Annotated in this window: 82 protein-coding genes, 1 tRNA gene and 1 pseudogene; 40 read left to right on the top strand and 44 right to left on the bottom strand. The window is 52.5% G+C overall.

Annotation, left to right across the window (positions count from 1 at the left end):
- Nucleotides 1-215: 215 nt before the first annotated feature.
- Nucleotides 216-1226: an FAD-binding oxidoreductase gene (locus tag INP77_RS14045; RefSeq protein WP_194749708.1), complete on the bottom strand. Its 1011-nt coding sequence runs from the start codon at nucleotides 1224-1226 to the stop codon at nucleotides 216-218.
- A gap of 73 nt (nucleotides 1227-1299) precedes the next feature.
- Entirely contained in the window at nucleotides 1300-3276 is a 1977-nt protein-coding gene (locus INP77_RS14050) for a cation:proton antiporter (protein ID WP_194749709.1), read from the bottom strand.
- Between the two features lie 224 nt (nucleotides 3277-3500).
- On the opposite strand from INP77_RS14050, the gene INP77_RS14055 reads away from it, so the two are divergent.
- From INP77_RS14055 to INP77_RS14075, 5 genes are read left to right on the top strand one after another with little or no spacing between them, the layout of a single operon-like run.
- Nucleotides 3501-4502, top strand: a complete 1002-nt coding sequence (locus INP77_RS14055; RefSeq protein WP_194749710.1) for an SIS domain-containing protein — start codon at nucleotides 3501-3503, stop codon at nucleotides 4500-4502.
- A 25-nt stretch (nucleotides 4503-4527) separates the two neighbouring features.
- On the top strand, nucleotides 4528-5151 hold the full coding sequence (lptC, locus tag INP77_RS14060) for an LPS export ABC transporter periplasmic protein LptC (protein ID WP_194749711.1): 624 nt from the start codon (nucleotides 4528-4530) through the stop codon (nucleotides 5149-5151).
- 22 nt (nucleotides 5152-5173) lie between these two features.
- On the top strand, nucleotides 5174-5824 hold the full coding sequence (gene lptA / locus INP77_RS14065) for a lipopolysaccharide transport periplasmic protein LptA (protein WP_194749712.1): 651 nt from the start codon (nucleotides 5174-5176) through the stop codon (nucleotides 5822-5824).
- A gap of 8 nt (nucleotides 5825-5832) precedes the next feature.
- Complete coding sequence (gene lptB, locus INP77_RS14070) at nucleotides 5833-6576, top strand: LPS export ABC transporter ATP-binding protein (RefSeq protein WP_194749713.1); 744 nt, start codon at nucleotides 5833-5835, stop codon at nucleotides 6574-6576.
- Nucleotides 6577-6582: 6 nt separating this feature from the next.
- On the top strand, nucleotides 6583-8127 hold the full coding sequence (locus INP77_RS14075; RefSeq protein ID WP_194749714.1) for an RNA polymerase factor sigma-54: 1545 nt from the start codon (nucleotides 6583-6585) through the stop codon (nucleotides 8125-8127).
- A gap of 45 nt (nucleotides 8128-8172) precedes the next feature.
- On the opposite strand, the gene tyrS is transcribed toward INP77_RS14075, so the two are convergent.
- Nucleotides 8173-9411 carry a tyrosine--tRNA ligase gene (gene tyrS / locus INP77_RS14080; protein ID WP_194749715.1) on the bottom strand — a complete coding sequence of 413 codons (1239 nt, stop codon included), beginning with the start codon at nucleotides 9409-9411 and terminating at the stop codon, nucleotides 8173-8175.
- A gap of 124 nt (nucleotides 9412-9535) precedes the next feature.
- Between tyrS and INP77_RS14085 the strand changes: the two genes are divergently transcribed.
- Both INP77_RS14085 and gltA read left to right on the top strand, forming a co-directional pair.
- Nucleotides 9536-10663 (top strand): anhydro-N-acetylmuramic acid kinase, encoded by a 1128-nt coding sequence (locus INP77_RS14085; protein WP_194749777.1) that lies wholly within the window; start codon nucleotides 9536-9538, stop codon nucleotides 10661-10663.
- A 184-nt stretch (nucleotides 10664-10847) separates the two neighbouring features.
- Nucleotides 10848-12137: a citrate synthase gene (gene gltA, locus INP77_RS14090; protein ID WP_194749716.1), complete on the top strand. Its 1290-nt coding sequence runs from the start codon at nucleotides 10848-10850 to the stop codon at nucleotides 12135-12137.
- 78 nt (nucleotides 12138-12215) lie between these two features.
- Here gltA and erpA read toward each other — a convergent pair whose 3' ends face one another.
- The 6 genes from erpA to rplM form a co-directional block, all read right to left on the bottom strand.
- Nucleotides 12216-12572, bottom strand: coding sequence for an iron-sulfur cluster insertion protein ErpA (erpA, locus tag INP77_RS14095; protein WP_194749778.1), 357 nt, complete (start codon nucleotides 12570-12572; stop codon nucleotides 12216-12218).
- A gap of 66 nt (nucleotides 12573-12638) precedes the next feature.
- On the bottom strand, nucleotides 12639-13046 hold the full coding sequence (locus INP77_RS14100) for a polymer-forming cytoskeletal protein (protein ID WP_194749717.1): 408 nt from the start codon (nucleotides 13044-13046) through the stop codon (nucleotides 12639-12641).
- 65 nt (nucleotides 13047-13111) lie between these two features.
- On the bottom strand, nucleotides 13112-13474 hold the full coding sequence (locus INP77_RS14105) for a hypothetical protein (RefSeq protein WP_194749718.1): 363 nt from the start codon (nucleotides 13472-13474) through the stop codon (nucleotides 13112-13114).
- A complete protein-coding gene (gene argC / locus INP77_RS14110) occupies nucleotides 13474-14520 on the bottom strand; it encodes an N-acetyl-gamma-glutamyl-phosphate reductase (protein ID WP_194749719.1) in 1047 nt (348 codons plus the stop codon). The genes INP77_RS14105 and argC overlap by 1 nt, the downstream gene beginning before the upstream one ends.
- 118 nt (nucleotides 14521-14638) lie before the next feature.
- Nucleotides 14639-15031: a 30S ribosomal protein S9 gene (gene rpsI / locus INP77_RS14115; RefSeq protein ID WP_049639496.1), complete on the bottom strand. Its 393-nt coding sequence runs from the start codon at nucleotides 15029-15031 to the stop codon at nucleotides 14639-14641.
- A 22-nt stretch (nucleotides 15032-15053) separates the two neighbouring features.
- Nucleotides 15054-15482, bottom strand: a complete 429-nt coding sequence (gene rplM, locus INP77_RS14120) for a 50S ribosomal protein L13 (RefSeq protein ID WP_194749720.1) — start codon at nucleotides 15480-15482, stop codon at nucleotides 15054-15056.
- Between the two features lie 362 nt (nucleotides 15483-15844).
- Here rplM and INP77_RS14125 point away from each other — a divergent pair, with 362 nt between their 5' ends.
- On the top strand, nucleotides 15845-17404 hold the full coding sequence (locus INP77_RS14125) for a FimV family protein (RefSeq protein ID WP_194749721.1): 1560 nt from the start codon (nucleotides 15845-15847) through the stop codon (nucleotides 17402-17404).
- Here the strand turns inward: INP77_RS14125 and ubiA are convergent.
- The 6 genes from ubiA to thiS form a co-directional block, all read right to left on the bottom strand.
- Nucleotides 17396-18259 carry a 4-hydroxybenzoate octaprenyltransferase gene (gene ubiA, locus INP77_RS14130; protein WP_194749722.1) on the bottom strand — a complete coding sequence of 288 codons (864 nt, stop codon included), beginning with the start codon at nucleotides 18257-18259 and terminating at the stop codon, nucleotides 17396-17398. The two genes, INP77_RS14125 and ubiA, sit on opposite strands and share 9 nt — an antisense overlap.
- A gap of 24 nt (nucleotides 18260-18283) precedes the next feature.
- Nucleotides 18284-18883 carry a chorismate lyase gene (locus INP77_RS14135; RefSeq protein ID WP_228518957.1) on the bottom strand — a complete coding sequence of 200 codons (600 nt, stop codon included), beginning with the start codon at nucleotides 18881-18883 and terminating at the stop codon, nucleotides 18284-18286.
- Nucleotides 18844-20001 (bottom strand): murein transglycosylase A, encoded by a 1158-nt coding sequence (locus INP77_RS14140; protein ID WP_368667947.1) that lies wholly within the window; start codon nucleotides 19999-20001, stop codon nucleotides 18844-18846. The genes INP77_RS14135 and INP77_RS14140 overlap by 40 nt, the downstream gene beginning before the upstream one ends.
- A 167-nt stretch (nucleotides 20002-20168) precedes the next feature.
- Entirely contained in the window at nucleotides 20169-20552 is a 384-nt protein-coding gene (apaG, locus tag INP77_RS14145; RefSeq protein ID WP_194749723.1) for a Co2+/Mg2+ efflux protein ApaG, read from the bottom strand.
- Between the two features lie 2 nt (nucleotides 20553-20554).
- Nucleotides 20555-21337 (bottom strand): thiazole synthase, encoded by a 783-nt coding sequence (locus tag INP77_RS14150; protein ID WP_194749781.1) that lies wholly within the window; start codon nucleotides 21335-21337, stop codon nucleotides 20555-20557.
- A 51-nt stretch (nucleotides 21338-21388) separates the two neighbouring features.
- Nucleotides 21389-21592: a sulfur carrier protein ThiS gene (gene thiS / locus INP77_RS14155; RefSeq protein ID WP_194749782.1), complete on the bottom strand. Its 204-nt coding sequence runs from the start codon at nucleotides 21590-21592 to the stop codon at nucleotides 21389-21391.
- Nucleotides 21593-21928: 336 nt separating this feature from the next.
- Between thiS and INP77_RS14160 the strand changes: the two genes are divergently transcribed.
- Nucleotides 21929-22108, top strand: a complete 180-nt coding sequence (locus tag INP77_RS14160) for a hypothetical protein (RefSeq protein ID WP_194749724.1) — start codon at nucleotides 21929-21931, stop codon at nucleotides 22106-22108.
- Nucleotides 22109-22395: 287 nt separating this feature from the next.
- Here INP77_RS14160 and gndA read toward each other — a convergent pair whose 3' ends face one another.
- Together gndA and INP77_RS14170 are read right to left on the bottom strand one after the other, a co-directional pair.
- Nucleotides 22396-23910, bottom strand: coding sequence for an NADP-dependent phosphogluconate dehydrogenase (gene gndA, locus INP77_RS14165; protein WP_194749725.1), 1515 nt, complete (start codon nucleotides 23908-23910; stop codon nucleotides 22396-22398).
- Nucleotides 23911-24077: 167 nt separating this feature from the next.
- Entirely contained in the window at nucleotides 24078-24818 is a 741-nt protein-coding gene (locus INP77_RS14170; RefSeq protein WP_194749726.1) for a dienelactone hydrolase family protein, read from the bottom strand.
- A 206-nt stretch (nucleotides 24819-25024) separates the two neighbouring features.
- Here INP77_RS14170 and INP77_RS14175 point away from each other — a divergent pair, with 206 nt between their 5' ends.
- From INP77_RS14175 to hemE, 5 genes are all read left to right on the top strand, one after another.
- A complete protein-coding gene (locus INP77_RS14175) occupies nucleotides 25025-25954 on the top strand; it encodes a trypsin-like peptidase domain-containing protein (protein WP_368667948.1) in 930 nt (309 codons plus the stop codon).
- A gap of 106 nt (nucleotides 25955-26060) precedes the next feature.
- The gene (hemL, locus tag INP77_RS14180) at nucleotides 26061-27341 is read left to right on the top strand and encodes a glutamate-1-semialdehyde 2,1-aminomutase (protein ID WP_194749728.1); all 1281 of its coding nucleotides are present in this window, start codon (nucleotides 26061-26063) and stop codon (nucleotides 27339-27341) included.
- A 421-nt stretch (nucleotides 27342-27762) separates the two neighbouring features.
- On the top strand, nucleotides 27763-32433 hold the full coding sequence (locus INP77_RS14185) for a glutamate synthase-related protein (RefSeq protein WP_194749783.1): 4671 nt from the start codon (nucleotides 27763-27765) through the stop codon (nucleotides 32431-32433).
- Nucleotides 32434-32521: 88 nt separating this feature from the next.
- Entirely contained in the window at nucleotides 32522-33949 is a 1428-nt protein-coding gene (locus INP77_RS14190) for a glutamate synthase subunit beta (RefSeq protein ID WP_194749729.1), read from the top strand.
- 171 nt (nucleotides 33950-34120) lie between these two features.
- Complete coding sequence (gene hemE, locus INP77_RS14195) at nucleotides 34121-35185, top strand: uroporphyrinogen decarboxylase (protein WP_194749730.1); 1065 nt, start codon at nucleotides 34121-34123, stop codon at nucleotides 35183-35185.
- Between the two features lie 5 nt (nucleotides 35186-35190).
- Here hemE and INP77_RS14200 read toward each other — a convergent pair whose 3' ends face one another.
- The gene (locus INP77_RS14200) at nucleotides 35191-36801 is read right to left on the bottom strand and encodes a glycosyltransferase family 39 protein (protein ID WP_194749731.1); all 1611 of its coding nucleotides are present in this window, start codon (nucleotides 36799-36801) and stop codon (nucleotides 35191-35193) included.
- A gap of 297 nt (nucleotides 36802-37098) precedes the next feature.
- Nucleotides 37099-37695: a cytochrome b gene (locus tag INP77_RS14205; protein WP_194749732.1), complete on the bottom strand. Its 597-nt coding sequence runs from the start codon at nucleotides 37693-37695 to the stop codon at nucleotides 37099-37101.
- Between the two features lie 103 nt (nucleotides 37696-37798).
- On the opposite strand from INP77_RS14205, the gene INP77_RS14210 reads away from it, so the two are divergent.
- From INP77_RS14210 to INP77_RS14230, 5 genes are all read left to right on the top strand, one after another.
- Entirely contained in the window at nucleotides 37799-38728 is a 930-nt protein-coding gene (locus INP77_RS14210) for a quinoprotein relay system zinc metallohydrolase 2 (protein WP_194749733.1), read from the top strand.
- A gap of 83 nt (nucleotides 38729-38811) precedes the next feature.
- A complete protein-coding gene (creB, locus tag INP77_RS14215; protein WP_194749734.1) occupies nucleotides 38812-39495 on the top strand; it encodes a two-component system response regulator CreB in 684 nt (227 codons plus the stop codon).
- Nucleotides 39496-39502: 7 nt separating this feature from the next.
- A complete protein-coding gene (creC, locus tag INP77_RS14220; RefSeq protein WP_194749735.1) occupies nucleotides 39503-40942 on the top strand; it encodes a two-component system sensor histidine kinase CreC in 1440 nt (479 codons plus the stop codon).
- A gap of 95 nt (nucleotides 40943-41037) precedes the next feature.
- A complete protein-coding gene (gene creD, locus INP77_RS14225; protein ID WP_194749736.1) occupies nucleotides 41038-42369 on the top strand; it encodes a cell envelope integrity protein CreD in 1332 nt (443 codons plus the stop codon).
- A gap of 44 nt (nucleotides 42370-42413) precedes the next feature.
- The gene (locus tag INP77_RS14230; protein ID WP_194749737.1) at nucleotides 42414-42923 is read left to right on the top strand and encodes a M23 family metallopeptidase; all 510 of its coding nucleotides are present in this window, start codon (nucleotides 42414-42416) and stop codon (nucleotides 42921-42923) included.
- Between the two features lie 15 nt (nucleotides 42924-42938).
- Here the strand turns inward: INP77_RS14230 and INP77_RS14235 are convergent, their stop codons facing one another.
- Genes INP77_RS14235 through INP77_RS14250 form a run of 4 tightly spaced genes read right to left on the bottom strand, consistent with a single transcriptional unit; the run spans nucleotide 42939 to nucleotide 46585 of the window.
- Complete coding sequence (locus tag INP77_RS14235) at nucleotides 42939-43730, bottom strand: SDR family oxidoreductase (protein WP_194749738.1); 792 nt, start codon at nucleotides 43728-43730, stop codon at nucleotides 42939-42941.
- A gap of 12 nt (nucleotides 43731-43742) precedes the next feature.
- A complete protein-coding gene (locus INP77_RS14240; protein WP_194749739.1) occupies nucleotides 43743-44441 on the bottom strand; it encodes a TenA family transcriptional regulator in 699 nt (232 codons plus the stop codon).
- Nucleotides 44438-45934, bottom strand: coding sequence for an AMP-binding protein (locus INP77_RS14245; RefSeq protein WP_194749740.1), 1497 nt, complete (start codon nucleotides 45932-45934; stop codon nucleotides 44438-44440). Before INP77_RS14245 ends, INP77_RS14240 begins: the two co-directional genes overlap by 4 nt.
- Before the next feature lie 9 nt (nucleotides 45935-45943).
- Nucleotides 45944-46585 carry a thermostable hemolysin gene (locus INP77_RS14250; RefSeq protein WP_194749741.1) on the bottom strand — a complete coding sequence of 214 codons (642 nt, stop codon included), beginning with the start codon at nucleotides 46583-46585 and terminating at the stop codon, nucleotides 45944-45946.
- Nucleotides 46586-46951: 366 nt separating this feature from the next.
- Here INP77_RS14250 and INP77_RS14255 point away from each other — a divergent pair, with 366 nt between their 5' ends.
- Together INP77_RS14255 and INP77_RS14260 are read left to right on the top strand one after the other, a co-directional pair.
- Nucleotides 46952-47665 carry a phosphatase PAP2 family protein gene (locus INP77_RS14255; RefSeq protein WP_194749742.1) on the top strand — a complete coding sequence of 238 codons (714 nt, stop codon included), beginning with the start codon at nucleotides 46952-46954 and terminating at the stop codon, nucleotides 47663-47665.
- Nucleotides 47662-49353, top strand: a complete 1692-nt coding sequence (locus INP77_RS14260) for a phosphoethanolamine transferase (protein WP_194749743.1) — start codon at nucleotides 47662-47664, stop codon at nucleotides 49351-49353. The genes INP77_RS14255 and INP77_RS14260 overlap by 4 nt, the downstream gene beginning before the upstream one ends.
- Here INP77_RS14260 and INP77_RS14265 read toward each other — a convergent pair.
- Nucleotides 49350-49859: a hypothetical protein gene (locus tag INP77_RS14265; RefSeq protein ID WP_228518958.1), complete on the bottom strand. Its 510-nt coding sequence runs from the start codon at nucleotides 49857-49859 to the stop codon at nucleotides 49350-49352. The two genes, INP77_RS14260 and INP77_RS14265, sit on opposite strands and share 4 nt — an antisense overlap.
- A complete protein-coding gene (locus INP77_RS14270; RefSeq protein ID WP_194749744.1) occupies nucleotides 49859-50899 on the bottom strand; it encodes a hypothetical protein in 1041 nt (346 codons plus the stop codon). Before INP77_RS14270 ends, INP77_RS14265 begins: the two co-directional genes overlap by 1 nt.
- Nucleotides 50900-50937: 38 nt before the next feature.
- Here INP77_RS14270 and INP77_RS14275 point away from each other — a divergent pair, with 38 nt between their 5' ends.
- Both INP77_RS14275 and INP77_RS14280 read left to right on the top strand, forming a co-directional pair.
- The gene (locus tag INP77_RS14275; RefSeq protein ID WP_228518959.1) at nucleotides 50938-52620 is read left to right on the top strand and encodes a HAMP domain-containing sensor histidine kinase; all 1683 of its coding nucleotides are present in this window, start codon (nucleotides 50938-50940) and stop codon (nucleotides 52618-52620) included.
- A gap of 2 nt (nucleotides 52621-52622) precedes the next feature.
- Complete coding sequence (locus INP77_RS14280; RefSeq protein ID WP_194749745.1) at nucleotides 52623-53996, top strand: sigma-54 dependent transcriptional regulator; 1374 nt, start codon at nucleotides 52623-52625, stop codon at nucleotides 53994-53996.
- Between the two features lie 10 nt (nucleotides 53997-54006).
- On the opposite strand, the gene INP77_RS14285 is transcribed toward INP77_RS14280, so the two are convergent.
- The gene (locus tag INP77_RS14285) at nucleotides 54007-54807 is read right to left on the bottom strand and encodes a dioxygenase (protein WP_194749746.1); all 801 of its coding nucleotides are present in this window, start codon (nucleotides 54805-54807) and stop codon (nucleotides 54007-54009) included.
- Nucleotides 54808-54825: 18 nt separating this feature from the next.
- Nucleotides 54826-55215 (bottom strand): DoxX family protein, encoded by a 390-nt coding sequence (locus tag INP77_RS14290; RefSeq protein ID WP_194749747.1) that lies wholly within the window; start codon nucleotides 55213-55215, stop codon nucleotides 54826-54828.
- Nucleotides 55216-55377: 162 nt separating this feature from the next.
- Between INP77_RS14290 and INP77_RS14295 the strand changes: the two genes are divergently transcribed.
- Nucleotides 55378-56283 (top strand): LysR family transcriptional regulator, encoded by a 906-nt coding sequence (locus INP77_RS14295; protein WP_194749748.1) that lies wholly within the window; start codon nucleotides 55378-55380, stop codon nucleotides 56281-56283.
- Here INP77_RS14295 and INP77_RS14300 read toward each other — a convergent pair.
- Entirely contained in the window at nucleotides 56267-56671 is a 405-nt protein-coding gene (locus INP77_RS14300) for a DoxX family protein (protein ID WP_194749749.1), read from the bottom strand. The genes INP77_RS14295 and INP77_RS14300 overlap by 17 nt on opposite strands.
- A 228-nt stretch (nucleotides 56672-56899) precedes the next feature.
- On the opposite strand from INP77_RS14300, the gene INP77_RS14305 reads away from it, so the two are divergent.
- The 10 genes and pseudogenes from INP77_RS14305 (at nucleotide 56900) to INP77_RS14350 (ending at nucleotide 68269) form a co-directional block, all read left to right on the top strand.
- Entirely contained in the window at nucleotides 56900-57538 is a 639-nt protein-coding gene (locus INP77_RS14305; protein ID WP_194749750.1) for a TetR/AcrR family transcriptional regulator, read from the top strand.
- Nucleotides 57531-58616, top strand: coding sequence for an efflux RND transporter periplasmic adaptor subunit (locus INP77_RS14310; protein ID WP_194749751.1), 1086 nt, complete (start codon nucleotides 57531-57533; stop codon nucleotides 58614-58616). Before INP77_RS14305 ends, INP77_RS14310 begins: the two co-directional genes overlap by 8 nt.
- Nucleotides 58616-61816, top strand: coding sequence for an efflux RND transporter permease subunit (locus tag INP77_RS14315; RefSeq protein ID WP_194749752.1), 3201 nt, complete (start codon nucleotides 58616-58618; stop codon nucleotides 61814-61816). Before INP77_RS14310 ends, INP77_RS14315 begins: the two co-directional genes overlap by 1 nt.
- 184 nt (nucleotides 61817-62000) lie before the next feature.
- Complete coding sequence (locus tag INP77_RS14320) at nucleotides 62001-62657, top strand: protein-L-isoaspartate O-methyltransferase (RefSeq protein WP_194749753.1); 657 nt, start codon at nucleotides 62001-62003, stop codon at nucleotides 62655-62657.
- Nucleotides 62658-62710: 53 nt separating this feature from the next.
- Nucleotides 62711-64027, top strand: a complete 1317-nt coding sequence (locus INP77_RS14325; RefSeq protein WP_228518960.1) for a TolC family outer membrane protein — start codon at nucleotides 62711-62713, stop codon at nucleotides 64025-64027.
- Between the two features lie 4 nt (nucleotides 64028-64031).
- Nucleotides 64032-64586, top strand: coding sequence for an isochorismatase family protein (locus INP77_RS14330; RefSeq protein WP_194749755.1), 555 nt, complete (start codon nucleotides 64032-64034; stop codon nucleotides 64584-64586).
- Between the two features lie 125 nt (nucleotides 64587-64711).
- Nucleotides 64712-65833, top strand: coding sequence for a Fic family protein (locus INP77_RS14335; RefSeq protein ID WP_194749756.1), 1122 nt, complete (start codon nucleotides 64712-64714; stop codon nucleotides 65831-65833).
- Nucleotides 65834-65855: 22 nt separating this feature from the next.
- A pseudogene (locus tag INP77_RS14340) lies at nucleotides 65856-66193 on the top strand (tRNA-binding protein).
- A 95-nt stretch (nucleotides 66194-66288) separates the two neighbouring features.
- Nucleotides 66289-67620, top strand: a complete 1332-nt coding sequence (locus INP77_RS14345) for a hypothetical protein (RefSeq protein WP_194749757.1) — start codon at nucleotides 66289-66291, stop codon at nucleotides 67618-67620.
- A gap of 4 nt (nucleotides 67621-67624) precedes the next feature.
- Entirely contained in the window at nucleotides 67625-68269 is a 645-nt protein-coding gene (locus tag INP77_RS14350) for a hypothetical protein (protein ID WP_194749758.1), read from the top strand.
- A gap of 122 nt (nucleotides 68270-68391) precedes the next feature.
- Here the strand turns inward: INP77_RS14350 and nikR are convergent, their stop codons facing one another.
- The 6 genes from nikR to chrA form a co-directional block, all read right to left on the bottom strand.
- Nucleotides 68392-68796 carry a nickel-responsive transcriptional regulator NikR gene (nikR, locus tag INP77_RS14355; protein ID WP_194749759.1) on the bottom strand — a complete coding sequence of 135 codons (405 nt, stop codon included), beginning with the start codon at nucleotides 68794-68796 and terminating at the stop codon, nucleotides 68392-68394.
- Nucleotides 68797-68812: 16 nt separating this feature from the next.
- Nucleotides 68813-70873, bottom strand: a complete 2061-nt coding sequence (locus INP77_RS14360; protein WP_194749760.1) for a TonB-dependent receptor — start codon at nucleotides 70871-70873, stop codon at nucleotides 68813-68815.
- Between the two features lie 121 nt (nucleotides 70874-70994).
- Nucleotides 70995-73115, bottom strand: coding sequence for a polyribonucleotide nucleotidyltransferase (pnp, locus tag INP77_RS14365; protein ID WP_194749761.1), 2121 nt, complete (start codon nucleotides 73113-73115; stop codon nucleotides 70995-70997).
- Between the two features lie 333 nt (nucleotides 73116-73448).
- A complete protein-coding gene (gene rpsO / locus INP77_RS14370; RefSeq protein ID WP_194749762.1) occupies nucleotides 73449-73718 on the bottom strand; it encodes a 30S ribosomal protein S15 in 270 nt (89 codons plus the stop codon).
- Nucleotides 73719-73901: 183 nt separating this feature from the next.
- Nucleotides 73902-74795 carry a PfkB family carbohydrate kinase gene (locus INP77_RS14375; RefSeq protein WP_194749763.1) on the bottom strand — a complete coding sequence of 298 codons (894 nt, stop codon included), beginning with the start codon at nucleotides 74793-74795 and terminating at the stop codon, nucleotides 73902-73904.
- A 4-nt stretch (nucleotides 74796-74799) separates the two neighbouring features.
- Nucleotides 74800-76128, bottom strand: a complete 1329-nt coding sequence (chrA, locus tag INP77_RS14380; protein ID WP_228518962.1) for a chromate efflux transporter — start codon at nucleotides 76126-76128, stop codon at nucleotides 74800-74802.
- Nucleotides 76129-76266: 138 nt separating this feature from the next.
- Here chrA and INP77_RS14385 point away from each other — a divergent pair.
- The 3 genes from INP77_RS14385 to INP77_RS14395 all read left to right on the top strand — a co-directional run bounded on the left by INP77_RS14385 (nucleotide 76267) and on the right by INP77_RS14395 (nucleotide 76957).
- A tRNA-Phe gene (locus INP77_RS14385) sits at nucleotides 76267-76342 on the top strand.
- Nucleotides 76343-76384: 42 nt separating this feature from the next.
- Nucleotides 76385-76702: a rhodanese-like domain-containing protein gene (locus tag INP77_RS14390; protein WP_194749764.1), complete on the top strand. Its 318-nt coding sequence runs from the start codon at nucleotides 76385-76387 to the stop codon at nucleotides 76700-76702.
- Nucleotides 76703-76723: 21 nt separating this feature from the next.
- On the top strand, nucleotides 76724-76957 hold the full coding sequence (locus INP77_RS14395) for a sulfurtransferase TusA family protein (protein WP_194749765.1): 234 nt from the start codon (nucleotides 76724-76726) through the stop codon (nucleotides 76955-76957).
- Nucleotides 76958-77317: 360 nt separating this feature from the next.
- Here the strand turns inward: INP77_RS14395 and INP77_RS14400 are convergent, their stop codons facing one another.
- Together INP77_RS14400 and ilvA are read right to left on the bottom strand one after the other, a co-directional pair.
- Nucleotides 77318-78463, bottom strand: coding sequence for a glutaminyl-peptide cyclotransferase (locus INP77_RS14400; RefSeq protein ID WP_194749766.1), 1146 nt, complete (start codon nucleotides 78461-78463; stop codon nucleotides 77318-77320).
- 151 nt (nucleotides 78464-78614) lie between these two features.
- A complete protein-coding gene (gene ilvA / locus INP77_RS14405; protein ID WP_194749767.1) occupies nucleotides 78615-80126 on the bottom strand; it encodes a threonine ammonia-lyase, biosynthetic in 1512 nt (503 codons plus the stop codon).
- Between the two features lie 95 nt (nucleotides 80127-80221).
- On the opposite strand from ilvA, the gene rpiA reads away from it, so the two are divergent.
- Nucleotides 80222-80884 (top strand): ribose-5-phosphate isomerase RpiA, encoded by a 663-nt coding sequence (rpiA, locus tag INP77_RS14410; RefSeq protein WP_194749787.1) that lies wholly within the window; start codon nucleotides 80222-80224, stop codon nucleotides 80882-80884.
- 88 nt (nucleotides 80885-80972) lie between these two features.
- Entirely contained in the window at nucleotides 80973-81677 is a 705-nt protein-coding gene (gene phoU, locus INP77_RS14415; protein WP_194749768.1) for a phosphate signaling complex protein PhoU, read from the top strand.
- Between the two features lie 89 nt (nucleotides 81678-81766).
- Here phoU and INP77_RS14420 read toward each other — a convergent pair whose 3' ends face one another.
- A complete protein-coding gene (locus INP77_RS14420; RefSeq protein WP_194749769.1) occupies nucleotides 81767-82039 on the bottom strand; it encodes an oxidative damage protection protein in 273 nt (90 codons plus the stop codon).
- A 79-nt stretch (nucleotides 82040-82118) separates the two neighbouring features.
- On the opposite strand from INP77_RS14420, the gene INP77_RS14425 reads away from it, so the two are divergent.
- Nucleotides 82119-82514 (top strand): diacylglycerol kinase, encoded by a 396-nt coding sequence (locus tag INP77_RS14425; protein ID WP_194749770.1) that lies wholly within the window; start codon nucleotides 82119-82121, stop codon nucleotides 82512-82514.
- Between the two features lie 97 nt (nucleotides 82515-82611).
- Here INP77_RS14425 and INP77_RS14430 read toward each other — a convergent pair whose 3' ends face one another.
- From INP77_RS14430 to rimP, 7 genes are all read right to left on the bottom strand, one after another.
- The gene (locus INP77_RS14430; RefSeq protein ID WP_194749788.1) at nucleotides 82612-84642 is read right to left on the bottom strand and encodes a TonB-dependent receptor; all 2031 of its coding nucleotides are present in this window, start codon (nucleotides 84640-84642) and stop codon (nucleotides 82612-82614) included.
- A 100-nt stretch (nucleotides 84643-84742) separates the two neighbouring features.
- Entirely contained in the window at nucleotides 84743-85051 is a 309-nt protein-coding gene (locus tag INP77_RS14435) for a hypothetical protein (protein ID WP_194749771.1), read from the bottom strand.
- Nucleotides 85052-85148: 97 nt separating this feature from the next.
- Nucleotides 85149-86048 carry a tRNA pseudouridine(55) synthase TruB gene (gene truB / locus INP77_RS14440; protein ID WP_194749772.1) on the bottom strand — a complete coding sequence of 300 codons (900 nt, stop codon included), beginning with the start codon at nucleotides 86046-86048 and terminating at the stop codon, nucleotides 85149-85151.
- Nucleotides 86049-86068: 20 nt separating this feature from the next.
- The gene (gene rbfA / locus INP77_RS14445; RefSeq protein ID WP_194749773.1) at nucleotides 86069-86425 is read right to left on the bottom strand and encodes a 30S ribosome-binding factor RbfA; all 357 of its coding nucleotides are present in this window, start codon (nucleotides 86423-86425) and stop codon (nucleotides 86069-86071) included.
- A complete protein-coding gene (infB, locus tag INP77_RS14450; protein ID WP_194749774.1) occupies nucleotides 86425-89133 on the bottom strand; it encodes a translation initiation factor IF-2 in 2709 nt (902 codons plus the stop codon). The genes rbfA and infB overlap by 1 nt, the downstream gene beginning before the upstream one ends.
- 84 nt (nucleotides 89134-89217) lie before the next feature.
- Nucleotides 89218-90684: a transcription termination factor NusA gene (nusA, locus tag INP77_RS14455; protein ID WP_194749775.1), complete on the bottom strand. Its 1467-nt coding sequence runs from the start codon at nucleotides 90682-90684 to the stop codon at nucleotides 89218-89220.
- A gap of 39 nt (nucleotides 90685-90723) precedes the next feature.
- The gene (gene rimP, locus INP77_RS14460) at nucleotides 90724-91212 is read right to left on the bottom strand and encodes a ribosome maturation factor RimP (protein ID WP_194749776.1); all 489 of its coding nucleotides are present in this window, start codon (nucleotides 91210-91212) and stop codon (nucleotides 90724-90726) included.
- Nucleotides 91213-91551 lie beyond the last annotated feature (339 nt).

The raw sequence follows: 91551 nt of genomic DNA on the forward strand, positions 1-91551 counted from the left end.
TTTATGCGCACCATCATTGCGAAACCATCTACTTTACACAAACATGAAAAACACATTAATGTGTCAACCATGTCCTAATACATGTGTCACCTATGTCTCCGGTCTATACAGTGCAAGCAAAGAAAAGTAACTCGCCTAAAGGCGAAAAGGAAAGTTGGTTAGTATGCCGAAGCAGACCCACTGTTACCAAAAAGTTAAAGAATTACCTTCTTTACTTAAGCCAACAATGCCGCAATCCGCCGCGCACATTCTGGCGCCATGGTGACGCCATAGCGAAAATGACCGGTATTCAAATACAGATTTTCAATGTTTGGATGACGGCCTATCGTCGGGATATTGTGCGGCGTGCCGGGGCGCAAGCCACTCCAGTGTTTGATCACTGATTGCCCTCGCAAGGCTGGCAGAATCGCCTCGGCTTTTTGCAGCATTTCCTGACGCATGCTTTCAGTCACCCCGGTATCAAAACCGACATCTTCCAGACTACTGCCGGCTAGCAAGTGCCCATCGCGGCGTTGCAGCATGTAAAAACCTTCACGGTAAAGAATATGCGGTAGCAGGCCAGGGGACATCTGATACAACAGCATTTGCCCGCGCATGGGTTTGATCTCCAGACTTAGAGCGGTTTGTTTGAGTAGCTCAAAACTCCAGGCGCCGGAGGTGACGACAAAATGGTCGGCCGACAAGGTGTCGCCCGTTGTGGTTTGCCAGGTGTGGATGCTGGAAGCACCTTCTTGCAAAGGCATGAGTTGTGTTTGTTCGCGCAGAGTGACGCCATGCTTGATCAACCACGCTTTGAGCGATTGTAGCAGGCGCGGGTTACGGATTTGCACCACTTCTGGAATCAGCAGGTTATCTCCTTGCAACTCGGCCTGCAGTCCATAGCGCTGGCACCAGTTCAGGGCTGCTTGCTGGTCAAACGGCGGCTGGATCAGCATGCCGCTACGCGTGCATTCAGGGTCTATACCGGTTTCGGCAAAGAGCTCTGCACTGACGGCTGGATAGGCGCGCGCACCAGCCAGCGCCAGCTCGTTGACAACTTCCTGATAAAACCAGGGCAACAGCGGAAAAGCGATGCCCGCCCCAGCCCACGAAGACTCCCCTGACGTTTGCGCAGCGACGATATTGCGCTCAACCAGCGTGACGGTGTGCCCTTGTTTCTTTAACTGCATGGCAGTGAGGCAGCCTACGATGCCACCGCCGACCACGACCACTGAAGTGTTTGCCATAAGACCCGGTATTTAAAATGAAAAAGCCTGAGGCCCCGAGCTGCAACAGTCAGGGCCTCAGGCCTCTATTGTCTTACGGTTTACGGCCAGAAATCAAATAGACTTCCATGGCGATGAGGGCGGCATTGCTACCGAGCAGGACCAGAATATCGCCTTCGTTGAGAATAATATCCGGTCTGGGTGCAATCGGTTCTGGCATATTGGTGCGCCGGAGCTGTTTGACCTCGACTGCAAAATCCTCAAACGGGATATGGTCTAGGCGCAAACCATGCGCATAAAAGTTTTTATACATCTCGACCGAATGCAGTTGTGGCAGAGCGGCGGTGGTCGTATCCGCATCACTCACGCCGCGGAAGTAACCTTTGAACATTTTGTAACGCTCTTCGCGGAACAGACGGATACGTTTGACCACGCGGTTAAGCGGAATCCCCAGCGTGACCAGTGCATGCGAGGCCAGCATGAGGCTACCCTCCAGAATTTCCGGCACCACTTCTGCCGCCCCGGCATCTCGCAGCAAATCCATTTCACTGTCATCATGGGTGCGCACAATCACGGGCAGGGTTGGATATTTCTCCTGGATCACATGCAGAACCTTCATGGTGCCACGCGTTTCGGCATAGCTGACAATCACCGCTTTGGCCCTGGCCAGCCCGGCCGCCTCAAGCACAGAGCGGCGGCCTGCATCGCCGTAAATCACATTTTCACCGGCGGCGGCGGCTTCCTGAACGCGGCTGGCATCCATATCCAGGGCCACATAGGGGATATTTTCTTCGCGCAAAAAGCGGCCCAGATACTGACCACTGCGGCCATAGCCGCAGATGATGACATGGTCGCGCAAATCGAGGCTGTGCTCCTGAATAGTCTCCACCACCTTGTAGCTATTACGCGTATAACTCTTGACCAGTTTGCGCGCAATCCTGCCGTTATATTGAATAATGAACGGCGCCACCAGCATAGAAAGCACGGCCACGGACAGCACCAGCTGTAGGGACTCGCCGTCGATCAAATGCGTTTGCAAGCCCAGGGCCAGCACCACAAAACTGAACTCCCCCGCCTGGCCAAGAATAATGCCGGTACGGACACCCACGCCCATCTCAAAGCCATACAACTTGGTTAAAAAGGCAATCAGGCCAATCTTGAACACCAGGAACAGGGCTAACAGGAAAACAATCAATACAATATGATTGATCAATACGGAAACGTCGAGCAGCATGCCGACGCTGATAAAAAACAGACCCAGCAAGATATCGCGGAAAGGCGCAATATCTGATTCAACCTGATAACGGTATTTGGTCTCGGAAATCAGCATCCCGGCGACAAAGGCCCCCAGCGCAAAGGACAAGCCGACATAGTTGGTGGCTGCCGCCATCAGCAGGGTCACCATCAGCACATTGAGCACAAACAACTCGCGTGAGCGCTGTTTGGCCACCAGCTCAAACCAGAAGTTAAGGATGTTTTTCCCGAACTTGAACAGTAAAAACAGCAGTACAGACGACTTGAACAGCGTCAGCCCCAACACATCCAGCCAATTGTCGCTATGCGAGCCTAGCGTCTGGATCAACACCAGAATCGGAATCACGGCCAGATCCTGGAATAGCAGCACGCCGATACTGAGACGACCATGTCTGGAGTTCAGGTCTACACGCTCCATCAGAATTTTGGACACAATCGCGGTCGAGGACATGGTGATGGCCGCACCAATGATAAAAGCAGAAGTCAGGCTGAGCCCGGCCACTTTGCCCAGCACCAGACTGGCCAGCAAGGTCAGCACGACCTGTCCGCCCCCTAGCCCGAACAGCGTTTTTCGCATGGCATACAGCTTAGGCAGACTAAACTCGAGACCGATGCTAAACATCAAAAACACGATACCAAACTCGGCCACCTGGCGACCGGACTCTTCGTCCTCCAGCAAGCCCAGGGCGTGCGGGCCCAGCACGATGCCGATGACAAAATAGGCCAGCATGGCAGGCAAGCCGAGGATGCGGAACAAGCCCACGGCGAAGACCGAGCTGGTCAGCAGTAATAAAAGATGTATCAGGGAATCAAACATGCAAAGCTCTAACGCATTTATACCAAGCCGGTCAAACAGGGGTTTGATCGCCATCAGCCAGCGCTGAAGGGTCAAGGTCTATTATGAAACGCAATTGTTTCAGGATGATGCATCGTGCCACAAAACTTTGTTTTATGCAAAAAATGTGCCTGAGAATAAAAAAACCGTAAAAAAAGGGTGTTTTACTTTATTGTCAGGCAACTCGCTTGTTATACTAACCCGCCATGATGACAGCAAATTCCGGCATCCATCTTGTTAAAACACCCGATATCGTGTCGCGCGCACGAGGGGTGTTGTTGCACGAAGCCGATGAGATCAGGCATCTGGCAGACCGCATTGGCTCGGCTTTTGAGGCCGCCGTGCATATGCTTCTGGCCTGCAAGGGCCGGGTGGTGGTCACGGGCATGGGCAAATCTGGCCATATCGGCGGCAAAATTGCGGCCACCTTGGCCAGTACCGGCACACCGGCGTTTTTCATGCACCCGGCCGAGGCCAGCCACGGCGACTTGGGCATGATTACGGCAGAAGATGTGGTGATCGCGCTGTCCAATTCTGGCGAGAGTGATGAAATTATTAATATTTTACCGGCGATCCGCCGCATCGGTGCTCGGGTGTTGAGCATCACGGGCAGCGAAGACTCCACCTTGTCACGTGAGTCGGAAGTGCATTTGAGTGCTGCCGTGAGCCATGAGGCTTGCCCACTCGGCTTGGCTCCCACAGCCAGCACGACAGCGGCCTTGGCCCTTGGCGATGCTTTAGCACTCTGCGTGCTGGATTTGCGTGAGTTCACTGCCGAAGACTTCGCCCGTTCGCATCCCGGTGGCAGCTTGGGCAGACGGCTACTGGTGCGCATCAGGGATGTCATGCGCACCGGCGAGGCCGTGCCCCAAATTGATCAACACGCCTCCATTCAGGAAGCCATCACGCAAATTTCACTCAAGGGCATGGGCTTCACGGCTATTGTGGACCACGCGCAACGCCCAATAGGCATTTTTACCGATGGCGATTTGCGCCGCTTGTTTATGCAGGGCAAGAACAATCCACAGGCATCCATTGATACCGTGATGAACAAACAGCCGTATTTGCTGGAGACGAATCAGATGGCGGTTGAAGCAGTTAACATGATGGAGCAGCACAAAATAAATGGCTTTTTGGCAGTAGATGCCCAAGGGCAGTTGGTAGGGGCATTCAATATGCATGACTTATTGAAAGCCAAAGTCGTTTAGCTTAAACAGGCATTAGAATTCAGGCATGCTTAAACACCCCATTTTGTTGCCGATTGCGTTAATGCTGTTGCTGGCGCTGCTGACATTCTGGATTAACCAGAATGTACAAGAGCAAGCACTCAAAATGAACATACTTAATCGCCAAGCGCCGGACTACATGTTGTACAACTTTGTGAGTACCCGCACGGATGCGTCCGGTAATACCAAATATGTGCTGGCGGCCGCAAAAATGCGCCACTTTCCTGCCAATGACTATACAGAATTGCAGCGGCCACGCTTTACCCAGTTTGGCCTGAACAAGCCTTACACGCAAATTTATGGTCAGCAAGGACGTGTTTCCGCCAATGGTAAACTGGTGGAGTTTAGCAAACAGGTCAAGGTGATCCGCCAAGCCTCTGCCACCAAGCCAGAAACACAAATGCAAACCGAGCGGCTTTGGCTGGAGCCGGACACCGAGGTGGCACACACAGACCAGCCGGTGGTCATCCGCCAAAAACCGGCGACAGTGATTACAGGCACGGGCATGCGTTTTGATAACCGGGCTGATACCATGCAATTGTTTAACCGGGTGCATGTGCATTATGAGCGTCCACCCGTCGCCAGCAATTTGGCAAGCCCGGCCCAGGCGTCAAACACAGAACGCCAATGACCGTTGATTATGGAGAAATGAGTTGAACACGCACAAGCCCTTATTTTTAGCGATCTGCATGAGCGTATGGGCGCTATTGTCCATGCCGCTGAGTGTGCTGGCCGAAGAATCTGACCGAGATCAACCGATAGAGCTTGAAGCGGATACCGTGACCGTGAACGATGCTAAAAAAATCAGTATCTACACGGGCAACGTGATTCTTAATCAGGGCACTTTGCAAATCAAGGCGGACAAAATGATCGTACGCGAGGATCAGGACGGCTTTCAACATAGCACCTGTACCGGCAACCCCACCACATTCAAGCAAAAACGTACCGGTAAAGACGAGTGGATGCAAGGCAGTGGTCAACGTATCGAATACAACGCCCGCATGGATAAAGTGCAACTGTATACCAATGCCTGGGTTAAACGTGGTGAAGACATCGTGACCGGGGACTACATCAGCTACGACGCCAACGCTGAGTATGCCGAGGTGATTGGCGGCACCAAAGCCAACCCGAACGGGACGGCTGGCAGCCGCGTCAAGGCCACCATACAGCCTAAAAATAAAACCACACCACCTGTCATTGACAACAAGCCAACCTCTCAACAGGGGTTACGGATGAATCGCTCCTTGCAACTCAAGGTCGAACCTGCCCCTGCCGAAAACACTGGTGAGCAAGGCAAAGAGTAAGCATAAAGATGGAAACCATGGCAGCAGATCAGAACCATTTGCAGGTTAACCGCCTGAAAAAAACCTATCAGGGCCGTACCGTGGTCAAAAACACGACGCTTGAGTTACGCAGTGGCGAAGTGATCGGCTTGCTGGGTCCCAACGGGGCAGGCAAAACCACCAGCTTTTACATGATTGTCGGGTTGGTTGCGCTGGATGAAGGCAACATTACGCTGAATGGCGCCGACGTGAGCCGCGCGCCCATGCATGAGCGCGCGCGCATGGGCCTGGCTTATCTGCCCCAAGAAGCATCCATTTTCCGCAAGCTCAGCGTAACCGACAACATCCTCGCCATTCTTGAAACCCGTCCCTATACGGAAGAGCAGCGTGAGGCGAGGCTTGAGTCCTTGCTGGATCAATTGCATATCCAGCACATCCGCAACAGTCAGGCCGTCAGCTTGTCTGGCGGCGAACGTCGACGCGTTGAAATTGCGCGCTGCCTGGCCACAGACCCTAAATTTATTTTGCTGGATGAACCGTTCGCCGGGATTGATCCGATTGCGGTGATCGAAATACAGAAAATCATCCGCTACCTGAGCAGTCAGAATATTGGTATTTTAATCACCGACCACAATGTGCGCGAAACGCTGGACATCTGTGACCGCGCTTATATTGTCAATGAAGGCGCTGTGTTTGCAGCAGGCACGCCCGATGAAATCATTCAGAACGAAGGTGTGCGTGAAGTGTATCTGGGCAAGAATTTTAGGCTGTAATCCGTCATGAAACAGAACCTGCAATTACGTATTTCGCAAAATCTGGCGCTGACGCCGCAGCTGCAGCAATCGATCCGTTTGCTGCAACTTTCCACGCTGGAACTGAACCAGGAACTGGAAACCATCCTGCAGGAAAACCCGTTACTGGAAATGTCAGACGGTGAAGAAGGCGAGTTTGAAGATAACACACCGCCTCCCCCCACTGTAGAAGCTGAGCCGACAGATGCCAGCTCGTTTGACATGGCAACGCAGCAAGAGATCACCGCACCGGCAGAAAGTCTGCGTGAAGACTTGCACGATGAGCTGGGCGGGAGCGAGAGCGACCTGCCCAATTTAAACGAGGAATTCACGCCGCCAGAGTTTGAAGATGATTATGAAGAGTTTGGCAGCACCAGCAACTGGGACGAAGCCGGACGCAATCATCAGGAAGACGAAGACAGTGACTTTTCCAGACAGGAAACCACCAGCATCAGTTTGCGCGATCATCTGATTGATCAGATACAACTGGCACATTTATCGCAACGTGACATGAGCCTGGTCAAACTGCTACTGGATAGCATCACTGATGATGGCTATCTGGAGCAAGATCTGCAGGAGATTGTGGAGCACTTGCCACTCGAACTTGAGGTCGAGCTGCTGGAACTGGAAACCGCCCTCAAGCTGATCCAGAATCTGGACCCTGTAGGCGTAGGTGCGCGCGATTTACGCGAGTGCCTGCTCTTGCAACTGACGCGTTTGCCGCAAGAAACGCCACACTTGCAAACCGCCATTGCCATTGCCAAAGACCACCTGGCGCTGCTTGCCAACAAAGACTTTGTCAAACTGCGCAAGGTGCTTGGTTGCGATGAAGCGGTACTCAAGGCGGCGCAGCACCTGATCCGCCAGCAAAACCCCAGACCCGGCAGCGAGTTTTCCAGCTTTAGTCACGATCACTTTATCCAGCACGATGTGGTGGTTAAAAAAATCAAGGGCATTTGGGTCGCCTCTTTAAATGATGGCGTGATCCCCAAACTGCGCATCAACCAGATGTATGCGGACATCCTCAAGCGCAACCGCGAGAGTTCAGGCCAATACCTGCAAAGCCAGATGCAGGAAGCCAAGTGGATGATTAAAAATATCCAGCAGCGCTTCTCGACCATTTTGCGCGTGTCACAAGCCATTGTAGATCGCCAGCGCAACTTCTTTGAACATGGTGAAATTGCCATGCGGCCACTGGTGCTGCGTGAAATCGCCGAAGAACTCGACTTGCATGAAAGCACAGTTTCCCGCGTCACCACGCATAAGTATATGCTCACACCGCGTGGCGTCTATGAACTCAAATACTTCTTTGGCAGCTCGGTGGCCACAGATGCAGGCGGCTCCTGCTCTGCCACCGCTATCCGCGCCTTGATCAAGCAAATGGTGGCCGAAGAAAACCCGAAAAAGCCTTTGTCGGACAACCAGATCACCGACACACTGGCACAACAAGGTATCGTCGTTGCCCGCCGTACCATAGCCAAATATCGCGAGTCCCTGAATATTCCGCCCGCGAACTTGCGCAAAACGCTCTAAACAAAAAAGGCCGCAGATGCGGCCTTTTTTGTTTCTCAGCTCAAATCACCTGATTGTGATCTTGGCAAATTTACGTTTACCCACCTGTGCGATCACTGTCACACCTTTAGTCAAAGGCAGATTCTTATCATCCACCTTGACGCTGTCGAGCTTGACGCCTCCTTGCTGCACTGCGCGCATGGCTTCACTGGTGCTTTCAACCAAGCCCGCCTGTTTTAACAATTGGCTAATGCCGATGCTCTCGCCTTCAATGGTCACTTCAACTTCGGGCACGTCATCCGGGATGCCGCCTTTGGCACGGGTCTGGAAGTCCTGCAAGGCTTTTTCAGCCGCGGCTTGACCATGGAAACGCGCCACAATTTCTTGGGCAAAGCCGACCTTGATATTGCGGGGGTTTGCGCCACTGGCGACTTGCGCCTTCCATTCGGCAATGGTTTCCAGCGTCGCAAAAGAGAGCAAATCAATATAGCGCCACATCAGTTCATCTGAAATCGACATGATCTTGGCAAAAATAGTCTCTGGCGCCTCGCTAATGCCAATGTAGTTACCGAGTGATTTAGACATTTTATTGACGCCATCCAACCCTTCCAGCAACGGCATCATCAGCACACATTGCTGCGACTGGCCGGCCTGCTTTTGCAACTCACGCCCCATGAGCAGGTTAAACTTCTGGTCGGTACCACCGAGCTCAAGATCCGCTTGCAGGGCGACCGAATCATATCCTTGCAGTAACGGGTACAGAAACTCGTGAATCGCAATCGGTTGATTACCCTTGAAGCGTTTGGAGAAGTCATCGCGCTCCAGCATGCGGGCCACGGTATGGCTGGCAGCCAGCTTGATCATCCCCGCCGCACCGAGTTCACTTAACCAGTTGGAGTTAAAAACAATCTCGGTTTTGGTGGGATCCAGTATTTTGAAGACTTGTGCGGCATAGGTATCGGCGTTGGCCTTGACCTGCTCCACGGTTAAGGGTGGACGGGTGGCGCTTTTGCCCGTTGGGTCACCAATCATGCCGGTAAAGTCACCGATCAGGAATAAAATCTGATGGCCCAGATCCTGCAACTGGCGCAATTTATTAATGAGGACGGTATGACCCAGGTGCAAGTCGGGCGCGGTAGGGTCAAAGCCAGCTTTCACACGTAACGGCTTGCCTGTTTTCAGTTTCTCGACCAGCTCCTGCTCGATCAGTAACTCATCTGCGCCACGCTTGATAATGGCCAACGCCTTGGCAATTTCTGGGCTCAATGCTGGCACTTCAGATGAGGGTTGTTTGGTATCGGTCATGCGGGTATCCGTCAAATACAACGATGCGCACTGATGGCACCGTCTCAAATAAGTAAAACAGCTATTTTAACGTAATCCCATGCATTTCTGTAAGCGCGGCTGGAGCAGTGTTAAAATGACACCCATGCAAGTTTCTGCCGATCGCTCCCAGCCACGTTTGTTTATTGGACTGATGTCTGGCACCAGCCTGGACGGGGTGGATGCCGTGCTCACCTCGCAATGGGGCGAGCAACTGAGACAAACGGCCACCTATTTTCTGCCCTACCCTGACGCGCTTAAACAGCGTCTACTGGCCTTGCACACGCCCGCCAATAACGAGTTACACGAGGCCGCAGTGGTTGCTAACCAGCTCGCAGAACTCTACGCGCAAGCCGTCAAGCAACTGCTTAAGCTCGCCGACATCCGTGCCGAGGCCGTGACAGCCATCGGTTGCCATGGCCAGACCATCCGGCACTGTCCGACACTGGCAGAGGGCATGGCATACACCATACAATTGGGCAACCATGCCCGCTTGGCAGAATTAACAGGGATCACGGTCATTGGCGACTTCAGAAGTCGCGATATTGCCGCCGGCGGCCAAGGCGCACCGTTAGTGCCGGCCTTCCACCAAGCGGTGTTTACGAGTGCAGACAGGCATCGCGTCGTCATTAATATCGGCGGCATTGCCAACTTGAGTGATCTGCCAGCACACGGACAAGTCACAGGCTTTGACTCGGGACCCGGCAACCTGCTCATGGATGCCTGGACGCAGCAACACACAGGCCAACCCTATGATGCGGGCGGGCACTGGGCAGCTGGCGGGAAAATTAATCCAGACTTGCTCAATGCGATGCTGGCCGATCCTTATTTTGCACTGACCGCACCTAAAAGTACGGGACGCGACCTGTTTAACGACACCTGGTTAATGCAACTGCTGCATCAGTACCCCGACGGTGCACAAAATGTGGCGCGTACCTTGCTTGAGTTAACAGCAGTGAGCATCACCGATGCACTGACGCGATTCTGCCCAGGGGCTCAGGAAGTCTACGTCTGTGGGGGTGGTGCGCATAATCTGGCCTTGCTGAATAGACTGCAGGCGCTGTCTGGTCAGTCCATACAGCTGACGGATCAATTGGGCGTTGGCGTGGACTGGGTGGAAGCGGTCGCCTTTGCCTGGCTGGCGCAACGCTGTGTAGATCATTTGCCGGGCAATTTGGCCGCAGTCACCGGCGCGGCGGGGCCTCGCATTCTGGGTGCCGTTTACCCCAACTAAGCCCCCGGCAACGACGCGTAGCAATGATTCCCAAAAGCAGTGCAAACGCACCAGTGACTTGATTACATCTGGTGCAGGCTTTTGATTGTTTTTTTAACTTTTCCGCGACTGTCACCGCACAAGCGGTGATAAAACAAAACGATTGCGTATAATTTAACCAACTTGATTAAAGACTGAGTACGTTATGGCTACCAAGGCGACCATTACATTTGACAACGATAGTAGCGCAATTGAGCTACCAGTATTAAAAGGCTCACTGGGCACGGATGTGATTGATATCCGCAGCCTGGGCAAACATGGTTATTTCACGTTTGATCCTGGCTTCATGTCTACCGCATCGTGTACGTCTGGCATTACCTTTATTGATGGTGAAAAAGGGCTGCTTTACTACCGTGGCTATCCGATTGAGCAACTGGCCGAGAATTGCGATTTTCTCGAGGTCTCTCACCTGTTGCTGCACGGCGAACTGCCGGATAACAATCAACGTGAGGAATTCGTGAGCACCATCAGCGAACACACCATGCTGCACGACCAGATGAGCAATGTATTCCGTGGGTTCCGCCGCGATGCGCACCCGATGGCGGTCATGATCGCGGTCGTAGGCGCCATGGCGGCCTTCTATCCAGACAACAACAATGTGGCCGACCCAGAATCACGCAAAGTGGCCGCCATGCGCCTGCTGGCCAAAGTCCCCACCATTGCCGCCTGGAGCTACAAGTACAACATTGGCCAGCCATTCATGTATCCCAAAAACAAATTGGGCTACGCCGAAAACTTTATGCACATGATGTTCGCCACGCCCTGTGAAGACTATGTGCCCAACCCGATTCTGGCCCGTGCGTTTGAGCGGATTCTGATTCTGCACGCAGATCACGAGCAAAATGCTTCTACCTCTACCGTGCGTCTGGTCGGCTCCAGCGGCGCCAACCCGTTTGCCTGCATCGCAGCCGGCATCGCCTCGCTATGGGGCCCCTCACACGGTGGCGCCAACGAAGCCACACTTAACATGCTGGAAGAAATCGGCGACGTCAGCCGCATCGGCGAATTTATCAAACGCGCCAAAGACAAAACCGACAGCTTCCGCCTGATGGGCTTTGGCCACCGCGTTTACCGCAACATGGACCCCCGCGCTTCTATCATGCGCAAAACCTGCCATGAAGTGCTCAACGAACTGGGCCTGCACGATGACCCGATGTTCAAACTGGCGATGGAACTGGAAAAAATTGCGCTTGAGGACGAATACTTCGTTTCCCGCAAACTCTATCCAAACGTGGACTTCTACAGCGGCATCGTCATGCGCGCCATGGGCATCCCCAATTCGATGTTTACGGCGATTTTTGCCCTGGCCCGCACTGCAGGCTGGATTTCACAATGGTGTGAAATGAACGCCGACCCCGAACAGAAAATTGGCCGCCCTCGCCAGTTGTATGTGGGGTCTGAACGTCGGGAATTCGTTCCTTTGCATCAGCGTTAGTTTCGCGATGCAAATAGTGAAGAAATAAAAAAACGCCAGATATCATCTGGCGTTTTTTTATTTTGAGTTACGCTAGTTTTAAACCGAGAACGAGCTACCGCACCCACAAGTGGTGGTCGCATTCGGATTACGAATGACAAATTGCGAGCCTTGCAGGCTATCGGTATAGTCGATTTCTGCGCCCATGAGATATTGCAGGCTCATCGGGTCAATCAACAAGGTCACGCCGTCCTTGTCCACCTGGGTATCGTCGTCGTTAACTTCTTCTTCAAAGGTGAAGCCATACTGAAAGCCGGAACAACCACCACCGCTCACAAACACACGCAGTTTCAGCTCTGGCGTACCTTCCTCATCAATCAGCTCTTTGACCTTTTTGGCAGCATTATCGGTAAATACCAAAGGACTAGGCATTTCAAGGGTGGCTTCTGTGGTCATCATAGACTCCTGTAAAATTCGTATTCAGTATATGGCGGTAATCCGCCGGATTTCAAGTGGCTGCGTTTAACTGTCTTCTGTCGTTGATGTTTCTGTTGGGCTCGCTTCGGCCTGCTCACCCAGATAAATCAGTTTTCCTTCAATCACGGCACCGGTGTGCATTTCGAGCGATTTGTAATACAGGTCGCCGATAATACGCGCCTTGCTTTGCAACTCGATAAAGACGGAAGACCGCACCGGCCCGCGTATCATGCCGTTCAGTACAATTTTGGAAGCCTCTACACTGCCGGTCACCGCCCCGTTTTCACTGATAATCAGTGTACTGGGATGGGTTTGCTTTTCAATCACATTACCAACGATCAAGCCATCTACTCTTAAGCCACCTGCAAACTGCATATTGCCATTTAACTGCGTTTCATGCCCGATCAGGGTATCAATGTGACTGTCAATTTGAACACTTTTCTTGAAAAACATGCGACTTCCTGTTCCGAATTTACTTAAATGGCAATCCTGATTGCGTCAGCGCTGCTCACACAGACTCAATGCTTGGTCATGTTCTTGTAAAAAACCAGCTCCTCTTTGAGCTTGATATTTTCGTCCTGCTGCGCAGTCAGTGTTTTGGCCAGGTTGTTGCTCGTTGCCAATTCCACCTGTAACTCACGCTGGGAAGCGATCAGTTTCTTCTGCAACTCAATATTTTCCGTCGTGACCTGGCGCAGGCGATGCCGAATATTTTCACTATCATCATCATGCAACACCCAGTAGGCCAATGCAAACCCAATCACCACATAGGAGACCGCCAATATCCCCTGAAAGTACCAGGGACGATGTGAGCGCACAGCCACCTGTTTGGCAGTCAGGCCAAAGTGATTCCTGAGTCTTCTGCGGATAGGCCTGATCATTATGGCAACAATGGCAACACTTGCAAACCAGCCTCAGGGGCCAGATTGAACATCAGGTTCATGTTCTGCACCGCTTGACCAGAGGCGCCTTTAACCAGGTTGTCCTGCACGACAATGATTGTGACATAATCATCTGCCTGTGGGTACACCGCCATCCTTAAAACATTCGATCCACGGACCGAGCGTGTCTCGGGAAGCGCACCGGCCGGCATCACATCGACAAAAGTCGACCCCTGGTAGCGTTGCTCATACACCTGCTGAATGGATGCCCGCTGCGCTTGCCTATTGAGTTTGACATGGAGCGTACTGAGCATGCCGCGTATCATCGGGATCAAATGCGGCACAAAGATAAGCTGGACAGCTTCATTGCCAGACAGTTTTTTGAGTTGTGCCAGAATCTCGGGATGATGCCTGTGCCCGGCCACACCATAGGCTCTGAGGTTATCACTCGCTTCAGAGAACAGCGTAGACACTTCTGCTTTTCTGCCGGCGCCGGAGACACCCGACTTCGCATCCGCGATAATTGGCACCGAGAAATCAATCCAGCCTTGCTCAAGTAAGGGCGCCAACCCCAGCAACACGGTGGTGGGGTAACACCCTGGATTACCAATCACTTGCGCCTGCTGCACCTCTTCGCCATATAGCTCTGGCAAGCCGTAGACGGCATCTTGCAAAATATCGGTACAGCTATGGGGGAGTTTGTACCATTTTTCAAAGACAGCGGCATCCTGCAACCGGAAATCTGCTGCCAGATCAATCACCTTCACGCCAGCAGCCACCAGCGCAGGCGCTTGTGCCATGGCCACCCCATGGGGCGTTGCAAAGAACACCACATCACATTGGGTCAGATCAACGGTCGCTGGGTCACTAAAGGCAAGTTCAACGACGCCACGCAAACTGGGAAACATCTCTGCCACAGGCAGGCCCGCTTCACCCCGTGAAGTAATGACCTGCAATTGCACATTTGGATGACGCGCCAGCAAGCGCAATAACTCTACACCGGTATACCCTGTGCCGCCAACGATGCCTACCTTAATCTTTTCCATCTGCCTTACCCAGTTGAGGAGTTAAAACGCACACTGCGTAAAAAGTTAATTAATATAAATGAAAAAGGCCGCCAATGCGACCTTTTTGCACAACAGGTTTGTAACAAACGTTGAAAAATTAACGTTTGGAGAACTGTTTCCGACGACGTGCTTTACGCAGACCGACTTTCTTACGTTCAACTTCACGTGCATCACGTGTTACGAAACCAGCGTGGGACAATGCGCTCTTCAGCGCAGCATCGTAGTCAATCAATGCACGGGTAATGCCATGACGAACTGCACCAGCTTGACCGGATTCACCACCACCATGCACATTGACCAGAATGTCAAAGCTCGCAGTGTTGTTGGTCAATTCCAGAGGTTGACGCAAAATCATGCGAGAAGTCTCGCGTGAGAAGTACACGTCAGCTGGCTTGTCGTTTACAACGATATTGCCGCTACCGGACTTGATGAACACACGTGCCACTGAACTTTTGCGGCGGCCTGTGCCGTAGTTGTATTTACCGATCATGTTTTATCCTAATCGTCTTGAATTAGATGGTTAATGGTTGCGGTTGTTGCGCAGTATGCTCGTGCTTGTCACCCGCATACACTTTCATTTTTTTGATCATGGCATAGCCCAAAGGACCTTTTGGCAACATGCCTTTCACTGCTTTTTCCAATGCACGGCCTGGGAAACGGTCTTGCATTTTGGAGAATGAAGTGGTTGTAATACCGCCTGGATAACCAGAGTGACGGTGGTACAGCTTGTCACCAGCCTTGTTACCGGTTACTTTAATTTTGTCCGCATTGACTACGATGATGTAGTCGCCTGTATCCACGTGCGGTGTGTAAATAGCTTTATGCTTACCACGCAGACGATGAGCGATTGCGCTGGCCAGACGACCCAATACCAAGTCAGTGGCGTCAATCACGAACCAGTCACGTTGTACTTCATGCGATTTTGCTGAAAAAGTTTTCATTTTATAACTACCGAGTTATAGCGTATAAATTAAGAGGGCGGATTATATGCTAGCTTGAGAAAGCTTGTCAACGGATTATTCTAAAATAATCCCTGACCAATGCCGCGAGCCTTGATGATCTTATCAGGCTGCAGATTTGGGGCTGTTTGCCATCAATTTTGCAAATAAGTTGAAGTAAAGTATGCTTTTTAAGCAAAAGATCTTTGTTTTATCAGGAATAATTGCAAACAGATGCTATATTAGCTCAAGTTTCGACTTGATGCACTGAATCATTTCAACCGCAGAGATTAAAAAATAATATTTTCATGCGCTCAGGCCATTCACAGACGCGAGAGTCCACGATTACAACAGCATTGCGCTGCATGGCGTTGCCATTGTTGCTTTTGTTAGCGCCAACCTCACTCGTGCAAGCCGCGGATTTATCCGCATTCCGCTTTGAGTCTGAACCTGGCCAACCCCTGCTAGCACAAGTGCCGATCACGCATGCCACATCCAGTACGGACATCAGCTGTTTTCAACTGCAGCAATCTGTGGCTGATTTTGTGCATCTGGAATACACCACACTGAGCACAGATCAAGGCATGCTCATGCTATGGTCCGACCGCGCAATGAGCAGCCCGGTCAAAGTCACCCTAACAGATACATGCCAACGCACCGCGCAGACCTTTACCCTGCACCCGGACATGAAAGTGTCGTTTGAAGTAGAGGCGCCTCAGCAAACAGCGACCCAGCCAATTACTGCAGAGGCACCCACCTCGAACCCGCAGGCACCCTCTCAACCGATACAGGAGGGCATCCCGCTGGAGGCCTACGACAAGCTACAGGGACAAATCAATGAATTGCAGCAGGCATTTAACACCTTGCAAAGCAAATCCGATGCCCTTTATGCCAGTTCACTGGCGCAAACGAATTTACTTGCCTCTCTGAAATCGCAATTGGTCCATGTGCAGAATGAAAACCACCTGCTACGCACACTGGTGATGACGCTAGGCCTGGCCTTGATCGCCAGCGGCTTTTTCTTTGCCGACTGGCTCAGGCGGCATGCGGCAGTACCCAAGCGCGCCAAAGGCCGTCAACCAGCCTCAGCCACAGAAGAATCCACCGGTCCGGCGACCCAGCCGCAAACCAGCCAGCGATTCGCAACCACTTTGCCGCCACTCACCAGCTCACCAAGTCCTGCACAACCAGTCTCTGGTGCGACGCAACCGCCCTATACCCAACGAACCGGAAGTCGCTTGAAGTCGGTTCCTATCCACGCCAATGATGATGTGCTCGGGCTCGAAGCGGTTCCACAAAAACTCAGCTCACAAAAAAGCACGCAGTCCGTGATGCAAGATGCTTCCAGACTCTTCACACATGGTCGAGTGAATCAGGCCATTGAGCACTTGCAACAACACCTGGCCAAACACCCGAAATGCTCCCCCTGGATGTGGCTGTATTTACTGGATTTATTATCCAAAGAAGGCAAGCACCAGGAGTTTGACATGATGGCCAGCGAATGCCGCAAGCACTTCAACTTGAATGTAGAGCACGCGCCAGACCTCAAACAACAAGGCATCGAATCTTTCCCGCGCGTGATGAAAGCCTTGCAGCAGGCCTGGGGCACGCCGCAGGTGATTGCGCTGATTGACGACCTGGTTTACAACACCCGCCTTGTGCCGCGTATGGGTTTTGAGCGTAGCGTCTTTGAAGACCTCATGCTATTGAAAGAAATTGCCTGCCAGACACAAAACCTGCCTGCAATGCCCCCTGCGCCCAAAGCCCCGGACGAAGAAACCTCCATCAATGGTAACTTGCGCGAGTTGCAGCAACTCTCTGAAGACATCTATATCCTCGCTCCGGCAGAACAAGCGCCCTTCCAGTATTGGACCGACTTCACCTTTGAGCTGGGTGAGCCCGCTGGTGCACGCAAATCAGCCTAACCAATAGGCACCCGCGATGCCTGCGGTTAATGCCGCACCTATCCAGATATTCTCCAAAAATGCCTTGAAACACTGCGTACGCTGACGCGTACGGATCAGCCCATATTGCCTGAATAACTGCAAGGCAGCGGCCAGCCAACCCAGCCAGAATGGCCAGCCCAGCCTGAGCTGAATGGCGACCCAGGCCATCATGACCAGCGTGGCAATCAGGCACAGCATAATCGCGAATACCTCACGGTGACTAAAGGTAATCGCGGATGAACGGATGCCGATCTTAAGGTCATCTTCACGGTCCACCATGGCATAAGCCGTATCATAGGCCACTGACCAGGAGACATTCGCCAGCAACAACCACCAGGCAGTTGCCGGCACAGCCCCCTGTAAGGCAACAAATGCCATCGGGATACCAAACCCGAACGCAATGCCCAAATAGGCCTGTGGAATGGCAAAAAAGCGTTTGGTGTACGGGTAGCTAACCGCCAGAAACAAAGCTGGGACGGACCACAGCACCACTTGCATGCCCAGCGTACACACCAGCACAAACGCTATCAAAGATAGCGCTACCGCCACGGCATAAGCCTCTTTGACAGAAATCTCCCCGGTCGCCAACGGCCGGCGTTGAGTGCGCGCCACCGCGCCATCCCAGTGCCGGTCGGCAATGTCATTCAATGCGCAGCCGGCTGAGCGCATCAGTATCGTACCCAACACAAACACGGTTGCCACCCATAGATCAGGGAACCCTGCGCCTGCAATCAACAGCCCCCACAATGTGGGCCAGAGTAGCAACCAAATCCCGACCGGCTTATCCAGACGGGTTAAGCGATAATACGCATGCCAGTTGATGGTTGACTGCATTACAAAAGCTTTCCGATTAAAAAATTAATCATGGGGATGATCCACACAAGCAGGCAAAAACACTTCTGTCACCAGCAAAAGGTGATGATGCAGACGGAACAAGGAGCGCCTTGCCCAAAGGGGATATTGCTGCAACTGCGGATGATAGCGGCATACCGCCTGATGCAAGGGATGCTGTGCGTACAATTTGCGGAACTGCAACGGCCCACGTGTGACTTTAGGATTGGCAAACAGCGCTGCCCCGAGCGGCACCCGCCCGATTGCACGCAATCGGCACCATGGTCCGCGCAAATCCTGACGCGCGATGACACTATGCGCAAACACGCGCGGCTGGCCGTTTCCGCGCAACATGACTTCTCGCACCCATGCACGGGACATCGCATGCAGGCGCAACATGGCCTGTTCGTCTACATGCGGCTTGCGCCAGGCTTGCGCCAACAGCTCCACCGAAAACGCCGGATAGTGTTTTTTCAGGCGGGCAGTTAATGAACCCCTTTCCTGCAACCAGGACCTAAAGGGGGTTTGACCAACAACCGCGCGTTGCCAGGCCCGCTCAGAAGATTGCTTCAGTTGCCGCATCTCGGTCAATGTGGCAAGGGAAACGTTTTGGGCAACCACACCCATATTTTTCCTTGTTGGCGCATGGCCCCCGCCAGTTTGCCAGCAGCCTCGCCTTCTCCCCAATACACATCGGCACGCACCCCACCCTTGATCGCCCCGCCTGTATCCTGGGCTTGCATCAATTGCTGCAAAGGTGCCACATCATTGGGGTAAGTGGTCGCCAGATAGACCGGGGCGCCCAGGGGAATGTAAAACGGATCGACGGCAACACTACGCGCAGCTGTGAGCGGCACCCCTAATGCACCCAGTGGACCGGACAACCCCGGTGGCAGCAACTTGAAAAACACATAACTGGGATTCGCATCCAGCAAACCGCGTAACTGCTCGGGATGCTGCTGTGCCCAAGACTTGATCCCCTGCATGGAGGCCTCGCTGGCAGTCATTTCTCCGCGCTCCACCAGGATCTTGCCAATAGACTGGTAAGGGTGCCCATTCTGGTCGGCGTAACCTACGGGAACACGCTCGCCGTTTTCAAGCGCAATGATGCCCGACCCCTGTACCTGCAGAAAAAATGCTTCTACCGGATCGCTGACCCAGATTAACTCACTGCCATTCAACGGCGATTGCGGCTGCTCAATTTCTGCCCGCGTGTAATAGGGAATCAGCGTTTGACCCTGCAAGCGGCCACGCACGCGTTTATACTTGAGCTCGGGAAACAATGCCGACAAATTCACGGTAATCAAATCCGACGGCACTTGATAAAGCGGGACGCGGTAACGCGGACTTGCTTGCCTAGCCCCTTGCAACACAGGCTGATAATAGCCGGTGATCAAGCCCTGCGAGGTGCCATCTGCCTGCCGCGTGGCATACACATTAAAATATTGCTGCCAGTAGGCCTGAATGGCAGACACATCCTCAGACTGCACCAAGAGCGCGGCAGCACAAACCGCTTTCCAGTCCGCTTTGTTTTTGAGCCCCTGACATCCTTGTAGCCATGCCTTCCAGCTGGCGACCCAGTCTTCTTTTTCTAACCCTGGCAGGTCGGCCCACTGCGCGGGCTGGAGCAAGGCAAAGGCTTGTGATGGCGTAACAGGCGGGACACTGCCACTCGTACCGGGCGTTTCAACCGCAGGCTTGCTCGGAGCTGGCGATGTTCTGCCCGAGGTGTCCGGCGTTGGCACCGTTTGACATCCTGCCAGCCATAGCAGACTGGAAAGGACAAGACATAGACGGATGACAGAACTGTTTTTGATGGTTAACACGTTTGTGACTTCAACTTAAAGACCATTGATGGGTCTACGGCCTCATGCAGCAGACAGCAGACGAGGCAAATGTTTGCGCGTGCGGTTTAATGCAGCCCGGCTGCCTGATGCAACCAGAACGTCGGGATATCGACTTCAAACCAGTGCCCATCGACGGCCACCATCTGATAAGTGCCATACATTTCCCCACTGGGTGTACTGAACATGACGCTACTGGTATAGCGGTATTCTGCATCGGGCGCCAGCAAGGGCTGCTCGCCGACCACCCCCAGCCCTTTGACTTCCCGCACCTGTTGCATGGCATCGGTAATCACCCAGTGTCGACTGATCAGCTGCGCAGGCGTTTGCCCGATATTGCGGATCGTAATCGTATAGGCATAGATGTACTGCCCCGTTTCCGGCGAAGACTGATCAGGCAAGTACTCTGTCTCGACAGACACCTGACAGGCATAGAGGGCGCGTTCGGTCACATTTATCCTATCATGCCAGTGGTTGGTGAGCTAGGGCTGGCAGAATACAGTTTTTTCGCCATACGTCCGGCTAAAAAGGATTCCCGGCCAGCCTCAATGGCTTTTTTCATGGCGCCTGCCATCAACACCGGGTCACGCGCAGCCGCAATCGCAGTATTCATCAATACGCCGGCACAACCTAGCTCCATCGCAATCGCCGCATCAGACGCACAGCCTACGCCAGCATCCACCAAGACCGGAATCTTGGCATTTTCGATGATAATTTGCAGATTCCATGGATTTAAAATCCCCATGCCGGAACCAATCAGCGAGGCCAAGGGCATCACTGCCACACAGCCAATTTCCTCCAGCTGCTTGGCGATGATCGGGTCATCCGAGGTATACACCATGACCTCAAAGCCTTCTTTGACCAGCGTTTTGGCTGCAGCAATGGTTTCGGTCACATTCGGATACAAGGTATTCGGATCGCCCAACACCTCCAGCTTGACCAGGCGGTGATCATCCAGCAGTTCACGTGCCAGACGCAAGGTGCGCACAGCTTCTTCAGCACTGTAACAACCCGCGGTATTCGGCAGATAAGTAAATTCGTTCGGCGGCAAATACTCCAGCAGAGAAGGTTCGCTTGCATGTTGACCGATATTGGTCCGGCGGATGGCCACGGTAATAATTTCAGCGCCACTGGCGTCTATCGCAGCGCGTGTCTGCGTAAAGTCCTGGTATTTGCCGGTGCCAACCAACAGTCTGGATTGATAAGATTGACCGGCAATCACTAAAGCATCATTCATCATTAAACTTTCTATTCCATTCTTAGCTGCATAACGCTGATGAGATCGGGCTTAACCGCCACCGACCGCACCGACGATTTCCAGCTTGTCATCCGCGTGTAACTGCACGTGGGCAAACTGACTACGTGGCACAATATCGCCATTACGCTCAATCGCAATGCGCTTGCCTGTCAGTTGCATCTGCTCGACCAACGCTTGCACACTCATGGCCTCTGCGGCAAGTTGCATGGCTTTACCATTGACGAAAATTTGCATGCTGCTTTTAAAGGTTTTATTAAACAAGCCGTTATTCTACGAAAAATCAGCGGATTTGGCTTTCAGTTTTTACGTCACATGGTTTCAAGCCATCTTCAACACGTGTCATCCAACCTGGAGGAGTATGCGTTATTTTAAGCGTGAACATGGCACCATGTTTGCTTTAATGTTGTAGCGATACAAATATGCCTGAAGAATTTGACAAGTTTGGTCACTACGGCAAATTCCGCATTGCTGCAGAATGAACTTTTTGTTAATTTTGGCGCCACAAGCACGGCGAACACAATTCGTTGTTTTGTGTAATGAATATTGAGAATCCCAAAAGGAAGAGTAAAAATGCAAATCGTAGAATCCTACCAAGCCGTTTCATCACAACATTTCTTGATTGATGAAATTTACGCCCCTAGCCTCAACAATGCTGCTCCCAACGCTAAAGCGTTTGCCGAAGAACAGCAACACCTGAAAGCAATCAACGAGCTTCATCGCTTTTTGGAATCGAGTTGCGACTGCGTTTAATACACAGGGCGTTTCAAACCGACCCCGCAACGGGTCACTGATTTTCAGGTTGGATGCTTGAATCCAATCTTGGGTTAGCCGGAAATATGTGAAAACTCACTTCGGGCGCCCTTTACCCAAAAATTGCGCAACGACTGCGATATCGAAGTCTCTGCGTTAAAGTAGAGGTAATGATGAGACAAATAAAAAAGATGGCTTTTATCGCCATCTTTTTTATTTTCAGCGGTTGACTCAAAAGCAGCGACTACCTGTAAGAGCGGTCACTGCTATCATGCGATAACTGCAGATTACTCAACCGATAGCTGTGGACGACCAGCTTCTGGCCAATCTAAGTGGAAGAACTGACCACGTGGCTGATCTTTGCGCTCATAGGTATGTGCGCCAAAGTAGTCACGCTGGCCTTGCAACAGGTTGGCTGGCAAGTCAGCACTTCTGTAGCCATCATAGTAAGCTAATGCCGCCGCGAAGCCTTGTGCAGGAATGCCATTGGTCACAGCCAACGCAATCACTTTACGCCAGCCTGCCTGACCTTCGTTCATCGCATTGGTGAAGTATGGATCCAGCATCAGGTTTTTCAGGCGTGAGTTCAATGCATAAGCATCGGTGATTTTTTGGAGGAAGCGCGCACGGATGATACAACCGCCACGCCAGATCTGGGCAATTTCACCGAAGTTGAGTTTCCAGTTGTAAGCCACTTGTGCCTTATCAATCAGCTGGAAGCCTTGTGCGTAGGCGCAGATTTTAGAGCAATACAAGGCATTCTTGATCGCCTCAATGGTGGCAACTTTGTCCTTCTCTTGCACAATCACTGGACCTTTGAGGATCTTGCTGGCTTCAACACGCTCCTCTTTCAGGCTGGATAATGCACGCGCATAGACGGCAGCTGCAATCGCATTGGCGGGCGCCCCCAACTCGAGCGCATTGGCCGCCGTCCACTGGCCGGTGCCTTTTTGGCCTGCCGTATCGAGAATCTGGTCAACCAGGAAGCCTTTGCCAGCCGGATCTTTTTGCTGCAGGATATCGGCCGTAATTTCAATCAGGAAGCTGGACAGCTCACCTTTGTTCCACTCGGCAAACACTTTGCCGATTTCATCGGCCGGCATGCCCAGCAGATTTTTCATCAGCCAGTAGGCTTCGCAAATCAACTGCATATCGATGTACTCGATACCGTTGTGCACCATTTTTACATAGTGACCTGCACCGTCCGGGCCGATATATTCCGCGCAAGAGAACCCACCCTGAACTGGTTTGCCAGGTGCGCCACCTTCTAACGGGGCACCGGTCACAGGATCCACTTTGGCTGCAATATCGCGCCAGATGGGCTCCAGACTAGCCCAGGCCTTGCGTGTACCGGAAGGCATCAGCGATGGACCAAAGCGGGCACCGGTTTCACCACCAGACACGCCGGAACCAATAAACTCAATGCCTTTGGCAGCAAGCTCTTTTTCGCGACGGATGGTGTCCGTCCACAGCGCATTACCGCCATCAATAATAATGTCCCCTTGCTCCAGGAAAGGTAACAGGGCATTAATGGTCACATCGGTCGCGCTCCCGGCTTTCACCAGCAACACAATCTTGCGTGGACGCTTGATGCTCAGTACAAAAGAGGCCAAATCAGCATGCCCCACCACACGTTCGTGTGAGGGCTCATTCTTTTTACACTCCTCGATGAAGTTCAGCATTTTTTTCGGGTCACGGTTATAGACCGCAATGGTATAGCCGTGATCAGCAATGTTAAGCGCCAGGTTTTGGCCCATCACTGCCAATCCTACCAATCCAATATCCGCATTTTTTATAGTCATAATTCTCTCTAAACAATGGTTAATTTAGTTGAAAAAAAAGCACAGGCTTTTGGCCTGTGCTTGGACTAGGGTATGTATTGAATATCCCATGCAAGTTGTTTTGAGAATCGCAACTGGCATAACATTTTCAGCACCTTAGTTTTCTTTCGCTCAAGTGTTCCAGTCGGTTACTTGAGTACGTTACCGAACATCTGCAAGGTCAATTGATATCCAATGTTGACCAGCTGCGCATCGTAACGTTCCCCTTCATCGCGCATGAAGGCATGTTGTCCATTAAATTCATGCCAGGTGTAATGCAGTCCGGGCACCGCGGCAAAGCGGTTATACAGCTCTGCACGCTTATCTCCCGGGATATGAGGGTCTTGCTTGCCCCAGATCATAAGCAACTCGCCCTTGATTTCGCCGACACGGTCCATGCTGTGCTGACCAGGCTGGTTCGGGATAATGTTGGTGTGCAAATCGGTGGCATAGAAACAGGCCGTCGCTTTGACTTCGGGTTGCAAAGCTGCACGGAAAGCCAGGTGACCACCGATACAAAAACCGGCCGCACCCAAATTGCCGTCATACCAGGCTTGCTTGTTCAGATAGTCAATCATGGCGCGGTTATCCGTGTCGTAGGCCTGCACATCTTTGGCCATTTTGTCCGCATTGCCTTTGTCACGGCCAGCATCGTCATAGCCCAATACCGTGCCAATCGGATTCAACTCATGGAACACTTCAGGCACCAGCACGGCATAACCATGCCCTGCTAAAAAGCGCGCTGCGCGCTCAATCGGACCGGTCTGCTGAAAAATTTCAGAGTAAAACAAAACCGCAGGCACTTTGCCATCGTGTTTTGGACGATGAACATAAGTACGCATCACCCCGGTCGGGGTGTCCAAATCAACGATTTCGCTCGTAATCAGCATGATAAATCCTTAAACAATCAAAAAATACCGGCTATTCTAGCGCTGTTTGCATGGCTTTTCACAGATATTGTGTCAGGGCAAGCAGAATTTTTTGCAATTCCGGCTGACAAAGTCGAGGTAGCTTGCCTTCATCACCAACCATGGGAGTTTGTATGCGCCCCTCATTCAATCTTGTTTGCTTCATACTCTTCAGCACGAGCGCTTTGGTGGCCCATGCCGAGCTCGACCATGAGCTGGTTTACCGACTGAAAGCCTCGGTGGTAAAAGTGCACAGCATGACGCAAACGGGCGGTCACGGCGTCGGCAGCGGCGTGGTTGTGGCGCCAGATACAATGGCTACCAATTGCCATGTGCTGGCGAACAGCAGCGGCGTTAGCGTTTCCAAATTCGGTGATAGCGTCAGCCCGGTTGGCATGGTCGCGGACTGGAAACACGATATCTGCCTGTTGAAATTTCAATATCTGGAACTGCCGCCAGTCAAGCTGGGCACAACCGCCGCCTTACATTATGGTGATGCCGTCTTTTCCATCGGCTTTCCAGGTGGTCCGCCCAAGCCACAAACCATCGCAGGCCATGTGAAAGCCTTGTACCCCTATGATGACAGCCTGATTGTGCGCACCGATGCCGCGTTTATCATGGGCGCCAGTGGCAGCCCGACCTTTAACCAGACAGGCGAACTGGTTGCTTTAAGCACGTTTAAAAGTCCCGGCAAACAGGCCTACTTTTATAGTGTGCCGGTCGAGTGGATACAAACGCTGCTTGGCAAACAAGCCAGCAACAGCATTCAGGCCGACGCCACTCCCTTTTGGGACTTGCCGCTGAATGAGCGCCCGTTCTGGATGCAAGTGGTGATTCCTTACCAAAACAGCGACTGGCCAGCCGTAGAGCAGATCGCGCGCACTTGGTTAAGCCAGCAAGCAGAGGCTGCAGAAGCACACTTTTATTTAGCCAGTGCGCTACATGGGCAAGGGCACCTCGCCGCAGCCCAACAAGCCTATTTACAGGCCACCACGCTGGAGCCGAATTATCTGGAAGCTTGGTCAGGACTGGCCTTGCTCGCTCAACAATCCGCGCAGCCAAGCTTGCAGGCGGAGGCTGAGCGCCACCTTCAACAGCTCGCCAGCCAGACTCAATAGCTTGGGCACACTCGCTAACCACAAGCCATCCGGCCAAGCGTACGCATGCTCAACCCCAGAGGCTCTGCTAGAATAGCGTTTTTAATGTTTATCCGATTGCTCCGTCATGACCTCTCGCAACCAGCAACTGTTTGAAAAATCCCAGCAACTGATTCCAGGCGGCGTCAACTCGCCGGTACGCGCGTTTCGTAGCGTCGGTGGCACGCCCATCTTTTTCAAAAAGGGCCTCGGCTCCAAGCTCTGGGATGCGGATGGTAAAGAATACATTGACTACATCAACTCCTGGGGCCCCATGATTTTGGGACATGCCCACCCGGAAGTTGTTGCGGCCGTGCAGCAAGCGGCTGCCAACAGCCTGAGTTTTGGCGCGCCAACCGGCCTCGAGCTCGAAATGGCTGAATTAATTAATCAACTTGTGCCCAGCATGGAACAAGTACGCCTGGTCAGCAGCGGGACCGAAGCGACCATGAGTGCCATTCGCGTGGCCCGTGGCTTTACCAAACGCAATAAAATCATCAAATTTGAAGGCTGTTACCACGGCCATGCCGATGCCTTGCTCGTGAAGGCTGGGTCCGGCTTGCTCACCTTTGGCGAACCCAGCTCCGCCGGTGTCCCGCCAGAAGTCGCTGCGCACACCCTGACGCTCGATTACAACAACTCGCAAATGCTCAAAGACACCTTTGCCAGCATGGGGGACGAGATTGCCTGCGTGATTCTGGAGCCAGTAGTCGGCAATATGAACCTGATTGTGCCTCACCGCGAGTTCTTAACCACTTTGCGTGAACTGTGCACTCAGCATGGCACGGTGCTGATTTTTGATGAAGTCATGACCGGCTTCCGCGTGGCACTGGGCGGTGCACAGGCACTGTATGGCATTAGACCGGACATGACGACCCTGGGCAAAGTCATTGGAGGCGGCCTGCCCGTAGGCGCCTTTGGTGGCCGCAAAGACATCATGAGCGTACTGGCCCCACTAGGGCCGGTTTACCAGGCGGGCACCCTATCAGGCAATCCCGTGGCAGTGACCGCCGGGCTGACCACCCTCAAACTGATCCAGGCACCCGGCTTTTATGAGGCACTGACGGCAAAAACAGCGCAGTTAATGGACGGCATGAAGCAGGCAGCACACAAAGCGGGCGTCACATTTAGCGCACAAAGCGTAGGCGGCATGTTTGGCCTCTATTTTAGCGCCAGCAACCCCACCAGCTACGCCGACATGATGCAGGCAGATAAAAATGCCTTTAATCACTTCTTCCACAGCATGCTGAACAGCGGCATTTATCTGGGGCCATCTGCATTTGAGGCGGGCTTTGTCTCGGCGGCACATACCGATGCCGATATCGCCCAAACCGTACAGGCGGCCGAACAAGCCTTTGCCAGCCTGTAAGCCAAGCGGTTGCGTGGCGATTGCCTCTCAGGCTCGCCACGCAAACGAATTCCCACATCACCGACCATCCCGGATGACGCCCCTGAGCGGCCTGACACCTTCTGGCAGGCCGTCCATGATGAGGCAATCCAATCGCAATCTCTGATCCATGGCCGCGCCTGGGGCGCTCTGCTCAGGGATAAACAGCCTTACAAGCGCAACAGACTCAACAGAGCCACGCCATTTTAAAACCCTGTTAGCTCTCTGGTATTTGTGTAAATTAAAGCGCAATTAATTGGTAAATAAAAACCATTCTCAACTAAAAAATAAAATGCCTTTATCCGTTATTTAACGCAGGCTAAACAATTGAAATTGCTAAACTTTAACGGTATCATTGAAGGTTCCTCCAAATGTTTTGTAAGTGAAGAATCTGGCAATGGACATGCAGTCTGACAACAACCTGATGAGTGCTTCTCAAGATACCGCAACCGCCCGGGACGACCAATTCGGTTTAGCTCCGCAATCCCAGGGTTTATATGACAGACGCCACGAGAAAGATAGCTGTGGCGTGGGCTTTGTCGCCCATATTAAAGGCCAGAAAAGCCACGACATTGTCGCTAAAGGCCTGCAACTGCTGGACAACCTGACCCATCGCGGCGCGACCGGTTACGACCCTAAACTGGGTGACGGCGCGGGCTTGCTGATGCAGATGCCAGATACCTTTATGCGCGAAGAGGCTGCCAAGCTGAGCATGACCTTGCCAGCAGCCGGACAATACGCCGTCGGTCAGGCATTTCTGCCACAAAACGCAGACAACCGCGCGCAATGCGAAGCCATCTTTGCCAAAATCATTGCAGAAGAAAATCAAACCCTGCTGGGCTGGCGTGATGTGCCGGTCGACAACAGCAATATTGCCGACGCCGCCCGCGCGGTTGAGCCTGTGATGCGCCAGGTGTTTATTGCCAGCACCGTGACCGACAGCAACACCTTTGAACGCAAATGCTTTGTGATCCGCAAACGCATTGAACACGCGATTCGCGCACTGAACCTACAAGACAAGGCACAGTTTTACATGCCTTCCTTCTCTTCGCGCACCATCGTCTACAAAGGCATGCTGCTGGCTAATGAAGTGGGCGTGTACTACAAAGATTTGAGAGATGAGCGCGTGATTTCAGCGCTTGCGCTGGTACACCAGCGTTTCTCTACCAACACCTTTCCAGCCTGGGATCTGGCCCACCCCTTCCGCATGATTGCACACAACGGTGAAATCAATACCGTTCAAGGCAACGTGAACTGGATGGCCGCCCGTCATGAGACCATGAAATCTGCGGTGCTGGGTGAAGACCTGGAAAAACTGTGGCCACTGATTGCAGAAGGCCAGTCCGACTCCGCCTGCTTTGATAACTGTCTTGAGCTGCTGGTGGCTGGTGGCTATAGCCTGCCACACGCCATGATGATGCTGATCCCGGAAGCCTGGGCAGGCAACCCATTAATGGACGAAGACCGCCGTGCGTTCTATGAATACCACGCGGCACTGATGGAGCCATGGGACGGCCCGGCTGCAGTCGCGTTTACTGACGGTAAAATGATTGGTGCCACGCTGGACCGGAATGGCTTGCGCCCAGCCCGCTATCTGGTGACCGAAGACGACATCGTCATGATGGCGTCTGAAATGGGTGTGATCACTTTCCCACAAGAAAAAATCGTTAAAAAATGGCGTTTGCAGCCAGGCAAAATGTTGCTGATCGACATGGAGCAAGGCCGCATTATCGACGACGAAGAAGTCAAAACTGAACTGGCACAAGCCAAACCTTACCGCCAGTGGATTGAACAAACCCGCTTCCATTTGACCGACTTGCCTGGCGTAGGCACTGGCGAAGCCAGCCTGAACGCGGATTTGCTGGATACCCAACAAGCCTTTGGTTACTCTCAGGAAGACTTGAAGTTTGTCTTGCAACCCATGATAGACAACGGCGAAGAGGGCTCAGGCTCCATGGGGAACGACGCGGCCTTGCCCGTGCTGTCCAATAAAGCCAAGACACTGTACAACTACTTTAAACAGTTGTTTGCACAAGTGACCAACCCGCCGATTGACCCAATCCGTGAAGAGCTGGTGATGTCACTGGTGACATTTATCGGCCCTAAACCCAATCTGTTGGCGATTGATGAGACCAATCCGCCATTGCGTTTGGAAAGCGGCCAGCCAGTGTTGAGCCTGGAAGGCCTGGAAAAACTCAAACAGATTGAGTCTTTGACCAAAGGCCAGTTCAAGTCCATCGTCCTTGACCTGACTTATGATGCCGCCTTAGGTAAAACCGGCATGAAACAGGCCCTGGACGTCTTGCACGACCAAGCCGAAAAAGCCGTGCATGACGGCTATAACGTACTGATCCTCTCGGACCGTGCCGTCGCAGCGAACCGCATTGCCATTCCAGCCCTGCTGGCCTGCTCGGCCACGCATGAGTTTCTGGTCAAAGCCGGCTTGCGTACCAGCACCGGCCTGGTAATTGATACAGGCTCAGCCCGTGAAGTACACCATTTTGCCCTGCTGGCAGGCTATGGTGCGGAAGCTGTTTGCCCATGGCTGGTGTACGAAACCATCAAGACCATGACCGGCGATGTTGAAAAAGCCGGCAAAAACTTCGTCAAGGCGATCGGCAAAGGCTTGTACAAAGTCATGTCCAAAATGGGCATCTCGACCTACCAGTCTTACTGCGGCGCACAGATTTTTGAAGCGATCGGCCTCAATAGCCAGTTTGTGAATGACTATTTCACTGGCACGGTCAGCCAGATTGAAGGCATCGGTCTGGAGCAAGTTGCCGAAGAAACTGTACGCATGCACATGCAAGCATTTGGGAATGACCCCGTGCTCTCCAATGCATTGGAAGCGGGCGGTGAATACGCCTTCCGTGTGCGCGGTGAAGAGCACTTGTGGACGCCGATGTCGATCAGCAAATTGCAGAACGCGACCCGGACTGGCAAATACGAAACTTACAAAGAGTACGCCGCACTGATCAACGATCAGACACGTCGCCACATGACCTTGCGCGGACTGTTTGAAATCAAACCGGCGGGTAAAGCGATCCCATTGGATCAGGTGGAATCGGCCAAAGAGATTGTTAAACGCTTTGCCACAGGCGCCATGTCTTTGGGCTCCATTTCAACCGAAGCGCACGCCACCTTGGCGATTGCCATGAACCGGATTGGCGGCAAGTCCAATACTGGCGAAGGCGGTGAAGACGTCAAACGCTTTATTCCGGTCCAAACAGAATCCAGCCTGGCCACCGTATTGGGCACAGATTTGATTGAAGCCGATGTGCCAATGCAAGCGGGTGACTCTTTGCGCTCACGCATCAAGCAGGTGGCCTCTGGCCGCTTTGGCGTGACCGCCGAATACCTGAGCAGCGCTGACCAGATCCAGATCAAAATGGCACAAGGTGCCAAGCCTGGGGAAGGCGGTCAGTTGCCTGGCCATAAAGTGTCGCCCTACATTGCGAAATTGCGCTTCTCGGTGCCTGGCGTCGGCTTGATCTCTCCACCACCACATCACGACATTTACTCGATTGAAGATTTGGCACAGCTGATTCATGACCTGAAAAACGCCAATCCAAAAGCCTCGATTTCGGTCAAACTGGTGTCAGAAACCGGCATCGGTACCGTGGCAGCGGGTGTGGCCAAGGCCAAGTCTGATCACATCGTGGTCGCTGGCCATGACGGCGGGACAGGTGCCTCACCAATTTCTTCGATCAAACACGCAGGCACGCCATGGGAGCTTGGTCTGGCTGAAACGCAGCAGACGCTGGTACTCAACCAGTTACGTGGTCGCGTCGTGCTGCAAGTCGATGGCCAGATGAAAACCGGCCGTGACGTGCTGATTGGCGCACTGCTGGGTGCGGACGAATTTGGCTTTGCCACCGCACCGCTGGTGGTTGAAGGCTGTATCATGATGCGTAAGTGTCACTTGAACACGTGCCCGGTCGGTGTTGCCACCCAAGATCCAGAGCTGCGTAAGAAGTTTACCGGCCAGCCTGAGCATGTCGTGAATTACTTCTTCTTTGTCGCTGAAGAAGTGCGTGAACTGATGGCCAGCATGGGCATTGCCAAGTTTGATGACTTGATCGGCCGTGCCGATTTGCTGGACATGAAAGCCGGCATCGAGCACTGGAAGATCAATGGCCTGGACTTCAGCAAAGTATTCCACTTGCCAGACATGCCAGCCAGTGTGGCACGCAAAAACAATGACGTGCAAGATCACGGCATCGCCAAAGCATTGGATAACAAATTGATCGCATTGGCTAAACCGGCGTTGGAAAAAGGCGAAAAAGTTACGCTTGAGTTGCCAATTGTGAACACTAACCGTACAGCAGGTACCATGCTGTCACACGAAGTGGCGAGCCGTTATGGCAACGCCGGTCTGCCCGACGGTACCATCCACGTCAAATTCACTGGCACCTCCGGTCAGAGTTTTGCGGCATTCCTGGCCAAGGGCATTACCTTTGAGCTGACAGGTGAAGGCAACGACTACGTGGGTAAAGGCCTGTGTGGTGGTCAGATCATTATCAAACCACCTGCAACATTCCGTGGCTTATCCTATGAAAACATCATCGTTGGTAACACCGTGATGTACGGTGCGACCACAGGCAGCAGCTTCTTGAGCGGTGTGGCGGGTGAGCGCTTCTGCGTACGTAACTCAGGCGCAACTGCCGTGGTTGAAGGCGTAGGCAACCATGGTTGCGAATACATGACTGGCGGGACCGTGGTGGTACTGGGTCAGACCGGCCAGAACTTTGCAGCCGGGATGAGTGGCGGCATTGCCTATGTCTACGACATTGACGGCCAGTTTGCCAAACGCTGCAATATGAGCATGGTGTCACTGGAAAAAGTCGAAGCGGCGGAAGCAGATGTTGGCAAAGTACAACACCTAGGCCAGCCAGACGAAGTGATTCTTAAAGGCTTGATCGAGCAGCACCTGGCGTTGACAGGCAGCCCTCGAGCAAAAGAACTGTTGGCCGACTGGTCAGCCGCGCGTGCAAAATTTGTTAAAGTATTCCCGAACGAATACAAACGCGCACTGACCGAAATGGCTGCAGCCTCCGCCAAGCAAGCCGCATAATCGTTTTTGTTAATTGAATGCCCCGCGTGATTGGCGGGGCTGTTTAAAGTTGTGTCTGTCACGAGCAACTGGGAAGAGATGATTTCACATGGGTAAAGTCACAGGTTTTATGGAATTTGACCGACTGGCAGAAGAAAATCTGCCCGTTCAGGATCGCGTCAAGAACTACAAAGAGTTCGTCCTGCATTTGACAGACGACCAGGCCAAACAGCAAGGGGCACGCTGCATGGATTGCGGCATTCCATTTTGCACCACCGGCTGTCCAATCAATAACATCATTCCTGACTGGAATGACCTGGTCTATCATCAGGACTGGCGCAGCGCGATTGATGTGTTGCATTCCACCAACAACTTCCCGGACTTTACTGGCCGTATCTGCCCCGCCCCTTGCGAGGCAGCCTGCACCTTGAACATTAATAACGACGCCGTCGGGATTAAGTCCATCGAGCACGCCATCATCGACAAAGCTTGGGAAAACGGTTGGGTCACACCACAAATCAACCCGAACAAAACTGGCAAAACAGTGGCGATTGTGGGGTCTGGCCCCGCAGGCCTCGCCGCAGCACAACAACTTGCTCGCGCGGGCCATGCCGTGACCGTGTTTGAAAAAAATGACCGTATCGGCGGCTTGCTGCGGTATGGCATTCCTGACTTCAAACTGGATAAAGCAAACATTGACCGCCGGATGGCGCAGATGGAAGCCGAAGGCGTGACCTTCAAGGTGAATCAGCATGTCGGTGAAAACGTCAGCGCGGCCGATCTGGAGCGTGACTTTGATGCCGTCATCCTGGCAGGTGGCGCAGAACAGCCACGTGACCTGCCCGTGACAGGTCGTGAACTCGATGGTGTTCATTTCGCCATGGACTTCCTGACCCCTAACAACAAAATGGTGGCCGGCGACAACGTCCCTAACCAGATTAAAGCCACCGGCAAACATGTGGTGGTTATCGGCGGTGGCGATACCGGTTCTGACTGCGTAGGCACCTCCAACCGCCATGGGGCAGCCAGCATCACCCAGTTCGAGTTGATGCCTCAGCCGCCTGAAAAAGAAGACAAATTTATGGTGTGGCCAAACTGGCCACTCAAAATGCGCACCTCCAGCTCGCATGAAGAAGGCGCAAACCGGGACTGGTCGATCACAACCAAAGAGCTGATCGGCGAGAACGGCAAGGTTAAAGCCCTTAAAGGTGCACGTGTGGAATGGAAAGACGGCAAAATGTCTGAAATTCCAGGTTCAGAGTTCACCATTCCTGCTGATCTGGTGTTTTTGGCCATGGGCTTTGTCTCTCCGGTACAAAAAGTGCTGGAAGCGTTTGGCGTGGAAAAAGACAATCGCGGCAATGCCAAAGCCACGACCGATGGCGAAGGCTGTTACAAAACCAGCAAGGACAAAGTCTTTGCTGCCGGTGACATACGTCGCGGCCAGTCCCTGGTGGTCTGGGCGATTCGTGAAGGCCGTCAGTGCGCACGCGAAGTCGATGCGTTCCTGATGGGCAGCTCTACTCTGCCACGCTAGTCCAGGTTGCCGTGAGACGCAAAACGCCGATGGTTTTCATCGGCGTTTTTATTTGTCATATCGCAAAAAAACCGCATTCTTTCAGGTGAAACGATGGCTTGGCCTTTATAATCATGCTTTTAGCTGATGTGCGTACGACCACACCAGCGCAGGCAACCGAAACCAGAGCAAATGACCACTCTTCAAAATGACACCTTTCTGCGCGCCCTGTTGCGCCAGCCTACTGAATATACCCCGGTGTGGATGATGCGCCAGGCAGGCCGCTACCTGCCTGAATACCGTGAAAGCCGCAAAACCGCGGGCAGCTTTATGCAACTGTGCCAGAGCCCGGCCTTTGCCACCGAAGTGACCCTGCAACCGCTGGACCGCTATCCCCAACTGGATGCGGCCATTCTGTTCAGCGACATATTGACCGTCCCTGATGCCATGGGACTGGGTTTGTATTTTGAAGAAGGGGAAGGCCCCAAGTTTGAGCGGACTTTACAAGAAGAGGCAGACATCCTCAAACTGGACGTGCCTGACATGGCCAAACTGCAATATGTATTTGATGCTGTCAGCAGCATCCGTCAAGCACTGAATGGCCGTGTTCCTTTGATCGGTTTTTCAGGCAGTCCATGGACACTGGCCACCTACATGGTGGAAGGCAAAGGCGGCACCGACTTTTTGAATACCAAAAAAATGGGCTATGCCAGACCCGAATTACTGCACCGCATTCTGGAGATTACGGCGCAAACGGTGACGCAATACCTCAATGCACAGATTGCGGCCGGTGCACAGGCGGTGATGATTTTTGACTCTTGGGGGGGTGCCTTATCGCATCAAGGCTATCAGGAGTTTTCACTGCAATACATGCAGAAAATTGTCGCTGGCCTCACTAAAACCGCAGAAGGCAAACCGGTGCCCAGCATCGTGTTTACCAAAGGCGGCGGGTTGTGGCTGGAGTCACAGGCAGCCATCGGTGCCGATGCCCTCGGATTAGACTGGAGCGTGGATCTCGGCCAGGCACGGGCACGCGTGGGGGACAAAGTGGCGTTGCAAGGCAATATGGACCCGGCGATCCTGTTGAGCTCTCCTGCCGCTATCGAAAAAGAAGTCGCACAGATTCTGGCCAGCTACGGCCATGGTCACGGCCATGTGTTTAACCTGGGCCATGGCATCACGCAATGGACACCCCCGGAGCATGCGGCCTGCATGCTGGAAACCCTGCGCAAGCTGAGTCCACAGTATCACTCATAAGGTCGTCACCGCGCGAGCTTATTGCGGTCAGACTGGGCGGTGATGCTCTCACGAGGCCTTGTTTGGGCGAGGCAAAAACGTGAGACTTGCGCGGGACTGAATCGCCACAAATAGTGATCTCGCACAGTGGCGATCGGCGCGATGCCGGCGAGTATGGGTAAATGGTTGGCGTTACCAGGGTCGCCCGCCACCCAAACGGCCTGCTGCGGCCCTAGCTGGCAAACGTGTTGTGTCAACATACTTTCGGTTAACAACTGGTTTGCCGCTGTTTGCGGGTCAAAATGCTTGGCCTCTATCAGCTCCTTTTCCCAACTGTCGTCCAACACCTCATACTCAGCAGTGCGCCAATCAGCCACCATCCAGGCGGGATGCGATAACCGCAGATAAAACATCAAGTCAAACTGGTATTTATTGAGCAGAATCAATTGATCCTGTTTGCTAACCAAGGGCTGGACCTTGGTTGCCAGCAGGAAAGAAGCTGTTTTTTGCGCGTGCTGAATCACCATCCCCATGGCTATCACACAGGTCACTGCCGCCGCCAAAAATGTGACCCACAACCGCTTGGGGAAGCGGTGCTGCCAGGCTTGCCGCATACCCATGGCTGTCAAGACCGCCATTGCCGGCAAAACTGGCATGATGTAGCCCAGTGGTTTGGAAACCGGGATCGAAAAAAATAGCAGGATCAATGCCAGCCAACATACCATCAGCCAGGCCACATCCTGCTGCCGTGAACTCCAGCGCTGGACTTCGCGCTTGCGCAAGCGGGTCAACCACAGAGAAGCGGGCAAGGTCAGCGCCAATAGCACGGGCAGATAAAACCAGAACGGCTGCTGATTGTTAAAGTGCGTGCCAGTGAAGCGCTGCACATGGTGATGAATAAAAAAGTACTCCAGAAAGCCCTTAAACTGCGATTCCATGCATAAAAACCAGGGACTGGCCATCAGAAAAAACAATACCAGCGCTGGCCAACAGAAAAAACACTTTAGATACGCAAGACGGCGACTCACCAGCAGCCAGCCACCAACGACCAGCACAGGCAAGACCATGCCAATCAGGCCCTTGGCCAGAACGCCTCCGGCAGCAAACACCATCGCCATATACAGATATTTCCGCTCCGGCTGGCCTTGTTCAATACTCCAGGTAAACTCTGCCGCCAGCATGATCGTCATGGCAATCATGCTGGCAACCAACATATCCAGATTGGCAAACTGGGCACTGGCAAAAAAGAATGGCTGCGTCACGAGCGCGACAAAAGCCAGTACCGCAGTTTTTTTGTCCAGATGCCTGGCTATAAACCAATACAGCGCGATCGCCATCAATAAGGCAGCCAGCAAGGAGGCCAGCCTGCTCGCAAGCAGCGAGGGGCCAAAAAGTTTGAAACTGGCCGCCGTGATCCAGTAAAACAAAGGCGGTTTATGAAAATATGGCAAGCCATCCAAATGAGGGATCGTCCAGTTTCCAGAGGTCAACATCTCCCAGGCAATGCCGACATAGCGGCCTTCATCCGGCAGGGTAAGTGGCCGACAAACGGCGGCTATGCTCAACCAAAGCAGGGTGACCGCTAACCACAGAAAGTGACTCAAATGACTGTTTTGTTTTATTTGTACTGGCGACATGCCTATCCGCTTGTGATTGATGAACGACTGAATGGCGGGTCAGGAGTCATCACACGCTGATAGGCGCCATGTTGATTCCTGACATCCAGCACTCACCAGCAAGGCATATGCCAAATAAAATCACATTTACAATCAACCACCTATAATCAAAACCAATTTACTCTGTGCATTTTTTGCAGGGCTATAAATGCGTTTAATCAGCCGGGTGCACTTTTTGCAGTGCGCTTGGGCACCATCAGCCGAAAAAGGAAAATAAAAAAGCCTGCAATCGCAGGCTTTTTTCAGGCAATCCTCTTTCTACTTCAGAGACATGCGCGACATGGTCTCGTCTTTATCTTTCCATTGATGTTTGAGTGCCCCAAGCACATGCACGATAAATGCAGCCAGCATCAGGTTGGCGAACAATTCGTGAGACTCTTTGAACACATCGCGCAAATCGGCATTATCCAGCCCGCCGAACACCTCCAACCCAAACCACTTCAAGCCGAACTTGCTATAAAGCGTCATGAGTACGCCGCTCAGTGGGATCAAGACCATCAGCAAATACAGCATGTGATGCACGGCTGTCGCCAGCTTACGCTCCAGCGCTGAATAGCTGGCCAGCATGGCAGGCGGGGTATGTGTCACACGCCAGTACACGCGGAAAATCACCAGCCAGAGCAAGGTAAAGCCGATGGACTTGTGCAGATTAAAATACAGGGTCCGGGCTGTAGCCGGCTCATCCATCTGCCAGGTGACGATCCCCAGATCGAACAGATCAAAGGCCGTTTGTTTTGGCCCGTCTTTTGGCAACTCGCCCATGTACCAGCCCAGGGCAAACATGCCAATAATGACCAGTGCGATGAGCCAGTGCAGAATAATCGCCACCTTGGTATAACGCTGGGTTGAACTCATTGAATCTCCTTTGTTGATGGATGTAACCAGCCTGTGACAGCGGTCACTATGACTACATGCGTGAATTGTTTATGATGCATGAATCATTCATGGGTAAGCCGTCATGTTATCAAAAATCAACCGCTTTGGTGTGCGTCTTGTATACGTATTTGTAACGCTGTGTAGCCAGGCCTTGGCCGACGACTTTGAATTTAAACAGGTGGCGGACGGCATCTATGTGCACCATGGCAAGCATCTGGATATTGATGATGGCTATCAGGGCGACATCTGCAACCTCGGCGTCATTATTGGCCAAGAGGCCATTGCCGTGATTGACAGTGGCGGCAGCAAACATACCGGTGACCAATTACTCGCCGCCATTCGCCGCATCAGCCCTTTGCCTATCCGATATGTCATCAATACCCATGTCCATCCAGACCACACCTATGGCAACGCCGCTTTTCAAAATGGCACTACCCACTTTGTCGGTCACGAAAAACTGGCCACTAACATGCTGCTGCGCAAGGAGCAATATGAAAAACTGAATGCGCGCCTACTGGGGGCTGACGGTGCGGCAAGCCCCACCATCCCCCCGGATACCCTTGTGCATGCTGAGCAGTCGCTGGACCTGGGGCACCGCATCCTGCAACTACAAGCGCGCAAGGTGGCCCACACCCATACTGACCTCACTATTCTAGACACGCAAACCAACACCCTGTTTGCGGGCGACTTGCTGTTTGCGCAACGGACGCCAGTGGTAGAAGGCGACCTCAAAGGCTTGATCGCCGTGCTGGAGCAAATCAACCAGCAACCATACTCGCTCATCGTCCCCGGCCATGGGTTAGAAAGCAGCGACCAGAAAACCATCATTGGCAACGAGTTACGCTATCTCAACTTGTTATTGAGCGATATCAGAAACAGCATCAAAAAAGGCATCAGCATGGAACAAACCATGGACACTGCAGCCGCCTCTGAGCATGACAACTGGGTATTGTTCGACATCGCCAACCGGCGCAATGTCAATGTGGTTTACCCGCAACTGGAATGGGAATAAGCGCAGCGATGTAAACATTACACTTATGGTCTGCTATCTCTCTTGCTGTCATGTCACAACACGTTCTGTTTTACAATGCGAGGATGTCCTTATCCATTCTGATTGTTGAAGATGAACTCTCGATTGCCGAGACTTTAATCTATGCTTGTCAGGCAGAGAAAATTCAAACAACACATGTCAGCCTCGGTCAACAAGCGCTGGACATCACCCTGAAACAGTCATTTGATATGATTATTCTAGATATCGGACTCCCAGATATGACAGGGTTCGATGTTTGCAAGCGCTTAAGACACTTTTGCAATACACCCATTTTATTTCTAACTGCGCGTAATCATGAGGTGGACAGGATTTTGGGATTAGAAATTGGCGCAGATGACTATGTAACAAAGCCGTTTAGCCCCAGAGAAGTGGTGGCGCGCATTAAAGCCATTCAACGACGGCTGCAGCCACTGCCAGAGCACTCTCCTAACGGATTTCAACTGGATGAACATGGTAGTAGAATCTATTATCAACAACAGCTATTACACCTGACACGTTATGAATACCTGCTATTGAAATCCATGATTTTGCAGCCCCACCGTGTATTCTCACGCGCCACATTAATGGACAGTATCTGGCAGTCATCTGAAGACTCAACGGATCGAACAGTAGATACCCACATTAAAACCTTGCGTCAAAAACTCCGAGAAATTTCAACGCTGCACGATCTACCCGAGAGAGAGCTGATTGTGACGCATAGAGGCATGGGTTACAGCCTGCTGCGATAACCACTACATGAAAATCAGCCTTAAAATTTTTCTTGGCTATTTTTTGCTCGTCGGTCTATCCGGCTGGTTTGTCTTGACAGTGTTTGTCGATGAGGTAAAACCGGGCGTAAGGCAAGCCATGGAAGATACCTTGGTAGACACCGCTCGTTTATTAGCGCAACTGGCGAAAGAGGACCTGAAACAAGGCAATATTCAACACGGGATATTTGCACGTGGACTATCCGACTATCAACAGATGCCAGGAGTAGCAAGCATTTGGGGCATTCCCAAACGCACCGCAGACTACCATGTTTACATCACCGATCACAAAGGTATTGTAGTCTTTGACTCCAAGCACGAGAGTGAGGGGCAAGACTATTCGCGCTGGAATGATGTCTATCTGACACTGAATCACAAATATGGGGCACGGACGACACCTGTAGACCAGGCAAAGCCTGATGGCGAGACGGTGATGTATGTCGCGGCACCTATCACTGACAACGGCAAGTTGATCGGCGTACTCACTGTCGCCAAATCCAACGGCACGATGCAACCATTTATTCTGCATGCCCAGGCAAAAATCATGCGCTGGGGTTTACTCTTGCTAGTATTGTCTTTGTGCCTGGGGATGTTATTCACTTGGCGCTTCACGCGTGCCATTCATCGATTAAGGGATTATGCCATCGCAGTCAGCAAGGGTAAGAAGGCCGTCGCACCGAACTCTAGCAATGACGAATTGGCAGAACTGGCGCAAGCCATGAAAACCATGCGAGAAGAACTCGATGGACACCAGCATGTGCAAGAAGCGATTCATCAATTGACGCATGAACTAAAAAGCCCCCTGACAGCCATTCAAGCGGCCATGGAGTTGATGACGCCTGAAATGCCAGAACAGGATCGTGCAAAATTTCTAAACAGTATCAAGATACAAGCCAATCGTCTGCATCAGATGGTACAAAATATTCTTGGTTTAGCCGCGCTGGAACAACAGCAAGCCCTTACGCATCCGATAAGTATCGACCTCTCTGATCTGGTCGAACAACAGCTCCAACTCATCCAAGACCGGGCCAACCAGAGGAATATCAAACTGTTAGCGACACTTGATCCATCACTGTCTATTGAAGGAGACGCTTTTCTCTGCGGTCAGGCCATTAGCAACCTGTTAGAGAACGCTCTGGATTTCAGCCCGGACAACAGTCATATTCAAATTGATTTGAGCCGGTCTGGCCAAACGGTCCAACTCAAAATTATGGACAGAGGCAGCGGCATCCCTGACTATGCACTGGACAAGATCACCGAGAAGTTTTACTCGCTACCTCGACCTGCCAACACCCCTCGCGCAGGTCAGAAAAGCACAGGATTAGGCCTTAACTTTGTGCAGCAAATCATGTCACTGCATCATGGTCACGTCACCGTCATTAATGCTGCGACACAGGGGGTACTCGCTACACTGTCCTGGCGTGTTTAACTTACTCACAGCACTTCACACTCGCTTCACATTCAACACAACAAGGCTTCACCAGGCGCTTTTATGCTGCAAACTCTTTTATCAAGGAGTTTGAAATGCAGAAATCTCTTTTATACAAATCCATCGGCATCCTGGCGCTCATTCTCCTGATGTCGATGACCTTGGGGTTTGTGAATGATTTGATTATTGAACGTCAACAAAGGCAGACAACTGTTGAAAACAATATTGCAAAATCCTCCACCCAAGCGCAAACAGTTACCGGCCCCATTCTAATCATTCCTTATGCCGAGCATTACACGGAAACAGTAGGCAAAGACAAAGAGGCCAAAGTGATAGAGCATCAGGATGAAGGGCTTTTTTACCTGTTACCTAGCACTATGGAAGTGACTGGCGACTTTGCACACAACTATAAAAAACTGGGGCTATTTAAAGCACTCATGTATCAGTTTAATGGTGATATTTCAGGCGTATTCAATTTAAATAAAATTAAGATACAGACCCAGCATCGTAATGGCAGTATTCGCCTTGGGGACGCAAAACTGGTCATTGGGCTCAGTGACACCCGTGGAATAGACGGGCAGCCTGTATTGCATTGGGGTAGTCAGACACTGCCTTTGAAACAAGGCACCCAGGTCAGTTTACTGAATACGGGGATTCATGCAGATTTGGGCAATATTCAATCCGAGCAGTCAACCATTAAATTTAAACTGAATCTTCATCTGCGAGGCATGCAGCAATTCAATCTCATTCCGTTAGCCGATAACAATCACGTACGCTTACGCTCGTCTTGGCAGCACCCTCATTTCGATGGCAATTTTCTACCGGATACTGCAAGCCAGCATATCGATAGCAAAGGCTTTTCAGCACAATGGGAGACCTCCTCCCTGGCAAGCAATATTCAGGAAAAACTGCTCACAGGATTAAGCCATAACGCCGGCAACTTGACGCTTGAAGCCATCTCAGTCGGCTTTATAGAGCCCATCAACATCTACAGCATGTCAGATCGTGCCACTAAATATGGTTTGTTATTTATTGGACTGACCTTTGCGGGTTTCTTTATTTTTGAGCTGATGAAGCAGCTGAGAATTCACCCGGCACAATACACCTTGGTTGGCCTGGCTATGGCAGTATTTTATTTACTGCTAATTTCACTGGCAGAACATATAGGATTCGGACCTGCCTACTTAATTGCCAGTCTTGCGTGCATCGGGTTAATCGGCTACTACCTGACCAACGTCATGCAAAGTACCCGCTATGGCGTCGCATTCTCAGCCAAGCTTGGCCTACTTTATGCCACGCTCTATGGCATCTTGATCTCCGAAGACAATGCCTTACTGATGGGGGCGTTGCTAATTTTCAGCCTGCTCACACTCACCATGGTGCTCACCCGAAAAGTAAACTGGTATGCCCTAACAAACAACCAGTAAACCATCCGGGCAGTCATGCTGCCCGCCTACTCAAGGATACGCACATGAAAAAAGTATGGATTGGATTGCTGTGTTACATGATTGTTTGCGCAGTCATGCCAGAGCATATTGGCATGCCAGTTCAACATGCCACTTCAAAAGACTGGAACCGTGACAGTTATTGGTTTTCGCCCTGGGGCGAGTCTGGTGTTCATAAAGGGATAGACATTTTTGCGCGAAAAGGTACCCCGGTATATGCATCTTGCACGGGGCTGGTTATTTTCACAGGGAATATCGATAGAGGCGGCAATGTCGTTTTGATGCTTTCCCCCAAAGGACGCATACACTATTACGCCCATTTAAATGCCCTTACAACCCACACTTTGGCAATCGTCGATCAACAAAATCAGATTGGTACGGTTGGAAATACAGGGAATGCATTTGGCAAACCACCTCACCTGCACTACAGTATTCTTCGCTTGCAACCCAATATCGCGGACTTCACGCTGGAAACTCAAGGATGGAAAAAAATGTTTTATCTCAATCCTGGCCGACTCTTGGACCCATCAAAATAAATGCCATGTATCAGGCTACAAAAACCGCTTTGCCAGCCTCGCTTGTTGCTTCAAGCCCAGATTCACCAGCCTGGGCGCAACACCATTGAGCCAGGCAAAGAAGCTTTGCGGTTGCCCGATATACAGCTCTTGCTGGTCTTTGAGCAGCGCCTGGATAATTTTATCCGCAACAAATTGCGGTTCATCAATGGCTTGGCCGGACGCTTGCCACATGGCATTGGTGCGGTCGTCATTCATAGGCGTGGCGATAGCGCGTGGGGCGATATAGGTGACCCCGATGTTGCTATCAATGAGTTCGCGTCGCAAGGCCTGACTAAAGCCATGGATGGCAAATTTGCTGGCGCAGTAGGTGGCAAAATGCGGAAACCCCAGCGAACCAAAAATAGAGCCGACAAATGCCAGATGCCCGCGGCCGCGCTGGCTAAAATAGCTGACAAATTCACGGCTTAATACCAAGGTCGCCGTGACATTGGTATGAATCATGTTGTCAATGTTCACTTCGGCCTGCTTGGCAAACTCGGTGAACTCGATGATGCCAGCATTGTTCATCAGCAAATCGACATGCCCCATCTCGCGCAAAGACTGCGTGAGCAGTTGACTGGCCATATTCGGCTGCGCCAGATCGGCAACCATAATATGCGCCTTGCCGCCCTGGCTGGTGATTCTTTTTTGCAAGGCATGCAACTTGGCCGGATCTCGGCCAACGAGGCCGACGACGGCCCCTCTGGCACTCAACGCAAGCGCCAGCACGGAACCGAGGCCGCCGGTTGCACCGGTCAATACCACATGTAAATTACGCAACTCCATGACTGATGACTCCTAAGCTGCCTGGTGCAGCGTGTGATTGATTGCCGCTTGTGCCGCGACATGTTTAAAGATCTCGCCATACAAGCGGTAAAACCGTTTGGCCGCATGAATGATCGCTTGCTGGTCTTCTACGTTGGTCACTTGATTCATGAGACTTTCGTAGAAAGTGACATGGCTAATATCCAGCGACCCATGCGAAAACAGGTAGCTAAAGGCTTTTTTGGGCAACTGCAGGGCCTGCATGATTTTTTCGCCGGCCTGGGTGGCCACCGCTGTGCTGGTGCCTTCAAGCACTAACACCATGCCAAAAAAGCCCAGTGGATTGACGCGGTGTATCATGTCGTAGGCATAAGCCACCATCACCTCGGTTGCATGGCAAGCGGCATCTTGCTCGGTTGCACTGTGACGCACCGACTCCTTGTCGCCACCGCAGGCTTCAATATCATTCAGCACCCATTCCTGATGCCCCATTTCTTCCTCGATATATTCACCAATCGCGGTCCGCAACCATTCATACTCGCCACTCAACCGGCCGCCGCAGGCCATCAGTAACGGCGTGGTGTGCTTGACGTGATGATAGGCTTGCGTCAGAAAAGCACGATAGGTTTCCAGGGTGATGTTGCCCTGTGCGCCTTGTTGGATCAAGGGCAAAGTCATTAAGGCGTTGCGTTCCTGCTCAGTGGCGCTCAATAATTGCTGATAAAAACTCATGCGGAAATTCCTTCATAAAGGGCGTTGATTTCTGCGGCATACGCGGCAGCAATCACATCGCGTTTTAACCGGCCATTGGCCGTCAGTTGTCCGTTTTGTGGGGTAAAGGGCTGCTTGGCATATATCACATCGCCCACTTGCGCATAATCAGGCAAGCCCTGATTCGCCCGTGCAATGCCTTGCGCCACTTGCGCCTGACTTGCCTGTGGTGCAAGCACCACCACCGCCACGTTATACGGCCTCGCTTCTCCAAACACACAAGCCTGTAACAATCCGGCCTGCTGAATCAATGTCGTTTCGACCCACTCTGGCGACACGTTGCGCCCGAATGAAGTAATAAACAGATTTTTTTTGCGGCCAGACAGGATCCAGTGACCTTCGGCATCCTGGCAGGCCAAATCGCCGGTCGGCAAGTAACCGTCCACATCAAGCGCTGGTTCAGTGATCGTCCCATCTGCCGCCATATACCCAGCGTAAATGGCTCCTTTGACCCACAACTCGCCGTGGCTATCCACGCGCAATTGCACGTGCGGCAAGGGCTGACCAATACTGCCGGGCTGATTGGCCAGTGGGGTATTCAGTGTGACCACCGATGCACATTCGGACAAGCCATAGCCTTCGTATACCGGCAACCCCAGTGCATGTGCCTGTAACAGCAGCGCTGGCGCCACCTTGGCGCCCCCCACTGCGACAAAGCGCAACTGAGCCAGGGCCGACTGACCGGCTTGCAGGCAAGCCACCAGCGCACGCAACAACTCTGGAATCAAAATGGCCGTGGTGGCCTGGCTGGCTTGCAGGCCACGGTAGAGCTTGAAGATATCAAACTGGCTACCGCTAAAGCCAACGGCCTCGCAGCTGTAGACCACGACGGTGGTGCCAGAGATCAGGCTGGCATAAACGCCGGCGACATTTTCCAACAAGGTGGCCAGTGGCAACACGCAAAAATGGCAGTCATCGTGGCCTGGTTTGACCTGTGTGCGAATCGAACTGGCAACTTGCCACATGTGGTCTTCGCTCAGGCACACGCCTTTGGGCGCGCCGGTCGTGCCAGAGGTATAAGTAATTTTGGCCACAGGCGCCGCCCTGTCATGCGCCTGCACGCGAAGCAGCGTGACCATCTTGTCGGCCACCTGCCATTCAGCAACTAGCGCAGCCTCGGGGAACAGGCCTAGCCAGACTGCGGGCGCATCGGTCAACACTAGGCTGACGCCTGCATCCAGAATGGCATGCTGCTTTTGCGTCGCAGAGAAAAAGGCGGCCACCGGTACATTGGTCCAGCCCGCCGCCAGTATCGCCAGATCCAGCACGATCCAGGCCGGGCTATTATCAAGCGCCAAGGCGACACTGGCTTGCGGTGTCAACGTCATCAACGCCGAAGACACGCGCGTGATTTCTTTGGCAAGGGCAGCATAGCTCAGTTGCGTCTGTGCGCCCTGTAAGGCAATCTGCCCGGGAACTTGAGCCGCCTGCGCTTGAATTTCGTTCAGTATCATGATCGGGGCTTATAAAGGATCAGCCACACCGCGAATCGCCACAATTTGCGGGATATGTTTGTAGTAGCTGCCCCATTTTGCACGTTCTTGCGCGTCCAGACGATCAGGATTCGCCGCCGCTAATGGATATAAGTCTCGCCCACCCTTGATCAGGCCATTTTGCAAACTGTGATGTGCGGTCGCAACGCCCCAAGGTAAATTCATACTCAGGCTATGTTGAATCACATGCGCAATCAGCACGCCGGCATTACGCGGATTGGCCACCGCCAGGTTACCAAAATAGGTGATTTCCTCACGTGCAATGTCGCGGCCAAGCTGGCGCGACATCAACTGCTCAATCGGCTCATCAATATACTGCTCGAGAAACAGACGGCCATGGGCGGCATGATGCAAACCAAAGGCGGCCATCAGCACACCACTGGCATCCCGCAAGGCCACCAATTGCGGCATAAACTGGCTGACTTCTGCACCATACATCTGTTTAAACACCGCAGCAATAAAGGCCTCCACCTCCTGACGGCAGGGGGCCCCCTGCTCGACCAGGTGTCCGGTAATTTCATTGACCTGATAACGCTTGGCCTGGGCAAAGTCTCTCAGCTCATAGGCAGAGGCCGCGTGATAAAATGCTGTGTTTGGTTCTGAATGTAACATGTCAACCGTCTCGCAAAGAATGCTCTTGGGCTTTCATTTGCAATCCTTATGCCAGATCAATTTATACTTATAAATCATCATCTTAATCAAAAGCCACCCCACAAATCCCTGCATATTTTGCAGCCTTTTAAAGGCTGTGTATTCAGCTTCTGCACATTTTGCAGAGGCTGATCGTCTATGAGCTGGCGCAGCCCTGTCAAGGATACAGTGTTTTCCCAATGCAAATCAGTCGTTTACCTTAGTATTAACGACGTGTACGGGAATGTGGCACACGGTTTGCATTTCATGTCCACGTTTTTGAAAACAAGAGACGCACGTCCAGCCCATCGTGCGAAGATGGATAAAAACAGGCATACACACTAAGCGATGAATACTCAAACAATAACGCAACCCTGGTTACCTGAACCGACCTTGGCCATGCTGTGGAAAGCGTGGCTGCTCTCCGCCATGGTGATTGTCTGGCTGGCCAATGGCACAAGCATAGATCTCTATCTGGCCGACCAGCACTTTGACTTTGCTCAACAGGCCTTTAGCCAAAAGCATGCTTTTTTTTACGAAACCATCATGCATGAATATGCCAAGCATCTGCTGACCTTGCTCTGGCTCACCCTGTTGTTGATCAGCAGCGTGCCGGAACGCTGGGTCGGCAAGCGGCTGACAGCCTCCATGCGCTATAAATTACGCTGGATTCTTTTTTTGGCCTTGCTCAATGCGCTGCTGGTCTCTGGCCTCAAACATCAAATGCCGCATGCTTGCCCCTGGGATGTTGTGCGTTATGGCGGCGAGCTACAGTGGGCGCCTACATTCAGCAGCCATGCCGGGATTGAAGAGGGACACTGCTTTCCAGCCGGACATACCACCAGTGGCGTCTGGCTGTCGGCGCTCTGTTTGTTGTGGCTGCCGCACGCCCCGCGTAAAGCTCTGCTGGTGGCGCTGTCTGGCCTGGCCGTCGGCTTAATGCTGGGTTGGGCGCAACAAGTCAGAGGTGCCCACTTTTTATCGCATACCCTCACATCGCTTTGGCTGATGTGCAGTTGGCTATTGCTGGTCCTTACTTATACCAAGAGTCGTATTGAATGAAACTATTTGCAAACCTCAAGCGTGCTTTGTACGTACTGTTTACCCCCCAAATCTGCCTGATTTGGGCCGTCAGCCTGTGGTTGATGCTGACCAGCAACCATGCGCTGTTTAGCCACATCCTGAATCTCTACCCCTGGAATGCAGAAAATGCAGGCTTTATTATCAGCTTGAGCCTGTTTTTCACGTTTAGCATTACCTGGTGGCTCATGCTGTTGAGCCATGGCAAATCTGCCCGCTGGGTGTTGGCGGTGATTGTATTGTCTGCCGCCTGGGCCGCGTTTTATATGGATGAATTCGGCGTGATTATTGACCATGTCATGCTGGACAACGCCGTCAAAACAGATGCACGTGAAGTCATGGGACTGTTATCGTGGGGCTTTTTCATCAAAATGCTGTTGCTGGGTGTGATACCGGCACTGGTATTGATCAAAGCCGTGCCTGCCCGTTTTTTTGTGCGGGATGCGCTTAGCATTCGCCTCAAACAGATCGGCCTGTTGATGTTGGGCATGGTCCTGGTAGTGATCCCCTGTAGTGCAGATTACGCGACCTTTATCCGCGAACACAAACTGGTACGCATGTATGCCAACCCCACCTTCTTTCATTACTCGCTGGTGAAGTGGGCCTCGAAAAAAGTGTTTACCCGCAGTATTACCGGCTTGCAGAAAACCGCGGTAGATGCGGTCAATGTAGGGGAGCCGCGTCACCATGAACTGATTATTATGGTGGTCGGTGAAACCGCCAGATTCGATCGCTTTTCATTGAACGGCTACCATAGGCTGACCAATCCCAGACTGAGCAAGGAAACCGTACTGAGCTTTAAGCAGGTGACCTCTTGCGGGACGTCCACCGCGGTTTCCGTACCGTGTATGTTTTCTTTGCTGACGCGCAAGCAATATGACGAGGAGAAAGCCTTGCATATGGAAAATGCACTTGACGTCCTGCAAGCGCATGGCGTAAGCGTACTTTGGCGTGACAATAACTCGGATTCAAAAGGGGTGGCGTTGCGCGTACCGTATGAGGATTTCAAATCACCGATACACAATCCGGTCTGCAATGATAACGAGTGCCGTGACATCGGCATGCTGAGCGGCCTGGACAAATTTGTCGCAAAAAATAAAGACAAGGATATTCTGATCGTGCTGCATCAGATGGGCAATCATGGGCCGGAATATTACCGCCGCTATCCCGATGAATTCAAACGATTTACGCCCGTGTGTAAAACCGGTCGCCTGTCGGAATGTACACAAGAAGAAATTGACAACTCTTACGACAATGCCATTTTATACACCGATTATTTCTTATCTGAAGTAATTCAGTTTCTGAAAAAATACGACGACCAGCGTGAAACAGCAATGCTCTATGTCTCTGACCATGGCGAGTCATTAGGCGAACACGGGATTTACCTGCATGCGGCGCCCTACATGATTGCGCCACAGCAGCAAACACATGTGCCGGCCATTTTGTGGCTGGGGCAGCATTTTGACTATCAGCTATCGCAAGTGACCCCTTATGAAAACTATCCGCTCAGCCACGACGATGTGTTCTGCACACTGCTCACCGCCTACGAGCTGAAATCAGAAGTGTGTCATGCCGAATTTAGCTGGTTGGCACAAAACCGTGAATTGATCGAGGAGCAAAGAAAGCACCTGATCCCACAACCGGGGCAGGCTGCCATCCCGGCAAACTAATTCGTATCACACCTGATCGTGGGCGCATCGGCGCTCACTTTACCGGAGGACAGCCACAACACGGGTTTGACACGCTCATCCACATGGCAGGCATCAATATAGCCGACGGCGCCATCGGTTTCAGCCACGTAACGAATCATCGCTTCTTCGGATTGCACCGTGTATGGCGGCTGCACCCCGTGGAAGTAGAGCCCGTTCCAGTAGTTGATTTGTGAGCGCGGCGTACTATGCAATACCCATTGTGAAAACTTGAGCCGCAGTGGGTGCTCACTGTGCAGATTGACAGGATGCAGCGCCTGCCCATGCTCGGCATACAGTTTCTTGCGCCAGAAAATCAGGCCCAGCTCATCGGCATGGATGCTGGGGGCCAGCCCTGCTTGTGCAGGCACAATCACGGCAATAGGCCGGTTGTCGTCTGCCGCCTGTACGCTTGCCGCCATGAGCATCAGCATGCTCAGCAGACTGACGAGTCTACGCAGGCGATGATGTCTTTGCTGTAACAACATTAAAACATCACCGCAAAAGAGGTTACAAACCCGCGCGGCACATCGCTGTACTCCCCGCTGCCCCCAATAAACTCAAACTTGAGCAACTGGTTGGGTTTGACGCGCTTGGTCATGCCTAATACCCAGCGGTCTGCATTTTTGCTTTCCACTTCATGCAGCGTTTCCAGGCGGGTGATCCAGTACCACTCCTGACCTAGCGCATAGGCACTCTGCACGTAGCCGCCGCTGCCACCGTCATCGCCCGCCGTGGTTCTGCGCTCATACACTTCACCGCTAAACTCCCAGCGGTTGAGTTCAAGCAAAAAATCCAGGCCAAAGACATGATACGTGGGTGAGCCCGCATAGTTTTTCTGATAGCTCATCACATTGAGGCCCAAAGTATTTAAACCAGCATTGGCGCCGGTCAGGCCTAAAATATTGTTGAAGGCGACGCGGGCTCCCATGACGTCGCGAAAGATGATTTCGTCGCCATCCTGATGCTGATCCTTGAGGGCTTCTGCATATACCTGATACTCAAGATCCACTTGCTTGACCGGCAAACTGCCAAACAACATGGCACCGTTGATACCATAAGGGAACATGCGGCGCGTGACCAAGGGCCGGCTGGCGGTCCATACCAGCGGCGGCGCATGCAGTTGGTTCCAGCGTCCGGCAGGGGTTAGAAAACGTCCCAGCCTGACATTGGCTTTGTCATTTAGGTTGTAATCAAAATAAAAACGCTCGAGGTCAACGTAGCTTTTTTTGGTATTGACACCCTGATGATGGTCGTAAGAAAGCGGGTCTTCCAGCTCCAGCTCGCTAAAAAACTTGACGCGGCCCCCTTGGTCCCAAGTGGTGATCATACTGATTTGATTCAGCGTAAACTGGGTGGATTGCGTGCGAGGGACGCGAATGTCAGCACTGGTGTAGCCCCCCACATGAAACGCATTCCAGAATGCATCCAGGTCTTCGGCGGCCACCGGCTTGCATAGCATACTCAGGCTGATTACACTGAGCATGACTCGAATACTGAGCACAACCCGACTAAAGCTGTTTAACATATCTGACCCATGATGATCGTCCCGGCTAAAACCATTTGATGCGTATTTTCTCACATCTGCCGCGCTTGCAAACGCCACTCACCATCCGCAAAATGCTTTTAATTGTATTTTTGCTGGCGGGCCTGTTGCCGGCACTCATGGTTAGCCTGATCAGTTTTTACCAGGCAAGGCAGGCGCTACGCGTAGAAATCAAGCACGACCTGCAAACCACCGGTAAAGCGGTTGCCGAGCACGTCGACCGGGTGTTGAACGAGCGTGTACAGAACGTCCGCAGCTGGAGCCAGCTTGGCATCATGCAAGACTTGCTCATAGAAGACATTGATAAACGCTTGTCGATGTTTTTGGCCGAGACGCGTAAAAGCTACGCCGAGCAATACCTCAGTCTGGATGTCATTAACCTCAAAGGGCATGTCGCGGCTTCCAGTGAGCCCGCACATATTGGCCAGCCCCTGGCAATTCCGCCTGAGTGGATGCGGTTCCAGGATGATGACCAGGTAATCACGCTTTACCGGCTGGACCATCAGCAGCTCATGATTTCTGCCCCTATCCTGTCGCAGAATACCCTGCAACCGCTTGGCACCCTGGTCGTCACCTTTAACTGGCGCGTGATTGAAAATCTGCTCGACCACGCAGCCCAACACAGCACCGAGCTGGCCTTGTTTGATCAAAAATTAAACCTGTTGGCTCAATCCAGCCACTGGTCCGATCAACAGCATAGCCTGCATGCACAGGCACCGCTGATCAGCCGTCTGCCGTTACAGGGCTGGCAGGTACATCTGAATAAAGATCACGATGAAGCCGTCGCGCCTGTGCATAGGCTGGGCATGATTTTTATTGTGGTGCTGGGCGTGACGCTGGTCTGCTCCATCCTGCTGGTGCGCCCGATCGCGCAAAACATCAGCCGACCGCTGGAAGCTTTGACCCGTTATGTACAACGCTTTCGCCAACTCGACGCCATTGCACCGGTATCCAGCGGGCCGGTCGAGGTGCAGTCCTTGCACCAGGCGTTTACCGACATGGTGGCAGAGCTCGCCGCCTCGGAGCAGCAACTGACACGCGCGGCCAAGCTGGCGGTGGTCGGTGAAATGGCAGCGGCCATGAGCCATGAAGTCCGCACCCCCTTGGGTATCATGCGTTCGTCCGCCGATGTCTTGTTACGCGAACCGAATCTTTCAGAAGATGGCCGAGAAGTGCTGGGCTTCATTATTTCTGAAACCGAGCGCCTGAACAAACTGGTCAGCACGCTCATAGACTCGGCCCGTCCGCGCGCACCCAGTAAAATCCCGCTCGACCTGCAAGCACATTTGCAGCATGTGATCGCCCTGCTGCAGGCGCAGGCACAATCCAAACAATTGACCCTGTCGCTCTCTGCCTCAGCGGCCGTGGTGGTGGAGGCGGACCAGGACCAGATGACGCAGGTCCTGCTCAACCTGCTCATGAACGCCATCCAGATTCTGCCCAAGGGGGGCAGCATCGCCCTCAGCTTATGGTCAGATGCGACACATGCCCATATTTCGGTGGCAGATGATGGGCCCGGAGTGCCCCCTGCACAACAAGCCCATCTGTTTGAAGCCTTTTTTACGCAACGCGCGGGCGGCGTCGGGCTGGGCCTGGCGGTGGTCAAACAAATCATGGAGACCCACGGTGGTACAATCCAATACTCAACCAGCCCCTGGCATGGGGCGCAGTTTAACCTGACCTTGCCACTCGCAAACCCCTGATTATGTCCAGTCCACAACACACCATTTTAGCCGTTGACGATGAACCCCATATGCGCAGGCTGCTCGAAATCAGCTTGCGGCAAGCCGGCTACAAAGCGCTTTCGGCAGGCAACGGCCGCGAAGCGCTCGAGCTTGTCCAGCAACAGCAGATTGACTTGGTCGTGAGCGACCTGCATATGCCGGGCATGAGCGGCTTGCAGTTGCTTGAGGCCTTGCGCAAGCAGTTTGAGCACCTGCCATTCATCATGGTCACCGCCCAGGGCGAAATCAAAACCGCCGTCGAAGCCATGAAGCTGGGCGCCAGTGATTATATTTTGCGTCCGTTTGAGCTCGAAACATTGGAAATCGCGATTCAGAAGGCACTGGCAATCAACCGGATTCAACTGGAAAACTCGTTTTTCAAGGAGAGCAGACAACCCACGGTCACCGGCCTCATCGGCGATAGCGTGCCCATGCAGTCGCTCAAACAAATGATCCAGCAAGTGGCGCCGGAAAGAGCCACCGTGTTTATTGTCGGTGAAACCGGTACCGGCAAAGAACTGGTCGCTAAAGCCCTGCATGATGCTTCGCCCAGAAAAACCGAATTGTTTGTTGCAGTGAACTGCGCAGCGATCCCGGCAGACATTCTTGAGTCAGAGTTATTTGGTCATGAAAAAGGCGCATTTACCGGGGCGGTGAAAGAGCGCGTTGGCAAGTTTGAGCTGGCCAATGGCGGCACGCTGTTTCTGGATGAGATCACCGAAATGCCGATTCAACTGCAGTCGAAACTGCTGCGCGTATTGCAGGAGAATGTGGTGGAAAAACTGGGCGGCAACCGCCAAATCGCGCTTGATGTGCGCGTGGTGGCGGCGACCAACCGCGACCCCATGCAAGCCGTCAAAGAAGGCAAACTGCGCGAGGATTTGTATTACCGGCTCAACGTGATTCAACTGCAAGTGCCGCCATTGCGCGAGCGGGGGGAAGATGTCGGCTTGCTGGCAGCGTATTTTCTGGCTAAACGCCACGGCCAACTCAGCGAAAGCGCACGCCTGTGTTTGCATCAATATCGCTGGCCGGGCAATGTCCGTGAGCTGGAAAATATTCTGGAGCGCGCCGCGATTCTGGCAGGCAGCCAAACCATCCAGCCCCAGCACTTACCGGCGGACATTGCGCAATCGCCCGGCCTTGGCCCGGCTTCGTCCACCGCCAATCTAGACACGTCCGCGACACCGGTAGAAAATGACCTCTCGATTCCGCGTGCCACGGAAGCCATTGAACGCCGCTTAATTCTCAAGGCACTTGAAGCCTGCCAGGGCAACAAAACCAAAGCCGCCAAGCAGTTAGAGATTAGCGAGCGCTCACTGTGGAACAAACTGAACCAGTACGGCCTGCGTTAATCGGCCATCCTCAACCCTGAGCGGTCCACAAGTAGGCATCCATGGCCAGAATGCCATAGGTGGTTTCGGGCGTGTAGCGTTGCGCGGCGCCAAACACCGTTCCAAGTGCCGTGCCTGACACACTGCCTGCGGCGACGAATAGCGGCATCAAATGATCTTCGGTGGCATGCGCTTGCCGTGCCCAGGCACATTCATTGCGGTAATTGCACAGCGAGTCCCATTGCTGTTGCGCGATGCGTGCCGCCATCCAGTCGGCAAATGCATCTACATAAGTCAACGGCAGTGCATTGCGATCTGCGCTAAAAAAATCCGACAAATTATGCGTGATGGCGCCGGAGGCGAGGATCAGGATATTTTGCGCATGCAGCGCTTGCAAGGCCTGACCCAGCGCAAACTGGGCAGCAGGCGAGCTGCGACTCTGGATTGAAAGCTGCGTCACCGGAATATCGGCTTGCGGATACATGAGCATCAAAGGCACCCAGGCGCCGTGATCCAGCCCCCGGTCAGGATGCGCTTGTACAGGTAAATCATGCGCCTGCAGCAAAGCGAGCACTTGCTCCGCCAACCAAGGCGCGCCAGGTGCCGGATAGGTTTGTGTATACATGGCCGGGGGAAAGCCCGCAAAGTCATGCATGGTCTCTGGCTGGCTAGCCAGGCTCACAGTTGGCACACGCGTATCCCAATGCGCAGACACCACCAGGATCGCCTCAGGCCGGGGCAAACTGGCAGCAAGCGCGGCCAGCATTTGCCCGGTCAGGCCCGGCGCTAACGCCAGCGATGGCGCGCCATGCGAAACAAACAAAGTACTCATATCAGCTTTGGCTGCAACCTAGCGGCGACGATGATCAACACTCAACGCCCCTGGCCCGAATGCAACAACCATCAACAAGCCACCGACGATGGTCAGATTTTTCAAAAACATGATCTGCTGGATTTGGTCTGCCATATTGTTGTGAAACATGAACGCGGTTGCCACGGTAAATACGGCAATCCCCGCTGAGGCCAGACGGGTTTGATAGCCAACCAGCAAGGCGATGCCCAGTACCAGTTCGACAAACAAGGCAATCGCATAAGCCACTTCAGGCATAGGCGCGCCGACACTTTGAATATAGCCGATGGTTCCAGCGGGATTAGCAGCTTTGCTCAAGCCACTGATGATAAAAATATGTGACAACAAAATACGGCCGGTCACACTGGCGGCGGATTGCAAAACATTCATGGGTAGGCTCCTAAAAGCGTGAGCAGGGGAATCTGCCAGCACGCATCTGATTAAAAAAGTCGGGTTCATCCGGCTCACTGACAAAACGCATTGTATGCCCGCGCCATAAAAATGATAATTACCCTATAATGCGTAAAACTGTCTCATTAAAGTTGACAATAGATGACCTCTTTTGAAGATTTGCATTTCTTTGTCGAAGTGGTGAAGCATGGCAATTTCACCACCGCGGCGCAATCGCTGGGGATTTCCAAACAGCTGGTGAGCCGGCGCATTATTGCGCTGGAAGCGAGATTGGGCATGCGACTGCTGCAACGCACCACCCGCAAACTGTCTGCCACCGAAACCGGCAAAGTGTTTTTTCAGCGGGCGCAAACAATTCTGCAAGCACTGCATGAAGCGGAGCTGGAGGTCAGTAACCGCTCAGGCGATCTGCGCGGCCTGCTGAAAATTTCCGTGCCCCTGTCTTACGCCAGCTTGCGCCTGGCGCCTGCTTTAACCGCATTCATGCAGCAACACCCGCAACTGGAAATCTGGCTGGATGCCGATAACCGGCATGTGGATATGGTCAGCGAAGGCTATGATATGGTGATACGCGTGACTGACCAGCCAGAGGAAGGCATGGTGGCACGCAAGCTGGAAGACGCCGCGATGTGCTATTGCTGCAGCCCGGCGTATATTGCACAGCATGGCATTCCGTCGACCCCGCAGGCGCTGGCCAAGCATATTTGCCTCACCCATCGCGCCAGCGAGTGGCAGTTTGTCGAGCATGACCAGATCCACCGCATTCCCATCCAGCCCAGGCTCAAGTCCAACCACGGCGAAGTCTTGCGTGATGCTGCCCTGGCCGGGCTCGGGATCACCGGGCTGCCCGCGTTTTATGTGGCAGCCGACCTGCAAGCAGGTCGCCTGGTAGAAGTGCTGGCCGACTACCGGCGGCCGCAGGGGGGTATTTACGCCATGTATCCTTATCACAAACAGGTCTCAGCCAACACGCTGGCCTTGATTGAGTATTTGCGTCAATGGCTGCAAGCACCCCCTGTGGGAACAGCGGTCACTGCGGCAACATAATGCGCTTACCGCCATCCACACTGTAGCCGCCTGGACCAAATGCGATCACAATCAGCAAACCACCGACGATGGTCATGTTTTTAAGAAACATAATGACTTGCAGCGGGTCGGCCATATTGCTGTGAAACACCAGCGCAGTGACAAAGGTAAACAGCGCAATGCCAGCCGCAGCCAGCTGTGCACGAAACCCCAGCAGCAAGGCAAGACCCAAGCCAAGCTCAACCACCAGCGCTACTGCATAAGCCAGCTGCGGCATCGGCAAATGCGCACTTTCGATATAGGCCAGCGTGCCCGCAGGATCCAGCACCTTGCCCACGCCACTCACAATAAACACCAACGATAACAACACACGCCCCAACAAACTGATCCAACGTTGCCGTACATTCATCTTGATCGCTCCTTGTCATTATTTGGATTGCGCAAGCGTCGCCCGCCCCCATGATTCCACCGGCCAGTGCATTGCGGCAATCTTAACCCGCGACTCAGCTCAAAACCGAATACCGGTGTATCACATTTGTTACTCTGCACCATTCAGCACAGAATTACCAGCACCCATTGACATTAAATAATTACAGTGTTAACTTAACATTGTTACATTTAATTTCAGTGGTCAGCCATGCCCCCCAAGGTTAAGACAGAAGTCGAGAAGCAAGCGATCAGGATGCTGATCATGGATGCTGCGCGCGAACTGTTTATTCACCAGGGGATAGAAGCGGTCACCATGCGCGCGGTCGCCCAACGGGTAGGCTATACCGCCACCAGCCTCTATCTGTATTTCAGTGACAAAGAAGCCCTGATCCGGGCGGTGGTCGATGCCGACTTCCTCAAACTGGCGCAGGCACTCAAAAGCACCTTTGAAATCAGCGACCCCTTGCAGCGATTTTTGCAATTTGGCCAACACTACATCGAGTTTGCACTGAAGTATCCCAATCACTACCGCATGATGTTCATGACGCCTCATCCGCCTTTGGCACCGGAACTGTCCAGCATCGAGCGTCACAACCCGGAGCAGGATGCTTACGCGCAGCTGATTGAAGTGGTGACCAGCGCCTGGCAGGCAGGCATCTTCCGGCCGACACTGACTGACCCTGTGCTGATTGCGCAGACGGTATGGTCCGCCATGCATGGTCTCTGCGCCTTACAAATCAATATGTGCCATGACACCTGGGTCAACTGGCGGCCTCTAGAATCGCGCATGCAGGCCATGGTACAGATGTGGACGAATGGTTTTTTGAAAGCCCCTACCCATGAATAACGCTCGCCTTTATTTATACAGCCTGGCCCTCATGACCGTATTGAGCGGCTGCCAACCTGAGACAGAGGCGCCAGCTGCGCCGCGCCCGGTGTGGGTGATGACCATCGCAGACAGCGCAGTCGCAACCACCGCCCGCTACACCGGCGAAGTGAAGTCGCGCTATGAGTCGAATATTGGCTTCAGAATTAGCGGCAAAATCATTACGCGTGCCGTCAATGTCGGTGAGCTGGTTAAAAAAGGGCAACTCATTGCGCAACTGGATCCAAGCGATACCCGTTTGAATGCCCAATCTGCCAGCGCCGAAGTGCAAACCGCACAGGCCAACCTGGCGCTGGCGCAAACTGAGCTGGCCAGACGCCAGCAACTTTACCGCCAGCAATTCATTTCAAAATCGGCCCTGGACAGCTACGAGACACAAGTGAAAACCAGTGCAGCGCGGCTAGAGCAGGCCAAATCGCAAGCCGTAGTCAGCCAGCATCAAACAGGCTACACCCAACTACTGGCAGACCGTAGCGGTGCCATCGGCATGATACAGGCCGAGCCGGGACAAGTGGTGGCCGCCGGACAAACCATTGCCCGGATTTACGACTTGCAAACGCTGGAAATCCAGATTGCCGTCCCCGAAACCGTGATTGATACCCTGCACCCCGGTGATCAGGCCAGCGTAACGCTGCAGGGCCTGCCCCACGCCTATCAGGGCCGTATTCGCGAAATTGCGCCAGCAGCCAATAGCCAGACCCACGCCTTCGATCTGCGCATCCAGTTGCTGGATGCCGATGCCAAAATCAAACTGGGCATGACCGCAGACGTGCGCTTTTTATCAGGTGCAGCCAGACAAACTATCTTGGTCCCGAGCACGGCGGTCACCCAATTTGCCGACCACCCCAGCGTCTGGGTGATCGATGCGCAACAGCAGGCGCATCGGCGCGCAGTGACCACCGGCAACGTCACTGAAGCGGGCGTAGAAATCACCTCAGGCTTGCAAGCCAACGAGACCATTGCCACCATCGGCGTGCATACCCTGACAGAGGGCATGCGCGTGCAGGCCGTCACCCCTGGCCCGGAGGTATTGCGCTAATGAGCGAACACACCACACCAGCGCATAAAGCCACCGGCCCCTCGCTGTCGCAGCGCTTCAACCTCTCGACCTGGGCCCTCAAAAACCAGGCCCTGGTGCTGTATTTCATTTTGCTGACCTTGCTCGCCGGCAGCTTTGCCTATACCCACCTCGGGCAATCTGAAGACCCGCCCTTTACCTTTAAAGTCATGCTGGTGCGCGCCAGCTGGCCGGGCGCCTCTGCGCAAGAGGTTGAGCAGCAGATCACAGATAAAATTGAAGAAAAACTGCAAGAAATCCCCTCCATCGATTACACCAGCAGCTATTCACGCCCGGGTGAGTCGGTGGTGTTTATTGTCATTCGCGATAATACCTTCTCCGAAAAAATCCCCGAGCTCTGGTATCAGGTACGCAAAAAAATTGGCGACATCCGCCACACCTTTCCACGCGACCTGCAAAGCCTGACCTTTAACGATGAGTTCAGCGACGTCTATGGCAGCATGTATGCCATCACCGCCGACGGCCTCAACCCGCAACAACTGAAAAGACAAGCCGAATGGGTAAGAGCGCGTCTGCTCAAACTACCCGATGTGGAAAAAGTTGATTTGTTTGGTGAGCAACCACAAAAAATCATCATCGAAATTTCCAATCAAAAACTCACTTCCCTGGGCATCACGCCGGCACAACTGGTGCAAATCCTGCAACAGCAAAACAGTGTCGTTGGTGCTGGGACCTTTGATGCAGGCCCGGAAAGAATCCGCCTGGATGTCAGTGGTCGCTTGCAAACACTGGAGAATTTACGCCAGTTTCCGATTCGGGCAGGGAATCAGAACCTGAGGCTGGGCGAGATTGCCACCATTAAACGCGGCTATGCCAATCCGCCGGCAGAGCGCATTCACTTCAACGGCACGCCCACCTTGCTGATCGGGGTCAGCATGCAGGCCGGCGGGGACGTCATTGCCTTGGGCAAGGCCATGCAAAGCACCATACGCAGCGTGCAAACACAATTACCGGTCGGCGTGCAATTGCATCTGGTCACCTCGCAGCCCGAGATCGTGCAACACTCGGTGCATGATTTTGTCCGCTCCCTCATTGAAGCCTTGCTGATTGTGCTGGCGGTGAGCCTGCTCTCCCTGGGCTGGCGGACCGGCATTGTGGTCGCCGTCGCCATCCCGATTGTGCTGGCCGGGACATTTCTGCTCATGGACTGGTTTCAGATTGGCCTGCACAAAATTTCGCTGGGCGCTCTGATTTTAGCGCTAGGCTTGCTGGTCGATGATGCGATTATTGCGGTCGAAATGATGGCGGCCAAAATGGAACAAGGCTGGGAGCGTATGCAAGCCGCTTCGTTTGCCTTCACCTCTACCGCCATGCCCATGCTGACCGGCACGCTGGTTACAGTGGCAGGCTTTCTGCCGATTGCCACCGCTGTCTCCTCAACCGGCGAATATACCCGCTCCATCTTCCAGGTCTCGGCCATTGCACTGAGTCTATCCTGGATTGCCGCGGTGATTGTCGTGCCCTTTTTAGGCTATCACTTGCTGCCAGATGCCGCCGCACATGCCCAACCTTCACTCTGGCGCCGGCTCAAGTATAAATTAGGCTTTAAAAGCGATGATCAAGAAGCGAGCGCTCACAATGAAGAGACACTGTATGCCACGCCGTTTTACCAGCGCCTGCAAGGTACGGTCAGCTGGTGTGTCCAGCACAAGGGCCTGGTGATTCTGGCAACCATCGCCTTGTTTGTGGTTGCCATGCTGAGTTTTGGCAAAGTACAGCAACAGTTTTTCCCCGACTCGACCCGCCTCGAAATTGTGGTCGATTTGCGTCTGGCCGAGAATGCCAGCGACCAGTCCACCGAAGCGGCCGTGACCAAACTCGAGCGCTGGCTCAACGATTGGCAAGCAAAACATGGCAAGGTGGAGAATGTCGTGTCCTACCTTGGCTCAGGTGCACCCCGCTACTACTTGCCGCTAGACGTGCAATTGCCACACCGCGCCTTTGCCCAACTGGTGATTTTGACTAAAGACCTGCAACAGCGTGAAGCCTTGCGCACAGATCTGCTGAACTTGTTTCAACACGATTTTCCACAACTCCGCGCCTCGGTATTGCGGCTGGAAAATGGGCCGCCGGTCGGCTTTCCGGTGCAGTTCCGCGTCGACGGCAAAAACCTGAAAGCGATCCGTGAGGTGGCGCACCAGATTGCAGACGCGATGCGCGCCAACCCGCACCTGATCAATGTGCAATTGGGCTGGGAAGAACCGAGCAAAGTGATCCACATTGAGGTGGACCAGCACAAGGCGCGCCTGCTCGGCATCCATTCGCCAGACATCGCGCAGTTACTCAACACGCAGTATTACGAACAGGTGGTCAGCGAGTTCAGGGAGGCGAATGAGCGCATAGACCTGGTCATGCGTAGTCCGGTCGATGAGCATGCGCAACTGTCGCAAATCGGCCAATTAACGGTATTAAGCCAGAATGGCGAGCGCGTGCCGCTGGCGCAAGTGGCCACCATTGAATATGGCTTTGAAGAAGGCGTGATCTGGCGTCGCAACCGCGTGCCTTCGCTCACGGTGCGTGCGCATTTGCGCGGCAAAATGCAGGCGCCGGTGGTCTCCGGCCAGGTGCAACAAGCCATTGCACCGATTTTGCAGCACTTGCCGGCAGGCGTCACCGTAGAAACCGGTGGCGCGATTGAAGAGTCCGCCAAAGGCGCCAGCTCGGTGGTCAAAGGCGTCCCGCTGTTTTTAGCCGCTGTATTCACGTTGCTGATGCTGCAACTGCGCAGCTTGGCTAATGTCTTTCTGGTGGTATTGACCGCGCCCTTGGGCATGATAGGCATTAGCTTTGCCCTGCTGATTTTTAATATGCCGTTTGGCTTTGTCGCCATGCTGGGCAGCATTGCGCTCTCCGGCATGATCATGCGTAACTCGGTCATTCTGGTCGACCAGATCAATCAGGACATTGCCGAGGGCGCCTCGCTCGAGCAAGCGGTAGTGCAATCGACCGTGCGCCGCTTCCGGCCGATTGTACTCACGGCCGCTGCAGCCATTCTGGCCATGATTCCGCTGACGCGTAGCGTGTTCTTCGGGCCGATGGCAGTCGCGATTATGGGCGGGCTGGCCGCCGCCACCTTGCTGACCATTTTGTTTGTGCCGGCACTATACGCGTTCTGGGCCCGTTTGACCGACAGAACCATGCAATCATGGCGCAATCAATGATAGGACGCTGCTATGCATGCAAATGGCTCAGCCAGACAAGGCGCGATTAAAAAATTTCGACGCCGCATAGATTGAATAGGTAAGGTGCAATTTTTTATGCGCAACGCAGTATCGCAACGAAAGTTGAATGAATAGAAGTGCCCTATAATGTTTTTTCTCTTTAACCGGATAGTGGGATTCAAAAATGACAGACCAGGCAACCGCACGTTTTAACATGATTGAGCAACAAATCCGCACCTGGGAGGTGCTGGACCCGCAAGTATTGGCCACGCTGAGCAACACGCCGCGTGAAGCGTTTGTGCCAGACGCCTACCGTGGCCTGGCGTTTGCCGATATTGAAATCCCGCTGGACATGGGTCAGCACATGCTGAGCCCAAAAATCGAAGGGCGTTTTTTGCAAGCGCTGCAACTGCAAGCCAAAGACAAAGTGCTACTGGTCGGCGCTGGCAGCGGCCATCTGGCCGCACTGATGGCGCAACACTGTGCCCAAGTCACGGCGCTGGAGATCTTCCCCGAACTGTGCGCGCTGACCGCGAAAAATCTGGCCAAACAAGGCATCCAGAATGTACAGCTGATTGAGGCCGATGGTCACAATGGCTATGAAGCCAAAGCCCCTTATGACGCCATCGTGTTTACCGCCTCCAGCCCGGTGGAGCCCGAAGGCGTGCGATACCAGTTGAGCATTGGTGGCCGTATGCTCATCGTGCTGGGCAAAGCCCCGGTCATGCAGGCGACGCTGGTACAACGTCTGGCCGAGCACAGCTTCAAACAAGATGTACTGTTTGAAACCAGCCTGACTGAAATGCAAAACGCACCACAGGCTCTGGCCTTTACTTTTTAACACCTCATGTCTGTTTAATATCTATGCCTAGCCCTGTCTATTTGAGAGTAGTGATGCTGATTGCCAGCCTGTGGTGGTCGGCACACGCCAGTGCTGCCGCGCAAAGCCTGGTAGACGTGTATCAGGAAGCCCTCGCCAGTGATCCGGTGCTGGCCTCGGCGGGCAGTGCCAATCAGGCTGCGCAAGAAGTGATAGAACAGGCCAAAGCTGGCTACCGTCCTTCAGTGAATTTCACGGCGGGCGCGAATGCCAACCGCACCGATTTAAAAATCGTCGGTAGCCAGGCGCCCTTCCCCGGCGGGCGCAACAACTACGAAGCTTATCAGGCACAGCTACAAGCCAGACAACCGCTTTTCCGCAAAGAGGCCCTGGAGCGCATAGACCAAAGCAAGGTGCAGGTGAGCATCGCTGACAAGCAATATCACCTGGCACAACAAAACCTCATGTTACGCACCACGCAGGCCTATTTTGAGGTGCTGCTGGCGCAAGACCGCAACATGCTGATCACCGCGCAAAAAGAAGCCATTCAGCGCCAGTTGCAACAGGCCAAGGCCAATTTTGAGGTGGGCACCACCACCATTACCGACGTCAATGAAGCGCAAGCGCGCTATGACCTGATCGTGGCGCAAGAGCTGGCCGCACTCAATGACATTGATATTGCCAAACGCAGCCTGCAGGCGATCACTGGCAAATTGCCAGAACGCCTGGCCAGTGTGCGCGAAGATATCCAGATCAGCCCCAGCCTCAAGCCCATGCAAGAATGGCAAGCGGTCGCCCATGCCAGCAACCTGAATATCCAGATTCAGCAAGAAACGGTACAGGTGAATGAAAAAGATATTGAAATCGCGCGCGCCGGGCATTACCCCACCGTAGATGCCGTCGCCAACTATCAGGACAGCTACGCCAATGGCGGCCAGTACGGGTTTGGTGCCGATCTGAAAAGTGCCAGTATAGGCGTGGAAGTCTCTGTGCCGCTCTATCAAGGTGGGGCCGTGAATTCACGCGTGCGCCAGGCCGCCTACAATCGGCAAAAAGCTCTCGATGACTTACAAAACGTCATGCGCCAGACCACTCTGGAAACCCAACGTGCCTACCTCAACCTGAACACCAGCATCGCGCAGGTCAAAGCGCTTGAGCAAGCGCTCAAAAGCAGCCAAAGCCAGCTCGACTCCACCAAGCTCGGTTACGAAGTCGGCATACGCACCAGCGTAGATGTACTCAACGCCCAGCAGCAATATTACAGCGCCAACCGTGATTTATTGCAGGCCCGCTATAACTACCTGGTGAATATCATTCGCCTCAAAACCGCCAGCGGCATCGTCTCCGAAGCCGACCTGCAAGACATCGACCAACAACTAGCCAAGAGATAAGCCCATGAAGCCAGTCATTGCCACCACAGATGCCGTTTGGATGCTGATTGATATACAAACCCGGCTCTGTGACGCGATGCAACCTGAGCCCATGGCCGCCGTCATCAAAAACATTCAGCGCCTGATTCAAGGCGCCCAGCTCCTGAATATCCCGCTCTGGGTGACTGAACAATACCCGGAAAAACTCGGCGCAACCCTGCCCGCGCTGCAAACCCTCTTGCCCGACTACACCCCGCGCACCGCAAAACTCGCCTTCTCCGCCTGGCACGAGTCCAGCTTTCAGGAATCCTCTGTAAGCGTCGCCCCGCAAGTCGTGCTGTTCGGCCTGGAGACCCATATTTGCGTGCAACAAACCGCCCTAGATGCACTGGCCGCAGGCAAACAAGTGTTTATCGTGGAAGACGCCGTCATCTCACGAAATGAGGCCAACCGCAACAATGGCATCGAGAGAATGCGTAATGCCGGTTGCATCATCACCAATACAGAATCCATGCTGTTTGAGCCCATGCAAGGCGCGACGCATGCGCAGTTCAAGGCAGTCTCGGCACTGATTCGGTAAGACATCACCGCACTCATGTTTTATTGATTGGCAAAAACTCCCTCGTGCGGTAATCATCGCCCTTAATTACCGCAAAATATGCGGTAATTATTGACGCTCGCTCCACCCCATGTCATGATCACCGCATGACTAGCGGTGATCATCAAAAATATCTCTGGCAATCGGCAGACTGGCCGCACTGGACATTTGTGTCTGCAACCCTGATGCCGCTGTTATCGGAGGCCAACCTGGCGCGCGGCAAGTTACTGGGTGCCATCCAAACCTTGGGATTTACACTCGCCGAAGAAACCAGTTTGCGTACGCTCACCAACGACGTGGTTAAATCAAGCGAAATCGAAGGCGAACATCTGAGCAACGAAGTGGTGAGATCATCCCTTGCAAGAAAACTAGGGCTGAATATTGGTGGCCTGCTGCCATCGACTAGACAAGTCGATGGTGTCGTGGAAATGATACTAGATGCCACGCAAAATCACGTGCAACCACTGACGCATGCACGCCTGTTTGGCTGGCATGCCGCACTCTTTCCTAACGGTTATAGCGGTATGCATAAAATTACAACCGCAGCCTATAGAACCGACGCAGACGGCCCCATGCAGGTGGTCTCCGGCGGTATAGGGCACGAAACCGTACATTATGAAGCGCCACCTGCGAAAATCATCGCTGACGAAATGCAGTTGTTTTTAGACTGGTTTAACCAATCACCAGACACAGATCCATTGCTTAAAGCAGGACTGGCACATCTTTGGTTTGTCAGTTTGCATCCATTTGAAGATGGCAATGGCCGCATTGCCCGTGCCATAGGCGATATGGCTTTGGCAAAAGCCGACCAATCAACGCAACGTTTTTATAGTTTATCCACGCAGATACAACTGGAGCGCGAAGACTATTATTTGCAACTGGAAATGGCACAAAAAGGCACCATGGACATTACAAACTGGCTGCACTGGTTTTTAAGCTGCCTGCTTCGTGCTATACAACAGGCCAATCAAGACCTCAAAGGTGTCGTCTATTTAACACAAGTCAGCCAACGCAGTCCCAACGGCGCGCTGAATGAGCGGCAAATCAAAATGCTTGATAAGCTCATGCACAATTTTGAAGGCCACCTCACCACTGGCAAATGGGCAACTTTGACCAAATGTTCAACTGACACCGCTTTACGCGACATTACCGAACTGGTTTCCATAGGGGTGCTGGCCAAAGCGGGTGAATCTAAACGGGCAGCGCACTATGTGTTGACCTGGGAATAAGCATTTGCAAACGAGGTTATTAATGAATCAAATCGAATGGAATGACTTCACCAAGGTTGAGTTACGCGTTGGCCGCGTGATTTCTGCGGAGGTATTTGCAGAAGCGCGCAAGCCAGCCTACAAACTACAAATCGACTTTGGCCCCGAGATCGGCATGCGTAAATCCAGCGCCCAGATTACAGCGCACTACACGCCGGAAAGCCTAGTTGGCAAACTCGTAGTCGCCGTGGTGAATTTCCGCCCAAACAGATTGGGCCATTGATGTCTGAGTGTCTGGTGACGGGTTTTCATGATGCAGAAGGAAGAGTGACTTTATGTGTGCCTGAACATGAGGTTCCGCTGGGGACAAAACTGCTATAAATATTTACAACTAATTAATATACACTGATCCCAGTATTCCTTAGCAGGCCACCTACAACCATTGATAATAAAGGGTAAAGATAAATCCCAATAATATGGAAAGAATTCTGGACTTTAATAATCGAGAAGTGGCTATCCTTCTATGGATGGCTATTTTTTTGGCCTTTTGTCTTACTAAGAGAAATATCAAAGATAGTTTTTCAGATATTTTGAAGGCGTTCAAGCCTGTATCGATATGGGGGCCACTCATCATCGGCGCTTTCTGGATATCGTTACTCATTTTGATTCTACACAGATTCAAATTTTGGGAATGGAGCAATTTAAAAACAACTGTCCTTTGGACTTTGACTTTTGCTTTCTACTCAATGTTTCAGGCAATTAAAATTGAGTTTGATTACAAATACCGTAAGCAATTAACTGTTGAGAGTTTCGGAATTGCAGCCATATTGATGTTCATTGGTAGTGTATACACATTACCATTATGGGCCGAATTTATAATCTTCCCCATTGCAGTTGCTCTCACTTGGATGCAAGCAATTTCTGCTAGAGAATCCAATTTTGCAAGTGCAAATAAACTCATATCCTACCTATTGAACACACTTGGATTCAGTTATGTCTCGTTCTGGGGCTATAGTATGTATCGGAATCCTGAACGGCTTTTTACTTTAGCTAATTTTGAAGACTTTCTCTTGCCTGTCATTCTGACTGTTTGGTATTTACCATATCTTTATTTGTGGAAATTAGTCATGGTGTACGAGCTGCTGTTCGTGGCATTACAAAGGAATATTAAAGCAAATACTGAGTTACTTAGATTCACCAAGCTAATGACCGTGTGGAAATTGAAGTGGAGTTTTAAAGCTATTGATCAATTCAAAAGACGAATCGCAACGCGCACATTGTCGGATAGGTACGAAGTTGTCAAACAGTTGGATTGGGTAAAGCTATTGGCGGTAAAGGATAAATACATTACTGAAAATACACCATTAGGATGGGCACCTAGGAATGCAATGCGGTTTTTGGCCCTGGATGATTTAGAAATCAAAAGTTACTCTGAAACGTTTGATAATGATTGGCATGGATCCGCTTTTAAAAAGCTGAAATCCGAGACTTTGTTTAGTAGCTTCAATTATTACATCGAAGGTAAAGAGACTCAGGTGAAAAGTCTAAAGCTTGTAATGAGCATATGGGGATGTGAAAACATTCCGGATTCAGAAGTTGAGTTTCTTGATGTTGGCGCAAGATTAATGTCTTTTGCATCAAATGCACTTCCCATTAAGTTCATGGATAGACTGAGTAAGTTCGAAGACTTTGAAGGGTGCTATGAATTCATTTTTTACAAATTCTCTATTAAACAATGGGAAGGCCCTAAACATACTATTTTTGATTACAAACTAGAGCTACACATCACCGAGCCTGTTAAGGATTGATTGAATGACAGGAATAGATTTGAAGAGTCTAATTTTGAATGGTTTTGAAAAACAAGATCCAGAAATGCATTCCAAAATCATCAACTTTCAGAATTTTTTTAAATTATCTGAAATTACAGATGAGCGGTATAGCATTACCTTCTTGCTCGATTTTTTCTTTAAGTTTAATAGCAATCAGATAAATCCTTGGGCTTTATTAAATGAGATCAAGTTCCTGGAAGGTAGAGAGCTTCTGACAAGAACCAAAGCGGCTACAAAATTCAAAAGGCCTCCCTTAAAAGGGCTTTGGCATAAGCATTATTACGATGGCAGCATAAATATGCTGACTAATAATCTATCGAATGCTATCAAGAAGTATCAGTTGCCTTATTTTCAACAAATGATTGATGAAGCAAAAGCGGCTGGAGAAGAGCGATTCGTTCAGATCGCTGATATCCCACATATTGTTAATGATGCTGTTAGCGGCAACTTACAACGCAGAAGAGATGCCGGAAAAATCACTGGTGAGTGGATTATTTATGCAATTCATGACGGAAAAAATTACTACTTGGGCTTGTGCGAACACTCTGACCCTCAGGAAGAAATTCGCAGGAAAATCGATATGACTTGCGTACTAGAGTTTCCATTTCTAGAGGAAATACTCCTTTAACCAATACCCGATTTATCAGCGTATTTCTGAAGAGCCTTGGTTTAGAATTTCGAACAGAAATGTTCAGCGAGTTTGTGTAGAAGAGCCTTTAACCAAAGTTAGTCCACGTGAGCCACGCAATATCACCTCGGAATAATGTGCACTTTCGCATGCGTCACGCCTGTCTGTGACGAAATCGCATTGACACAAGCGTCCACCTCACCAATCTTCCCTTTCAGAATCACCGTCTCCATGCAGTTATCATGATCCAAATGCACATGCTGGGCAGTAATAATCACGTCATGGTGGTCGTGTTGTAGTTGATTTACCCGGCTGGCGAGCTGGCGTTCGTGATGGTCATACACATAACTGAGCGAGGCAACGCACTCGGCCTGCGCGTGATCCGCATCTTCAATCACAGCTTCATCGAGTGCTTTACGGACGAGGTCACGAAAAGCTTCTGAGCGGTTTACGTAGGCTCGAACGGCGACCAGTTGGTCAAAGGCGTCGGCCAGGTCATCTTCCACCGAAATTGTAATGCGTCGCATAGATCATGTTCCTCAGTTAGAACTGATAGGTGAGTGTCAGCCGTGCAGCCCTTGGCTCTACGGGGTGAAAGTGAATATCGCTGACCGGAGCCGCCTCGCCTTTGAGTTGTGATTCGTAGTAGTAGTCGATATCACTGGCTTTGCGGTTAAACAGGTTAAATATATCTAACGTCATGGTGGTTTTCGGGTTAAAGCGGTAACCGACGCGGGCATAGGTGAGCAAGGTTGAGTTTGACTGGACGGTATTATCTGCCACCAGTGGCCGTGGGCCAAAGTAGCGGAGTTGCACGGCGCCAAACCAGTGGCCCCATTGGGTTACGGTGGCGCCTAGCGAGGCCACTTTATTGATGGATCCGGGAATAAAGTGACCTGTGTCACTGGGGTCTTGTTGGGTAAAGCGTGCTTTGGAGAGGGCAATATCCATATCCAGCAGTAACCAGTCATTGACCACATAATGGTTGTTCCACTCCACGCCATAGCGACGGCTGGCCAGGCTGGGTTCGGTTTCACCAGCGTCGCCGACAAAGACCAGCTCAGAATCAATATCGAGTTGCCACACCGCCAGCGAGCTTTGCAAGCCGGACATCCATTCGCTGCGGATGCCTACTTCACTGCCACGGGTGCAGACCAGGGGCGTGACGGGAGAGGCAGGGTTGCCATCGGGCAAGCGGGTTTGTGTGGTGCCGCGGGCATCGTTACTGTGAAAGCCCTTGCCGAGATTATAGAAAAACTCGGTATGGGCCCACGGCCCGAAAATCACAGAGAATTTTGGCGAGACGATGCCATCACTGACACGGCCTGAATTACCCTGAAGTGAGCTGTTCACGTCGAACTGGTAACGGTCATAACGCAGGCCTGCGATGGTACGCAGTTTGTCGTGCCACCAGACGGTGTTTTCGGCATAGAGGCCCGCGCTGCTTTCTTCTACTTTGTCTGAGCGGATCAGCGACAAGCGCTGTTTTTGTGCCGTGTTGTATAGCGCAACCGGTGACAGTTTGTCGTAGCGCGTCTGCAGCCCCAGCTTGTTTTCGATGGGCAGGCCAGCAAGCTCGCCGAGCCAGGTCTTGCTGAGATGAGCCCCCAGCATGGTGCGTTTTTCACTTTGGTTAAACTGGTCGCCATTGACCGGATCATTGAGAAAGTAGGTGAAATTGCTATATAAATCGAGCGCGGAGCGCACGGCATAGGCGTTGATTTGCCAGCCGCCCTGCGCGTCACGGTGCTGCTTGCTAAACGACAGGCTGTAGCGCGATGCATCGCCACCATCGGTCGGGTCTATCGCATCAAAACGGCTGATCTGCCCGGCGCGGACGGCGCGCAACGGGATCTGGTCGGTGCTGTTCCAGCGGTTGTGATAAGCCATGGCGGTCAAGCTCATGTTGTCGTGCGCATCCCCTGTACTAAACCGCAGGACGCCATTGTATTTTTTGACGCCTTCGGCCACTTGCCAGGGGCCGTCATAGCGATTGAGTTCCAGCGCATAGAGGAGCTGGCCGTTGTGCATGGCCTGCGAATCTGCCACCAGCATACGTTGATAGTCGTAACTGCCCAGCATGAGACTGGCGATGCCTTGCGGCAGTCGATTGACCAGGTGCAAGTGCGCAGCACCGGCAGAGGAAAAATCCCCCTCCTCTGCTGAGTAAGTGCCTTTTTTATAGTGGATATGGCTGACCAGCTCGGGGATCAGGAAATTCAAATCGGTGTAGCCTTGGCCATGTGCATGGGTGCGCATATTGACTGGCATCTCGTCCACATAGGTGGCAAAGTCGGTGCCGTGATCAAGGTTAAAGCCGCGCAAAAAATACTGGTTGGCCTTGCCACTGCCGCTATGCTGGGTAACGATCATGCCGGGGACAAATTCGAGCAGCTCGCCCACCCTTGAAATGGGCCGGTTTTGAATCAGGCTGGCATTCACGCGCCCTTCACTGGCGGCATCAGACGAACCGACCGCGTTGTCATAATGCGCACGCACGGGCACGTCATCGAGCGTGAGCGCCTCACTGGCGACAGTCAACCGGGATAACAGTACCGCAACCAGGCCGACACTTAGCCGTATGATCTTTTTGTTATTTTTCATACGGCGGCATTATGCGCGAAAGCAAGGTGACACCCTATAAGTAAATTAACGCAAGACGCGGTGCGCTGACGCCAATAAAAAAGCCCGCTGGCGCGGGCTTTTTTAGATCAGAGCGGGCAACTTATTCAGCTGCTGGCGCTTCTTCTCTTGCTGGTGGATCGATCAGGGCTTTCATGCTCAAACGCACTTTGCCTTTGTCGTCCAACTCAACCACTTTCACTTTCACAATGTCACCCTCTTTGAGGTAATCGCTGACCGCTTTCACGCGCTCGTGAGCAATTTGTGAAATGTGTACCAGACCATCTTTACCTGGCATCAAGGTCACCACTGCACCGAAGTCCAGAATCTTGACCACTGGGCCTTCGTAGATCTGGCCGACTTCGACTTCAGCGGTGATCTGCGCGATACGGCGTTGGGCTTCAGCGCCTTCGTCCGCATTGGTACAAGCGATCTTCACGGTACCGTCATCTTCGATGTCGATGCTGGTGTTGGTTTCTTTGGTCAGTGCCTGAATCACAGCGCCACCTTTACCGATCACATCACGGATTTTGTCCGGATTGATCTTCATGGTGATGATACGTGGGGCAAACTGTGACATTTCGGTATTTACGCCAGACACGGCTTGTTTCATCAGGCCCAGAATATGCGCGCGGCCTTCTTTGGCTTGTGCCAGGGCCACTTGCATGATCTGTGCCGTAATACCAGTGATCTTGATGTCCATTTGCAGGGCAGTCACGCCTTTGTCGGTACCAGCCACTTTAAAGTCCATGTCACCCAGGTGATCTTCGTCACCCAGAATGTCGGTCAGCACCGCAACGCGGTTGCCTTCCTTGATCAGGCCCATGGCCACACCTGCCACGTGAGCAGTCAATGGCACGCCGGCGTCCAGCATGGAGAGGCAGCCACCACAAACAGACGCCATGGAGCTGGAACCGTTAGACTCAGTGATCTCGGACACGACACGCAGGGTGTAGTCGAAGTCTTCTTTCTTAGGCAATACGGCTTTCAATGCGCGCTTAGCCAGGTTACCGTGGCCGATTTCGCGGCGTTTTGGTGAACCGACACGGCCCGTTTCGCCAGTGGCGAACGGAGGCATGTTGTAGTGCAGCATGAAGTTTTCGTAGTATTCGCCAGCCAGCGCGTCAATGATTTGCTCATCTTTGCCTGTACCCAAGGTGGTCACTACCAATGCCTGTGTTTCACCACGGGTAAACAGGGCAGAACCGTGGGTGCGTGGCAATACGCCGGAACGGATGGTGATCGGGCGCACGGTACGTGTGTCACGGCCATCAATCCGTGGTTCACCATTCAAAATCTGGCTACGCACGGTTTTCGCTTCGAGCTTAAAGAACTCGTCTTTAATCTTGTTGGCTTCCAATGTTGAGGTTTCTTCAGTGATCAAGGTGCTCATGACGCGGGACTTGATTTCGTCCAGCTTGGCAGAGCGCTCACCTTTGGATTTGATTTTGAAGGCAGCGTTGATGTCTTCAGCCGCAATCGCTTCAATTTTTGCAATCAGCGCAGTGTCTGGCTCTGGTGGAGTCCAGTCCCAGGCATCTTTACCAGCTTCGGCAGCCAGTTCGTTGATCATTTTGATCACAGGTTGCATTTGCTCGTGACCGAACACAACCGCACCCAGCATCACGTCTTCTGGCAATTCTTTGGCTTCGGATTCCACCATCATCACAGCGGTTTCAGTCGCAGCCACGACCAAGTCCAGCGCGGACTCTTTCAGTTGTGTCGCCGTTGGGTTCAAGACGTATTCGCCATTGATATAACCCACTTTGACCGCCCCCATTGGGCCGTAGAACGGGATACCTGCCAGCGCAACCGCAGCAGACGCACCAATCATGGCCGGAATGTCAGCATCAATTTCCGGATCCAGGGACAACACGGTCGCCACAATCTGCACTTCGTTATAAAACGCATCCGGGAACAGTGGACGCATAGGACGGTCGATCAAACGTGCCGTCAGGGTTTCTTTTTCGCTTGGACGGCCTTCACGCTTGAAGTAGCCGCCTGGAATGCGGCCAGCCGCATAGGTTTTTTCCTGATAATCCACAGTCAATGGAAAGAAATCCTGACCTTCTTTGACTTCGGTTTTTGCAGTTGCAGCCACCAGTACTACTGTATCGCCATAGCTCACCATGACGGCGCCATCTGCCTGGCGTGCGACTTCCCCGGTTTCAATAGTCAGGGTATGCGCACCAAGCTGGAGGCTTTTTCTCGTAATTTCAAACATTGTTTTTCCTTTATCTACCATGGCTATTCACTACCTAATAGCCAATCTCAACAATGAAAACCAGACTGACAGTGCCGGCACTCCACGCATGTGCATAGCATTGTGCGCGACAACTGACGCCCGGTTTCCCGATTTGCGGTGACTTCCATCAGCACGCTTTTTGTACAAACCCTGCACAAAACGCACTCACAGAAGCCACCCCAGTTGGTGATATGAAAATCCCGAATATCAGCAATCTCAGGATTTTTAAAGCAAAAAAGCCGAGGCAGTCACCATGCCATCGGCTTTTATTTCGTTAAAAGTGAACTGGATTAAACGTCACTTTTAGCCAAATTATTTACGCAGGTTCAAGCGCTCGATCAGCGTTTGATAGCGGCTAACGTCTTTACCTTTGAGGTAGTCCAGCAAACGACGACGCTGGCTGACCAAAGCCAACAGACCACGACGGGAGTGGTTGTCTTTTTTGTTGGATTTAAAGTGCTCGGTCAGGTAGCTGATACGGTATGTCAACAAAGCCACTTGTACTTCTGGGCTCGCTGTATCGTTAGCACTGCGTTGAAAATCTTTAATGATTTTTGCGGATTGTTCTGCGGTAATCGCCATCTTTATTTTCCTTGAGTTAGCGTCAATATCGTCGCAGCCAGACAACCCATTTGCCTACCGCACCGACATTCAATTTACACGAAACGCGCATTATAGCGGCAAGCGCCAGCCTTGCATAGGTTTTTATCACATTAAGTTTCTGTTTTTATGAATTAATTTAAATATCGCAGCTCTTTGAAGGCTCTATAAAAAGTCATCATAAAAATCGGCAGTCGCTGGTACCGCCCCGCGAATGCCGCAAATGGAGGCGGCGAAACTGGCCGCGCGGGTCAGGATGGTGGGGCGTGACCAGCCCGCCAGCAAGCCGCGAATCACCACCGAGGTATAAGCATCGCCAGCACCTACACTATCGACAAATGCCGTGCTCAAGCGCACCGGCGGCACGCGAAAGCCCTGACCAAACCGGTCCAGCCAGAAACTGCCCTCTTCACCACAGGTGACAAACATTTCAGTCAAGCCACACACCATCAACAAGCGCCGGGCCAGCTCATTCACATCTGCCGCACCCGGCAGTCCAAGCAAATTACAGACTTCTGGCAACTCTTCATGATTGATTTTGAGAATATCGGCGGCCTGCAAGGCCATGCGTACGCTCTCCGCGTCATACCAGGGCGCACGCAGGTTGATGTCACACAGCACCGTGGCGGGCTGGCACAGCGCCAACCACTGCGCGGCAAGCGCCTGCATGGGTGCATGGCGCAAAGCCAGTGACCCGAAATACACCAGCCTCGGGGGATGTTTCAAGGTGAGCGCCTCGACAGGCGGCCATTGCAGGTCATCATAGGCCTGCTGATCCAGAATCTCGAAGCGATGACCATCGGGGCCCAGATGCACCTTGACTTGCCCGGTCGGCAAACGCTCAGAGTGCTGCACCCCTTCGGTAGGCAGGCCAGTCGCTTGCATTTCGGCCACAATACGTTCGCCCAGGGCATCCTGGCCGATGGCAGTGAGAAAGTGCACGGGCAAGCCAAATGCGTGACAGTGGCGGGCAACATTATAAGGTGCGCCGCCGATGACCGTTTGCTCGGGAAACACATCCCCCAGCACCTCACCCAAAATCATGATCGAATCTGACATCTGTTTATCCTGCCTTTAATAACCAACCAATTGCCATACACGCTGGCAACAACCAAAGAATTGAAATCCGCTTGCCGACCAACAACCACAGCGACAGCACCACCATGCTGGCAGCAGCGACATCTGGCGCATCGGGCCAGACCACGTGCCGGCTCAACGTGAGGGCCAGCGCCACCATGCCCGCGATCACCGCTGCACTGATGGCATGCAGCGGCGCAGTCCAACGCCATTGCTGGCGGGTACGCTCTATCCAGGGCGCCCCCAAAAACACCATGACAAAACTGGGCACAAACGTAAACCAGGTCACAATCGTCGCCCCGATCAACCCCGCCTGCCAATCAGGCAAGGCCAGCCCGGCCTGCCAGGCCGCAACAAAGCCAATATAGGTGACCACCATAATCAGCGGGCCCGGCGTACTTTCGCCCAAGGCCAGGCCATCCAGCATCTGCTCTGTTGTCAACCAGTGGTAATGCTGCACGCTGGCATCAAACACATAGGGCAAAACGGCATAGGCGCCGCCAAAAGTGAGAAACGCAGCCTGGCTAAAAAAAGCTGCCAGGCGGGTGAACAGATGTGACGGCCAATAATAAAGCACTAAGGCCGCAGCGACACCTAAACCACATAGCGCGCCCCAGATCAGCACTGCCGCTGTCCACCGACGCAAATCAGCCAGCCCGGCCAGCGCCGTGTTGTCATCAATCACACTTGGCGCCGTCTGCATGGCCCTTGCCGCTGCATGGCCAACTGACGTTTCGACCCACTGCGGCCAATATTGTTGCACAGCAACGCCCAACACCGCGGCCAGCAGAATAATCACCGGGAATGGCAGATGGGCCGTTTGCATGACCAAGGCCAGCAAAAACACGCCCCACAACCAGCGGGCGATCAGCACTTTTTTAGCCAGGCGCCAGGCGGCACAGCAGACCAGCGCGACTACCAGCGGCTTAACCCCATACAACAAAGCCGCGACGGCGGGCTGACTGCCCCACTGCATATACCCCCACGCCAGCGAGACCAGCAAGCCAAACGCGGGCAACACAAACAAACTGCCAGCCACAATGCCACCCCAGGCACCATGCAATAGCCAGCCCATATAGACCGCCATTTGCTGCGCCTCGGGGCCTGGCAACAGCATGCAATAGTTCAAGGCATGCAAAAATCTGGCCTCTGAAATCCAGCGCTTTTCTACCACCAGCGCCTGGTGCATCAGGGCAATTTGTGCCGCGGGCCCACCAACACTAATACAGCCCAGGCGCAACCAGTAGGCCCAAAATGCCTGTGCAGAAGGCTTCGCAGGCGCCTGCATTTCAGGCGGCGTCTCGACAATAGACATCAACCATTCCTTTTAAAACAGCGGCCTCAAATACCGCCTCGCAAGCATATCAGGATTTTTTTTAACTTTTGTGTGCATTCTTGGCGTTCTTTGCTATAATGCGCGTCTTGCGATTCGGGACACACCCAAATTGCTGTTGGCCAGATAGCTCAGTCGGTAGAGCAGAGGATTGAAAATCCTCGTGTCGGCAGTTCGATTCTGCCTCTGGCCACCACTCCTCCTGCCTTTCGGCACATTTCTTTTTCTGGGTTTGTTGATGTCATTAAAACACTTAACACCGGATGAATTACAGCCATTACTCAATGATCCCTCATTGTTGCTGATTGATATCCGCAATGATCACGAGCTTGTTTCCGGTACCTTGCCTGGTGCCATGCATTTGCCATTAGGACATCTGGCGACGATGTTTGATCAACTGCCGCAAGACAAAAAAATCGTGTTTTACTGCCGTAGCGGTGTACGCTCCATTTCTGCAGGTGAGTTTGCCTTGGCGCAAGGCTGCCACGATGTCTCGCATTTGGCGGGCGGCATTCTGGCTTGGGCTCAACACGGCTTGCCCATCGAGCCCGCTTAATTCAGAGACTCAGGATTGTTTATGCAATACGACAAAGAAGTAGATGCCCGCCACCTGAACTGCCCCCTGCCCATTTTGCGTTGCAAAAAGGCCCTGAACGAGCTGCAAGCAAGCCAGGTACTCAAAATCACGGCCACGGATCCTGGCTCAAAGAAAGATTTTGATGCCTTTTGCCGCCAAACCGGTCACACTCTGATCGAGATGCAAGAGGCAGAAGGTGTCTTTACCTTCTGGCTACGAAAGCGCAGCCAGTAAACCCCTCTCCCGCGGACTGACACTCAGCCACCAACCGCACCCACCATCCATTCATCCGCTTCAGCGCAAAAAAAGGGCTTCCGAAGAAGCCCTGTGAGGAACGACGTTAACCCGTGGGTTAACGTGGTCTGCATGCCGAAACAACGATTGCCGCACTGGCGACTCAGGGACTCAACCTGACTTGCAGTTTGCCGGCATGGCTTCCGACAATCTGCACACTCCAGACGCAATCATTGTTATCTAAAGATGATTTCGGCAGCTTTGCGCAAAACTTTAGGGTGCGCTCAAAAAAATTTAATAAAAAAGCCCGCCGATCAGGGCGGGCTTGTTCAATCAATTGAAACGCGATTGGAAATAAATTTATTTGGCGTTTTCCAGACTACCCATGGCTTTAGGGAAGGTCACCACGCCCCATGGCATATTTTTGACTTCAATCTGGTTCGTGACTTCAAGCTTATCTGCATCAATCACGAATACCGCATCAGACTTGCCGCAAGCCAACAGCACCTGCTTGTTGTCCGGGGTAAAACTAAAATGCCAGCACCGGTTACCGGTCGGCACTTCCTTGATTTTTTCAAAGGTCTTGGCATCAAACACTTGCAACAGTTTTGCCTTGTTGGTAGCCACAAAAATCCGCTCACCCTTGCTGTCGTAGGCTATGCCGTATGGGGTTTCAGCCGTGTCTACCGTGCGTACCACATTAAAGTCTTTGTCCATCACCATAAACTTGTTACCAAACTCCAGCGTGGCCAGATAGGTATTGCCATCCGGAGAGACTTTGATGCCGCGCGGACGATCTCCATATTGATGGGTGGGAATGGTTTTGACCAGATCGCCAGTTTCGATGTTGTGTACAGTGACGGTATTGTCAGCTTCGTTCGTAATCACCAGCTGTTTGCCATCGGCCGAAAACTCCAGGCCTTCGGTTTCTGGCCCGCCAGTAATTTCGCGGACTTTTTCACCTTTGGTCAGATCAACAATCGCAATCTTGGCTGGGACTTTTTCTTCATCGTCGTCATCGTCTTCTTCTGGCTTGCTGCCCGGCTTGGGTGGCGGACCAGCTTTAGAGCTAGGCTCGGACGAAACAAAAGCATAATTACCACTCACCCGCACAAACTCAGGGTTTTTGCCGACCTCAATCTGCTTGACGACTTCGCCTGTGGCGGTATCAATCACGGACACACTGCCATTTTCACGCGTCGCCACCACCAGTTGCTTGCCATCGTCTGTCAGCGCCAGGCCACGCGGGCCCTTGGCTTTCACATCCAGCATGCTGGTCACTTGCATGGTCGCCAAGTCAATCACGTCGACGCCGGCATCCTGGGTGGACACATAAGCCATCGTCTTACCAGAAGAACTTTCGCCAACAGCGCTCGTGGCCGCTGGCGTTTCCGGGGTTGGTGCGGACTCTTCTTGCTTGTTACAAGCGGTAACGCCAGCGAGCAAGGCCAGCAACCACACGCTGGTGCGCGCACGACGCGCCAATGATGAATTCAACATTTGCATTTATCTCCTGATTATTATTTAAGTCTCATCGCTCTAAAGTGCAGGCATTCCCTGCAAGAATCGTTCTCAGCCATCCAATCAGCGCCGTGGCTCGCATTCAGCTGACATCACCCACGGCACTGGCTGCAAACAACCACCATCATGGCTGCTATCAGCCTAAAAATAAACGATACGCCGGATTATGGCTCTCATCCCAGTACGGGTAACCCAATTGCTGTAAAAACTGGGTAAAGGCTAGCTGATCCTCGGGCGGTACCTGCATGCCCACCAATACCCGGCCAAAATCTGCCCCATGATTACGGTAGTGAAACAAACTGATGTTCCAGTTGTGACCCATGGATTCGAGAAAGTTCATTAAGGCGCCGGGTTTTTCAGGAAACTCGAAACGGTAAACCACCTCGTTTTGGACTTGTGGCGCATGCCCGCCCACCAGATGGCGCAAATGTAACTTGGCCATCTCGTTGTCGCTCAAATTAATGGTGGGCAAGCCAGCCGCCGCCAATTTGCTCGCGATAACATCGGCCTCGGTTGGGTGATGCACCGCCAACCCGACAAAAATATGCGCCTGCTCGGTGTCAGCAAAACGGTAATTGAATTCGGTAATATTGCGCTGCCCTAACAGGCGGCAAAAACGCTTAAACGCGCCGGGGGTCTCAGGAATGGTGACGGCAAAGACCGCCTCCCGGCGTTCCCCCAACTCCGCGCGCTCGGCAATAAAGCGCAAGCGGTCAAAGTTCATGTTGGCACCTGAAGCCACTGCGACCAGGGTTTTACCTTGACACTGTTCGCGTTGACTGTAGGCCTTCAAGCCAGCCACGGCCAGCGCCCCGGCCGGCTCAAGAATGCTGCGCGTATCCTCAAACACGTCTTTGATAGCGGCACAAATCGCATCGTTATCAACCACGATCATTTCATCGACATATTGCTGCACGAGCGCAAAGGTATGCTCGCCCACTTGCTTGACCGCAGCCCCATCTGCAAACAGGCCCACTTGTTCCAACATGACACGTTGGCCGAGCTTCAGCGATTCGGTCATGGCTTCGGCATCTTGTGCTTCGACGCCGATGACTTTGATTTCGGGGCGGACCGCTTTCAGATAGGCCGCCATGCCTGCCAGCAAGCCACCACCGCCGACGCAACAAAACACGGCTTCGATCGGCGCCGCATGATCCTGCACCAACTCCAGCGCAATCGTGCCCTGTCCGGCAATGACATCCGGATCGTCGTAAGGATGCACAAAGGTCAACCCTTCCCGTTGCTCGAGATCGAGCGCGTGCAAGTAGGCATCGGAGTAACTGTCGCCAAACAACACCACTTCGGCACCGCGTGCGCGCACCGCATTGACCTTGATCGCCGGCGTGGTGGTCGGCATCACAATGACGGCACGGCAGCCCATTTTCTGCGCACTCAAGGCCACGCCTTGCGCATGGTTTCCGGCACTGGCGCAAATCACGCCACGCTGCAAAGCCTCAGCCGAGAGGTTGGCCATTTTGTTATAGGCACCGCGCAGTTTGAATGAAAATACCGGCTGCATATCTTCGCGCTTGAGCAATACCCGGTTATTCAGTCGCGAGGACAAGTTGGGCAATTCATCGAGCGGCGTATGTCTGGCAACGGCATAGACTTGGGAGTGTTCGATTTTTTCGCGGTAATTGATGGTCATGAAATGCGTGGAGATTTTAAAACCGCAAGGTTGCAGTGTATGATAGAGAATTGTTTGTATTATAAAGAATTAATCAAGGATTGAAGCACATGGCGATGGATAAAGCACAACAAGACGCATTGAAACTCGAAGTGGCAAAAGCAGCAGTCAATTATGTCAAGGATGGGATTATTGGTGTGGGCACCGGCTCAACCGCTAACTTTTTTATCGACGAACTGGCCAAAGTCAAACATAAAATCACCGGCGCAGTCGCCAGCTCCGAAGCCACCGCGCAACGCCTGCGTAACCACGGTATCGAGGTCTTTGACTTGAACAGCGTCGACAGCATGGATATTTATGTGGATGGCGCCGATGAAATCACCGAGCACATGCATATGCTCAAAGGCGGCGGCGGTGCATTGACCCGTGAAAAGATCGTGGCAGCTGTGGCCAAATCTTTCATCTGTATCTGCGACGAAAGCAAATTTGTACCCGTATTGGGCAAGTTTCCCCTGCCAGTAGAAGTATTACCGATGGCTCGCAGCCATGTGGCACGTGAACTGGTAAAACTGGGTGGTCAACCCCAATTGCGTGACTTCACGACTGACAACGGCAACTTGATCCTTGATGTGCATGGCTTGAGCATTACCGACCCGATTGCAATGGAAGCCAAGATCAACCAGATCGTAGGGGTGGTGACTAACGGCTTGTTCGCAGCACGCCCGGCCAATGTGTTGCTGCTGGCCACGCCAAACGGCGTCAAAACTCTGACCAAGTAATTGCAACTTCTGCACACTGAAAATTATCATACAGTTGTCATATTGGGCTGGTAATCTGCACCGGCACAATAATTAGGAAAAATTTGTCATGCAATTTGAACACACCTCTAAGCAATATGATGTTGAACTGGAGTCCGTCCGGGCCAAGGTTCTGGAAATGGGCGGGGTCGTTGAGCAGCAAATCGTCAATGCACTGGAGTCGCTGACCAACGCGGATGTCAATCTAGCCAAAGACGTCATGGAGCGCGATGCGCGTGTCAACGCTTTAGAGGTTCAGGTGGATGAAGACTGCAGTCATATTATTGCGCGCAGACAACCTGCAGCACGTGATTTGCGCATGATCATGATGATGGTGAAAACCATCACGGATCTGGAGCGGATTGGTGATGAAGCCACTAAAATTGCACGGACTGCCCAGCGTATATACGAGCAAGACCGGATGTACAAACCACGGTTCAACGAGATCAAAACCATGGTTGGCATTGTGCGTGAAATGCTGCGTACAGCGCTGGATTCATTTGCACGCCTGGATGTCAGCCAGACCGTGGAAGTCGCCAGACAGGATGAGCAGGTGGATGAACAATTCCGCGCCGCCATGCGTCAGTTGATCACATTCATGCTCGAAGATCCGCGTACGATCTCGATGTCACTTGAAGTACTGTTTGTGGCAAAAGCCATTGAGCGCATTGGTGACCATGCGAAGAACATCTCGGAGTACGTGGTCTATATGGTCAAAGGCAAAGATATCCGTCATACCAGCCTGGAAGATATTCAGCGCGAGACGCAGTCGTAATAGACTGCAAATAAAAAGCACTCCGAGGAGTGCTTTTTATTTTTGTTGGCCGGGATACGGTTAAAGCCTCATCGCATTAACCATTTTCACTAGGCAGAAGGAGGCACATAGCCTGTGGCAACATCTGCGCCTTCGCCAAAAAAGTACTTTTCGGTTTGCTCGGATAGATATTTACGTGCACTCGGGTCCGCAAGGCTCAAGCGGTTTTCATTGACCAGCATGGTCTGCTGTTTTAACCAGCCTGCCCAAGCTTCTTTAGACACATGCATATAAATCTTTTTACCCAGTTCTCCCGGATAAGGCGGAAAATCCATGCCTTCGAGCTCTTTGCCCAGTTTCACACATTGCACCAATCTTGCCATGTTCGATCCTCACTACACTGCTAAAAGCGCTATCATAGCGCATGTTAAAATCTGATGTTCGCAATTTTAGAGATAAGCCATGCAAAACAACACCCCTTCAGGTCACCAGGAAAGTCCATTCAAAGGCAAAACCGGCCTCCGGCGCTTGGTTAATGCCTTTGGATACTCCATGGATGGCTTCAAAGCCGCTTACAAGCATGAAGATGCTTTCCGTCAGGAGGTCTGGCTCTCGCTGGTGCTGATTCCTCTGGCATTTTACCTGGAGTCTGAAGCCCTGCACCGCATCCTGATGGTTGGCAGTGTGTTGCTGGTCATGATTGTGGAGTTGCTGAATTCGGCGGTTGAAGCGGTGGTAGACCGCGTCTCGATTGAACGGCATGCACTGGCCAAGCGTGCCAAAGATATTGGCAGTGCTGCCGTGTTGTTGGCATTGATCAACTTGACGGTAGTCTGGGGCTTGATTTTATTCAATTAAATGACACCAGGCTGACCAAGTCAGCCTGGTGCTTTGCTCTGTCGCGCACCTGCGCGCCGCGTAATGCAGCGTCCAGAGGCGCAGTTAGTTCCACCGCTTAAAAGTCAGCGCGGGCGCCCACCAATACCGCCCTCGCGCCTGACGGGGCAATATCCTTCAGAAAAGAAGCGTGCTCACGGATCTCTTCATTGAGCAGGTTATTCGCCTTGGCAAACAACTCCACGTTATACTTCACCGGCAACTTGTATGCAACCAATGCACTGACATTGGTATAGGCATCCGTTTTGAGCTCGTTTTCGGCCACGTTATTCTGCTTAAAAGCATGCAGCACATCGAGGCGAGCATTCCAGTTACCCAGGCGATAATCCAGCCCACCGCCCAAACGCAAGGGCGAGATCCTTGGCAAGTATTGATTATTACGCGTGTCTTTGGCATGCACGTAGTCACCGCGCATTTTTAATGTCCACTCGTCGTTCAAGGCAAACTTGCCTTCTAACTCCAAGCCCTTGAACAAGGCCGGAACCGCTCTAAACTGTGCTTCAGGCAACAGCTCGCCATCCACCGGCACCTCAATGCCTGTATTAAACAAGCCGATAAAGTTTTTAAATTTGGTGGCATACGCGCCTAGCGTCACACTGTGACCACCTGACTTCCATTTGAGCTGCGCATCAATACCGTTGGAGCGCTCTTTGCTGAGGTTAGTATTACCGACCTCCACCTGCCCAGTCGCAATATGTGGTCCATTCGCATACAGTTCAAAATAGCTAGGTGCACGCTCGTTATGCGACAAGTTGGTCGTCACACTCCAGGATTCATCAATGGTGTACAGCCCCCCCAGCGCAAAGCTATTGGGGTTAAAGTGTTTGCTAAACGCCTGGGTGAATTTATCATCGACATGGGAGTCTATCGAGGTCTCGCCAAACCGCCCGCCAAAGGTGACTTTGTGTTTATCGATTGCATACTCTTCGTAGACATAAGCCCCTTGGTCCACGGTGGTGACACTAGGCACAAATGCCTCTTCGCCTAAGGCCTGAAAACGCGTGTTCTGGAACTGATAGCCGACCACCCCATTCAAGCCTGCCAGTGGGACATGGGTGGCTTCGAGGCTACCCTGCAAACCACGGTTTTTAAAAGTGGTGCTCGGGTCGCCATTCTCCACTTCTACATGCTCATAATTGGTATAAGCCATTCTCACCTTGATTTTTTGCACAGGCCCCTTGAGTTCTCTCACCTCACCTGCCAATTCCGTACGTTTGTTTTCCATATTGATTCTGACCCCCTCTTCCGCCACGGTGCCATAGTGGTTGTTGGAGTCCGCATAGGAAATCCCCAGATAGCCTGTATCAAAGGTCCAGGAAGCACCCAATGCGCCGCCATTGGCCAGGGCAGAACTATTATTGAGCTTGTCCTTGCCGCGACTATCGCGCGCAGTACCATCGGCCAAACTCTTGCGCTTGGAAAGCGCATAGCCAGGAATCTCAAGATTGCTGGTTTCACGGCTGTAGATATCGGCATGCAATGCAAACAGGCCATTGCCCACATCGACCACCGCAGCGCCATTGCGCGTATTGTCTGGCCCGCCAAACCTGGTTTCAGCGCGGCCGGTATAGCCATTAAGGGATTCTTTAGGGATACGGTGGTCAATGGCGTTGACGACACCGCCCATGGCACTGCCGCCATACAGCAACGCTGCCGGGCCTCGCACCACATCAATTTGCTCAATAATCAATGGATCCACGCCCACTGCATGGTCAAAACTCAGTGACGAGGCATCCAGAATGCCGACACCGTTTTGCATGATACGCACACGCTCGCCGTCCAGGCCACGGATAATCGGACGCGAAGCATTTGGACCAAACTGCGTGGCCGTCACGCCCGGAATGCCATTCAGGGTTTCGCCCAGAGTCCCCTGACGACGCAAACTGAGCTCACGTCCGCCCAATACCGAGACCGGCACCACCATATCATCAGATGCCACGCCCAGGGGATTCCCCGTGACAGGCACATTATCAATATCAAGGGTTTTCGCGTCTTCTGCCGAGACCAGCATGGGCGAGCTCAACGCCGCCATCAATGCCAGCCATAATGATTTTTGCTGCCCACGTGCAGACATCCTCTTTTGTAACATTTTCATTGTTTTTTCCAGACAAGGTCAGGCAGTGCTGTGCGCACTGCATAAATAGCTCACTCCAGCCGCAAGCGCGACCTGGAGAATGTATCGTCAAGGGTTAAACAATGGCAGGAGGGGCGCGTGCGGCATAGGCCGCGAGCGTTGGGCGCTGTATGGCAATCGCCAGGGCGCTGATGACAGCAAGATAGCTAAGCTCTGGCAAGCTCCATTGCTGGGCCTGCGTCATCACCCCGACGAGATGCGCGTAGGCGACACAGAGCCTGCATTGGTCTTTGCTTTGATGTTTGTCAGATTGCGAGTGTTGCGTCAGCTCTTTGAGATGGGTAATTTCATGTGTGACAAGGCCTGTCTGCGTGATCGCAAACAACACTGCCAATAGAAAATACACATAAAAGCGCTTTAACATGTTGAATATACTAACATAAATTCCTACACACAGAATGCAACTCTATTGCATTTTTATGCAAAAGCCATGCGTTTTAGCGAGACGAGCAAGTGAAAAACTAGAGATTAACGACGCGTTTGGGGGCAATACGGCCATCGCGCTGCTGCTGGCCGACCCCAAGAAATAAACCGGAAGCACTGTAAATACGCAAATCGCCCGCTGGGATAACGCCAGCCAGCCAGACTGGATTGCCTTGTTTGAAATAATAGGCGGCATCCTCATGCAGCTCGACTTTAGGCAGGATTTGAATGGCACTATCGACAGGCAGCAGCAACGCATCGCGCTGCTCAATAGACATCTGCTCCAGAGCTTCTATCGTCACGGTCTCGGCGATTTGATAAGTGGCGGTTGCCGTACGGCGTAAAGCTGTGAGGTGCGCACCCACATTGAGTGCTTTACCAATATCCTCGCCTAAGGTACGGATATAAGTGCCTTTGCTACAACAGACTTCGATTTCTGCACTATTCTCAGCACAGGCCAAGACACGCAATGCATGAATGGTTACCTGACGCGGTGCACGTTCTAGCTCGACACCATTACGCGCGTATTCATACAAAGGCTTACCGTTTACCTTGAGCGCAGAATACATGGGAGGCACTTGTGTAATTGGCCCCATAAACTGCGGCAACACGCGCTCAATCTCTGCACGCGACACCTGGCAAGCCACCTCACTGACGACGTCTCCTTCTTTGTCTCCGGTAGTGGTGGTCACACCAAACTTGACGGTCGCCACATAGGTTTTGTTTTCATCCGTCAGGTGTTGTGCAAATTTGGTGGCTTCGCCCAAACAGATCGGCAACACGCCAGTTGCAAGAGGATCCAAGGTCCCGGTATGTCCGGCTTTTTGGGCCTGATATAACCATTTGACCTTTTGCAGGGCCTGATTGGATGAAAAGCCATAGGGCTTGTCCAGCAACAACACGCCACTGACGGCACGTTTAATGCGTTTGGTTTGCATAGCGCGAAAGGAGGTGAAAATTATTCTTGCGGAGGGGTATCAGACAAAGCGTCGCTGATCAGCTTGTCCATGTGCATCCCACGATCTATGGATTCATCATAGACAAAATGCAACTGCGGGACAGTACGGATCATCATGCGCTTGCCCAGCTGCGTACGCAAAAAGCCGGCGGCTTTCTCCAGGCCGGCTTGCAGGCCTTTGCTATTCTTCTGCGCGGTGTAAAAGACCTTGGCATGTGCCATATCACCCGCCACCTCAACCCCGGTCAAGGTGACCATCTGCACACGCGGGTCCTTGATCTCAAACATGAGCAAATCCGCCAGTTCACGGCGCATTTGCTCAGAGATGCGGTCATTTCTTGAAAATGCTTTAGCCATTAGAGTGTTCTGGCCACTTCAACGACTTCATAAACTTCAAGAATATCGCCGACTTCAATCTCATTGTAGTTCTTGAGAGACAAGCCGCACTCAAAGTTATTTTTAACTTCTTTAACGTCATCTTTGAAGCGCTTGAGGGAGTCGAGCTCACCCGTATGGATAATGACATTGTTACGCAGCAAACGGACTTTGGAGTTACGTTTAACCACGCCATCCTGTACATAACAACCGGCCACTGCACCCACTTTGGAGATCCGGTATACCTCGCGGATTTCTACCGTACCAATCATTTGCTCTTTCTGCTCTGGTGCAAGCATGCCACCCAACGCCGCTTTGATCTCGTCCACAGCTTCGTAAATGATGTTGTAGTAACGCAGGTCGACATCCAGATTCTCAACCAGCTTACGTGCGCCGGCATCTGCCCGGACGTTAAAGCCGATCAGTACCGCACTTGAAGCGGCGGCCAGGTTCACATCAGACTCACTGATGGCACCCACGCCGGTGTGAATAATATTCACACGTACTTCGCTGGTAGACAGTTTTTGCAGGCTGGTGGTCAAGGCTTCGTAAGAGCCCTGTACATCTGATTTGATAATCAGGTTCAGGGTTTGTACTTCGCCTTCAGCCATCTGCTCAAACATGTTTTCAAGTTTGGCCGCCTGCTGCTTGGCCAGTTTCACATCGCGGAACTTGCCCTGACGGAACAAGGCAATTTCACGCGCCTTGCGCTCGTCGTTCAAGACGATGGTTTCTTCACCAGCACTTGGCACATCAGACAAGCCCAGAACTTCTACCGGAATAGACGGGCCGGCTTCTTTAATGTCGTTGCCATTCTCGTCAAGCATGGCACGCACACGGCCATAAGCCGTACCTGCCAGCAGCATATCGCCGCGGCGCAGGATACCTGACTGCACCAGAACGGTAGACACCGGACCACGTCCTTTGTCCAGACGACCTTCAATGACCAGGCCTTTGGCTGGCGTATTGAGCGGGGCTTTCAACTCAAGCACTTCCGCTTGCAGCAACACGGCTTCCAACAACTCATCAATGCCTTTACCGGTTTTGGCAGACACTTCACGGAACATGGTATCGCCACCGTACTCTTCTGGCACCACCTCATGTGAGATCAGCTCGCTTTTCACGCGCTCTGGCTGGGCTTCCGGTTTATCAATCTTGTTAATCGCCACCACGATAGGCACATTACCTGCCTTGGCATGGTGTATCGCTTCAATCGTTTGTGGCATCACGCCATCATCAGCCGATACCACCAGAATCACGATATCGGTCGCCTTCGCACCACGGGCACGCATAGCGGTAAAAGCCTCGTGGCCAGGGGTATCCAGGAAGGTCACCATGCCGCGTGGCGTTTCCACGTGGTAAGCACCGATATGCTGGGTAATGCCGCCTGCTTCACCTGAAGCCACGCGACTGCGGCGGATATAGTCCAGCAAGGAGGTTTTACCATGGTCAACGTGACCCATGACCGTGACCACCGGTGGACGTGATTCCAGAATCGCTTCAACGCCTTCGGTTTCCTCCAGGAAGCTTTCAGGATCATTCGCAGCCGCGGCTTGCGCTTTGTGACCCATTTCTTCGACCAGAATAATCGCAGTGTCTTGATCCAGCACCTGGTTGATGGTCACCATCATGCCCATTTTCATTAAGGCCTTGATCACTTCCGCCGCTTTGACAGACATTTTGTGCGCCAAATCCGCAACCGAAATGGTCTCCGGCACCATCACCTCTTTGATGATAGGTTCGGTTGGTGCATTAAAGGCGTGCTGATCATCTTTATTGGATTTGTGATGCTTGCCCTTAGGGGTGCGCCAGCCTTGAGCGCCGCCAGCAGGTGCATCACCACGGGTTTTAATGCCGCGTTTTTTGTTCTCGTTTTCATTCCAGTCGCGGTTGTCGGTCTTGGCTTTTTTATCTTTATTTTCTGGCTTGTCTGTTGCTTTGGCAGCGGGCTTGTGTAGCGTCCCTTCAGACAACTTGGTGGCTGCGGGTTTATTCTTCGCAGCCTCGGCCTCTGCCTGGCGCTTGGCTTCCTCTTCTGCGCGACGTTGTGTCAACGCTTGCTTGCGCTTGATATCTTCTGCCTGCAAGGCAGCCAGCTTGGCCGCACGCGAAGCTTCTTGTTCACGTAAGGCAATCTCCTGCGCCGACAGAACCACGCCTTTTTTCACAGGGGCTGGGGCTTCTACGACTGGTGTAAGTGCTGGTGCCTCAACTACTGGCTCAGGTTCTGGCTCTGGCTCAGGTTCAGCCACGACCTCAACGATCTCTTCGATCACAGGTTCTTCCACCACGACCGGCTCAACCTCTACGGGCAAGCTCTCCAGAACTTCTGCTGGTACTGGCTCGGCTTCATCATAAGCAGCGGCATCCACAGGCGGCTCATAGCCCAGCTCAGGGCGCTCCAGCACGCGTTTTTTACGCACTTCCACCTGAATCGTACGGGCTTTACCTGAGCTATCCAGCTTTTTGATTTCGGTGTTCTGCTTACGGGTCAGTGTGATCTTGTTTTTAGGCGCGTTACCTGCCCCATGCTCTTTACGCAAGTAATCCAGCAAGGCAGCCTTGTCACCCTCTTCCAGGAAATCATCCACAGACGTTTTATGAACGCCTGCGCTTTTCAGTTGCTCGATAAGAAGAGTCGTTGGAAGACCCAGCTCGGCGGCAAATTGTGCGACGGTTGAAAGTGCCATGTACTGCTCCAGTTCAATTACTTTATTTTTTAATTAAGAGGTATGCATGATGTTTTAAACGCATAGGTTATTTAAAACGCCTGGTTACTTAAACCAGGGTGCTCGCGCCGTCATAATCAATGACTTCGCACGCTCTTCATCTATTCCGGTCAACTCAACCAGCTCATCGACTGCCAGTTCGGCCAGATCTTCGCTGGTATGAATCTCGCTGGCTGCCAGTTTATGGGCAGTGTCTGCATCCATACCGTCCAGCGTCATCAGGTCGTTGGTGTCTTCTTCAACTTTTTCTTCTTTGGCAATCGCCTCGGTTAACAAGGCAGCACGTGCGCGTGAACGTAACTCATTGATCGTGTCTTCATCAAAGGCCTCGATTTCAGCCATCTCTGCCAAAGGCACGTAGGCAATCTCTTCGAGTGTGCTAAAGCCTTCCTGCACCAGGATATCCGCCACTTCTTCGTCCACATCCAGCTTCTCGATAAACAATTGGCTGATTTTGGCATACTCGTCCTGACTCTTCTGCGCAGCCGCTTCTTCGGTCAGGATATTCAGGTTCCAGCCAGTCAGTTCCGACGCCAGACGCACGTTTTGACCGTTGCGCCCAATCGCTACCGCCAATTGCTCTTCGTTCACCACCACATCCATGCTGTGTGCATCTTCATCGACCACAATCGACGTCACTTCAGCTGGCGCCAAGGCATTAATGACAAACTGTGCCGGATCCATGCTCCACAATACGATATCCACGCGCTCGCCACCGAGCTCAGAAGTCACCGCTTGTACACGGGAGCCACGCATGCCCACGCAAGTCCCCACAGGATCCAGGCGCTGGTCATTGGTTTTAACCGCAATTTTGGAACGCAAGCCAGGATCACGCGCCGCAGAACGAATCTCCAGCAGGCCTTCTTCGATTTCAGGCACTTCCAGCTCAAACAAACGCTTGAGGAACTCGGGAGCGACACGCGACAGGATCAGTTGCGGCCCACGGCCACCACGGTCCACGCGTGACAGATAAGCACGCACACGGTCACCCACGCGCAGGTTTTCTTTTTGAATCATGGCTTCACGTGGTAGCAGGCACTCAATACGGCCCACTTCAATAATCGCATTGCCTTTTTCCATCCGCTTGATCACGCCAGTGACCAGGCTTTCGCCACGCGCCAAAAAGTCCTGGATCATTTGCTCACGTTCAGCTTCGCGCACCTTCTGCAAAATCACCTGTTTGGCTGCCTGTGCGCCAATGCGGCCAAACGAGATCGATTCTAATGGCTCTTCGTAATAGTCGCCAATTTGTCTGCCAGCAGCACGTTCGTCTTCTTCATCAAACTGGTAAGCCGAGCTTTCCAGCAGGTCATATTCTACATATTGCCAGCGTCTAAAGGTTTTGTAATCTCCGGTTTCACGGTCAATTTCGACACGAATATCAGCGCCTTCTTCATGGTTCTTTTTCGTCGCCGAAGCCAATGCCAGTTCCAGGGCAGTAAAGATTACCTCTTTATCCACGTTTTTTTCATGGGCCAGGGCATCAACCAACAACAATAATTCACGACTCATCGTAATCTCCAACTCACCGTACGGATTAGCTAAAACAAATTAATCAAAAACTGGGCTCAATCGAGCCTTATCTATATTATCCAGCGACAATCTATAAACCCAGCCATCGCACTCAATCAACACTTTCCCCTCGTCAACGCCTTGCAACTGTCCCAAAAAAGTCTTTCTGGGCAATGTGGTTGGAGTTGCTTTAGGGCCATCATCCGGAATTCCCACTCGCAATTTGATTTGTGCACGCTCACCAGTAAAACGCATAAAATCACGTTCCTTGCGCAACACACGATCCAGACCGGCAGAAGAGACTTCCAGGCGGTCATAATCAATATCCAGTTCTACCGTCAGCACGTTGCCAAGCTGGTTGCTCACCAGAACACAATCATCAATCGTAACGCTGTCCTTATTGTCTTTGGGTGTCAGCTTGTCGATGAACACGCGCAATAACTTGCCACGATTGGCTGCCTCAAAATCAACCAGCTCGTATCCTAACTGCGTGACTGTCTTTTCAACTACCGAATGCAAATTTTGCATACGCACCCTTAATTCAAAACGTTACGTCCAAAAACAAAAAATGGGCGTAACGCCCATCTATCGTTTTGATTATACCAAAATTCCTTTTAAATTCAAAGTAACAGATGGCGCAATGGCAGGGTCGGGCGGGTTTTGTTTGACGTCTACGGCCTGTAGTAGCCCGAACGGGTCAATGACATACGCCTGTGTATTTTTTAAGATGTGTGTAAAAGAGGGAGAAGCAACAGATCAACAACCGCTTGAGCGGTGTCAATTATATTTCACGCTGCAGTGCAGCGCTTAAGTTTTCATGGCAGTCTATTTTGAGTTGATCTTAATAGACACTTCAACCCGGTGCTT

It is taken from the genome of Methylophilus sp. 13 (genome assembly GCF_015354335.1).
In the GTDB taxonomy this organism is placed as follows: Bacteria; Pseudomonadota; Gammaproteobacteria; order Burkholderiales; family Methylophilaceae; genus Methylophilus; species Methylophilus glucosoxydans.

Coding starts and splice junctions, on each gene's coding strand:
- INP77_RS14045 (WP_194749708.1), bottom strand. CDS start 1,226: ATGGCAAACACTTCAGTGGTCGTGGTCGGCGGTGGCATCGTAGGCTGC.
- INP77_RS14050 (WP_194749709.1), bottom strand. CDS start 3,276: ATGTTTGATTCCCTGATACATCTTTTATTACTGCTGACCAGCTCGGTC.
- INP77_RS14055 (WP_194749710.1), top strand. CDS start 3,501: ATGATGACAGCAAATTCCGGCATCCATCTTGTTAAAACACCCGATATC.
- lptC (WP_194749711.1), top strand. CDS start 4,528: ATGCTTAAACACCCCATTTTGTTGCCGATTGCGTTAATGCTGTTGCTG.
- lptB (WP_194749713.1), top strand. CDS start 5,833: ATGGAAACCATGGCAGCAGATCAGAACCATTTGCAGGTTAACCGCCTG.
- INP77_RS14075 (WP_194749714.1), top strand. CDS start 6,583: ATGAAACAGAACCTGCAATTACGTATTTCGCAAAATCTGGCGCTGACG.
- tyrS (WP_194749715.1), bottom strand. CDS start 9,411: ATGACCGATACCAAACAACCCTCATCTGAAGTGCCAGCATTGAGCCCA.
- INP77_RS14085 (WP_194749777.1), top strand. CDS start 9,536: ATGCAAGTTTCTGCCGATCGCTCCCAGCCACGTTTGTTTATTGGACTG.
- gltA (WP_194749716.1), top strand. CDS start 10,848: ATGGCTACCAAGGCGACCATTACATTTGACAACGATAGTAGCGCAATT.
- erpA (WP_194749778.1), bottom strand. CDS start 12,572: ATGACCACAGAAGCCACCCTTGAAATGCCTAGTCCTTTGGTATTTACC.
- INP77_RS14100 (WP_194749717.1), bottom strand. CDS start 13,046: ATGTTTTTCAAGAAAAGTGTTCAAATTGACAGTCACATTGATACCCTG.
- INP77_RS14105 (WP_194749718.1), bottom strand. CDS start 13,474: ATGATCAGGCCTATCCGCAGAAGACTCAGGAATCACTTTGGCCTGACT.
- argC (WP_194749719.1), bottom strand. CDS start 14,520: ATGGAAAAGATTAAGGTAGGCATCGTTGGCGGCACAGGGTATACCGGT.
- rpsI (WP_049639496.1), bottom strand. CDS start 15,031: ATGATCGGTAAATACAACTACGGCACAGGCCGCCGCAAAAGTTCAGTG.
- rplM (WP_194749720.1), bottom strand. CDS start 15,482: ATGAAAACTTTTTCAGCAAAATCGCATGAAGTACAACGTGACTGGTTC.
- INP77_RS14125 (WP_194749721.1), top strand. CDS start 15,845: ATGGCGTTGCCATTGTTGCTTTTGTTAGCGCCAACCTCACTCGTGCAA.
- ubiA (WP_194749722.1), bottom strand. CDS start 18,259: ATGCAGTCAACCATCAACTGGCATGCGTATTATCGCTTAACCCGTCTG.
- INP77_RS14135 (WP_228518957.1), bottom strand. CDS start 18,883: ATGGGTGTGGTTGCCCAAAACGTTTCCCTTGCCACATTGACCGAGATG.
- INP77_RS14150 (WP_194749781.1), bottom strand. CDS start 21,337: ATGAATGATGCTTTAGTGATTGCCGGTCAATCTTATCAATCCAGACTG.
- thiS (WP_194749782.1), bottom strand. CDS start 21,592: ATGCAAATTTTCGTCAATGGTAAAGCCATGCAACTTGCCGCAGAGGCC.
- INP77_RS14160 (WP_194749724.1), top strand. CDS start 21,929: ATGCAAATCGTAGAATCCTACCAAGCCGTTTCATCACAACATTTCTTG.
- gndA (WP_194749725.1), bottom strand. CDS start 23,910: ATGACTATAAAAAATGCGGATATTGGATTGGTAGGATTGGCAGTGATG.
- INP77_RS14170 (WP_194749726.1), bottom strand. CDS start 24,818: ATGCTGATTACGAGCGAAATCGTTGATTTGGACACCCCGACCGGGGTG.
- hemL (WP_194749728.1), top strand. CDS start 26,061: ATGACCTCTCGCAACCAGCAACTGTTTGAAAAATCCCAGCAACTGATT.
- INP77_RS14185 (WP_194749783.1), top strand. CDS start 27,763: ATGCAGTCTGACAACAACCTGATGAGTGCTTCTCAAGATACCGCAACC.
- INP77_RS14190 (WP_194749729.1), top strand. CDS start 32,522: ATGGGTAAAGTCACAGGTTTTATGGAATTTGACCGACTGGCAGAAGAA.
- hemE (WP_194749730.1), top strand. CDS start 34,121: ATGACCACTCTTCAAAATGACACCTTTCTGCGCGCCCTGTTGCGCCAG.
- INP77_RS14200 (WP_194749731.1), bottom strand. CDS start 36,801: ATGTCGCCAGTACAAATAAAACAAAACAGTCATTTGAGTCACTTTCTG.
- INP77_RS14205 (WP_194749732.1), bottom strand. CDS start 37,695: ATGAGTTCAACCCAGCGTTATACCAAGGTGGCGATTATTCTGCACTGG.
- INP77_RS14210 (WP_194749733.1), top strand. CDS start 37,799: ATGTTATCAAAAATCAACCGCTTTGGTGTGCGTCTTGTATACGTATTT.
- creB (WP_194749734.1), top strand. CDS start 38,812: ATGTCCTTATCCATTCTGATTGTTGAAGATGAACTCTCGATTGCCGAG.
- creC (WP_194749735.1), top strand. CDS start 39,503: ATGAAAATCAGCCTTAAAATTTTTCTTGGCTATTTTTTGCTCGTCGGT.
- creD (WP_194749736.1), top strand. CDS start 41,038: ATGCAGAAATCTCTTTTATACAAATCCATCGGCATCCTGGCGCTCATT.
- INP77_RS14230 (WP_194749737.1), top strand. CDS start 42,414: ATGAAAAAAGTATGGATTGGATTGCTGTGTTACATGATTGTTTGCGCA.
- INP77_RS14235 (WP_194749738.1), bottom strand. CDS start 43,730: ATGGAGTTGCGTAATTTACATGTGGTATTGACCGGTGCAACCGGCGGC.
- INP77_RS14240 (WP_194749739.1), bottom strand. CDS start 44,441: ATGAGTTTTTATCAGCAATTATTGAGCGCCACTGAGCAGGAACGCAAC.
- INP77_RS14245 (WP_194749740.1), bottom strand. CDS start 45,934: ATGATACTGAACGAAATTCAAGCGCAGGCGGCTCAAGTTCCCGGGCAG.
- INP77_RS14250 (WP_194749741.1), bottom strand. CDS start 46,585: ATGTTACATTCAGAACCAAACACAGCATTTTATCACGCGGCCTCTGCC.
- INP77_RS14255 (WP_194749742.1), top strand. CDS start 46,952: ATGAATACTCAAACAATAACGCAACCCTGGTTACCTGAACCGACCTTG.
- INP77_RS14260 (WP_194749743.1), top strand. CDS start 47,662: ATGAAACTATTTGCAAACCTCAAGCGTGCTTTGTACGTACTGTTTACC.
- INP77_RS14265 (WP_228518958.1), bottom strand. CDS start 49,859: ATGTTGTTACAGCAAAGACATCATCGCCTGCGTAGACTCGTCAGTCTG.
- INP77_RS14270 (WP_194749744.1), bottom strand. CDS start 50,899: ATGTTAAACAGCTTTAGTCGGGTTGTGCTCAGTATTCGAGTCATGCTC.
- INP77_RS14275 (WP_228518959.1), top strand. CDS start 50,938: ATGCGTATTTTCTCACATCTGCCGCGCTTGCAAACGCCACTCACCATC.
- INP77_RS14280 (WP_194749745.1), top strand. CDS start 52,623: ATGTCCAGTCCACAACACACCATTTTAGCCGTTGACGATGAACCCCAT.
- INP77_RS14285 (WP_194749746.1), bottom strand. CDS start 54,807: ATGAGTACTTTGTTTGTTTCGCATGGCGCGCCATCGCTGGCGTTAGCG.
- INP77_RS14290 (WP_194749747.1), bottom strand. CDS start 55,215: ATGAATGTTTTGCAATCCGCCGCCAGTGTGACCGGCCGTATTTTGTTG.
- INP77_RS14295 (WP_194749748.1), top strand. CDS start 55,378: ATGACCTCTTTTGAAGATTTGCATTTCTTTGTCGAAGTGGTGAAGCAT.
- INP77_RS14300 (WP_194749749.1), bottom strand. CDS start 56,671: ATGAATGTACGGCAACGTTGGATCAGTTTGTTGGGGCGTGTGTTGTTA.
- INP77_RS14305 (WP_194749750.1), top strand. CDS start 56,900: ATGCCCCCCAAGGTTAAGACAGAAGTCGAGAAGCAAGCGATCAGGATG.
- INP77_RS14310 (WP_194749751.1), top strand. CDS start 57,531: ATGAATAACGCTCGCCTTTATTTATACAGCCTGGCCCTCATGACCGTA.
- INP77_RS14315 (WP_194749752.1), top strand. CDS start 58,616: ATGAGCGAACACACCACACCAGCGCATAAAGCCACCGGCCCCTCGCTG.
- INP77_RS14320 (WP_194749753.1), top strand. CDS start 62,001: ATGACAGACCAGGCAACCGCACGTTTTAACATGATTGAGCAACAAATC.
- INP77_RS14325 (WP_228518960.1), top strand. CDS start 62,711: ATGCTGATTGCCAGCCTGTGGTGGTCGGCACACGCCAGTGCTGCCGCG.
- INP77_RS14330 (WP_194749755.1), top strand. CDS start 64,032: ATGAAGCCAGTCATTGCCACCACAGATGCCGTTTGGATGCTGATTGAT.
- INP77_RS14335 (WP_194749756.1), top strand. CDS start 64,712: ATGACTAGCGGTGATCATCAAAAATATCTCTGGCAATCGGCAGACTGG.
- INP77_RS14345 (WP_194749757.1), top strand. CDS start 66,289: ATGGAAAGAATTCTGGACTTTAATAATCGAGAAGTGGCTATCCTTCTA.
- INP77_RS14350 (WP_194749758.1), top strand. CDS start 67,625: ATGACAGGAATAGATTTGAAGAGTCTAATTTTGAATGGTTTTGAAAAA.
- nikR (WP_194749759.1), bottom strand. CDS start 68,796: ATGCGACGCATTACAATTTCGGTGGAAGATGACCTGGCCGACGCCTTT.
- INP77_RS14360 (WP_194749760.1), bottom strand. CDS start 70,873: ATGAAAAATAACAAAAAGATCATACGGCTAAGTGTCGGCCTGGTTGCG.
- pnp (WP_194749761.1), bottom strand. CDS start 73,115: ATGTTTGAAATTACGAGAAAAAGCCTCCAGCTTGGTGCGCATACCCTG.
- rpsO (WP_194749762.1), bottom strand. CDS start 73,718: ATGGCGATTACCGCAGAACAATCCGCAAAAATCATTAAAGATTTTCAA.
- INP77_RS14375 (WP_194749763.1), bottom strand. CDS start 74,795: ATGTCAGATTCGATCATGATTTTGGGTGAGGTGCTGGGGGATGTGTTT.
- chrA (WP_228518962.1), bottom strand. CDS start 76,128: ATGTCTATTGTCGAGACGCCGCCTGAAATGCAGGCGCCTGCGAAGCCT.
- INP77_RS14390 (WP_194749764.1), top strand. CDS start 76,385: ATGTCATTAAAACACTTAACACCGGATGAATTACAGCCATTACTCAAT.
- INP77_RS14395 (WP_194749765.1), top strand. CDS start 76,724: ATGCAATACGACAAAGAAGTAGATGCCCGCCACCTGAACTGCCCCCTG.
- INP77_RS14400 (WP_194749766.1), bottom strand. CDS start 78,463: ATGCAAATGTTGAATTCATCATTGGCGCGTCGTGCGCGCACCAGCGTG.
- ilvA (WP_194749767.1), bottom strand. CDS start 80,126: ATGACCATCAATTACCGCGAAAAAATCGAACACTCCCAAGTCTATGCC.
- rpiA (WP_194749787.1), top strand. CDS start 80,222: ATGGATAAAGCACAACAAGACGCATTGAAACTCGAAGTGGCAAAAGCA.
- phoU (WP_194749768.1), top strand. CDS start 80,973: ATGCAATTTGAACACACCTCTAAGCAATATGATGTTGAACTGGAGTCC.
- INP77_RS14420 (WP_194749769.1), bottom strand. CDS start 82,039: ATGGCAAGATTGGTGCAATGTGTGAAACTGGGCAAAGAGCTCGAAGGC.
- INP77_RS14425 (WP_194749770.1), top strand. CDS start 82,119: ATGCAAAACAACACCCCTTCAGGTCACCAGGAAAGTCCATTCAAAGGC.
- INP77_RS14430 (WP_194749788.1), bottom strand. CDS start 84,642: ATGTTACAAAAGAGGATGTCTGCACGTGGGCAGCAAAAATCATTATGG.
- INP77_RS14435 (WP_194749771.1), bottom strand. CDS start 85,051: ATGTTAAAGCGCTTTTATGTGTATTTTCTATTGGCAGTGTTGTTTGCG.
- truB (WP_194749772.1), bottom strand. CDS start 86,048: ATGCAAACCAAACGCATTAAACGTGCCGTCAGTGGCGTGTTGTTGCTG.
- rbfA (WP_194749773.1), bottom strand. CDS start 86,425: ATGGCTAAAGCATTTTCAAGAAATGACCGCATCTCTGAGCAAATGCGC.
- infB (WP_194749774.1), bottom strand. CDS start 89,133: ATGGCACTTTCAACCGTCGCACAATTTGCCGCCGAGCTGGGTCTTCCA.
- nusA (WP_194749775.1), bottom strand. CDS start 90,684: ATGAGTCGTGAATTATTGTTGTTGGTTGATGCCCTGGCCCATGAAAAA.
- rimP (WP_194749776.1), bottom strand. CDS start 91,212: ATGCAAAATTTGCATTCGGTAGTTGAAAAGACAGTCACGCAGTTAGGA.